Raw genomic sequence first — 115,343 nt, 5'->3', positions numbered from 1 at the left:
AAATAACAGAAGTATTAAAAAGTAAAAGCTAATGTTGCGAAAGTCACTGAAATTTGTAGGTTACCTGTTGTTGATCGCGTTTATCGTGGTTACACTGTCCTTTTCTTCAAAGGAAAGCAGGAATGTGACATGCCGCAATATTCAGGTTGAATTCAGAAAAAATGAGTTAATAAAAATAAGTGAAAGTGAAATTACCCGGTTGGTCAGGGCGGCGGACGACCAGCTTATTGGAAGGGAATTACGACAAATAAATGCCGATTTTATAGAAAAGGAGGTGGAGAAACACCAGGCAATCCTGAAAGCGGAGGTTTACAAAGTGATTGCAAAAGACAGTACCTCTTACAAAGGGATTTTGGGTGTGCGGATAAGACATCGGGAACCAGCAGTGCGGATTATGTCGTCAGCAGGAAATTATTACCTTGATAAGGAGGGGGAACAAATTCCTGTTTCATCCAGTTACACGGCCAACGTTTTGGTGGCCACCGGGTACTTTTCAGAACAGTTTGCAAAAGAAAAACTGCTGCCTTTTATCCTTTTTATTGAAGACAATCCGTTTTGGAAGGCGCAGGTTGAACAGGTACACGTGGAGCGGGACGGTAATTTGTTGCTGACTCCTCTTGTTGGCGATCACCTCATTGAGTTGGGAACGCTGGATAATTACCCGGAAAAGCTAAGAAATATGAAGGCTTTTTATGAACAGGTAATGGTACGGAATAACTGGGATAAATACCAGACAATAAGTGTGAAATATAAAAATCAGGTAATAGCGAAAAAAAGATAAACATGGCTTCAAAAACAAATTTTTCAGTAGTAATCGATGTGGGCACATCTAAACTGGCAGCCTTCGCCGGGCAGAAAAACCAGGAGGGTAAAGTTGAAATTCTGGGGGCGGCAAAAGCGCCGGTTAAAGGAATTAAAAGAGGTGTTGTGCTGAATATTGACGAAGCCGCTTCTTCGGTCGAACAGGTACTGGAAGAAATCCAGCAGCAGATTGAGGGAGAGATTTCGAAAGTTCACATAGCATATGCCGGTCAGCCCATGAAAATATTTGAACATAAAGGCTACCGGTTTACTTCAGGCGAAGGGGTGGTTACCCAGTTTGATGTGGATGAGCTTTTCAGGGAGGCCCAAAACCTGCAGGTGGAGCAGGATTTCAAAATTCTTCACATCATTCCGCAGATGTATATTATTGATGGAGAAGTTTCCGACCTTAGCCCGGTAGGAATTACAGGAAAGAAGATTGAAGCCACTTTCAAACTGATAACTGTTCCTGAAATTCATTTGACTAACTTTAGTCGCGTGCTGAGCAAAAACGGCGTGGAAATGGGAGACGTAATCTTGTCGCCCCTTGCTGCGGGAGAAGCTGCCCTGTCAGATGATGAAAAAGAAATGGGCGCTATTTTGCTCGACATTGGCGCCGGAACCACCAAACTGGCAGTGTATCATGAAGGAACAATGATTCATACGGCTATCATCCCTTTTGGGGGTGACGTAATTACCCGGGATATTAAAGAAGGGTGTTCTATCCTTCCCAAATGGGCTGAACAACTGAAGGTTCAGTACGGACAGGCGTTGGGCGACTTTGCCGACGACCGGAAAGTAGTGACCATTCCGGGGCATAATGGCTGGGAACCCAAGGAAATCTCATTCCGGAGCCTTGCTTTTATTATTCAGGCCCGTATGGAAGAGATTATCGACAGTGTTTATTTTCAGGTTGAAAAATCGGGTATTGCCGATCAATTGGGATCGGGAATCGTTATTTCCGGAGGAACGGCCGGATTAAATAACCTGGTTTCGCTGGTAAAATTTCGTACCGGAATGGATGCCCGGCAAGCATTCCCGGTATTCAGACCAGTGAATAAACCGAAAGACTTTGTGAATTCAGATTACCTGACAGCATTGGGGATGTTGAGAATGGTGCTGGAGAAAGCTGAACCAGCTCCGAAGGAGAAGAAAAAAGTAGTAAAAAAGAAAAAGGAAAGCAGGTTTTCACCCTGGTTTAAAGGTGTCGTTCAAGGAGTCCTCGATTATGTTGACGACGACGACGATGTTGCACTCAATTAAAAAATGACGATATGACCGAACTAGTAAACTTTCAATTTCCAAAAGCTTCATCTTCCATCATAAAAGTGATTGGAGTGGGTGGAGGTGGCTGCAATGCGGTCAGTCATATGTTTGAAGAGGGAATTACCGGCGTTGATTTTATCATTTGTAATACCGATGCCCAGGCAATGGAGAACAGCCCGGTGCCGGTAAAAATACAGCTTGGGGTCACCCTCACCGAAGGACGAGGCGCCGGCAATCTTCCGCAAATGGGAGAAGAGGCTGCCCGTGAAAATTATGAAGATATTAAAAACGTACTGCAGGAAAACACCAAAATGCTTTTTATTACAGCCGGAATGGGAGGCGGTACCGGAACTGGTGCGGCGCCTGTAATTGCCGGACTTGCCCGTGAACTCGGTATTCTTACCATTGCTGTGGTAACGGTACCTTCCCCGGCCGAAGGCAAAAAAAGATTTGGGCAGGCCATGGAAGGTATTAAAAAGCTGGGTGGTTTTGTTGACAGTATGCTCGTGGTAAGCAACCAGAGGCTTCACAGCATTTTTGGTGATCTGCCTGCCCGCAAGGCTTTTAAAATGGCCGATAACATTGTGGCCACTGCTGTGAAAGGGGTGGCAGAAATCATTACCCTTCACGGGAATGTAAATATTGATTTTACGGATGTATACACCGTTATGCACGACAGCCATGTTTTTATAATGGGCACTGGTTTGTCTTCCGGAGAAGGGAGGTCTATTAAAGCAGTGAACGAGGCACTTGAGTCGCCCCTGCTTGACAGCAACGATATTTACGGAACAAAAAATATTTTGCTCAATATTATCTCGGGTAAAGATGAAATCACCATTGGTGAGATTGGTGAAATTATTGAAACCTTGCAGGAACGGGCAGGGCAGGAGGCCGACATTATTTGGGGGAATGGGTACGACGAGAATTTGGGAGAGAATGTGAGTGTCACTATCCTGGCTACCGGTTTTAAAACCAATCCGAACCAGTTACTTCAACCCAAAGAAGAGCCTGAAAAATTTAATTTGGAAGAGGAGAAAGAAAATGAGACCGCCCTGTTGGAAGAATCTGTCGATTCCAAAGAAATGGAGCCGGCAGAGATGGTTTTCGAAATGGAGATGGAAGGAAATGGAAGGAAGATAGTTGCCGGTTCAGTTGGTTCCAAAAGTGGAAAAGGAGACAGGGAGGAAATTCCGGTTTCGAAAAAAAGAAAAGTGAGAAAGAAAAGAGCAAAAGCTGATGAGCCTGTGAACCAGGGAAGTATTGATAGCTGGTTTTACAAAAATTTCAGACTCGGCAGGTTGTTTGAAGATGATGATCAGCCGTTGGAGGGATAATATGAGTTTAACCTGAAAAAACAACGAGATGACAGAGAAGATGGCTAATTTTAGTTTACCGGAAAATACGGGCGCTGCGATAAAAGTTGTTGGTGTTGGCGGCGGTGGCGGAAATGCTTTAAATTATATGTTTAAACAAGGAATTCACGATGTGGATTTTGTTGTTTGTAATACCGATGCGCAGGCGTTGGAAGCCAGCCCGGTTCCAATAAAAGTTCAGTTGGGATCGGCGCTTACCGAAGGACGTGGTGCCGGAAATAAACCAGAGGTGGGAAAACAGGCGGCACTTGAAAACATTGAGGATGTAAAGCAGGCGCTTTCGCAAAAAACCAAAATGGTGTTTGTTACTGCGGGAATGGGAGGTGGCACGGGCACCGGAGGAGCACCGGTTATTGCCGAGGCCTGCAACGCGCAGGGGTATCTTACCGTGGGTATTGTTACCATTCCGTTCCGGAATGAAGGGAAGCGCAGAATAAAGCAGGCGGTGGAAGGAATTTCCGAGATGGAGAAACATGTGGACGCTTTGCTGATAATAAATAATGAAAGGATTCGCGAAATGTACGGGGATTTTGGAATCTCGGAAGCGTTTTCAAAAGCCGATAATGTGCTGGCTACCGCGGCTAAGGGGATTGCAGAAATAATTACCGTACCGGGGTATATTAACGTCGATTTTGCTGATGTGGAAACCGTGATGCGTAAAAGTGGGCTGGCACTGATGGGAACAGGCATTGCCAGTGGAAAAGACCGGGCTGCCGAAGCGGTTGAGAAAGCGCTCAACTCGCCGTTGCTCAATAACAATGATATTCGTGGAGCAAAGAATATTTTACTCAATATTACTTCCGGGACTCAGGAGGTAACAATGGATGAAGTGGGAGTAATTACGGATTACCTTCAGAATAAAGCAGGTTTTGAAGCCGACCTCATTTGGGGAAACGGAAAAGATGAAAGTCTTGGAGAGGAAATTTCAGTCACTCTCATTGCAACCGGGTTTGGTAAGAGTTCCATTGCTGAATTTACGGGTGAAAGAAAAATGGAAAAAGAAACCCATCAATTAAAAGAGGATGTGGAAGAGAAGCAGCCGGTGAAACCTGCTGTGCCTGTTTCAACGAAAAGCACGGTAGCCACAGATCAGACAACATTTCATTTTAACGGTACAGAAGAGACACAGGAAGAGGATTTGGAGTTTGAAGTGTTGTATCCCAAAACAATGAAAGAACGCAAAAGCTCGACCGATAATTCGCGGATGGACTTTGCTTCTGCCTCGGATGAAGATCTGGATGAACTGGAAAATATTCCGGCTTATAAACGGCGGCAGTTACGAATGAACGACCCGAAGTACAAGAAAAAACTTTCCAATTATTCAGTTACCAGTGAAAATAAACTGACCGATAAAAATTCATACCTTCACGGACAGGTTGATTAATATAAAAAATAGAAGGATATGTCACTTTTTGAACAAATTAACAACGATTTAAAGGCAGCGATGAAAGCCCGTGAAAAAGCGAAGCTGGAAGCCTTAAGAAACATCAAGAAGGTAATGATTGAAGCCCGGGCTGCTAAAGGAGCCGGCTCAGAACTAACCGATGAGGAGTCGCTGAAAATTATTGCCAAACTGGCCAAACAGGGTACCGACTCTGCGGCCATTTATAAAGAGCAGGGCAGGGAGGAGCTTTTTAATGAGGAGATGGTACAAGTAGCCGTTTATGAACAATACCTGCCTGAAAAACTTTCCGGAGAAGAGCTTGTCAACGTGATAAAAGCCATTATCGAGAAAACCGGTGCATCTTCTATGAAAGACATGGGGAAAGTAATGGGTTTAGCCACAAAAGAACTGGCCGGGAAAGCAGAAGGGGCTGACGTTGCTGCAAAAGTGAAGGAGTTATTGTCTTAAAATAACCATTATCAACCGGTTGGGATTGGGAGGCGGTGTGGTGCGAAAACGGATTTAATCGTCATCGTCACCCCCGTCATCGTCAGAAATCTGGTCTGCCACGTGGTCTAAATCAGCGTACTTATCTTCGTAGTCCTGCTTGACTTCGTCCTTCAGAAAACCATCTTCGTCAAAATCTTCGTCCTCATCCACAATCTGAATGGCTTCATTCTCGGTCATCCGGAGCATATAGTATTTGTCTTCGGTTTCAAATGGCAGGGCTGTTACTTTGATGCCGTTTTTGTCGAAAAAATGGATGAGGTTTTCTGCAAAGCCTTCAGAGTAAACCAGTTTTATCTGTTCCTGTAAATCTTTGTCGAGCTTATTGTAATCCTTTATTATCTTTGGTTTGTTAGGCGCCATAGTCAAAAAATTTTGTTTTTCTTTCGTATTTATTATCAAATATCATCACTCCTTCAAGTTTTGTTCAGCGAAACAGTTGTTGTTCACCTACACAAATAACAACAGCAAATAAATAGTATCCTTTTGATATTTGCAACAGTTCAAAGATTTTTTTTGGCTTTTTTACGGCGCCTTATTTTTCCGTAAATGCATTGTTGGTCAGTACACCCGCTGCATTGATAACCTGTTTGTTTGCAGTTGGTTCCGATTCCGATGATGCCACTTGCCGATTTAATGGGGTTCATCAGTGATGATTCCGAGAGGGAAATACCGCAAAAATCCGGAGGCAGCAAGGCAAAGAGTTTTTGTTGTTCGGCTACACTCCAGTTGCAGTAGCCTGGCGAAAAGGAATCGGTAATTCCCAGACCAGACGGTGCCACTTTTTCCAGAATTTTTTCCTGTATTTTATTGGCGGCTTTCTCCACCGTTACCGAACCGATGATATCTGTTACAAAGGCCAACAAATCATCGCCTTTGGAAGACAATTGTTTTGAAAGCTCCGAAATTCCTATTCCGGCGGTGCAGACAAAGAGCGCTGCCTGCGAGGTGTTTTTAAACCGGGAGACCACGTTTTTTCCGGGAGAAAACAATTGGTCCCCGATTCGTATTGTTTCGTTGGCCTGGTTGGCTTCTACTGCATCAAAAATCTGATACCCGCCTTTGATTTGACAATAGCCGGGAGCCATTTCCAGTCCTTCTTTTATCAATAAGGGAAAAGGTTCAGGCGACTCTCCCGGTTCAAAGCCCATTAGCTCTTCGATTTCTCCCGGAGAAATGCCAAGGTCTTTAAAATGGAAATGAAAAAGATTGTTCATTTTTACAAGAGGAGTGGTCGCTTTTGCCTTTTCAAACCAATCTTTATTTATTAAGATAGAACCTTTCCCTTTAATTGTAATTCATTTTAGGAAAGGCTATTGTCTTTCAATCCTCGAAAATTTCAATTTTTTCGATTAAATCGCCGGAACGGATAGCATCGATTACTTCCAGTCCTTCCACTACTTTTCCAAAGCAGGTATGGTGTCCGTCCAGGTGTTGGGTATTTGTTCTGTTGTGACAAATGAAAAATTGAGATCCCCCTGTGTTTTTACCGGCGTGCGCCATTGAAAGTACTCCGCGATCGTGGTACTGGTTTTCTCCGTTGGTTTCACAGGGAATGGAATATCCCGGGCCTCCGGCACCAGTGCCATCGGGGCAACCACCCTGAATCACAAAATTGGGGACCACCCGGTGAAAAGTCAGCCCGTCGTAGAACCCGTCTTTCGAAAGTTTTACAAAATTGGCCACGGTTCCGGGCGCATCTGCATCATAAAAATCTACTTTCATCACTCCTTTTGCGGTATGGATGGCTGCTTTTGTCGTCTGTGTCATACTGTTTTTATTAAAATACGGCGCAAAAGTAAAAAATTCCGGGATATTTTTTTTGTTTCGGGGGATGTAGTATGCACGGGAGGTTAATTCTACATCGAAATATTCCCTTAACCGAAAGATTTATTCGTTTTACCTACCCTTTGGTGAAATCTGACAGATTTTTGATTTTTACTGTGGGGCCGGGGGATAAAAAGGGAAAAATCGGTTTCTTATTTAGCCTGTCAGAATAGAATTATTAATATCTTTGGGCTTAATATAAATAAGCTAAACCGTTAATTAATGGATTCATTATCAAAACAAACAAGAAGAAATTTTCTCCGGGATTTGTCTCTTTTAAGCGGAATGGCGGTACTCCCGGGCAGTTTGCTGGCAGGCTGTGCAAAAGTTCCCGGTTCTAAAATGAAGTTAGGATTGGTAACTTACCAGTGGGCAAAGGATTGGGATATTCCTACAATCATTAAGAATTGTACAGAAGCCAACATTGGTGGCGTGGAACTTCGGGTGGAACACGCTCACGGAGTTACACTGGAACTTTCCAAAGCTGAACGGGAAGAAGTAAGAAAGCAATTTGCTGATACCCCGGTTGAGGTAATTGGTATGGGGACCAATGAGCAATATGACTGGCCCGATCCAGCCAGGCTCAGAGAGTCGATTGAAACAACCAAGGCGTGGTTGCAGTTGAGTAAAGATATTGGCGGATCAGGAGTAAAAGTGAAGCCCAACCAGTTTCATGAAGGGATTTCTCAGGAACAAACCCTGGAGCAAATTGGGAAAGCACTCGACGAATTAGGCCGTTATGCGTTGGACATGGGGCAGCAAATAAGGCTTGAAGTGCATGGCCGGGGAACACAACAATTGCCCCATATTAAAACAATTATGGATTATGTGCAAAACGATGGCTCTACTGTTTGCTGGAACAGTAATGATCAGGATTTGGATGGGGAGGGCCTTGAATACAACTTTAACCTGGTGAAGGATCGTTTTGGTGATATATGCCATGTACGCGAGTTTAATGTGGGCAATTATCCTTATCAGCAGTTGATGGATTTGTTTGTTGGAATGGACTACAAAGGGTGGGTTTTGCTCGAATGCCGTACCAACCCGGATGATAAAGTTGCCGCACTGAAGGAACAACGGCAGTTATGGGAAGAAATGATTGCCAAAGCCCAGGGAAAATTGTAACAATAAGATAGGCCACTTTAGCTCAGTTGGTAGAGCAGCTCATTCGTAATGAGCAGGTCGCGGGTTCGAGTCCCGTGAGTGGCTCTGATTGGTTAAATGAAATTGACAAAAATGCCTGAGATCTTTCGGTCTCAGGCATTTTTGTTTTAAGATACACTGAAGGCTGGAACAGCTTTTACTGATGCCAACATTACACAGTGTAATTATAACGTGTTTTTTAATTATGATTGAATTGACCGGACTTTGGTCGTTCCTCCTTTTGACAAGGCAATATCATGTGGCGTGTTCGTTTTCCATTTGCCCAGTGTAAAGTCAGGAATATCAATGGGCATTGACCGGTTGGCAACAGACCATTCGCTCAAAGGGCCGATTACGCTCCATGAGGCGGCATCGTACACATCCATGTCAACAGGTAGCCCATTTCTTAAGCAGTCAATCATACGCCAGTCCATCAGAAAATCCATGCCGCCATGTCCGCCAATTTTTAATGCCATTTCACGCATCATCTTTATTATCGGAGGATTATATTCTTCTTCAAGTTTCTTTAATTCATCTGGTCCCATCCAATCGTTATCCCCCACTGCAATACGCCCGGGGAGAGGGTACTTCTGAGCTGTAGCTTCGGTACCACTTATCAAATGGAGGCGGGAATATGGCCTCAGTGTTGTTACGTCGTGTTGCAGCATTATGGTTTGCCCTGCAACCGTTTTGATAACCGATGTATTCATATTTCCCCGGTATGTGGTATTCACAAACTGCTTGTAATAATCATCCGATTTTGCCAGTTCTTTTGCATAACCATTCATCATAAAATCCTTAGTTGAAGTGGATACCAGGTAATCCATCCTGTTCCCTCTGTTTACCTTCATTACCTGGGCAATGGGGCCTAAGCCATGGGTTGGGTATAGATTTCCATTGCGGGCTATATTTTGTTTCAGCCGCCACCGTTCGTTGGGGTTTCCTCTGTGGAAGAGACTTTCTCCTATTTCATGAATATATGCTCCTTCACCGTGAATGATTTCACCAAAGAACCCCTGACGCGCCAGGTTCAGTGTCAGCAATTCGAAAAAATCATAGCAACAATTTTCCAGTATTACACAATGTTTTTTTGTTTTCTCAGAAGTCTGCACCAGTTTCCAGCAGTCTTCAACAGTTGTGGCAGCAGGTATTTCAGTTGCTGCATGTTTCCCATTTTCCATGGCATAAATCGCCATGGGAGCGTGTAAAGGCCAGGGTGTGGCAATATAAATAAGGTCGATATCTTCTCTTTGACACATTTTCATCCAGGCATCTTCTGCGCCGAAGTAAATGTTTGGATTATGTCCCGGTGTTTTTATTTTACTTTTGGCTGCTTCGGCCCTTTCTTCCAACAAATCGCACAAACCCTTTATTTCAACTCCTTCAATGTAACTAAGTCGCGAAACTGCCCCGACTCCCCGGTTTCCCAAGCCAACAATACCAACCCTTACGGTCTCTATTGCGGGAGCGGCATAGCCTGACATATTAAACAATTGGGTATAACTTTTTCCCGATTCCGTTTTAATATGCCCTAACTCCGAATCACTTTTTGGGCTTTCTGCCGTATTCGAATTTTTTAAGCTACAGGCCCCCATAATACCAAGACCGGTTGCGCCTGCAAGTTTTATAAAGTCTCTTCGATTGTTTTTCATTTTCTAATACTTTAAAATAAATTCCTGTTTTTTAATTTGGAGGGGGTCCTGCTTTCAAGTTAAATACATTACAAAAAGATCATCCGGCGTCTTTATGTAATTTCGTCTTGAACAAAAACTGTTTGATTAAGAGAAACAGTTTTTCTGATGAATGGAAAAAGGTAGTATACCTGTCTCAGAATCAATAATAAAAAAAGATATTCAATGAAAAATACCAGGTAATATTTCTGACGTTATTACAAGACACTGATGGAATTCTTGGTTAATCATGGTCCTGTTTATGAAACAGAATGAAAATGATTCCAGGAACTCCATCAGTGAATTACAGATTTAAATTATTCGATAGTCTCCAGTGGCGCCACATTATTTTCTGCGCCATCATAGCCAGTGTTTTGATTGATTATTCCAAGCGTATTCGCCGTTATTACATTAGATGGTATAGGCCATAAAGCATGGAATGGAGCCATGTTGGCAGTATTACCCAGCAATTCAATTTTTTGTTCGTAGGTTTTATTATACGTCATAACCCTGTCATAATAATAATTTTTTTCACTAAAGTTATCTAACGTATATCCATCCTTATTTAAATTAGCCAGGATATAAGAAGCCCTTAACAGCTCAGAATGTCGTGGTTCCTCTGCAAAAAGTTCCCGGGCCCGTTCGTCAAAGATGAAGTCAATTGTTACTTCTCCCGGAGATATTGGGATGGCATTTGCCCTTTGTCTGACCTGGTTAATGTCATTTGCAGCGAGTGTAAGCTGATCTTTCCAGAAGTATGCCTCTGCCCGGAGAAGGTATGTTTCCGCTAACCTGAATATGTACCAGTCTCCATTGCCCCCAACCGGTGTAACTGTTGGATCATCCATCGGGACATATAAAATGTAATGGGGTACGGCATATAAATGTTTGAACGTATCTACCGGGTTCGCAAAGTAAGCAGGATTTACAGGTTTGCCATAGTCAACCGATGAAGGATTATTGTATTTGTACTCATGGATATCCTGCCAGTTAATATCTGCCCTTCTCAGATCCTGGGTGTTTTTCCACGACTGCCCGCCATAGTTCCATATATGGTATTGGTAGTGGGCCGTTAGCCGGACGTTCGCATTTCCTCTTCCGAGAGAATCATAAGCTGCACCGGAAGCTTTCATTCCCGGACTGCCTTCACTGTCCAGCACTTGTGCCTGCATCCATTGGCATCCGTATAGCCTCATGGTATACAGACCATTGGATCTGGCATCTTTAGGAGCTTCATATCTGTCAATAAAGGTGAGGATGGTTTCCGTGTTTTGAGCAATATTGAAATTTTTAGGACGATGGAGATCCCAAATTAAATTTCGATTTTTGTCTTCGAGATCCACTCCAAATCTTTCTGTCATTAGCGCGTAAGGCCCATCAATGATTTTGGTCGCAGTTTCAATTGCTTTGTCAAAATTTGAATTTGCAAGATATACTTTGGTAAGCAGATGATTGGCTGCTCCTTTGGAGATTGCTCCCAATCCAACATCTTCAGGTAGCCATGTAGCGGCAAACTCTAAATCAGACTGTATTTTATCCAGGATTGTCCATCTGCTATGGGTATAAAAATCAAGTTTTGCACCTGATATTTCTTCATTGATAAATGGCACATCGCCATATGTATGAATTAATCGGTAGTACCAATAGGCACGGTGCCATAACGCTTCAGCCAGTATCGCATTTTTCTCCTGATCTGATTCCCATTCGATATTATCGATCCGCGAAATAACGACGTTGGTATTTTTTATAAAACCATATACATCGGTAAAAAACGATAAAAAAGGATAGTACCTTGATGTATTGGGTGTTAAATTATAAAAATCCAACTGCGACCAGGGCGACCCCAAATCGGAGACTGCAAATTCGGCTGAGATAAAATGTATATTCCCGGTATGCTCCCGTTTAAGGTCTTTCCTCATCGTTATTAAAAGGGATTCAAACCCTGCTTTGTCTACATATACATTTTCAGGGCTGAAAAAAGACTTTGGCTTGGGTTCCAGCCACTCTTCGGAACACGAGATAATACCGAAAGTTAACAACCCAATTATTATAATTTTAGCTATATATTTCATTGTTCTCTTTTTTAAGTTACGTATCAATTACAATGTTAACCTAAGCCCTAAAGTAAATGTTTTAGGCATGGGGGTTTGGCTTCCGTTAGATTTATTTAGCGATTCAGGATCCCATCCCGGCCATTTGGAAAAATAGAACAAATTATGCGCAGAAAAATACACACTCATATTATCCATATGATATCGCTTGATTATGTTTCCGGGAATGGAATAAGCTACCGATAGATCCTGCAACCTTACAAAAGTCCTGGGTTTATATATCATCAGGCCTCCTCCGAAAACATTCTCATTTAATGTTAACCGGCCCCATTCATTAGTAGGATTTTCAGCTGACCAATAAGGATAATCTGCATAGTTTCTTCTATCATATGTGTCATTCCCTCCTCTGCGAAGCGCATCGGTAAACTGCCCCATGTGGCCCAAATCTGCCCTGAAGAAGAAAGATGCAGTCCAGTTTTTCAAAAAGCTAAAGTCATTCCTCATTCCAACTCTGTAGCGTGGCTCCTTGTATCCGATAAACTGTTTGTCCTGGATCGCCTCATACTTGTCATTATCGTCAACGTCTTGTGCTTTCCAGTCACCTGGTCTTAACCCGTATACAGCCGCTGCTTCCTCTTCTCCCAATTGCCATACTCCCTGGATTTTATAGTTCCATATATGATCGATGGCATGCCCCGGAAACCATTCATTGGAATAATCAGGTACTTCTCTTTTTACTACTTTTCCATCAATTTCAACTTCCTCATAGTCACCAAACAGTCTGACAATTTTATTCCTGTTCAGAGAAAATACTAAATTTGTTTGCCAGCTAAACTGCTCATTCTTAATGTTAACCGAGTTTAATGTTAGTTCGAATCCTTTGTTCTCCAATTCACCAAGGTTGGATGTTACACTTTCATAACCCGTTATTTCAGGCAATAAGCGATCCATTAGCAGATCTTTCGTATTCATTTTATAAAAATCACCTGTCAGCGTCAGCCGGTTGTTGTAAAGGCCCAGATCAAATCCAAAGTTCAGTGATTCTGTTTTTTCCCAAACAAGGCCATAGTTTGCCAAAGATTCGTTAAAAACACCTACTTGTACGTTGCTGCCGTTATAATACAGGGTTGAGTTTAACTGCGCCAACGCGGCATAGCTTCCTATTTCACGGTTCCCGTTCGTTCCCCACGAGGCTCTGAGCTTAAGTTGGTACACGTTTTCAAAATCGAAAAAGTCTTCCTCCGAAATTTTCCATCCTAAGGCAACAGCCGGGAAATAGGCTCTCGGGTTTTCTTTGCCAAATGCCGAATAGCCATCTCTTCTGATTGATGCGGTGAGAAGATACTTATTATTTAAGATGTAGTTCATTCTGGCCATTGCTGCATCACCTGTACTTTCGGCATCCAATGATTCTACCGAAGGATTTGTTCCAAATTGAAGTCCGCCAAATCCTAATTTTTCGTTTGGAACAAAAATTTCATTGCCAAGTGTCGATTCCCAATATTTATTTTGTTCGGCACTGTACAAAAGGGTCAGGTCGAACGAGTGCATCCCCAGTTCCTTTTTCCAGGAAATAATGTGGTCAAGTATCCAGTTGAAGGAAAAGGATTCAATTCGCGAGGCCGAACCACCAGCCCCTCCGGTAATCGTTTCGGTAGAGTAAAAATTATAGTCTTTCAAAAATTCGTACCTGGGCTGGAATGAAATTTTATAATTTATTCCCAGCGGGAACGAAATATTGGCATACATATTGGCAAACAGCGAGTTGATTTTTCTTAACCTGTCCTGTCCGTAATAGTTCATAAATGGGTTAAGCACAGCAAAATCATTGGGGTACCATTTCAATGAACCGTCTTCTTCGTACATTGACCCATAGGGACTCATTATGTACATTTGCCCCATGTTTGCTGTTACAGTGCTTTCATCCCTGTCTGCGAACTGGGAGTTTATGCCCACATTTAACCAATCGTTAATGTCAAAATCAAAATTTAACCGGGTCCTGAATGTCGAAAAATCATCCCCTTTAATTATCCCTTCGTTGTTTTGGTAGTCGAACGACCAATAATAGCTGAGGTTTTCCGTTCCTCCGCCTACACTCAAATCGTACTTTTGGCGTACTCCTGTGCCAATAACTTTACTGTACCAGTCAACTGAATTTCCATTCAGATAGTTTTCTACTTCTACTGGGTAGAATGTAAGCCGGGACAGCCATTCCCTGGTATTGTCGTCATTGGGATTGGCACTCTCATTTCTCCACTGTTCCAGGCTCACGCCATCGGGTAAGCTAGTAGGATTATTGTAATACCATAATGGTTTATTCGGGTTTCTTTGCCTCATGACATCCTGCCTCCAGGTTATATATTTATCTTTGTCGTTAGGCCGGAAATCATTGGTAGGTTTTGCAATACCTACCTGGCTGGAGAAATTTATTGTGGGCTTACCTGTTTTTCCTTTGGAAGTTGTTATTAAAATTACTCCGGATGCAGCTCTGGCACCAAAAACAGCGGCAGAACTTGCGTCTTTTAGTATGTCGATTGATTCAACGTCAACCGGGTTTATGTCGCTAATGCTTCCGTTGTAGATGGCACCATCCAGAACAACCATCGGCTCCGTAGAAGCATTCAGTGAATTGGCTCCCCTGATTTCTATTGAACTGCCCCCTTTGGCAGATGTACCCTGAATGGTGTTAAAGCCTGCGACTGTTCCATTTAACATGTCCGTTAGCTGGGTCATACTTTGGTTCTTGTAAATATCCGTATTCACTTTTTCCACCGAACCGGTAAGATCTACTTTTTTTACCGTTCCATATCCTACGGCAACCACTTCTTCCAAGCCAATGGTCTCTTCTTCCATTTTTATGTCAATCCTCACCCGGTTTCCCACAACCACCTCTTGCGCCTTCATCCCCACAAAGGAGAACACCAACGTGGCATTTTCCGGAACGTTGGAAAGGGAATAATCCCCGTCAGCGGTTGTAATGGTGCCTTGTGTAGTCCCTTTTAGGACGACGGTAACTCCTGGTAATGGCTGGCTGCCCATGTCGGTTACTTTTCCTGATACGGTTTTGTTTTGCTGAATATTTGAAGCGCTGTAATTCAGTGCTGTGAGTGCGATTTGGCGATCCGTGATTCTATACACCACGTTTGAACCCCTGAATATTTCATCCAGGATTTCAGGAATCAATTTGTTTTTTACTTTGATAGTGATTTCTTTCTGTACGTCTACAAGAGAGGCGTCATAGATAAAATAAAACTCCGAATTATCCTGGATAGTACCCAGAATATTTTTTATAGACGTATTTTTCAAGTCTAAAGTGAGTGGAGTATTTTGAGAATAGGTATTTACTGCCAGCATTTGGGTGGCACTAAATATTAAAGCAAATAAAACTAGCCTCATAACCTTTAAACCTTTCGACTGCCATAATACTTTAAATAGGGCAATCAATTGATAACCGTTTTTTTTCATACTTTTGTAATGATTTGATGATGAAACTTCAAATTAATTTTGTGCCATAGTTGTTTAAATGTTGGCACATCCCATTATGAAGGAGATGTTCGCAGCATCTCCTTTTTACATAGATTCTGTCAGTTTTTGTTCATAAGCAACGTATTTTTTAATTAATTAGGTTGATAATAAAATTTGATTTTTTTCTTATTTTCATTGGTTTCTTTTTCTACAGTGTATTTTATAGGACATGTATATTGGATGTATTCCAGTATTTCGGTTAAATCTTCCTCTTTGAAGTTGGCATTAAAGACGGATTGGTAAACTTCTTTATCTTTTATGACAATTTCAATGTCGAACCTGCGCTCCAGTCGTTTCGTAACATTAGCCATCGGGACATCATTAAATATAAGGCTTCCTTCTTTCCAGGTTGTATAATCCGCGGTATTTACTTTTTCTATTACAACATCTTTTTGTTTGACATCGTATTGAGCCATTTCTCCCGGTTTAAGCGTGTAACTGAATGAATCATCTTCGGTTCGCAATAGCTGAATGCTCCCGGTTTCCAGTACCACCTGGATTTTATCGTCTTCAGGGTAGGCACTTATGTCAAATTCTGTTCCCAGTACTTTTACTTTTAAATTATTGCATGTTACGGTTAAAGGGTTTTTACTATCCTTTTTAACTTGCAGGTAAGCTTGTCCCTTCAGGATTAAATCACGGTTGGTAATGGCATAGCTACTGTTATACGACAGTGTGGTTCCGGAATTTAATAAAACGAGAGAACTGTCGGGGAGTATTATTTTTGACATCTGTCCATTGTCTGCCACTACAGATACATATTTCAATTCTTTGTTTACCTCCGATGAGGAAGTTTGATTAATTAAATACCATAATACAGGCAACCCAATAATGATAAACAGAATGGCAGCGTATTTTAAATTATAACTGATTTTTGAATGAAAGGGAAGGTATTTATGCCTTTGGATTTTTTTATGTAGCGCAAGATAGCTTTTTTCAATCTCGTAGTCCTGTTTCTTTTTTGTAAAGGAGAAAACAACCCATGCCGCTTTTAATTTGTGAAAAGTTTTTCTGGATTCTTCATTTGCATGGATTTCAGCAAGCACTTTCTTTTTGTTCTCAGGATGAATGTTTCCCGTAACGAGGTTTACTATTTTATTGGTATTTTCCATATTAACGTTCTATAAGTATATTGCACATGGCCGCGTTTACCCTTGCTTTAAATATCACTTTTTTTTGAAAAGCAGGAAGGAAGATGTCTTATGTGTTTAAATGATAAATAGATAAGCCACTATTGGCAAAAAGTCTTTCAGGGCTTCTTTTAGTATTTTAAGGCTTTTGGTAATATGCCCTTCCACTGTTTTTTCTGAGATATTCAATTGTTGTGCAATCTCTTTGTTTTTCATTTCCCTGAAACGGCTGAGTTCAAATATTTTTTTGCATTGTTTAGGCAGCCCTTCCAGAACTTTTTCGATGATCTCCTCAATTTCCCGAAAAGCAAATGCCGAAGTATCTATTATACCCAATGTTTCCAGGTTCAACTCAAATTCAAGTACGTCTAAATCGGATGAGGCAAACAGTTTTTGTCTGTACCTTTTATCACGCAGCCTGTATAAACAGTTATTTTTGGCTACGGTAAATAAGTAGGAGGAAAGATTTGTATTGTCGTTTAATTTCTTCCTTTTGTCCCAGAGAATAAAAAAGGTATCCTGAACAATGTTCTCAGCTATATCCTTTTGGGGAAAGAATTCAAAAACAAAATAGTACAATCTTGAATAGTACTTATTATAAACAATTTTGAACGCAGCTTCATCACTGCTTCTAATACGTTCAAAGAGTTGCCGGGCACTTTCATTCATCAGACAAAAGTTAGAAAGAGACAAAACTATTAAAAATATTAAATTAAGAGGAATGGATTTTTAGAAGATGCAAGGTTTTTTAATCAGGCATGTTTATGCAATTTTATGACATTATTAGTAAACCTAAGGGATTCCTTGTTGTGAGAAGTATATGAGCATAAGGTATATGTCGTCTAAGGGATATAGCCAATATACCTCTTGTTTTTGTACCTGTTCAATAGTCTTTTTATTTGAACTTATGTGTGTTTTTTATCTGTTTGTTCCATAGACGAAGAAGAGAGTCCTTCCTCCTTGCCAGGAATGTTATTCTGTTGTTTTGGAATACATGACAAAAATGGAATGAGTGTTAGTTTGTAGCTAAAATCGATAGTGGAATTTCGACATAAAGCGAGGCCTGGCATTATAATGAAATCCGGTTTAAACGGGTAGAAACGTTGCCTCTGACTTATGAAAGAAAGTGTGTTGGAAATCCGTAAGAAGTTAAAAAAGAACCAATTTTCAGGTACAATCAGGAGGTGAAAAAACTTGCCGGCATCACCATTTTTCAGAAAGTATCAATGACCAAACATCATTGACAAGGGGAGGGGTCATGCCTCCCGCTATCCATAATTTGTCCTGAAACACGAAGGCAGAATGCTCATGCCTCTCTTTCCAGGTGGGGCCATCGGTTTTTAACTCTCGCCACTCTTTGCCATTTTGAGAGTACCAGATATCTCCCCAGTTTTTATAAGGATTGCCAGACCATCCGCCGATCACCCAGATACAATCCCTGAATACTATGGAGGAGAACCAAATACGTTCATGCCAGCTTGCATTACTCACTTCTTCTCTCCAGTGGATACCATCCGAACTGCTCCAAACATCATTGAACCCAAAATATTCCGGGTCGTAATTTCCTCCGCCCATCACATAAATTCGATCGTTAAAAACAACTGCCTGGTGAAAAGCTCTGGGAGACCAGGCTGCTTTGGCTGTTGCCAATGTCCAGTTTTTTCCGTCTTCCGAATACCAGACATCGTTTAGCAGGCTGTCTTTTCCTCCGTAATAGTAGGCCGAGGTGCCTCCCAGTATCCACATTTTTCCTTTGAAAGATACTGTTGCTGCGGCACATCTGGCAGACCACCCGGCTTTTTCAGTGACCAGACTCCAGTTTTTGCCATTCTTTGAAGACCAGACCCTATTGCTGGCAGATCTCCCTTCCAACCGGCCATTATACCAACCTCCCATCATCCACATTTTGTCCTTAAAAACCAAAGACATGGGCAAGTCACTGTGTTCCCAGGGAGCCTGTTCTGAAACCAGTTCCCAGTTTTTTCCATCTTTTGATTTCCATACATCCCGGGGAGGAGGAGAGTATGAATCGTACCATCCTCCCAATATCCACATGTAACCGTTGTATACAACCTCGCCCTGAGAATCTCTCGGCTCCCACGCTACGTTTTTTTGCTCCAAAACCCATTGGGTTGAAGGAATTTGTGCAAACAGCATATTCCAGCCAAACAGTAAGAACACAGAAAGTATAATGTAGCTTTTCATATCTGCTACAATTTCGTTACTTAAGAATTTTATCGATAAAGTTATAGGACTCCTGTCGCATATCCTTGGGAAAATCGTGTTCGCATCCGGGGTAAAGCACCTTCATTTTGTCCGATGCATTCAAAAACTCATATACTTTTTGAATGTTTGCTTCTCCTTGTCTGACACCTTCTACCGAAAAATTGAGATCATTGACCGGTGACACGGATAAAAACGCACGGGGGGCAATAGCCGCAATTATTTCATCAAAATCAAAAGGAATCTGTTGGGAGTCCAGATTATATTTTGTTTTTATAAACGGCATGTATTTATCCTGTGCCCAGGGTCCCAAACGCCCGCCATACAACTTTGATGCCTTTTCACCTGCATTATAGTAGTCCATCAATGTCCATCCACAGCTTGTTACTGTTACTTTTATACGCGGATCAAATGCTGCAACAAAAATCGCATTATGGCCTCCCAGGGAATGCCCAATGGCTCCAATTTTATCTTTGTTCACGTAATCAAGGGTTTGCAGTAAGTCAACGCAGGAAATATGGTTGTAAATACCCTTCATTGTCCCTGACATGTAGCGGTCATTTTCAAAATTATAATCGCGGAGTTCCCCAAATCCCGGATAGTCAGGGGCAATAACAACATACCCTTTTTCTGCCAGTTCCTTAGCATAACCCCTGTCTTTCTTCGGTGTGTCATCGTCGATAATGCGCTTTCCGCCTGCACCTGTGCTGTGCAAAGCCAATACAGCAGGCGATTCTCCCTTGGTGATTAGTGGTTTATATAAATATGCATAAACTCTTTCTGAAGGTGCTGCCAGGAAATTTATGGAATAGCGTATGTAATTATTCTGCCGTAAAGAATCCGTATATTGAAGGTCAATATCATGAATTTTATTTGCCGGAAGTTTTCCTGCTGCTTCCTGGAACTTTTCCAATATTCTTTTTCTGTTTTTCTGCCACTCTTTTTCAGTTGTTATTTTTTTACAATTCCCATTTTGTTCACGGTAAGTTAGCAGTGTGTTGCAATTGTTGTTTTGAGTATTTGCCAGAAGATTCCTCATATTATCCATAATAATTTCTTCTGAATCTTCTGTGACAGGACTTGATTCTATTTCATAGCCTCCTTCGGCATAGGCTTGCCGGGTTCCAATATAAAATGGCCCGTAATCTCCGTAAGCAGCCATTGCCACAAAGTTATTCGGCGCCATGTCTTTTGCGGCCAACTGGTATTCCACAAACAGTTCGCCCGGCATAAATAACATTCTGGCATTGTTTATTGCCAAACAGGCCGTTTCAATACATTTGCCTCCCATCCTTCTTTTGTACCAGCCTAACCTTCCCATGTTGTTGGCCAGAAGGCGCGGGCTCATTTCCTGCATCTTGTTTTCTATCTCCTCCGCTTTGGGATTTAGGGGGAGGAACAGAGGTTCTGTTTCCCATTTTACATGTGCTGCATCAATGGTATATTTTTCAGTATTTTCCCAGGCACGTTCCATGCCGTCAGCCATTCTTTGAGCCAGAAGTAACCTGGTTTCATGGCTTCCGTCATTGTATTTTCCCGCAGCAATATTTCCCCCTGCTCCATTAAAATGAATATGCAAAGCATCGGGTACAGCTAATTGGCGGAAAAAACGTGAGATCCCGGGGAAATCAGGATTTGCAATTTTAGTTAAGTAATAACTCTGTGGATGGGTGGCATAAAAACTGAGTACTGCCAGAGGTTTGTCTTTGTTCCAGAAACTGATTAATGATATTTCAGGATCAATCACACCTTCGGGCATAGCGCGCAGAAGGGAATCTTTACAGGAAGACCCCCGCATCGAAACGATTTTCCCATCTTTTTTATTGACCCTTCGGTTTGATGCCACTTTATACACATTCGCTTTGCCTGTGCCTATTTCTGTTACCGGCTGGGCATTATCGATTCCCTGAAGTATCGATTTCTGAATGTTTTTTATCAATTGCCTTGCAAAAGTTCCGTCGAAACAGCCTGCAGGAATATTATTTTCCTTTAGTAATTTTTCCGCCGAAAAATCGCAAATCGGGGCATCGTGCTGATGGATGGTGTGTACTGCAACCCTGTCGGGTGTGGTACCGGCAGCTTCGGCTAATGCTTGTTTAAAAACATCCTGCGACTCATTCGCGATGCCTATCCAGTCAATCGCACACAATACAATGGGCTTGCCTGCCCCTTGCAATATTATCCCCCGTGCGCGAAGACTTAAATCGCCCGAATTTTTCATGGTATCGTAAGTGAGCTGGTTTCCCACAGGAGGTGTGGCATCTACATCAAAAGTTGACAATAGAACAGGTGACTGCCCGTTCTGGGCAGCCACTGTTGTAATATCCGAAAAAAAAGAAAAAGACAGTCCTGCAAAAAAGAAGTACAGAAAGATAATGCGAAGGACATTTTTCATCGTAAAAAAATTAAATGGATTTAAGCTGGTCGCGGTTTTCATATACTTTAGCCAGGGCGTTGATCACATCGTCCATATCGTCCGTTGTCCCAAGCAGTGGCCCCGAAGCCCACAACATAACCATTTCTTCGTCGCAAACCAGGTCGCACACAGGACAGGCCATGTCTTGTTTAAATTCCTCAAGCCTGTTTTTCCCATACATTTGCTGGTACTCTTTCCTGCCCATGATATTGTCAACCCACGGCTCTCTGTGCAGGCCGTTTTTAATGTAAGGACTTAACCCGACCCCTTCGGCAGCCAGTGCTTTCAGGTACTTTTCCCGGGGTACCCCGTTGTATTCTTCCTTGTTGTAGTTCATGGTGTACAGGTAGAAAGAGCCTTCTTCGGTGCCGTCATAGAGTTTTTGCGGAGTGATTCCCGGAATGTCTTTGATTTTGGAAGTGAGGTACTGCGCATTTTTGTTCCGCACAGCATGACGTTCCATGGCAGTGGGAAGTTGCCCCAGCAAAATGGCGCCCTCAAATTCGTTCATCCGGTATTTTGGCCCAATGGTTTCGGTGCGGCCAAATTTGGATGTTCCGTGGTTTTGTACCGTGTAACATTGCTCCATTAACTCCGCATTGTTGCTTATGATACTGCCCCCTTCACCACATGAGATTACTTTGGAGGACTGGTGGCTGAAACATCCGATGTCGCCAATTGAGCCAAGCATTTTACCGCGGAACTTTGCAAAGTGTGCCTGGCAGGCATCTTCAATGAGAAAGAGGTTGTACTTGCGGGCAATTTGCAGGAAGCGGTCCAAATCGGCAGGTTGCCCCATCATGTGCACCGGCATAATGGCTTTGGTATTTTTTGTAATCCTGCGTTCCACATCGTCGGGGTCTACCTGGAATGAATAACGGTCAATGTCAGCAAGCACGGGCAGTGCCCTGGCCGAAAGGATGGCGGCAATGGTACCGGGGTCGGTATAGGGAGAGGTGATTACCTCGTCGCCGGGCCCCAGTCCGAGGGCTTCCACAGCCGTGTGGAGAGCCTGGGTTCCTGAGCCCACTGCCACACAGCGGGTGACACCCATCATCCGGGCATACTCTTTTTCAAAAGTAGGTACCGTTCCGTCTTTTGACTGGATACGGCACCAAATACCGCTTTGTGTTGTTTTTTCAATGGAATCCATTACATTTTTATCGACATAGGGCCAATCGGGCCAGCTTTTATTTTGACGCACCGGGTTGCCGCCCAGGATGGCCAGCTTATTACTTGTTTTTGTTGCCCCAAATGCAGGGATACTACCTATTGCTACTGCCCCAAGGGTACTGGCAGAGACAGTCCCTACAAATTTTCTTCTGGTGAAATTTTTTGCTTTCATTTTTTTATTTTTAAGATAGTTATTTTTTAGTCATTGTTATAAATGTCAAACAAACATTTTTTACGATGGCTGTTCTCCGGTTATTGGTTTCCAAAGGGATTTTGAATTTTTACAAAATCTTCAATTTCTTTACCTTCGTGTTTAAACCTGGCCAGCGTATAAACCGTTCCGTCTTTTCCGACAGCAATTGAATTTACATAGATTGGCCTGCTACCATCTTCATAAAATATGGGCCCGTGGTCGGTGTAAGTATTGGTAGGGATGTGGAAGGTAACCAGGTGAAGGTTTTCAAGTCCGCGCGCTGCCCCCATGGCTATTTCCTCAACACCTTTCACCCTTTTCCCGTCGATGTATATGGGACCGCCGGTCAGGTAATAAATTGTTTCCCCGTCAGGGCCAAGGTCAAATCCCAGGTAGCCGTAACTAAAATAATCGAACATCCCGCTTTTTTGAGATGGTTCGGAAGTTATGCGTTGCACAATTTCGACGGTTGCTTCTTTGGGGTCGAACCGGAATAAATACCCGGAATTCCCATGGACTCCGTAAGCCACATTTTCTTCGGGGTACCAGACAATACGCCTCCAGTTGTACTGCATACTGCCGGGACGGGTGGGGTCGTATTTCCCAAAATAGTCGAGCTTCAAATCTACGCCCTCAACTTTTTTAATAGAATCCCAATCGGGATGGTAAGATAAAATGTCCCCTTCGGAGGTAGAGAAGTAAACGATCCCGTCACGTGGGTCAACCACCATGGAACGGCACAACACGCGGTAGTCTTCTCCCGGCTTCCCGGCTTCTCCGTTGGCAGATACTTTTCCGAGGTTTTTTAATTCATCTTTTTTTACATCGTAATGGAACAGGTATCCGTAAGGCCATGAAATGGAATAAATATGCTGGCGCAGGGTGTCCATTGTCATGGTTACAATGGCTTCCCCTTGTGGCAGGATGGCCAGGTCTTCAAACTTGCCGGTGGCTAAATCATAGGAAACGATATGTCCCCCGGGATATAGTTTATAACCTTCGGGCGCGTTTTGAACCATCATCTCCATGCCGTCAATCATTTCATAGTACCCGGCATGGGTAGATACATAGAGTTTTCCTTTACTTTCATAAAAATTGGAGTGAGACTTTCCCTGCGGAATGGCTTTGGCACCTGCTTCTCCACATATTTCTGTGATGTCGCCCAGGTGTTCTATTTTATCAGTTTTGGGATCGTACACGTAGTATTGTCCGCCGATATCAATCGACTGGGAGGAGAGGCAGTAGTAAACCCGTCCGTCGCTGGCAGTGGTAATGGTGTTGTAGGTGTCGTGGGCCAGTGGAAAACCTGAGTAGTAATGTTGGGCGGTTAATTGTTTTTTTTCCGTAACAGCGGAGCCGTTTGTTTCTTTTTTGTTTGAATCAACACATCCTGCCCCAAACATTATAATGGAAAGGGCAAATAAAGATATAGGTCTCATAATTTATTTATTCGTTAGCAGATAAGTAATTTGTTTATTTCAGGCTGAAATTCAGAAAGGGTTTGTTCGTTTTTTTAAGTTTTAAATTTTGATTGTCAGGGCCCGGTGTTTAAAAGTTGGTGCATTGCCTCCATCAATATGTTTTCGGATTCGGGTGTTACTTTGGAAACAACAACTTCATACCCCCGTTGCGGAAAAGCGGCAACAGTTGGAATATATCCCGGGGTGTAATCACCGTAAGCGGCCATTGTAACAAAAAGGTCTGGCCGCATTTTTTTGGCTGCCAACTGGTATTCCACAAACAGCTCTCCCGGCATAAACAGGACAGATGCATTGTTATTCAGCGAAAGACACTGGATATCAATCTTTGCCTTTCCGGATTTGTATCGTTCCACATAGATATTGTTTTTGGTAGTATCGGCAGGTAAAACAACCGGCCTTACTCCCCAGTGGATAGCATTTGCTGAAACTGGCTGCAATTCAGTGGACTCCCAGGCCCGTTTTATGCCATCAGCCAACCGTTCAGCCAGAATGAGCCTGTTTTCTTTAGCGCCGTCATTGTATTTGCCCGCACCAATATTACCGCCGGCACCGGTAAAATGAATGTGTAACGCATTGGGTACAGCGAGCTGACGAAAAAACCGGGCAATGCCGGGAAAATCAGGATTGGGTATCCCGGTGCGGTAATAGCTTTGCGGATGTGTCGCATAAAAGCTCATAACGGCTATCGGCTCTTCATCTTCCCAGAAACTTATAGCCGACACCATCGGGTCAATTACTCCCTCGGGTTCTGCCCGTAAAGCGGAATCACGACAGGTGGTGAAGCGGGGAGCCCGCACCGTATCGGTTTTCACGTCCAGGATACGCCTGTTGGAAGCCACTTTATATACTTCTGCTTCGCCCAGCCCGATGTGTGTGACCGTTCGGGTGTTTTCCAGCGAATGAACCACAGCCATTTCCAGGCGGTGAATTGCTGCAAGAACAAAATCATCTTGTATATCGCCTCTTGGTGCGTCGTGCTGATGAATGGTGTGCACTGCCACCCGCTCGGGCACTGTGCCGGCAGCCGAGGCAAGGGCACGTTTAAATTCGTCGTAACATGCATCATCAATGCCAATCCAGTCAATTGCTACCAATACAATGGGTTGCCCTGCTCCGGACAACACAACGCCTTTGGCACGCAACCCCATGTCCCACGATTGGATCATTGGATCGTAGGCCAGGTCATGACCAACTGGCGGGGTGACATCAATGTCGAATGTGGAGAGTTTTAACGGAGCGGTTTGGGCACTTCCGGACACGGGAAAACCCAAAGTCAGTCCTGCCAACGTCAAAAGAAATACATAAAGAAAACCAGCAGAGAATTTAATGTGCATGTTGTCGTATTTATTCATAACCGATAATTTAAATTTTTCTTTGTGTTAAGAAAAACAAACTCCCATTCGTTTTTCGGTACCTGCCCATCTGTTCCCGGGTTAGAATCAACTGTTTGGATTTATCCTGATTCAGGATGCATCCAAACAGTTGATACCCTCTTAAAACAATCGGCCCAGGTTTATCTGGTTTGGCCAATTGTTTCTACATCTTACGTTCTATTCGTAACCAGGGTTTTGTGGAAATTCAGCATCCACATTCAGGTCGATTTGATTTTGCGGAATAGGCCACAATACATTATGTGGTTCTATATCAGCTCCCGGAAGGACAGGGTTGTCATTGTACTTTCTAACCCTTTCTACGAGTTTGTTTGTGCGCCGCAAAATAATGAGCCTCCATTCTTCTCCATAAAGTTCCCTGGCCCTTTCATCCAGAATATAATCTATGTCTATTGCAGCTGAAGATACCGGGCTTGCATTTGCCCTGGCTCTTACCCTGTTTACATCAGCAGCGGCCAAATCCGGTTTGCTTATTCCGAGATAGGCTTCTGCACGGAGCAACAGTGTTTCTGCAAAACGCAGGGCGTACCAGTCTTTGTGAGTCCTTCCTCCACCCGCTCTGTTGGGCTGTTCGAAATAATTTAAAGGATCCAGGAATTTGGTATGTACAGGGAAGAGACATTTTGTTGTGTCTTCCAACGGATTCGGGCGGGGCGGATCATACAGGCTAAAATCGATTTTTTGTCCATGATACGCCGAGGCCGGATTATCGAAATAAATGTTTCTTTTTAGATTGTGCTCCGCATTACGGGTGTCGTTGTCCCAGTCGCTTTGCCAAATGGTATAATAAACAAGGCTGGAACCGCGCACATTAGCTGTTCCCCTACTCAATGTATCCGAATATCCGGTGTGCCTGCCATCGTAAATTGTACCCAGAATAGCCTGGTACCCGTCAGGAGTAAGTCCGATATCAAAATAACGGGGACCGAAAATATAAGCACCCTGAACAAATCCTCCGCCCTGTATGAAAGGCTCAACCTGAATAACCCACATGGCTTCTTTGTTTTCAGTCCGATTGTGATTCTCGTATCCAAAAAGATCATAGTAAGCATCTCCTGAGCCAAATATGTCTTTATCGAGGTGGTTACCGAAACGTTCGGTCATCAGGTCGTAACTAAAATTATCAACTGCTTTAGTAAGTGCATCAACAGCTAACTGAGGTTCCCCTTTTTCCAGGTATGTTTCGCCAAGATAATGCAATGCCGGTCCTTTTGTGATTCTGCCGGGCGCAGCCTCATCTCCGGGATTGGGTAAATGTTCTGATGCAAATTTGAAGTCTTCTTCCATCAGTTTATGGATTTCCGATACCGGGTCCCTGACAAAATCAGCCTTGGCCGTTTTAACCGGCTCTTTCAGAAGTGGAATATCACCATAAGTTGAAACAAGGTACCGGTATGCAAAAGCCCTGAAGAATCTTGCCTCGCCTAAATACAGATTCTTTCCGGCTTCTCCGTCCTGAAATATCCCTGCGTCCAGTTCCCCAATTTTTTCAATAAGTACATTGGCCCATTGAATAATTTGAAAGCCTGTATTCCAGGTGTCTACAACGTACCTTCTGATCGGGTTTACATCCTGGTAGCTGTTGATATAATACGTATTGTGCTGAGGGGCTTCTCCCATATAACCCAAATCACTTCCATGAACCCTCCAGCTCATCGTACCAAACTCACCAAATGAATAATAGGCTGAACGCACACGGTCGTGGAGCGCAACAATCCCCTGCACTACTCCCTGTTCTGTCAGAAAAGCATTGTCAGGAGAGAAAAAGTCAAGCGGTTTTTCCTGAAGTATATCTTCGTTACAAGAAGGCAACATTAACAGCAGGATGACTGCAGTCAATAAACACTTTTTGGTAAACGAATAAAAATATTCTTTCATCACTTTATTATTTTTTGATTTCATAATTCCTTGATTTTGGATAGAAAATTACAGACTAAGCCTTATACCAGCGATAATGTTTCTCATGAGTGGCGTATCGCTTGCTCCTGTCTCAGGATCCCAGCCCTGCCACTTCGTCCAGACGTACGGATTTTTACTGGATATATAAAACTGGCATTTCTGGAGTTTTAGGGCATCCAGTAGATTCTGTCCAAGGTTATAGGAAAGTGTAATATCCTGAAGCCTGACAAAACTTCTGCTCTGGTAAATTCCACTCTCCTGGGGAGGATTGTTATAAATTCCTGTGGTATTGGTAGTGGGGGCATCGGGCCTCCAATAGGGGTTGATCGCTGAATTATTCATCCGGTGTTGCATGTAAAAGCGTGGACTTACATTCGTCGCATTATCCGCTAAATAATATTTGTCGCCTCCCTGTATAGAATTAATAAGAAAAGTTAAACCGAAGTTTTTATATGACAAGGTATTGTTTATGCTAAACCTGTAACTTGGTGCAGCGTATCCAATAATTGTCCTGTCATAGTCCGGAGTGATCAGGCTGTCGCGGTTTTGGTCGACATATCTGAACTGCCCCGGATACCAGCCTTTTAATGGAATCTTTCCGGCAAAGAATTCTTCTTCTGTCCATACTCCCCCTGCCATTTTATAATCATAAATGGCGCTTATGGGTTCTCCGACAAACCATTGGTTTCCTATATCCGCATCATCATTTTCTCCGTAAAGCTTGGTGATTTTGTCTCTGTTAAGCGAAAATATAAAACTACTTTCCCATTTAAAATTGCCGTTATCTACATTAACCGACCTTACCTCAAGCTCAATCCCTTTGTTATTAAGGCCTCCGATATTGGCCCAAACACTGCTGTATCCCGCTGCCCGGGGAAGTTGCCTTTCAACCAGCACATCTTTCGTTTCCGCAGTATACACGTCAACTGACCCTGTTATTTTATTGTTCAGAAATCCGAAATCTACCCCAAGATTATACGATTCAGTTGTTTCCCAACCCAAATCAGCATTTCCCAAAGTGGAAGGATAAAGGCCGATAGCTGTAGCCTGGCCAAAAACATAGTATCGGGTTCCCATTCTCGATAAGCTGGAATAACGTCCGATTCCCTGGTTTCCGTTCTTCCCGTATGAAACTCTCAGCTTGGAGTAAAAATTCATGTCGCTGAAAAATGATTCATCAGAGAATACCCAGGCCAGTGAAAGAGAAGGAAAGGTTGCCCATTTTTTTTCTGCTCCAAATCCGGAGAAACCATCTTTTCGAATAGTCCCTGTAACCATGTACCTGGATTTGTAACTATAATTTAACCGGGCCATATACGAAAGGCTGTTTTCTTCCCATGCAGAAGAAGAAACGGTTGAAACCTCTCCCAACCCCATATTGTTATATCCCAGGGCCTGGTTGTCAAATCCCTCTGCATTAAGCGATGAAGCATCTCCTGTTCTGCCTTCCCTGCTGAAAAGCAACGTTGAATTCAGTTGATGGTCGCCAAAAGTCCTGGCATATGTTACAATATTATTGAGAATCCAGTCTCTGCTCCTGGAAGGATGTTTTTCTGCAAGCCCCCTGTTTGAAACTCCTGAAGGCGTATTGTAATTATGATAAGCATTGTTATCTACCTGAGTGTACATGTTGGAATAGTTAACCTCATTTGTCAATCCTTCAATCCATGGAATTTTTATTTTGGCGTTGCCAATAAGATGCAGTTGATTCCTGGTGATTGAATTGTCGATGTATGTATAAACCAGTGGGTAGGGTTGAAATAATTCCCCGCCAAGGTAAATATCGTACGAAGGTTCTCCGATAAAATTATTTACAAGGGGACTTGCAACTCTTGCATTGCCAAGGGACGCAACATTGTCGATATTTATACTTGAATTATTGTCACGCGAATTATCCATATAAGAATAGGAGGTGTTGATAGACAAGGAGAGCCAGTCATTCACTTCACTCACCAGGTTACTGCGCAGGGTAAATCTTTCATATTTATCATTTAGTTGAATTCCCTCCACATCTGTATAGGATCCTGATACAAAATAATTAACCTTTTCACCGCTTTTTCCCGAGAGGCTTAGGTTATAATTTTGCATGGGAGCTATCTGCAGCACTTCATCTACCCAGTCAATTTCATTTCCTGCCAGGTAATTGTCTTTTTCCTCCTGTGTTTTTAAGTAGGTAGCTACGAGCTCGCGGTTTGTAACATCCGGGCGGACAGGCCTTCCTGCTGCGCTTGTTGGATTTGTGGTGTACCACTGGTAAACCAGGTTTTGGTGGCTCCAGTCAACCAGCCTGACTGCAAATTCATCCGCATTCATAACCCGCATTGGGTTGTTGGTCATGTCCTGAAATCCATAATACATGTTGAATGAGACCACGGGACTTTCAGAGGTTCCTTTTTTAGTGGTAATAATCATTACACCATTGGCCGATCTGGACCCATAAACGGACGCAGCGCTGGCATCCTTAAGAATATCTATAGATTCCACATCATTGATGTTGATGTCAGCGATGGATCCATTATAAATAATTCCGTCAATAACAATAAGCGGACGGTTGCTTGCCGATAATGATGTTTGTCCCCTGACAGAAAAGGCAGGTTCGCTCCCTGCGCCGCCTCTTCCCTCAATGTTCACCCCTGCCGAGGTTCCGGCCAAAGATTGAAGAAGGTTAACGTTTGCCTGGTTTTCTTTTTGTTCCATTTCAACTCTTACAACAGAGCCCGTCAGGTCACTTTTTTTCATCGTCCCATATCCAATGGCAACTACTTCTCCCAACCCAATTGTTTCCTCCTCCATTTTTACATCTATAGTCTTTTGGTTTCCAACCGTTATTTCCTGTGCCCGCATTCCCACAAAAGAGAATTGCAGTATGGCATTCTCCGGGATATTCGTTATAGTATATTCTCCATCGGCATTGGTAACCGTTCCCTGGGTTGTTCCTTTTATTATCACCGTTACACCGGGTAAGGGTTGGTTACTGTTATCTGTAACTTTTCCGGAAACGGTGACCTGCTGCCACGCGGTACGGGAAGTATTTTCAAATACGTTAGGTGTGGATAGCACGATTAACCTGTCCCTTATGGAATACGTCACATCGGTGCCGGCAAAAACAGTTTTGAGTACCTTTTCAATATTTTGCCCTTCCAGATCAACTGAAACCTTTCGCTCCACATCAATAACTTTTTCACTGTAAACAAAAAAGTAAAACTCACTTTGCTTTTCGATGTTGGAAAGTACGTCTTCTACTTTTACATCTTCCATTTTTAAAGTGAGCTTTTTAGTTTGTGCATACGATAAGTTGGCATAAATACTGAGGGTAGATACCAATATAAGTACAAGTGTCAGCTTCATAACCATCAATAGTTTTAAAGCATGGGAGACATGAAAATTCCCCATGATCTTCTCATTAAAATTTTTCATACTTTTGTAAATGTTTTTAGTTAGAAAATACCCTGTTCCATCATACAGGGGTGTTTTTTTACGAATACCGGGGAAATGTTAGCGCATTTCCCTGTTGTTTTTTGTTAGAAGTTTACTTTCATAGGCGTTTAATTTTTTTGATTAGATACTCAATATTTTATTGGTTAATTCCTTTTTTCAATAATAATTTTTTGTTTTGAAAATGTTCCGTCGGGTAGCTGTTTACGGGGTATTTGTCTGTAGTCAATGGGGGCGGCATCTTTCAGCAATGCGAGAATATGGAATAAGGGTTCATCCACAAAGGTAGCGGTATAGGTAAATTCTTTGGCTGCTTCATCGGTTATTTCAATATCGACACTATACCACCGGCTTAGCCTGTCTGCAATCTGAACAAGGCTGTCCCGTTTGAATATGAGCTTACCGTCTTTCCACGAAATGTATTTTTCGATGTCTCCTTTCGAACTGAAAACCTCCCCTGTACCGGGTTTATAACTCACATGCTGTCCGGGCACCATAGCCCCAATGGTTTGTTTCCTTTGGGAATATGTTTTTCGCTCAAGCATCACCTTTCCTTCAATCAGGGTAGTGGCAACAATATTTTCGTCAGGGTAAGCATGCACGTTAAAAGTTGTTCCCAGTGCTTTTATATCCAGGTTTTTGGTTTTAACAATAAACGGTTTTTCGGGATTATGGGATATCTTAAAGTATCCCTCTCCGGTTAGTATAACCTCTCTTGTGTTACCTGTAAATTTTTGCGGGTATTTCAATTTACTGCCGTGGTTCAGGAAAACTTCCGATCCATCTGAAAATTGTATGAATGTTTTGGAGCCGGTAGGAGCAACTATCTCCAGAGAATCAATAGTCAAGTCTGAGTATTGGGAGTTATTCGCCGGAACCTGAGAAAGGGTGTAAATAAGAAATGCCAGAACCGGTACCAGCAAAATGGCAGCGGCTCTTGTCAGCCAGGTCGTAAACAAGACAGCCGGCTTATACGGTTTATTATAGTTCGCAATATTAATTTTGTGGTGGACCCTGTCAAGCAGAGATTGGAACGTTTCATCATCCGGCAGGTTCTCGTTTTCCTGGTATTCAATACTTTCCCATTCCCCGTAACCCCATTCTTTACTGCCAGAGCTGAGTGAGTCTTCTTTTATCCATTGTACCACCTGTTTCAACTCTTCATCTGTACAATGGTCGTTCAAAAATTTTATGAGTAATTCCTTTGTCATTTTTTTATTTAAAAAAAACCTCCCGGAAATTTCCGGGAGGTATTCCCGGTCTAACTAATCCTGCTTTGCGTAGGACAGCATTTTGTAATAGATTTGACAAGCTATACGCGCAACGGAAGAAACAGGACTATATAAAATGTGATTTTTTTAAAAAAAATATTCAGAAGGATCAAATTTATCTGAAATCGTCATTTTTTTGTCCCTACAATCGCCGTTTTTAAAAATTTAAGGGCATTTTTGTGAAAATTAAAAAAATAGGAACCATTCAAAAATTTTTGTTTTATGCCAAAAAGGGAAGATATTCATAAGATTCTTATTATCGGCTCGGGCCCTATCATTATCGGTCAGGCCTGTGAATTCGACTATTCAGGAACACAAGCCTGCAAAGCACTGCGCTCTCTCGGTTACCACATTGTATTGGTAAACTCCAATCCGGCAACCATTATGACCGACCCTGAAATGGCGGATCACACCTATATTGAGCCGCTCAACGAATATGCCCTAACGGAAATCATCAAAAAAGAACGTCCCGATGCGTTGTTGCCCAACCTGGGGGGCCAAACGGCATTGAACCTTGCCCTGCAACTGGCAAAAAAAGGAGTTCTGGATGAATACGAGGTAGAAGTGATTGGCGTAAATCTCGAAGCCATAGAAAAAGGGGAAGACCGCACGGAGTTTAAAAACTCCATGACCAGGTTAGGAATTGAGATGCCCCGAAGCAAGGCTGTTACGACGATTGATGCAGCTGAAAAAGTTGCGGATGAACTGGGGTATCCGGTGGTTATCCGACCGGCATATACAATGGGTGGAACTGGCGGCGGATTGGTATACAACGTGGAAGAACTTCGCACTGTGGCTTCCCGCGGAATTGCCGCAAGTATGGTTAATCAAATTCTGGTGGAAGAATCAGTACTGGGCTGGGAAGAGCTGGAGCTGGAAGTGGTGCGCGACGCCAAAAACCAAATGATTACTGTTTGTTTTATTGAAAATGTGGATGCCATTGGCGTACATACCGGCGATTCGTTTTGTACTGCGCCCATGCTGACTATTTCTGAGGAACTGCAAAAACGGTTGCAGGAATACTCTTACCGTATTGTAAAGGATATTGGGGTGATTGGCGGCACCAACGTTCAGTTTGCCCATGACCCAAAAACCGGTCGGGTAGTGGTGATTGAAATTAATCCGCGTACTTCGCGTTCTTCGGCTCTGGCCTCAAAAGCTACCGGTTTCCCGATTGCATTAATTTCGGCTTTGCTGGCAGGCGGACTGACCCTCGACGAAATTCCTTACTGGCGCGAAGGAACCCTTGAAAAATATACTCCCTGGGGTGAATACGTGGTGGTAAAATTTGCCAAATGGGCTTTTGAAAAATTCGACGGGTTGAAAGATAAACTCGGTACTCAAATGCAGGCCGTTGGTGAAGTAATGAGTATCGGGAAAAATTATAAAGAGGCTTTGCAAAAGGCCATCCGCTCCCTGGAAACCGGGCGATACGGCCTTGGATTTGCCAAAGATTTCCATAAAAAGTCGCTGGAAGAACTGATGCTGCTGCTGAAAGATCCTTCCAGTGAGCGCCAGTATATCATGTATGAGGCCCTGCGGAAAGGGGCAACCGTGGAAGCGTTGCATGAAAAAACGTTTATAAAAGCCTGGTTTATCGAACAGATGAAGGAGCTGGTTGAACTGGAAGAAAAAATGCTGGGCTTCAAAAACAGTGTGTTGCCTGATGAGCTTTTTATCGAGGCTAAAAAAGATGGTTTTGCCGATAAGTATCTGGCCAAACTGCTTGACATTCCTGAAAAAGAGATACGCGACCGCCGCCTGGCTCTTGGCCTCGCAGAATCGTGGGAACCGGTACCGGTAAGTGGTGCTGATGCAGCGTATTATTTTTCAACGTATAACGCACCGGACAAAGTGTCTGTCGACGACAATAAAAAAATTATGGTTCTTGGCGGTGGTCCCAACCGCATTGGTCAGGGGATTGAATTTGACTATTGTTGCGTTCATGCTGCCTTTGCCATCCGCGACACCGGTTATGAATCCATCATGGTGAACTGTAACCCGGAGACCGTGTCAACCGATTACGATACTTCTCACAAACTTTATTTTGAGCCACTGACAGTGGAAGATGTCTTGAGTATTTATGAAAAAGAAAAACCGGACGGAGTAGTGGTTCAGTTTGGAGGGCAAACGCCGCTGAACATTGCCGGGGAACTGGAAGCCAACGGCGTGAAAATAATTGGAACCAGTCCTGAAACCATTGATTTGGCTGAAGACCGCGATCGTTTCCGGAAGATCATGGAAAAGCTGGGTATTCCGCAACCGGAATCGGGGATGGCCAGCAATCTGGAGGAAGCGCTGGAAATTGCAGCCCGCGTTGGTTACCCGTTAATGGTCCGTCCTTCCTATGTTTTGGGAGGCAGGGGAATGAAAATTGTGCTCGATGAAGAGATGCTTCTTGAGTATGTTAAGGCGGCTGTGGATGTTACTCCTGACCGTCCGCTGCTTATTGATAAGTTTCTGGAAGATGCTATCGAAGCCGAAGCGGACGCTATTGCCGACGGGCACGATGCATTTGTTCCGGCTGTGATGCAGCACATCGAATATGCCGGTATTCATTCCGGTGATTCAGCCTGTGTTATTCCGCCAGTGATTATCACAGAAGAGCAGATGGAGGTCATCGAAGATTATACACGTCGTATTGCCATTGAGATGAAGGTGGTCGGCCTGATGAATATTCAGTATGCTATTTATAATGACAAGGTTTATATTTTGGAAGCCAATCCGCGGGCATCGCGTACCGTACCGCTGGTTTCAAAAATCTGCCGTATACCGATGGCAAAAATTGCCACGGAAATTATGCTGGGAAAAAAATTGTCCGATTTCAACCTGAAAAGAAAACCGTTGAAGCATTTTGGGGTGAAGGAGGCTGTCTTCCCGTTCAACATGTTCCCTGATGTGGATCCGGTACTGGGCCCTGAAATGCGTTCGACAGGAGAAGTACTGGGAATTGCTGACTCATTCGGCCTGGCATTTTTTAAATCTCAGGAGGCTACCAAAACCCCGCTTCCGTTAGAGGGAACGGTACTCGTTACTATTGGCGACCGTGACAAAGATAAGATCGTGCCGTTTGTCCGGAACTTTCAGGAAATGGGATTCAATATTGTAGCAACCGGAGGAACAAAAACATTCCTGGAAAAACATGGAATCGAAGCGCGTTTCATTAATAAAATTTACGAAAAGCGGCCCAACATTGTGGATGCCCTGGTGAATGGTGAAATCGACCTTGTTGTCAATACTCCCGCCGGGAAAATGAGCGAATACGACGATTCGTATATCCGAAAAACAGCCATTAAGTGCAATGTTCCTTATATTACCACCACTGCAGCAGCTTTTGCCGCTACGCAGGGGATTAAAGAACGCCGCAACGGAGCGTATAAGGTGAAATCATTACAGCAGTATCATCGTGAAATAGAGTGATATTCCTTTTCCAAATGATCATTATCGTTTGAAGGATAGCACTGAAACTTTTTCGATAAGTATGTTTTTCAGGTGGTTTGTCAATAAGTTTGATAAATTTGCCTGAATGGAAACGTTAAAAGTCACATTGGTACAGCCCGATATTATTTGGGAGCGTGCGACGGCAAATCTGGAGCATTATTCTGAAATGCTTGCCGATGTAGATGAAACAGATGTCATCGTTTTGCCTGAAATGTTTACCACCGGTTTTTCAATGTACCCGGAAAAGCTGAAGGAAAGCATGGCCGGACCATCGGTTGAGTGGATGAAAAACCTGGCCCGGGAGAAAAATGCAGTAGTTACAGGCAGCCTCATTATTGACGCAAATGACGAAGTTTACAACCGTTGTTTGTGGGTTTTTCCGGAAGGGAAAACGGAGTATTACGATAAGCGTCATCTGTTTACCATGAGTGGCGAACATTTGCAGTATGCGGCAGGAAGCAAAAGGTTGGTTGTTGAATACAAAGGCTGGCGGTTTTGTCCGTTGGTTTGTTATGATTTGCGTTTTCCGGTGTGGAGCCGCAACACCGTAAATTATGATGTGCTTTTGTATGTCGCCAACTGGCCCGCACCCCGTCATCATGCCTGGAAAAGCCTGCTGGTAGCTCGTGCCATTGAAAATCAGGCGTACTGTGTGGGGATAAACAGGATAGGAAAAGATGGAAATGGTCTGGACTACCAGGGAGATTCAGCGTTGGTGGATCCCAAAGGATTTGCCTCTTTTTTGGGCGAAAAGGAGCAGGTAAAAACATTTGAACTTTCGTACTCCGGTTTGCAGCAATTCCGGAAAAAATTTCCGGTTTTGGAGGACGGAGACAGTTTTACGTTGGATACACCGAATTCCCCTGCGCCGGACTGAATCATCGGGTCTCCCGGAACAGAAGATTTTATTCCGGTTGCTACCCCTTTTACAATTCCAGTATCATTCCCGTTTTCAGTTGCCGGGTGTGAAATTTATTGTAGAAAGCTGCCAGAGCGGGTAATTCCGTGCAGTGAGAAGGAAATACCTTTTCAATTTTGTTTTGTTTGAAATAATCGATAGTCAGCTGGGTTTGCTGATTCTGTTCGTTCAGGTGGAACCCTCCCAATACTGCTTTTACCTGTGAAATGCCGGTTGTTTTTTTTGCATGTTCCGTAATGTTGCAAATACCGGAGTGAGAGCAGCCTGTAATAACAATTAACTGGTTGTTGGATATTGCCGCCAGGGCCGAATCGTCAGGCACAAAGTCGTCGTTTTGGGAATCATCTGCAAAAGAAGTAGTTTGGGCTTCAAACGTATTTTTGCGTGGAACCTGACCAAGAAAGTATAAGTTTTCCGTCAGTTTTAACGGAATTTCAGTTTCAGCTAATTCGAATTTTTTTTTGAGTTCTGCTCTTGAAAGAGACAACCCTACCGGAGAGAAATCGCGTTTTCTGAAGCGCCGGATAAATGCTCCCGGGTGGCTGACCAATTTTTTATTTTGAAGGAATTGCAGCCCGTCGCCATGATCCCAGTGGCCGTGACTAAGCACAACCGTTTCTACTTCCGTTTGAATATTGATTCCCATTTGCGAAGCATTTTTCAGAAATACATCCGAGTGCCCGGTGTCGAATAATATTTTTTGGTCGTCGATTTCGATGAGGTATGAAAGGCCGTGTTCGGCGAGGAATTTTCCTCCGGCGGTATTTTCTGTTAGAACAGTTATTTTCATTGTGAATACTATTTGGCCCCGGCAGGGTTTGGAACTCTGTCAGGGGCGGTAAAAGATACTATTTTTTGCCAGATTGATTCCATCTCTTTGCTTACTTCACAATCCGGCGCGTACTCAGTAATTGTTTGGCCGCCGACCATTGCGTCAACCAGTCGCGTATCGAAAGGTATTTTGCCAAGAAGCGGAATGTCGTTTTCAGACAGAAAACGTTCAATACGGGCTGTTATTTCGGCGTTGATGTCAAATTTATTGATGAGGGCGAAAACCCGGATGCGGAATGACTGCACCAGTTCAAACAAACGGGTGGCATCGTGCAGGCCGGAAAGCGAAGGTTCAATCACAAGCAGCACGGTGCCGGTACCAGTAACGGAAGCAATCGCCGGGCAGCCGATTCCCGGAGGACCATCGTTGATGATAAAGTCTGCATGGGTTTGTACGGCAATGGCTTTGGCCCTTTTTCTGATTTCAGTAACCAGTCTTCCCGAGTTTTCTTCACCAGCTCCCATTTGTGCATGTACCAACGGACCGAATCGCGTTTGGGAAACAAACCATTTGTTGTTGTTGAACTGTAACAATGTGACTGCCTCTTCCGGACAAATGCGTTCGCACAACCGGCAGCCTTCGCATTGAAATGGGTTTACTTCTGGTACCCCCGATGCATTCAGGTGGATAGAATCAAACCGGCAATATTCCATGCACAATCCGCAGATGGAACATTTTGAAGGGTCAATTTCCGCTTTACTTCCGCTGTCAAAATCATACTTTTCCCTGATTTCGGGTTCGAAAATCAGATGCAGATCAGCAGCATCCACATCGTTATCGCAAAATACGGCATTCCCGGCCATTGATGCAATAGCCGCCGCCACGCTGGTTTTTCCGGCTCCTCCTTTCCCGCTCAGTATGGTTATTTCACGCATATCTGTCTGTACTTTTGAATAGTCAATATTTGATACTCAACTTTCAACTAGTGTAAAGTCAAACATAAATTGTCTCGTGCTGTCATTTCGAATCTGAGGTACGAAGATGAGAAATCTCAACATTTTGGCAGATTTCTCCCTGCGGTCGAAATGACATTTTGAAGTTGACATGACCTTAGTTACTCTTCTTTACAGTCCTGTTCTCCCCGGTGCCGGGCGTATAACTTTTCCGATGATTTCCCGGTAAATTTGCTCCGTTTCTTCCGGAATATTTTTCAACATTTCCCCGGAAGCATAGCACGTTGCAAATTCTTTCGAAAACGGTATTTCTCCCAATAATTCAATCTTTTTTTCTTTTAGAAATGAATAGATATCATCGGAGCCCAGGCCGGCTTTGTTTATAATTATCCCAAAAGGTTTTTTTAGCTTGCCCAATAATTCCACGGTGATTTTTAAATCGTGTAGCCCAAATGGAGTAGGCTCTGCGACCAGAATAATATAATCGGCGTCAGAAACGGTTTCCACCACCGGGCAACTGGTACCGGGCGGTGCATCGAGAATAACCACAGCGCCGTTTTGTTCTATTTCGTTTTTTAGCTTTTTTATTAACGTAGTTTGCATGGCCGAACCCACTTTCAGCCGGCCTTCCAGCAAGTTTTTGTCTGCTCCCGTTTTATGCCTTGTGATTGTCCCGACAGGAAACGGTTTTTCTGTGATAGCCTTGTGTTTACAAGCCATCAGGCAGGCGCCACAGGAATGGCACAGGCTGGCATCTACCTCGGCAAATTTTTGATTGGGGACCACTGTAATGGCGTTGAATTCGCACCATTCCACACATTCTTTGCAGAAAGTACAAGCTTCTGTGTCAATTTCAGGAATCAATTGATAAACCGTTTTCTTTCCGGTTGGCTTCAACAATGGGAAAAACAGCATATCGTTAGGTTCTTCCACATCACAATCAGCCAACACGACCTTTTTATCTGTGTGTTTCCCTATAAAGTGATAAAGATGCACCGCGACGGTTGTCTTTCCGGTTCCACCTTTTCCGCTTGCCACCGCAATTTGCATGAAATTGTCCTCCACTTTAAATTTTGAGCCTGCCGCAAAATGTTATTAAAAAACATACAAGATTTTACAAATCTTTATCCGGTTGGAAAAAAGTATTTTATTGCGTTTCCTGATGTTTTGATTTTGTGGCATTCCACTTTGTATAGTTCCATATCTTTTGGTTAATGTTTTCGGAACAGGCAACGTCAAACCAATTCGAATGGTACCATTTTCCCCTAAATCGCATAAATTTTTATTTCCTGAACATTGCCCGACTTTTTTTTCGGACAGTGGACTCAGGTAAAAGGTAAGACCCGATTGCAAATCGGGTCACCCAAAAAGGGATTAGTGGTCGCAATAGTTGGCCGAAAATTCGATGGAACTTGTCAGGTAGCCGTTAACCAGTTCTTTTGCCTGTACTTTTGGGGCACCTACAAAAACATTTACTCCCTTCTGGTTAAAAAGTTGAATGGCGCGGTTTCCCATTCCACCTGCCAGTACATCGGTTACTCCCAATTCTGCGAGCCAGCCCGGTAATACCCCTGGTTCATGAGGTGGCGGCTGGATAATCTCCTCTGAAACAATTTCTTCTCCCTGCACTTCGTGCAACGCAAAATAGGAACAATGGCCAAAGTGTGAATCCAGCACTCCGTTATTGTCAATAGGAACTGCAATTTTTTTTGTCATGTGTAATCTGTATTAAAATTTTGAATCTGATAATTGTTATAACATCCTGTAGTAAGGCACAGGGCAATAGAGACTGCCCCGTGCTTTCAAACAGTATTAATCAGGTAGTTTAACTGTTGCCTCCATGTTTTTTACGTTAGTGTTTAAAGGAAAAGCACGCCTGCCTTGCTTGTACATCCAACCCGGAAACACATAATCCCGGAATTTGTCGGGACAAAAAATTGGGGGTGTATTTTTTTTCCTTGTTTTCTTCATTTTAGATTGAGCTTTTCAATAATACCACCCACTGTGCAGGTGCCTTCGTCCATGATGACCATCTGTATTTTTAGTTTTTCGAGCAACGTTTTTGCCTTTGGCCCGAAGTCGCCCGATATTACCCGTTCGGCTCCCAGCTCAGCTACTTTCTCAGCCATTCTGGTACCAGCCCCTCCGTTGATATTTATGTTCGCATTTTCCGTAAATTCAACATTTTTTGTTTCCGTATCGTAAAGGCAAAGCCAGGCAGTACGACCAAACCTTATATCGAATTTTGACTTCAGACTATTACCGGCAGACGTGATTACTAACTTCATAGCAATAATATTTTTAGAATTGACTCGTGAGATTTCCTTTGTGCAAATTTAGGAATAATGTTGGGAATTAAAATTTTTTATTGAACTAATGTTTGAAATTTTAATGTTGGGAGAATTCAAAATGAATTGAAATAAAGAACATAAAATTCCTTATTCTATCTGTGTTAACAAGATCAATGGCTAAATATTAATTTGAGGTGCTGTGTGATCATTTGTACCTTTCGGGGATGGAAAACACCAAAGAGGTCGTGTTGGATGGGGTCGGCAATCCAATAGAGTTACAGAGTTTTCCGCTAAAAGGCAAACCGGTATATTTAAAGCTTTACCGCCGGCGTTGGAAATACAAAGGTGAAAATAAGCATTACATCAACACCTATGATTTTAATCCACAGGGAGTAAAAGCAACCAAAGAGTTTGCGTCTTTTTTTTAAGCAGCTTTTGGACAAACTCCAGACCAATACAACCCCGATACTAAAACCTGAAAATATTGGTACTGACATGGCCATTGATGAAAAATAAATAGGAGAAGAAATGCACACTGTATTGTCCAACCGTGAAACCGGTAAGATTGCTCTTCTGACCAGAAGATTAAAAGCAAAGGAACTCAGTATGCTGACTACTCATTTTGAAGGGAACGGATTTGAAGTTAAAACCATAACCCGCGACCTGTCGCACAGTTACGACTGGTTCTGCCGTACAGCCTTTCCCAATGCAGGCCACATAGCCGGCAAGTTCCAGAACTTAAGGATAATTTTTTTAATTCGCTTAGCAGCTTAACTAATTAGCGCATAAAAAACCAATGCGCACTAAGTGGTTTCAAAGTATTCGCTAAGCGTTTTCAACCGCTAAGTGTAAACAAAAAAACCGGCCTCTTAAAAGACCGGTTTCCTATATGAATTACGCGCAAAACGTTTCCAACCGTTAAGCGTATTTTAAACGTTGTAAGTTGATGACGCTGTGTCTCCACCGCGGCCTGTCCAGTTGGTATGGAAGAATTCACCGCGTGGTTTATCGGTACGTTCGTAAGTGTGGGCACCGAAATAGTCGCGTTGTGCCTGCAGCAGGTTGGCGGGCAGTCTTTCGGTACGGAATCCGTCGAAATAGCAAAGTGCCGAAGTGATTGCCGGAACGGGAATTCCATTTGACAATGCGGTTGCGCTAACCCTGCGCCAGCCTTCCTGAGCTGCTTCCACTTTTTCTTTGAAGAATGGATCAAGCAGAAGGTTAGGCAGTTCAGGATTTTTGTCGAACGCCTTTTTGATGTCGGCCAGGAATGCCGAACGAATGATACAGCCTCCGCGCCACATAAGGGCAATGCCACCGTAGTTCAGATTCCAGTTGTATTCTTTTGCGGCTTCCATCATCAGGTTGTAACCCTGTGCATAGGAGATGATTTTTGCTCCGTAAAGGGCCATTTTTATATCATTGAGGAACTGTTCACGGTCACCTTCAAATTTTGATTTCGGACCATTAATTACTTTTGAAGCCTGTACACGCAGGTCTTTTTGTGCCGACAGGCAACGGGCAAATACTGATTCGCCAATGAGCGTCAGCGGAATACCAAGATCAAGGGCTGAGATACCAGTCCATTTTCCTGTTCCTTTCTGTCCGGCTGTATCAAGGATATAATTTACGGTTTCTTCGCCATTTTCATCTTTGTAACCCAGGATGTCGCGGGTAATCTCAATAAGGTAGCTGTCGAGTTCTTCCTCATTCCATTTTTTGAATGCTTCGTGCATTTCAGCGTTGCTCATTCCCAGTAAGTCTTTCATCAACTGGTATGCTTCGGTGATAATCTGCATGTCACCGTATTCGATTCCATTATGAACCATCTTTACGAAGTGGCCGGCACCGTTTTCTCCTACCCAGTCACAGCAGGGAGAGCCGTCTTCTACTTTGGCAGCTACTGCCTGGAAAATTTCTTTCACATGAGGCCATGCATCAGGTGATCCGCCGGGCATCATTGAAGGCCCGAGCAAAGCGCCTTCTTCTCCGCCGGAAACGCCTGTCCCGATATACAGAAAACCTTTGCTTTCCACATATTCTGTGCGGCGAATGGTGTCAGGAAAGTGCGAGTTTCCACCATCGATAATAATATCACCAGGCTCCAGGTGGGGCATCACCATTTCAATAAAATCGTCAACTGGTTTACCAGCTTTCACCAGCAACATTACTTTGCGGGGCCTTTCGAGCGAAGCCACAAACTCTTCGATAGAGCGTGCGCCAATGAATTTCTTCCCGGCTCCGCGACCATCCATAAATTTGTCCACCTTTTCCACTGTCCGGTTAAACACTGCTACCGTGTAACCTTTACTTTCCATGTTCAATACCAGGTTTTCGCCCATAACGGCCAACCCGATTAATCCAATGTCAGCTAATTTTTTCATGTTATTCATTTTGATTATAATTTTTGAATTGCAAATTGTCATTCCTGCGAAAGCAGGAATCTTATCTAAATCTGCAGCCAAATCCCGCCATTCAGGATTCACCTTATTTATTAACTCATTTTTTCATTCCCGTTTCCACTTTTTTAGTCTTTTTTCTCTTTTAATTGCATCGTTAATATATCTGAAGTGTTCAAGATATACCAGTTTTTCAGCATTGTATTTCGTTGAAAATCCTTTTTTTACTGTCTTTATGTTCTTCCAGCCGTCTTTTTAAATTATTGGTCACTCCAATGTAAAGAACTTTATTCCGTTTATTAGTTACAATGTAAACGTAAAAGTTAAAATTTTTCATGGCGCCAGTTTGATGAGTTTCCTGCTTTCGCGGGAATGACAACTATTCTGAAATATGAAATCCTAATTTTAGCAATTTTAACTTTATTGTTTCTTCCACATTTTTGACTTTTATAGTGTACGTGGCAAACTCCCTTCGCACCGGGTAATCTCCCCTTAGTTTTTCAAACTGTTGCGGGTCTTCACGGAGAGCTTCATCGTCCGTCTCAATGTCATAGGTAGAAAGTATAGCTTCTGCCAGGATGGAATACTCACGCCGCTGATTGCCGTCAATATGTATAACTGTTTTTTCGGGAAGCTCTACGTTTTTCGGTTCCCAGTCGTCAATTCCCAAATTAAAAAAACGACTGATAGCCTGAACACTCATTTGGGTCCCGTTGGCTTTCCCGTCTTTGGAATAGCCTGCAATGTGGGGCGTTCCGTAATCGGCCAGTTTCTGTAATAACTCCAGATCAATGTCGGGTTCGTTTTCCCAGCAGTCAACAATACAACCGGAAACCTTTTCCGATTTTATTGCACTTTTGATTGCTTCAGTATCGAAAACCTCTCCCCGGCAGGAATTGATGAGCAGCGGCTTTTTTTCAAGGGATTGAATAAAATCATCAGTAACGAGGTGGAAGGTGGCATCTGCCCCCTTCATATTCAGCGGTACATGGAATGTAATAATGTCTGCTTCTTTTTGAATTTTTTTTATGGAAACAAATTGTTCCCCACCTTCAATCCGCTCACGTGGCGGGTCGTTCAGCAGCACTTTCATGCCAATGGTTTCGCAGAGCCTTGCCACTTTGGAGCCCACATGGCCTACTCCTACAATTCCGATGGTTTTATCTTTCAGATCAAACCGCTTTTTCATGGAGTAAGAAAACAATGCCGAGGCAATGTACTGGTTTACACTTTCCGCATTGCAGCCCGGCGCGTTGGTCCATTCAATGCCTGCCTGTTTACAGTATTCCGTATCGATATGATCATACCCAATGGTGGCGGTTGCAATAAATTTTACGTTCGACCCTTCCAGCAATTCCTGGTTGCATTTGGTGCGGGTACGGGTTACCAGTGCATCCGCATCCTTTACCACTTCGGGGGTAGTTTTGCTTCCGGGAAGGTAAACCACCTCAGCAAATGGCTCGAACGCCCCGCGGATATATGGTATTTTATCGTCGATTATAATTTTCATTTCTTTTAGCTATTGGACCTGTGCGGTTCATAATAGTTTTTTACCATTTCATCCAGTACGCGGCTTGTGCGGGCGCCAGATACGCCTGTGCTTACGCATTTTCCTGTCCCGCGCAGCTCATCTACCACTTGTTGTACCAGGTTTTGGGAGATATGCTCCGGGTTGCTGAACCCCATTTCTACTATCCCGTCATTTGAGTTGATTTTGACGTTGCCATGCGTGAAACAGGGAAAGACAATGGTTCCTTTTTCTCCTGTAATGGTGATTTCATCCTTTTCCGAAGACTCATCGCACACAAAACACCAGCTTCCGCTGCCGGTGACTCCCGATTCATGTTTCCAGGTTCCAACAACAGTATCTTCTGCAGGGTAGAGGCCAGCCATATTTGATGCTATTCCGGACACCTCCTTTACCGGGCCCAACAAAAAATCGAGGTAATCGAACTGGTGAGATGCCAGGTCGAAAAAATGGCCACCTCCGCTGATTTCCGGAAAAACATGCCAATTCATCTCTTCAGGCTTCGAGCTTTTTTCCGTCGCCGGCTTATGCAGTTTAATATTTACCAGCAACGGTTTCCCAATCGCATCCGACTCAATCAGTTCCTTTACCTTCAGAAAGGCGGGTAAAGTTCTGCGGTAGTATGCGGTCCAGATGGGCATTCCGGTTTCTTCTGACACCTTCAGCATTTCGAGGCATTCGCTGTAATTCCGTGCCATCGGTTTTTCCACATACACCGGTTTCCCGGCGCGCATAGTTTCAATGGCATACCGGGCGTGGGAGTCGGGTGGGGTAGCAATGTACACCGCATCCACTTCCGGATCGTTGATAAGTTCCGAGGCATCGGAAAACCACTTTTGCACGTTGTGCCGGTGTGCGTAGTCTGCTGCTTTTTCTGCATTTCGTCGCATAACGGCCACCAGCCGGGAATGTTCGATTTTATAAAAAGCGGGTCCGCTTTTCTTTTCTGTCACATCCCCAACGCCGATAATGCCCCAGCGGATTGTATTGAGTTGTTTCATATTGAGAGGTCTCTGTAACCGTTTTTCCGTGTTGTCAATCTCCCGAATCGTTATTCAATCTACGTTCAATCCTTACTAATATTCGAACCTGTCTTTGAAGGCCCACAAGCCAATCGCAGGATTAGAAATGTAGAAAATTTCCTCTCCGTCCGGCATTGTGTTAAAGCCATCTTTCATTTTCTCCGGATTGTATTTTTTCATTACTTCGTCGATATCGGCATAGTTAAAACCAACACCTTCGATTTCCTGACGGGTCAGATTTTCCTTTCCTTTTCCCGGACAGTAAGTAATGCTGAACCGTCCTTCGGAAGAACCGTGAATTAAGTGAGCTGCAGCACTGAGGTTGCCACGGAGATCTTCATTTTCTTCCACCATTTTCAGGGTGTGTGGCGTTCCCAAATATCCATATTTTCGGATGAGCCTGTCAATCTCCTTGTCTTCTCCAAATTCCATAAGCGCCGGCGCCAAAACAATCAGTTCACCGCCATTGGCCAAAGCCATCCGGGTGCGGTACACACTTTTATTTCCCAGCCAGGTACTTTTAAATTCGGTGGGGTCCAGCCAGACAATCACTTTTTTTAATGGTTCTTCCACCATCTTAAAGTTAACCTGAAGAGAGAGCTTCGCGGCCTTGTCAAACACATTGAAATCGTCGCCGATAAAAAGCCCGTAGGTTTGCAGTTTGCCTTCTTCGTTCAGTCCCACAACAGTTTGAACATAGACAATGGGAAGGTGCGATGCAAAATGTTCTGACGCATAGTTGAAAATTTTTCGTACGGGCGTATCAGCGCGGCCCATCATTTTTTCCATGCCGTATGCCGCCCCAATGAAGTGGCTTTTGTTGATGCCCTCGGAACCACCGGTTCCCACAAAAATATTTTTGTTGTAGTTGGCCATTCCAACCACTTCGTGGGGTACCACCTGCCCGATAGAAAGAATAAGGTCGAAACCCCCTTCTTCCAACAGTTTGTTTACCTGTACCGGCCATTCATAATCCACGGCACCCTCAGAAACTTTTTTTACATATTCGGCAGGAACCATTCCCAGGGTAAGCACATCGTTGCGCCAGTCGTGGTCCCGGAAAAGATTCCGGGGGGTACTGCCAAACATGTGACTGATTTGAGGATCAGTCATTGGCGTATGCGTGCCAAGCGCCGGCAAAATATCCGTCAGTTTATCCCCCAAATATTGCCAGGCAAATTCGGTCAGTTCACCGGAACGTGATGGCAACCGGGTATAATCTGGCGGAATGGCCAGTACCTTATTCTTTTTTTCAATTTTATCTAAGGCTTCAAACAATCCTTGTTTCAGATCTTCTGCTGTTAGAGCAGTGTTTATTGAGCCTTTTTCGTAAAGTATCATTATCTGTATTTTTATGTATCGAAATAAAAGGAGAGAGCAACAGAAAATAGCAGGCAGTTATACTGAGTAAAAACACAGTTTCATTCTACTGAATGAAGACTGCCTGCTACTACAACTAACTGATAACTACTGTCTGTTTACCTCTTTACCCGTGCATTTCCTTTCCAGATACTCCAAACCATTTCCTCGTCGGCTGGCTGGGCATAATCTGTAAGGAAAGTAGCGGCCATGGCTCCGGAGGCCCATCCAAACTGCGGCCATTTTTCCGGTTCCCAGCCTTTTAATATTCCGTAAAGCAATCCGCCTACGAAACCATCTCCACCGCCAATGCGGTCGAGTACATTGATTGTACGTGGTTCAATCACCTGCCAGTTATTTTCACCTTCCAGCATAATCGCTCCCCACAAATGCTCGTTTACGCTTACCACCTCCCGCAAGGTAGTGGTAAAAACCGATGCATTAGGGAATGTTTCTTTTACGCGGTTAATCAAACCTTTGAACCCTTCGATTTTAGCTTTAATGCCTTCGCCTCCAGCTGGAGGTCCTTCAATACCAAAACAAAGCTGAAAGTCTTCTTCATTTCCGATAAGGATATCAGTAACCGAAGCAATTTCAGTGAAGTTTTCGCGGAGCTCCTTTTCACGGCCTTTCCAGAATGAGGCGCGGTGGTTCAGGTCGAATGAAATTTTTGTTCCGTGTTTTTTTGCCGCCCGGGCCAATTCAAGGCAGAACTGGCTGGTTTCGGGAGAAAGTGCCGCAATCAAACCTGAAATGTGAACAATTTTAACGCCTTCTTCCCCAAAAATCCGTTCGAGATCAAAGTCTTTTACATTCAATGTACGCCCCACTTCACCTGCACGGTCGTTTTGTACACGCGGTCCGCGGGAGCCAAATCCACTGTCAGCAATGTTGAACTGATGCCGGTATCCCCAGGGATCTCCCTGTTCTACCTCCGGGCCTTCGTAATCCATGTGGCGCGATTTCAGGTTGCTTTTGATAAACTGTGCTACCGGGCTTCCTTTTACAAAAGTGGTTAACACTTTCACCGGCAACCCGAGGAAAGATGAAACACTGGCTACGTTTGTTTCGGCGCTGGTAGCCTGCATCATATACATATTGCTGCTATGCACCGGCTGCCCGTTTACAGGCGTTATTCGCACCCCCATGCTTGTTGGCACCAGTATGGAGTATTTGGCATCATTTTTTAATTCTAAGCTCATTTTATTTACTTTTTAAATCATTGTTAAAGGTTCGTTTGCGTTCACGGTTTCAGACTGAAAAGAAGGGGCACAAAAATGACCCCTCACTGTTTATGCTCCCCTTGTTGGGTGAGGTTTGATATCTGTCAGCTCTTCAATTTTTACCGGACGCTGTTGGTCGATGGACTTGCGTGCTGCGATTCCAATCAGGCACGACATGGCGCCGTCACGTGTTCCGGCCGAATGTTTATACGGATCAGCCATATTGGGATCACGGAAGATTTTGTCTTGCAAACGCTGGTCACCTCCTCCATGGCCGCCCTTGGAAGCTTCAACCTTAACCATTTGATAGTCGGGGTCGAAGTTTTTCATAACAAAGATCTCATCGTATCGTACTTCGCCTTTCCCGCTTTGGTTCATTTCGGCAGCATGGAGCTGCGACTGGTTGATTTTATCCTGCCTGCGCCATGGAATGTCTTCCCACGACTCAATACGACCGTCTTTTCCGTTGAATGAAATGCGCCACCCTTCGTAGGGAGAGTAAGTTGTAAGTGAGTAATTTACGACAACATTGTTGGCGTATTTGATTTGAGCCGACATTTTATCGAAGATGTCAATGTCTTCGCGCCACAAACAATTGTCGCGAATGTATCCGTCGTATTTTTCGTTCTTCACATAAAGATCCATGGAATGTTTGTCCTTGGTAATGTCCCAGTAGTAATCGCATTTATCGGTGTAGGCACAGTTCCGGCAATTGGCTCCCCTGAAGGGATGGTTTTTTCCGTAATGTTCCAGAGCACCATAAGCGGTTACCTCCACCGGGTCGGAATCGATAAGCCAGTTTAGCAAATCGAAGTGGTGGGTGGACTTGTGTACGAACAAACTCCCGCCTTTGTCGCGTTCACCATGCCAGCGTCTGAAGTAAGATGCTCCATGATAAATATTCAGGTACCAGTTGAAATCGACCGAAGTGATTTCACCTACCGGCTTTTTGGCAAGTTGTTCCTTAATGGCAGTAAAAAGGGTTCCGTAACGGTAATTGAATCCTACGGTACACTTTCTGCCGGTCCGTTTTTCTGCATCGATGATGACCTGACATTTATTTTCGTCCGTGGTCATTGGTTTTTCTGTCAGTACATCTACGCCCAGTTCCATGGCCCTGACAATGTATTCGTGGTGGGTTGCATCTACTGTCGTAACAATCACCAAATCCGGTTTGGTTTCCAACACCATTTTGTCGAAGTCAGAATAAACAGGGCATTTAACTCCCATGTATTTTTTTGCAAATTCAAGCCTTCCGGGATTGATGTCACACAATCCTACAAATTCAACAATGTCACTGTAGTTATCAACAATTCGTTTGCCCCAGAAACCGACACCGCGGATGCCTGTACCTACAAGGACTACTCTTTTTTTAGAACCGGCGGAAACAGCAGCTCCTACCGGGCTCGAAAGCATAGAAACACCGGCAGTTGCACCGGCGGTTGTGGTTAGAAAATCTCTTCGTTTCATAGTATAATTTTTTAAGTTTCGAGTTCGAAGTTTAAAGCAAAGGTTTACAGGTAATGATTATACTCCTCCAAATGCGCTGTAACCGCCGTCAACAGGGATCACAATACCGGTAATAAAACTTGAAATATCTGAAAGCAGGAATAACGTAGCCCCTTGCAGATCTTCCGGTTCTCCAAATTTGCCCATAGGCGTATTGTCCACAATCTTTTGTCCGCGCGGAGAATAGTTGCCGGTTTTCTCGTCCATTACAAGGAAGCGGTTTTGATGGGTGATAAAAAAGCCAGGAGCAATGGCATTTACCCTAATGCCCACTTTGGCAAGGTGAACAGCCAGCCATTCAGTAAAATTATTGACAGAGGATTTGGCTGCCGAATAGGCCGGAATTTTTGTGAGCGGCTTGTACGAATTCATGGAAGAAATGTTTAGCACCACCCCTTTTTTAAGTTTTAACATATCCTGGGTGAAAACCATGGTTGGAAGAACGGTTCCTTTAAAGTTGAGTGCAAAAACTTTGTCGAATCCTTCCATTTGCAGTCCGTAAAAAGTATCTGCGAGGTTGTCGATGTCCTTTTCCTGCATTTGTTCCACTTTGGTAGTGGCCTGCGGGCTGTTTCCACCTGCGCCGTTAACCAGGATGTCGATTTCTCCCAGTTGCTCGTTAATGATAGCTTTGGCCTGTTCCAGTGATTCCTTGTCGAGCACATTGGCAGCAACACCAATCACCTGTGTGCCGGTTTCAGCTGCTATTTCCCCAGCTACTTTATCCGCTACTTCTTTGTTAATATCGGCAATGGCAATTTTTATTCCCACCGAGGCCATGGCTTTTACCATGGCACTTCCTAACACTCCGGCTCCGCCGGTAATTACGCATACTTTCCCTTTCAGATCGTCAAATGACATTGGCTTCATCATCATATTTCTTTTTTAAATTCTTTGTAATAATCTACGTTCTCTTTGGTTACGATGTCGATGGAGGTGTAGTTTTTATCGGAAGTAATCCTTTTTTGCACTACATGTCGGAATAGTTTGTTGATGGCATTGTATCCTTGCTCTTCAGGGCGCTGGCAGATTAAAAACTGAACGATATCTTTTTTCAGATATCCGACATTTTCTTTCAGAAGGTCGTGTCCAATTACCTTCAAATCATGCATTCCATATTTTTCAATTAATTGCCCCACATAAAAAACTTTTGAGTTGGTAACAAATATCCCTCTGATATTTTTTTTCTGAATGGTTTTGACTACCGGGTCCATCCAGTTTTCATTATTCGTGTCGGGCACCTCGGTTGTAAACAGCTGATGCATGTCCCTTTTGTTTTTGGAATACCAGTCGTAAAAACCCTTTTCCCGCTGCACCAGGTGGTTTTGGTTGTCCATCTCTTTGGCAAAATGAATAACCAGCACATTGCCTTCAGGAAGGATGAGGTCGAGTAATTTCCCGGATACCAGTCCGCTTTGGTAAGAGTTTTGACCGATGTATCCCACCTGACCGGCATTTTTTATTTCCGAGTCAATAAATACGAACGGGATGTTCAACTCCTTCAGTTTGTTAATAAATATCCCCGACTCTTTTTTGAAAAACGGGGCGAAAATAATCCCGTCGGGATTTAGGTCGATAACCTTTTGTGCACTTTCAACAAAATTTTTTGATTCGGTTTGACTAAAAGTAAAAGGTTGAACCTGAATTCCGTACTGCCGAAGTTCGGCGATGCGCTTTTTAACCCCCACCACCGGTTTTGTCCAGTAACCTTCCGGAGAAGGCGGCTCAGGAAACAGGGTGGCAAACAACGCCGATTTTTTCGATGCCAGGGTGCTGGCTAATATATTGGGCTTGTAGTCCAGTTCTTTTACAATTTGTAAAATTTTATTTTTAGTTTCTTCAGCCACTTCACCCCGGTTGTGCAACACCCGATCAACCGTACCGATGGAAACCTTCGCTTTTTCGGCAATGTCTTTTATCCTTATTTGTTTATTCGTTTCTATAATTACTTAATTTTAAATGTATTAATGAATTTCATTAACGTACCGGGATACAAATCTAAAGAAAATTTCAAATTTTTCGTGTTCGTACACGGAAAAAATAAAAACAAAATGTTTTGGAACATTGCTTTATGTTTTTATAAACGTAGTTTTGGTCTTGCATTTTACAATAATCCCGAAACCTACAAGAGGCTGGCTTTTAAACGAAATCCGGAAATGAATCATTCGTTCTTTCTAAATTTTTTCTATCTTTCGCCTTCAAAACGTAGCTATGCCAAAATTCCCGCATTACCTGCAACCCGATGCTATGGACTGCGGCCCGACGTGCCTTCGGATCGTAGCAAAATATTTTGGGAAGCATTATAATCTGGAAACACTGCGGGAACTTACCTGGAAAACACGTGAAGGGGTGTCGCTGCTCACGATCAGTGATGCTGCTGAAAAAATCGGATTTCGTACCCAAGGGGTGCGCATCACGTTCGACCGGCTGATTGAAATCCCGCTTCCTGCTATAATCCACTGGAAGCAGAATCATTTTGTGGTTTTATATAAGATTAAGAAGAGGGGGAGCAAGTTTGAAATTTATATTTCGGATCCTGCACACGGATTATTAAAATATACACAGGAAGAGTTTTTAAAATTGTGGGGTTCTACGCAGCAAAACAATGAACCTGCAGGTATTGTCCTTTTGATGGAACCCACTTCTGATTTTTACGTGGAAGAGGGAGAAAAGGTAAATAAAACCGGTTTTGGTTATCTTTTTTCATACCTCAAACCCTATAAAAAGCTCATTACCCAGTTGTTGCTCGGATTTCTTACAGGTAGTATTCTGAGCCTTATCTTTCCATTTCTTACACAGGCCATTGTGGATGTGGGTATCTCTACCAACAACCTTAATTTTATTGTGTTGGTACTTATTGCGCAGTTGGTTTTAACCGTAAGTCAGACAGCGGTGGGGTTCATCCGAAGTTGGATTATGCTCCACACAAGCGCCCGGGTGAGTATTTCGCTTATTTCCGATTTTCTTATTAAGCTGATGAAACTGCCCATCCGCTTTTTCGATACCAAACTTATCGGCGACCTTCGCCAGCGCATCGAAGATAATCAGCGTATTCAGAACTTTCTTACCGGAAACCTTATCAGCATGTCGTTCGGCATCTTTATTTTTGTTATTTACAGTTTTGTAATGGCTTACTACGACTGGATTATTCTGTTGATTTTCTATGTTGGTAGTGGTTTTTATGTGCTGTGGATTCTCATGTTTCTGAAAAAACGAAAGGAAATAGATTATAAACGGTTTAATGTGGCATCGGCCAATCAAAGTAATGTTTACCAGTTGATTACCGGAATGCAGGAGATTAAACTGAACAACTGCGAAAAACAAAAACGGTGGGAGTGGGAACGTATACAGGCCAGCCTTTTCCGGGTTAGCGTACGTGGGCTGATGCTGAACCAAAACCAGCAGGCAGGGTCCATTTTTATCAATCAGGTAAAAAACATTCTTATTTCATTCATCGCTGCCAAGGGGGTGGTTGAAGGGAATATGACCCTGGGGATGATGATGGCCATACAATATATTATTGGTCAACTGAATGCTCCTCTCAATGAATTTATCAGTTTTATCCAGGCTGGGCAGGATGCTAAAATTAGTCTGGAACGGCTGGGTGAGATTCATCAGCGTGAAGACGAAGAAGACAAGGATGTGCCGAAAAATTATGAGTTGCCTGTACGAAAAGACCTTTCCGTTACGGGAGTAGCTTTTCATTACGAAGGCCCCAAATCACCGAGAGTGCTGAATGATATTAATCTGGTTATTCCGGAAAATAAAGTAACGGCCATTGTGGGCGCCAGCGGTAGCGGAAAAACGACTCTCATCAAACTGATGCTTGGATTTTATCCTCCTTACGAAGGTAAAATTGAAATCGGAGGCATCGGACTGCAGCAGTTCAATATGGAAATGTGGCGCAGCAACTGCGGGGTGGTTATGCAGGACGGCTTTATTTTTTCCGATACCATTGCCAATAATATTGCTGTGGCCGACGACTTTCCCGACCGGGAGAAATTACGCCGTGCCGTGGAAGTTGCCAATATTGGCGAGTATATCGAAAGCCTTCCTCTGCGGTACAATACTAAAATAGGGCAGGAGGGTACCGGTTTGAGTCAGGGGCAGAAACAGCGGATTTTAATTGCCCGCGCTGTGTACAAAGATCCGCGCTACCTCTTTTTCGACGAAGCAACCAATTCTCTCGATGCCAATAACGAAAAAGTGATTATGGAAAATCTGGCCGGTTTTTTTGAAGGCCGTACTGTCATTACCGTTGCACACCGGCTGAGTACTGTGAAAAATGCCGATCGCATCGTAGTGATCGATAAAGGGGAGATTGTGGAAACAGGTACTCACAGCGAGCTGGCTGCCAAAAAAGGTGCGTATTACGAACTGGTAAAAAACCAGCTGGAATTGGGGAATTGAGAAATTGAATTATTATGGAAAAGAATTGCCTGGCAATTGAAAAAATAAAATATTAACAGAGTCGTGGTTTTAACTATTTAACAGTGTGAAAATTTGCCGATTAATAATGAAATAGAACTCCGTTCCGACGAGGTGCAGGAAATACTGGGAACTCCGCCACGATGGATTATCCGTTGGGGAATTACCATCATATTACTGGTGGTGATCGTTTTACTTGCAGGAAGCTACTTTTACAAGTATCCTGATCTGATTCCCGCCCGCGTGACCATCCTTTCTGAAAATCCGCCGGTGCAGATTGTGGCAAAAGCCAATGGCAAACTTGACCAGCTTTTTGTAGAAAACAATCAGCAGGTAGTTAGCGGGGAAATACTGGGCGTTATTGAAAATACAGCCAATTACAGTGATGCTTACCGGTTACTGGAAAAGCTTGACACTATTGAAACGTGGTTCCACACTCCAAAAAAATTTAATGAAATTTCTTTTTCTGAGAATTACAGCCTCGGACAGTATCACTCTTATTTTTCTTCGTTTGTGAGCCAGTTACGAAGCTACCAGACTTCCCTTATATTTAATCCTTTCAACCAGCGTATTGAATCGTTGCAAAAGCAGGTGCGGGATTACCGGAACTTTTTCGAAAAATCACGGGATCAGATTGTGGTACTCCGGCAGGATTATGAGCTGGCATTTAATCAGTTTTATCGCGATTCAACACTTTACAGGCAACAGATAATGTCGGAGGTTGACTATGAAAGATCAAAGGCTGCCATGTTGAAACAAAAATATGCCTGGCAGAATGCCCAGGCGGCTCTTGCCAATACGCAGATTACAATGAACAACTTGACCCAGCAGATCCAGGAACAAGAGGTTTTGAGAGCCGAAACAGAAAGTCAGTTGCTGGCTGCATTGAAAGAAAAGTACGACAACCTTGTCAATGAACTTGCTGCGTGGGAACAAACTTTTATCCTGAAAACACCCATTGCAGGACAGGTCACTTTTACCAATTTCTGGAGTCCCAACCAGTATATTTCTTTAGGGAATGTAGTGTTTACTGTTGTGCCCAATCAGGAACAGACTATCATCGGGAGGGCGATTGTGCCCATTGCCGGCGCCGGTAAAATTGAAACGGGGCAACGTGTAAATATCAAACTCGATAATTATCCGCATATTGAATATGGTATTGTTTCCGGACAAGTAGTAAATATTTCGAAAGTGCCTGTAACCACGGAGGAAGGAGCTTTTTATACTGCGGAGATTTCACTGGTCAACGACCTGACAACAAACTACGACCGTGAGCTTCCGTTTAGCCAGGAAATGCAGGGGGTAGCTGAGATTGTTACGAAGGACCGCCGGCTTATCGAACGGTTGATTGATCCACTAATTTCTATAGTGAAGGAGCGGTTGTGATTGTGTAAAGATGCTGCTTTGTATTCTGTTACTTATTAAAATCTGTCTTTTATTAAAGTTGCCTGGGGAAGTATTGTGTTGTGTTTATGATGCGCTGTTGGCTCTTCCGGTTTACTGCGTTTCACACAAGCCATTGCTTTTTTTGAGATCCATTCAGGGTTGGAGATATTTCACTTGGCACCCATGACTTTTTATGTGAATTTATTTTGGGGAAGATAAAACGGCAAATTATTTTAGCTTTGCCGCCCTAAACATCAGAAAACATGAAGACGGGTAATTTTTTGCTGATACTTTTTATTCAGATTACAATTGGTTGCGGAACATCGAAAAACCTGACATCTTACAGGGAAAATGCACAAAATGCAGAGGCCGCAGGTAATTATGCAGAGGCTGTTGTAGCATGGAAAAACTATTTCAGTCAGTCTTCGCCGGAACAAGGTTTGGAAGGCGATGTGTATGCTCTGGCTGCCAAAACTGCTTATAAAGCCAGTGAGACAGAATTGGCTGTCAGTTGGTTTGACCAGGCCCGGTATCGCAATTATGCCGATGCTGAAATGTATTCGATACTGGCCGAAATTTTCAGGGAACAGAATAATCTTTCAAAAGAACTTTCGGCATTGGAGTTTTTGGCGGATAATTACGATACAAAAAATCCGGAGGTGAGCAGCCGCCTGTTTTCAATTTATTATGAAACGGACATGGGAATGAAGGCATTGGATGTATGGGAGAAAATGCCGACAGAGACGAGAAGCACTGAGGAAAATCTTGAAAAGTGGTTTCTGTTAAATAAAAAGCTGAACAATGAAGAAGTATGCGATTCGGTAAGTCTCGTTTTGTTGGGACAAAATCCGGATAATATAGAAGCCCTTGACTGGAATGCCAAAAAGATTTACAACCAGACGGAAGAACACTATCAGCGGGAGATGGCAAAATATGAAAAGAATAAGACCCGGCGTCAGTACAGGCTTCTTTTAGATGAGTTGGACAAGGTAACTGCCGATTTTAAAAAAGCGCTGGAATATTTTGAAAAACTTTGGGAACTGGATTCAGGCTCCCGGCGCGAATACGCCAGTTATATGGCCAATATTTATGTCAGGTTCAACGAGGAACAGAAAGCAGTGTATTACCGGCGTTTTGCAGAATGACGGGTTTTTGAAGATTTGTTCAGCTGTTCTTTTCGGAGAGAAATGGATATGATTTGAAACGCAATGTGCGGTTTAGTCTACTTTTACATCCGGCACTGCAGAGGTTGTTTCCCCCTTTATAATCCTTCTGATTTTTACATTCAGGAAAGCAAACAAAATAGTCATGATGGGGCTAATCAGGTTAAAAAAAGCATAAGGCGCATAAGCGAAGGTATCCACTCCCAAAACCCTTGACTGGGTAGCCCCGCATGTGTTCCAGGGGATCAGTACAGAGGTCATTGTTCCGCTGTCTTCGAGCGTCCGGCTCAGTACTTCGGGTTTTAATCCTTTTTCTTCGAATGTTTTACGGTACATCCGGCCGGGCACTACAATGGAAATATACTGGTCGGAAGCTGTGATATTAAAAAAGATGCAGGTCCCCACAGTAGATGCCACCAGGCTTCCGGTACTTTTTGCATATTTTACAATTGGCTGTGTAATACGACGCAGCAGGCCTGCAGATTCCATCACACCCCCGAATACCATAGCCGACAGAATAAGCCAGACGGTATCAAGCATTCCCCGCATGCCCGAAGTGCTCAGCAGTTCGTTCACATCCTGGTTGGAGGTAGTGACTGATATATTGCCAAACATGGCCTGCATTACAGAAATGTAGGATGCCTTGAGGTAATCTTCAGCAACGCCGGAAACTTCCCTGATTATTTCGGGTTGAAATAGAATGGCAAAAATGCCTCCGAGAAGTGTTCCTGCCAGCAATGACGGCAGGGGTGGAACTTTCAGAATGATGATAGTAATCAAAATAACCGGCACAAGAAACAGCAGGGGGTTGGTGTTAAAAGTACCGTCGATAGTTGCCTTTACCGTTTCAATATTTCCCAGGGCGCTGGTGTAGTCACTACTGAGCCCGATGGCAAGGAAAATAATCAGGGTCAGGGTCATCGAAGGAACGGTCGTGTAAAACATGTATTTTATGTGGGTGAACAAATCGGTTCCGGCCATGGCAGGAGCCAGGTTGGTTGTGTCGCTCAGGGGAGAAATTTTATCGCCAAAATATGCTCCGCTAATGATAGCCCCTGCCACCACTGCTTCGTTTATTCCCAGTGCTTTGCCAATTCCCAGTAATGCCACACCAATGGTGGCAATGGTAGACCACGAACTGCCGGTGCCCACACTTACAATGGAGCTCACCACCACAGCCGTGAACAGGAACATTTTAGGGCTAATGATGTCCAGCCCGTAATATATCATGGCGGGAACCACGCCACTAATCATCCATGTTCCGGCAAGTGAACCAATCAGCAATAGAATTAAAATGGAAGGCATTGCCGAACCAATGGTGCTTACAATTTTTTCCCTGATTTTATTCCACGAAACTCCCAGCCGGATAGAAATAATTCCTGCCAGGGAAGCAGCCAGCAACAGGGCAATCTGGTTGGAGCCTGACAATGTATCGTCAAACAGGATTACATTGGAAGTTAACAGGACAATCAGTATCAGGATAGGAAAAATCGCTGTAAACAGGCTTGCTTCACGCTTCATTCAAAAACAGTTGTTCAGTTAATTGTTGCAATGTAATGGATTCTCTGCAATATCTGATTATACAATCTTTATAAAGTCAGTTAAGTAAGGTAATATTTCAACTATCCGGACTAAAGAGAAATTTCTTTTGGAGAATATTGACAGGGTTTTGAGGTCTCGTTATACCGACAAAAAATGAGATAGTTACAGGCCTGGATTTTATTTTTCTGAAGTAAATACAACATTAGGAAAAAATCATTTACCCAAATTAAAACAAAAAAATAATTAATTGTTTCTATTTTCGTTTTGGTTTTATTGAAGGTTTGTATGTATGAAACGAATGTATCTGAAAATCATATTTTTCATTTATTTCCTGACTTGTTTTGAACTTTCCTTGATTGCACAGAGAAGCAACGGTCTTACCGTAGAAGGAACGGTAAGTGTGGAGGAAGGTTCGGTGGAGGGAGCAGTGATTCAAATGTACCGGGACGGACGCCGTCTTGATAATTATGGAATCGGCCCCAACGGAAACTACCGGGTGGAATTGAATTACAGTCATGAATTTACCCTTGTTTTTTCCAGGGATGGAAATTTCCCGCAAAAGATCGTGGTCAATACGAATGTTCCGCGTGAGGTATTACTCTCAGATCCGCTTTTCCCGCCGTTTCCGGTAAATATCAAATTGTTTACGGAAATCCCCGGCATCGATCGCACTTTCTCCGAAAACACAGTGATGAAAATTTACTACAGTAAACAGGTGGATAATTTTATTTCTGATCTGTATTACAATGAAGCGCAGATTAAACACCTGATCGATCAGGCCATTCTGCAATCTCAGCGGATTGGAAAGGAAGCCGATTTCCTGGCGAACCTTACCAAGGCAGAGTTGGCAGAACTCAGAAAAGAGTACGATCAATTGATAAAAGAGGCAGAAGTTGAATATCAAAAAGAGGAATTTCTTTCAGCGTTGGACGGTTACAAGGCAGCCAGTAAGATTTTTCCCAAAGAACAATATCCGAAAGATCGCATTGCCGAAATCAACGATTTACTTGGTTTGCTAATGGTGGCCGAAGAGATGCAAACGGCGCTGGCTGAAAGGTTGGAGAAATTAATAGGCCGGGCCGATGCATTATATGCTGAAAAAAAATATTCCGAAGCCCGCAATGCCTACCGGAGAGCTTTGTCTGTGGATCCTGCAAACCGCCATGCGCAACAAAGAGTAGAAGAGATCAATGCCATTATCAAACAGCAACAGGCAGAACAGGAATATCAAAATTTGATTGCACAGGCCGACAATTCGTTTAAAGAGTTGCTCTATGTTGATGCAAAGAATGCGTATGAACAGGCATTGCAACTGAGAGAAAATGAAGCGTACCCAAGACAAAAAATCAGTGAGATAAATGATATTCTGGCAAAGCAGTCAGAAAATGCCGAAAAACTGAAAAGTTATGAGGAATCCATTTTTCAGGCGGAGGTGAATTTCGAAAAGCAGTTCTACGAACGGGCCATTTCCTTTTATGAAAATGCACTGACATACAAACCGGGTGACAATGTTGCCACGCAAAGGATTCAGGAGATTAAGGACTTGATGAACGAGCTGGCTAACCGTACGTTGTATGATCGGCGGATAAAAACAGCCGACCGGGCATTTCAACGGAAACAATATCCGGAGGCGCTGGCCGAATATGAACACGCAACTGAATTGTTACCTTCTGAAGAATATCCACAGAAACAAATAGAGAGAATAAATGAAATTTTTGCTGAAGAAGCCCGGTTGAAGGCTGAAGCAGAGGCTGCAGAACTCGCTCGTCTCGAAGCTGAAAAATTGGCACTCGAAGAAAAGTATAAGCAAACCATTGATGAAGCGGATCGCCTTGCTGAAAACGATGAGTTGGTGGCTGCAGTCGGGAAATTCAGGGAGGCGCTCGATGTAAAACCTCAGGAGCAATATCCCATTACGCGGATTGAGGAAATCAGGGGAATGATCAGCAGCAGGCAAGCCGCACAGGAAACTTATGATGCAGCTATCGCCCGCGCAGACCGGGATTTCCAGCGTGAAGCATTTGATGAGGCGAAAGCCGGTTACACCACCGCACAGCAGGCCAAACCGTCAGAAACCTACCCGTCGGAACAGCTGGCTAAAATCGACAGCATTGTGGAAACCCGCGCCCGTCTGGCTGCCGAAGCCGAAGCCGCAGAACTCGCACGTCTCGAAGCTGAAAAACTGGCACTCGAAGAAAAGTATAAGCAAACCATTGATGAAGCAGATCGCCTTGCTGAAAACGATGAGTTGGTGGCAGCAGTCGGGAAATTCAGGGAGGCGCTCGATGTAAAACCTCAGGAGCAATATCCCATTACGCGGATTGAGGAAATCAGGGGAATGATCAGCAGCAGGCAAGCCGCACAGGAATCTTATGATGCAGCTATCGCCCGCGCAGACCGGGATTTCCAGCGTGAAGCATTTGATGAGGCGAAAGCCGGTTACACCGCCGCACAGCAGGCCAAGCCGTTAGAAACCTACCCATCGGAACAGCTGGCTAAAATCGACAGCATTGTGGAAACCCGCGCCCGTCTGGCTGCGGAAGCAGCAGCTGCAGAACAAGCTAAACTTGCCGCATTGCAGGCAGAAAAAGACCGGCAGTACACTGTTGCCGTTTCCCGTGGCGACAGCCTGTTCACCCTGAAAGAATACGAACCTTCACGGACAGCTTACCAGTCGGCATTGCAGGTAAAACCGGAAGAGACCTACCCGCAGCAACGTATTGATGAGATTGACCAGATAGTGGTCCAATTGGCTAGCGCGCAGGCAGCTTATGATGCAGCTATCGCCCGTGCAGACCGGGACTTCCAGCGCGAAGCATTTGATGAGGCAAAAGCCGGTTACACCACCGCACAGCAGGCCAAGCCGTCAGAAACCTACCCATCGGAACAGCTGGCTAAAATCGACAGCATTGTGGAAACCCGTGCCCGTCTGACTGCCGAAGCCGAAGCCGCAGAGCAGGCTCGCCTGGCTGCGTTGCAGGCAGAAAAAGACCGGCAGTACACTGTTGCCGTTTCCCGTGGTGACAGCCTGTTCACCCTGAAAGAATACGAACCTTCACGAACTGCTTACCAGTCGGCATTGCAGGTGAAACCGGAAGAAACTTATCCACAACAACGTGTTGATGAGATTGACCAGATAGTGGCCCAACTGGCTGGTGCGCAGGAAGCTTATGATGCTGCCATCGCCCGCGCCGACCGGGACTTCCAGCGCGAAGCATTTGATGAGGCAAAAGCCGGATACACCACCGCACAGCAGGCCAAACCGTCAGAAACTTACCCGTCGGAGCAGCTGGCTAAAATCGACAGCATTGTGGAAACCCGTGCCCGTCTGGCAGCCGAAGCCGAGGCCGCAGAGCAGGCCCGCCTGGCTGCTTTACAGGCAGAAAAAGACCGGCAGTACAGAGTGGCCGTTTCCCGTGGCGACAGCCTGTTCACCCTGAAAGAATACGAACCTTCACGGACAGCTTACCAGTCGGCATTGCAGGTAAAGCCGGAAGAAACCTACCCACAACAACGGATTGATGAGATTGACCAGATAGTGGCCCAATTGGCTAGCGCACAGGAAGCTTATGATGCAGCCATCACTCGTGCAGACCGGGATTTCCAGCGTGAAGCATTTGATGAGGCAAAAGCCGGATACACCGCCGCACAGCAGGCCAAGCCATCAGAAACTTACCCGTCGGAACAACTGGCCAAAATCGACAGCATTGTGGAAACCCGCGCCCGTCTGGCTGCCGAAGCCGAGGCCGCAGAGCAGGCCCGCCTTGCTGCGTTGCAGGCAGAAAAAGACCGGCAGTACACAGTGGCCGTTTCCCGTGGCGACAGCCTGTTCTCCCTGAACGAATACGAACCTTCACGGACAGCTTACCAGTCGGCATTGCAGGTAAAGCCGGAAGAGACCTACCCACAACAACGGATTGATGAGATTGACCAGATAGTGGCCCAATTGGCTAGCGCGCAGGAAGCTTATGATGCGGCCATCACTCGTGCAGATCGGGAATTCCAACGTGAAGCATTTGATGAGGCAAAAGCCGGATACACCGCCGCACAGCAGGCCAAACCGTCAGAAACTTACCCGTCGGAACAGCTGGCTAAAATCGACAGCATTGTGGAAACCCGTGCCCGTCTGACGGCCGAAGCCGAGGCCGCAGAGCAGGCCCGCCTGGCTGCTTTACAGGCAGAAAAAGACCGGCAGTACAGTGTGGCTGTTTCCCGTGGCGACAGCCTGTTCTCCCTGAAAGAATACGAACCTTCACGAAATGCTTACCAGTCGGCCTTACAGGTGAAACAGGAAGAGGCCTACCCGCAGCAACGGATAGATGAGATTAGAGATATTTTGCAGCAAATGGAGTTGGCCCAACAGGAGCAGGATCGAATAAACAGGGAATATCAAAATGCTATTCGTTTGGCTGATCAACAGTTCAATGCACGAAATTACAGCGAGTCGCGGATAAATTATTCGAAAGCATTGGAAATGAAAGAAGAAGATTATCCGCGAGAGAAGATTGCTGAAATAGATCGTATCCTGGAACAGCAAAAGCTGGATGAAGAATACCGGACTATTGTTTTGGCAGCCGACGGGCATTTCCGCACGGAGGCGTGGAGTGAAGCAAAATCGGAATACGAAAAGGCGCTGGGTTTAAAACCGAATGAAAGCTATCCACGAAGTCAAATTGAGAAAATTGATAATCTTTTGATGCAGCAGCAGGAACGTGCGCTGGCAGAGCAACGCGCGGCAGAAGATATGGAACGGCGGCAAGCTGAAATTGAGCAGCGCCGTCAGCAAATGAGTGAACGGCAGGAAATGAGCGATGCAGGATTGGATCAGTTGTATAATGAATACATTTCCCTGGCAGACGGATTTTTTGATAACAAGCGTTACAATGTTTCCCGTGCCTGGTATTACAAGGCCTGGGATGTAAAACCGGAAGAAGCATATCCTCCTCAAAGGATAGCCGAAATTAACAAACTGGTGGGCGGATTACTGCTAAGTCAGCGCGACCGCGATTACCAAAGTTTTGTGGATCTGGCAGACTCTACGTTCCGAGCAAATCAATTGGCGGTTTCCCGCGGCTGGTATAACCGTGCGCTTTCAGTTAAACCCAATGAAGGTTATCCGAAAGAACAGCTACAGGCCATTGCCAACCTGATTGCCGAACGAATGGCCGGTCGTTCAGGAGAACAGTTCAACAGTCATATACAGAAAGCAACAGCAGCTTTTGAGAATGGAAATTACAACGTTGCCCGCTTTTGGTACAAAAAGGCTTTGGAATTACGGCCCGATGATGAGACCGCAAAAGAGGGGCTTCTGAAGATTGAAAATGAACTTAAGTAAGATACAGAAGAAGTTCCTGCGAGGTTCATTTTTCTACATCCATTTAAGAATCTGGGTTTTGATACATTTTAACAGGTCTGTATTGAGGTGGTCGGAATAAATCCGGATAATATCCTCCACAAACCCGTCAATAATAAATCCTCCCATGGCAGCGTCAAAAAGCAGGCAGTTGCTGTTGTTTCGAACGTTTTGGAACAATTCCTCAAATTTTAGTAATTCAAGGCGTTTGGGTACCTTGATGTACCCTTCGTTTTTTTCATTCTTATCGGAGTAGAGCCCATCGTCTGTACTTTTCAGTAAGAAGCATTTGTTTACTGTGACCACAGCCTCGTTTTCAAGGTCTACCTTTCGTGAGAACCTGACTCCCTGATTGATATAACATTGCTGCAACATTCCCACGTGTTGGTAATCAGGAAAATTGCGAATGCGAATAGCAGGTACCCGGTGATTTTTTAAAAGAAATATTGCACTGGCTACATTCACCTTGTTTTTAGCACAGATGTCAATGTTTTGAGTTAATCTGAGCGCTTCCTCAAGGGTGTAATACCTCTCGGTAAACAGGAAGAGAGAGTTGGGCTTTGGCTTGTCAGGAATCCGTCCATAGTAACCGGAGTAGGGGTGGTCGGCCTCGGCTACCGTGGTATGATCCAGTACACTGCCCGTGAATTTTGCCAGGGATTCCTTTTTTGTGATCGACCCGCAAACTTTTAATGTTTTTCCCGGTTTCATGGCTTTTTTTATTTATTGAACAGAAGTTTATCGATTTTACCTGTTTTATGCACAAAAAGTTACGATAAATGGCAACAGAAAAGCATGTTTTAGAAAAGGTCATTGAGCCTTCTTTTTTTAGTTTAAAATCATTCTAAATTATAAGTATATGTTTTTTTAAATCTATTAAATTCATATACTTGAAAAGTATAACAGGGTAGCACAGTTTATTTTTTGTAGTATAGATTTGGCTTCCCTTTATCAACCTGATAACTATATGAACCGACAATTTGGGACACCGTCGAAATCAGACAGGATAGTAGCTGAAATCATTGATCAAATTCGGGAAGGTAGTCTGGCAAAAGGACAGGCAATACCAAGCATTAATGCTGCCTCTGAAAGATACAATGTTGCACGGAAAACGGTTGTCCGGGCCTACCAAAAGCTTGCCGATCAGGGGTTTATTGAATCGCATCACCGAAGAGGCTTCTTTGTGGTTGACCGACAACCGAATGCAAAGCTCAAAGTGTTATTGCTTTTGCATAGTTTTGAAGCTCATTTTGAAATACTCTACAATGAATTCCGGAAACAGGTAGAAGGGTTGTGTGAGATCGAAATTTATTTTCATCACTATAATCCGAAAATTCTTGAATTGATTATCAGCCGAAATATTTCGGACTATGATATGTATATTATTTCTTCTTTTAATCATCCTAAAGTTTCGAATATAATTGGCCGGATACCGGCAGGTAAAGTTTTGATTATTTCCCGAAACGACCGGTTAGGGAATAAATACAATACGATTGTCCAGGATTTTTTTGAGGGCACTTATCAGTCGTTATGCTCAGCAAAAGAACAGATTGCAAAATACAGAAATGTGCAATTAAGTTTTCCGGAAAAAGGGGGACATCCGGAAACTCTAAAAAATGCGTTTTTGCAGTTTTGCAATGATTTTTCCGTTCCGCATAAAATAGTGAATTCACTGGAGAACAAGGAAATCGGGAAAGGAGATGCTTTTTTGGTCATCGACGATTCCGACCTGGTGAAACTACTCAAGGTTTGTAAAATAAGAGGTTGGGAACCAGGCCGCGATGTGGGGGTTCTTTCGTATAACGAAACCCCTCTGAAAGAAGTCATCAGAAACGGAATTACTGTTATCTCCTGCAACTTTGGGGAAATGGCGGCTGAGATGGCAGCTTTTATAAAGAACCGGATCTCCGTTCAAAAAATAATACCGATAAAATTGATAAAACGAAATTCTTTTTAGAAATGCAGACATCAAACAAAAAAACCAACTTTCGCTGGGTAATTGTCACCCTTTTATTTTACTCCACTACTATCGTTTATTTCGACCGGGTTATCCTGGGAATCCTGGCTCCTTTCATTACGGAAGAAATCGGATGGAGCGAACAGGAATATGGGTATGTGGTTTTTGCTTTTCAGTTAACGTATGCGATCGGGCCCCTGTTTATTGGCTACGTCATTGACCGCTTAGGAACCCGTTGGGGATTTTCGCTGGCGGTGATAGTGTGGGCATTTTTCAGTTTGTCACACGCTGCTGCGCGCAGTTGGCTGGGGTTTGCCATCGCACGTTTGGGACTGGGAATCGGGCAGTCGGCGAATTTCCCGGCAAGTATTAAAACCGTTGCAGAATGGTTCCCGCAAAAGGAAAGAGCATATGCCACAGGTGTTTTTAACGGAGGATCCAATATTGGACAGGTGGCGGCACCGCTACTTATTCCTGTTGTGCTTTATTTTTTTACTTCGTGGAGGTATGTATTTGTGTTGTCATTGGTATTAAGCGCTGTCTGGCTGGTGTTATGGCTGATATTTTTTAAATCGCCCCGGGAAAGCCGGTTTGTCAATGACGCAGAGCGGGAATATATCCGAAGTGACAGCGGCGATCTGGAAAAAGTGAAAGTACCGTGGAAGAAGCTGGTGAAATACCGCCAAACCTGGGTGGTTGCATTGGGCAAACTGTTTGCTGACCCCGTGTGGTATTTTTACCTTTTTTGGGGAGCGAAGTTTTTAAATGCCCGGTTCGGTGTGGAATTAAAAGGTTTGGCTTTGCCATTAATAGTCATTTATGTTTTGGCTTGGGGGGGCGGGATGGCAGGTGGCGCTGTGTCCTCGTTTCTGCTGAAAAAGGGGAAATCTCCCAATTTCGCCCGGAAAATAACGATGGTCGGGACGGCCTTACTGGTTTTGCCGGTAATGATAGTTCCTTTTGTCGATTCGCTTCCGGTTTGTGTGGGGCTGATTGCCCTTGCTGCCGCTGCCCACAACTCATGGTCGGCCAATATTTTTACCATCGCTTCCGACCTGTTCCCAAAAAAAATTGTCGGTTCGGTTATCGGGTTTTCTACCACGGTGAGCTCCATTGCGGCCATGGGAACGGCTTTGCTTATCGGTTATGCTTTAAATGAATCGGGTGTCGACGGCTATGTGTTTCCGTTTGTAATTGCTGCATTTGGCTATCTCGTCGGAATACTGGTTATCCATTTGTTATCGCCTGGAATGAAACCTGTTTCAATCAACAAATAATTAATTATGAATTCAAGAGAACGGATTTTTAAAGCGCTGAATCATGAGGAACCGGATCGGGTTCCCTATGATTTGGCAAGTTCAACCTGGACAGGAATTACCAACACAGCATATCAGAATCTGCGGAAATTTTTGGGAATGGAGCCCGAAGAGCCGGTTTGGTCCGATGTGATTCAGCAGATTGTGATTCCTTCCGAAGAAATATTAGACCGGTTGAATGTGGATGTGCGCGGGGTTTTCCCGTTGACAAGCCACAACTGGGACGTCTGGGCAAAATTGAAAGACAAGGGCGATTTTTGGGAATATTTTGATGAATGGGGATTTACCCACCGGTTCCCCAAAAACGGCTTTTGGTTTTCCCTGGTAAAAAGTCCGATGGACGAAAGTGATTTTTCAGAAAGTGATATTGTCGGAAAATACCCCTGGCCTAATGCCGGAGATAAGCAACGTTTTGCCGGGCTGCGCAAAAAAGCAATTGAGTACCGGAATAGCGATAAAGTGGTTTTTACGAAAGGGCTGTGTGCCGGGTTGTTTGAAATGCATCAGCGCGTGAGGGGAATGGAGAATGCCATGCTCGATGCGTTTATGTTTCCGGAGAATTCGGATAAACTGATCGGAAAACTGGCTGATTTGAAGATTGAGTTTTGGGATGCGTTGTTAGACGAGGCCGGGGATGTGGTTGATATTATTGGCGAAGGCGACGATTACGGTACACAGCAATCGCAATTGATCGATCCGGAGCATTTCAGAGCGTATTACAAACCTCATTTTATGCGGGTGCTGGACTTTATTAAGAAGAAAAGTCCTCATCTGAAAATCATGTTTCATTCCTGCGGAAATGTGCGCCCCATTCTTCCCGACTTAATTGAAATGGGTGTGGATATATTGAATCCCGTTCACGTTAGAGCCAATGGAATGGAACCGGTACAACTAAAAAAAGATTTTGGCAAAGACCTTGTTTTTTGGGGCGGGGGAGTAGATACGCAAAACGTTTTGCCAAATGGTACGCCACAAAATGTGAAGGATGACGTAAAACGAAATATTGAAGTGCTGGCGCCTGGCGGAGGTTTTGTATTTAATACGGTACATAACATTCAGGCCGAGGTGCCCCCCGAAAACATTATGGCAATGTGGGAAGCGTTGCAGGAGTTTGGAAAATATTCGTATGCTTAAATTGATTAATTATGGAACGAAGAAAATTTATTCAAAAAACGGCAAAGGGTGCAATGGCTTTGGGCGCCGCACCACTTATTTTTTCGAATTCAAACTGGAAGGGTGCCAACGACCGGGTGAACGTGGCAGTTATCGGTATCCGGGGAATGGGGCAGTCACACATCCGGGAATACCAAAATTTAAAGAATGTTGAAGTGGCCGCTTTGTGCGATGTAGATGAAAATCTTTTTGCCGGGCGTGTAAAAGAATATTATACCGATAAAGGTTTGCGAAAGCCAACGCTTTATAACGACATGCGCAGGCTTTTTGAAGATAAATCAATCGATGCGGTCTCGGTAGTCACACCGAACCACTGGCATGCCCTGGCCGGAATCTGGGCTCTTCAGGCCGGGAAACATGCCAGTATCGAAAAGCCATCGTGCCATACCATTGAAGAAGGGCAAAAGCTGGTGGAAGCAGCAAAAAGATATAACCTCGTTGTTCAGGACGGAGCGGAGCAGCGCAGTAATCCGGGCGCCCAATCAGCGGTTCAGTTTATGCGCGATGGCAAGCTGGGAGAGGTTTACCTGGCGAAAGGAGTGTGCTACAAATGGCGCGATTCAATTGGCAGGTACCCGGATGGTTATATGGCAGAGGGCGAGAAATATGCCAGCACAGTGAATAGTACCTCCTGGATTGAGCCGTTTACAAAAGAGTACATGGAGAAAGTGAATTACGATATGTGGCTGGGACCGGCGCCCAAACGGCCTTTTAACCGTAACCGTTTTCATTATAACTGGCACTGGAACTGGGACTATGGAAACGGAGACCTGGGAAACCAGGGTGTTCACGAGATGGATATTGCCCGTTGGGGATTGGGGGTGAAAATTCCTACAAGGGTGAGTGCCATGGGAGGACACCTTCTTTTTGACGATGCCCAGGAGACCCCAAATGTATTGATGGCGGTATTTGAATTTCCCAATCCGGAAGGTGGAGGAGATAAAAAGAAAGTGATGCAGTTTGAAGTGAGGCACTGGATGACCAACCCGGAAGGAAATAATCTGGGGTCGGGCGAGAGTTTGAAAAACACCTATATGACCAGTTCTTCCAACGTGATAGGCAATATTTTTTATGGCTCGGAAGGTTACATGCTGAAGGATGTATCAGGCTGGCAAACTTTTATGGGAAAAGAGAGAGAGCCCGGTGCTTCCGGTGCGGGCGAGGGGAACCACTATCAGAATTTTGTGGATGCCATCAGGGCAGACGATCCGGGGTTGCTGACAGCGCCTATTGAAGAGGGCTTTTACTCCTGTGCGTTAATTCACCTTGCTAACATTTCTCACCGGCTGGGGCGTACCTTGAATATCGATCCGGTAACTTTCAGTGTTATAAATGACGAGGAGGCCAACCGGATGTTTTCGAAAGAGTACAGGAAACCTTATATGCTGTAAGAGAAAATAGTGTAATGTCCTGCCAGTACCCGGAATCTTTTCTGCGAAGTTGCAGAAGATTTGAATACAGGTAATGCGGTGGAATATTTATTTTTTGTTCTGACTGAACAAGGTATTTTATGACCTGGGGGCAGTTCGGAGAAAAAAAGTATTCAATAAAAAGCATTATTTTTGGGCTTATGGACATGAAAAATATAAAATTGGTAGCAACCGATCTCGACGGTACTTTTTTGAAAGACGACCGTTCAGTGAGTCAGGAAAATTTGAGGGCGCTGCACCTGCTGGGGAAAAAGCAGATTGTTAGGGTGGTGGCCACCGGCAGAAACTTGCGGAAAGTTACCGAGGTGATTGCCCGCGATGTGCCGTTCGACTATATTGTTTACTCTTCGGGAGCCGGTATTTTCGACTGGAAAAAACAGGAGCACATTTTCCATCAAAATATCGGACAGGAAACCGCCAGCCACCTCGTCGAATATTTCAGGCAAAAGGATTACAACTTTTATGCTTTTGCTCCCGCCCCCGAAAATCATCGGTTGTGGTATCACAAAGGCACGCAGGATTGCGAAGAATTCAACCGCTATTTTTCATTTCATAATTCATTTTCGGAACCACTGCCTGAAAATGGAAAGTGGGAAAGCGGGCTTTGCCAGTTTATGCTGATTATTCCGGAAGACGATTCCATTTTTGAACAAGTAAAAAATGAAATTGAGGGACAACACAATGAAATCAGGGTAATCCGTTCTTCTTCGCCTGTTACCAAAGGGTACATTTGGGTGGAAGTTTTTCACCGGGAGGTTTCAAAAGGAAATGGGGTGAAACATGTTTGCAATTTGCTTCATATCCATCCCGGCGAAACATTCGGTATTGGAAACGATTATAATGATCTCGATTTGCTGGATTTTACAGCACATTCGTTCCTTACAGAGAATGCACCAGAACAAATTAAAAGCCGGTTTCATGCTGTCCCTTCCAACGAAGACGATGCCTTTGCCCACGCTGTTCAACCCTTACTGGAATAATTTGTTGTAATATTTACCGGAATTTGACTACCTATTTTGAAATGTAGTATTTATGTTATGAAACGTGCCGTGAGTGAAGTTTTTTCATGCAGTATTATTTTAAGAATGTCAGGTTCCTATGCTGCATGTACAAGCCAAACAGGCATGTTTTATTATTGTAAATCAACAATTATAAAAGCATGAAGAATATATTAGTTGTAACTTTCTTAGCGTTTTCTTTGCTCTCGGGTGCACAACAGGATTTTGATTTGAATGACCCGATCCCCATTGATTCAAGAATTTCAAAAGGTGTTTTGGAGAATGGACTGACATATTATGTGCGGGCCAACAGTGAACCCCGGAACAGGGCCGAATTGATGCTGGTGGTGCGGGCCGGCTCCATCGATGAGGATGATGACCAGAAAGGACTGGCGCATTTTGCCGAGCACATGGCATTTAATGGTACCGAGAATTTTCCCAAAAATGAACTGATAAAATATTTTGAGTCGATTGGGATGGAATTCGGTCCGGAAATTAATGCCTACACCAGCTTTGACGAAACCGTTTACATGCTGAAAGTTCCGCTCGATTCGGCACTTTACATGGAAAAAGGGTTACAGGTACTGTACGACTGGGCCTGCCAGGTAACCGATTCCGATGAGGAAATTGAGAAGGAACGCGGAGTGATTCGTGAAGAGTTACGCGGCGGACGAAATGCCAACTTTCGTATGCAACAGGAGTGGCTTCCTGTATTCCTGCACAATTCGAAATATGCCAACAGGCTTCCGATTGGCGAAGTGGATATCATTGAAAATGCACCTCCCAAAGCCTTGCGTCGTTTCCGGAATGATTGGTACCGTCCCGGTTTGCAGGCAGTTATTGTTGTGGGCGATTTCGATCAGGATGTGATGGTAGAAAAGGTAAAAGCGAAGTTTTCACAAATACCGGTAGCCGATAATCTGCGCGAAAAAGAGTTTTTTGGAATTCCGCCACATAAAGAAACGTTGGTAAGCATTGCTACTGACAAGGAAGCGCAGTACCCGGTAGCGTATGTTTTTTACAAACATCCGCTGGAAAAAGCGAAAACGATCGGAGATTACCGGAAATCCATTTTGCACAGTCTGTATAATTCGATGATTAATAGTCGCCTGTCGGAAAAAACACAGGAAGCTGAGCCACCGTTTATCATCGGCCAGTCGTCTTTCTCCGAACTGTTTGGGCCGGTAAGTGTCTATCAATCGGTGGCGGTTTGCAATAACGGAAAAATTGAAGAAGGCCTGGAGGCCGTTTTGCTGGAAAATGAGCGGGTGAAAAAATTTGGTTTTACCCAAACTGAACTTGAACGGCAGAAAACAGCCTTGTTAAACTATATTGAGAAAGCATACAATGAGCGCGATAAGCAAAAATCTATTGGTTATGCGGGAGAGTATAAGCGCAATTTTTTGATGACGGAAGAGCCCATTCCGGGAATTGAAAGAGAGTTTGAATATTTTAAAACTTTTTTACCCGGCATTTCGCTGGATGAAGTGAACCAACTGGCGGAGAAATGGGTGATCGGAGAAAACCGGGTTGTTGTGATTACCGCCCCTGAGATTGAAGGGGTAAAGGTACCTTCCAAAGAGGAGGTGCTTGCCTTGCTTCAGGAAGTGGAGCAGTCCGAAATAGAACTGTATGAAGATGTTGTTTCCGATGTTCCGCTGGTAGCAGAGGAACCCTGGCCAAGTTCTGTGGTTGAAAAAAAGAACCTGGAAAAGGTAGAGGCAGTAGAATGGACGTTGCAAAACGGGGCAAAAGTTATCATCAAAACCACTGATTTTAAAGAAGACGAAATTTTGTTTAGCGCCTGGAGCCCGGGAGGAACTTCCCTTTACGGACAAAAAGACGATGTGTCAGCCGATTTTGCTGCCACCATTATGGCAATGAGCGGAATTGCCGGTTTCGATAAAATTACACTCAATAAAATGTTGTCCGATAAAGTTTTTAATCTGTCGCCCTATATTTCTCAACTGCGTGAAGGTTTCAGCGGGAATTCTTCCGTGAAGGATTTGGAGACGCTTTTGCAGGTAGTTTACCTGTACTTTACCGAACCACGCTTTGACGAAACGAGCTACCAGGCTTACATGACCCGTCTGAATGGTGTATTACAAAATAAAGCTGCCTCGCCCGAAGCAGTATTTCAGGATACCTTAAAATCGGTAATGGCCAATTATCATAAGCGTGCCCGGCCAATGTCTGTTGACCTGCTTGATGAGGCCGACCTGCAACGTATGAAAGCAATTGGGCAGGAGCGTTTTCGTAATGCTGCCGATTTTAATTTCTTTTTTGTAGGAAATATTGACACAGCTACGTTGAGGCCGCTGGTAGAAAAATATATTGGAGGGATTCCCTATTTCGATGAAAAGGAGAATTGGAAAGATCTTGGGATTGAAGCGCCTCAGGGTGTTGTGAAAAAGACAGTTAAAAGAGGGCAGGAAGATAAAAGTATTCAATACATTGTGTTTCATGGAGATTTTGAGTATTCATCCGCAAATGCCATTGAATTGGATGCTTTGGGCCGGATTCTTTCGACCCGCCTGCTGGAAGTTATCCGTGAAGATAAAAGTAGCGTGTACAGTATTAGTGCAAGGCCCTCTTCTTCGAAATATCCCGATGAAGAATACACCGTTTCTATTCGCTATGGAACCGATCCTCAAAAACTGGAAGAGCTGGAGGAAGCTGTTTTTGACGAGATTAAAGATTTTATTCAGCATGGTCCCAGTGAGGAAGAGTTGGCAAAAGCCAAAGAAAAGATGTTGCGTGAACGTGAAATTGCTTTGCGTGAAAACGGTTTCTGGCTGTCTGTCCTGAGTAACACCTATTACCTGAAGGAAGGTGATTTCTCCGGGTTTGGAACGTACAATGATTTGGTCAACAGTCTTACGATAGAATCCATGCAAAAAGCATTTAAAAAGTATTTCGATTTTGAAAATTATATAAGTGTTGCGCTGGAACCGGCAGAAGCGAGCGAGAACTAAAGGAATATTTAGCCTTGAGGGTGTGAGAATACCGGTTCGCTGATAATTTATGCGCAGTGAATCGGAATTTGTGTCATTTTAAAAGTATCCTGTATTTTTTATGCGTGCTAAAAAGTTTAATTTAGCCCAATCAAAAAGGGAGCATGAAAAACCATACCACGCTGGCTGTTGCCGTTAAGGTCATTTTTTATTCGTTACTGGTTGTCGGGTTGGCAGAAATTGTCAGGCTCGATGCAAAATATCCGATGGAAGAGGGCTATTTCGGGGAAATCAGTTTTACTGAAATCTCCCAGGAAATTATCCTGTTTATCTTGTTTGGTTTTTACTTATTGCTGGGATACAGACATCGTCCTGTTCAGCCGGTGACCAATATCGTGTCACTTTTTTTCCTCATTTCCTTTATTCGCGAATTCAATTTTTTAATTGATTGGTGGTTTTACCCTTCTTTGCTGGTGCTTTTCATTATTATATGGCTGGTAGTTCGTGATTATAAAAAAATGGGAAAACCTACGCAGACGTTTTTTGCACAACCAGCTTCTGCCTGGTTCTTTGCCGGATTTCTGGTCACCTATATTTTTAGCCGGCTTATGGGGCGTTCCGGGTTTTGGTTACTCATGTACGATGCAGATAACTACCGTCTGGCAAAGGCTGCAGCCGAAGAAGGAATTGAACTGTTAGGGAATGGCTTAATGCTGATTTCGGCCATTGAATTTGCCCTTGTTTTTTGGAACCTGCGAAAAAAAGAAGCAGTATGAAGGTCTGTGGATTTACATTTATTCGGAATGCGGAAAAGTTTGATTTTCCGGTGGTGGAAGCCATCACTTCCATTATGCCCCTTTGTGACCATTTTGTAGTGGCGGTAGGAAATTCAGAGGATAAGACCCGCCAAATGATTGAAAAGATTGATCCGGACAAAATTACCATTGTTGATACGGTTTGGGATCAAACACTGCAAAAAGGCGGCGCGGTTTACGCTGCCGAAACCGATAAAGCTTTTGATGCCATTCCTCCGGAGTTTGACTGGTGTTTTTACATTCAGGGAGACGAAGTGGTGCATGAAAAATACCTTTTCCCCATTGAACGGGCCATGCGCGATAATTTGCGCCAGAAGCAAGTGGAGGGATTGCTCTTCGGATACAAACATTTTTACGGCACGTATGATTATGTGGGCAATTCGCGTAAATGGTACCGGAACGAAATCCGGATAATCCGAAACGATAAAACCATTCGTTCCTACCGTGATGCCCAAGGCTTTCGTAAAAAGGGACGCAAACTGAATGTGGTACCTACTGGCGCAGAGATTTACCACTACGGCTGGGTACGTCCCCCAAAATTTATGCAGGATAAAATTAACGAGGTACGCAGGTTTTACGATGGAATTTCTACTGCTGAAGCCAAAAAAATTGCGGGCGAAAAAGAATTCAACTACAGTGGAAAATACGATGCGCTGGCCAAATTTGACGGCAGCCATCCCCGTGTGATGCAGGATAGAATTGACCGGATGAACTGGCAGGTTTATGTTGATGTGAAAAAGGTAAAAATGAAACTGAAATACCGGGTGCTTTACTTCATTGAGAAAACATTCGGTGTCAGGTTGTTCGAGTACAGGAATTACAAGGTGCTGAAATGAACGGGCAAATTCTATCGAATGCTATAACATAGTACAAAACACGAGAGTGGTAACAGCCCATTTTTTTATTCCATGGGGTCTTGTTGAAAATAGCAGAAAGTCAAAACAGCGTAGAAACAAATATTCGGATTCAATACACATTCAGGGATTTCAAAAATTTGGTTACGAACTCATACGAATTCTGTTTTACGGATATCTATTTTTTGTAAAATTGCAAACAATTAATTCCAATAAAACAATGAAAAGAAGAAGGTTCCTAAGTTCGTGTGCCAGTATTGGAGCAGGAGCATATTTAAGCAGTTTTCTTACGGGCTGTTCTCAAAACAAATCCCAAAGTATTCGAAGATACAGTTTGTGCGTAAGCACGGGAGTATTAGATCAAAATCCGGATCTCTTTGATGTTATTGCTGAAAGCGGGATAACAGATGCCTGGTTGGCCGGATGGCTTAATGGATACTGGTATTATCCGGTTGAAAGAATTGAGTTTTGGAGAAAACGTTTTCTTGAAAAAGGGATCGCTGCTCATATTTTAAACGTACCATTGGGGCATCCTGCTGATTTGTCGGCATCTAAAGCAGGCAGTGCATTGGGGATAGAAGGTGAAATTCCCAATATTACGCCAAAGCACTGGAAGAAAAAAACAACAAGTAACGGAACTTTATATTCCGGCGTTTCCATTCATCCTCCAATTGTTGAAGAGAATATTGAAGCGATGAAAAGAGCCAAAGGGATTGGTTTTAAAAAGGTATTTCTGGATGACGATTACAGACTTGGAATTTATCCCGGTATGGTCGGGGGATGTTTTTGTCCGGAACATAAACAGGAGTTCCTTGCTAAATACGGGTACAACGAAAATGCATGGAATGACCTGCTTGATAATATAAAACAACGTGAAATTACCGATACCTTATATTCCTGGGTAAACTATACCTGCGACCGGCTTTCTGCGGCATATAAACAGATGCAATCGGCTGTGCCTGATATTCAACTGGGGATAATGGTCATGTACATGGGGGCTGAAAAATCAGGGATCCGGCTAGCCGATTATAAAGGCTCTCTTATGCGTGTGGGCGAAATGATGTTCGGTGATGATTCATTTGGAAGAGTTAAAGGTAAAACCGATGAACTTTTCAGTTCTCTTTTTCACAGGCGTTACGTGGCTCCTGAACTTGCATTTAGCGAAACAACAGCTTACCCGCCAGAAAACCTGTCGGCAAAAAATCTGGCTGCCAAGTTAAATGTTTCGCTGTTGAGCGATGTGCGAAATACAATGTTTATGAGCGGGTTGACTACTTTCCCTCCGGAGTACTGGTCAACGCTTTCGCCGGCGATGAAGAAAAGTGCAGATCTTCATGCAAAAATTGCCGGGCAAAAGCCCAGCGGACCTTTTAAACATTATTGGGGAGAAGCGAGCCGCTTTATAAGTACAGATAAGCCAAACAGTTTATTCCTTGCATCAGGCGTGCCGTTTGAGGTTACTGATGTTTTAAGCGAAGATGGCTGGACGTTCCTTTCAGAATTTGACGCACGGTCGGTAATGGAGGGAAAGCTAAAAAACCGGGGAACAAAACTCATTCATAATAAAGCGGAGTATAAGGATGTGACTGCCATGAAATATGTTCCCGAAACCATGGATGATATATTTTCATTTAAGCGCGAAATTATATCCAGCCTGACTAATGTCCCTTATGTGGAGGAAGATTTACCCATAGCTTGTGCATGGTATCCGTCGATAAATTCAATGTTGTTGTGGAACCTGTCGGAAACCCCGGAAAAATTGACAATTGTTTACGGGGATAAACGGTTTAACGTTGATGTAGAAGGATTAAACGCAGAAGTTATTCTTTTAAGTTAACAGATTGGATTTTGCATCGTTTTTTCTGATAGAAGGATGCTCTGTGAAATATAGTCCGGTTTAATACAGGCCCGGTTTTTTTTTAGAAAGGAAAAAGTATTTTTCAGCCTGCTGGAGAAAAGGTTACTGAACAAAAAGTGCGTACCTGAATGGAGGGCGAAAGTTCCCTTTTGAAACAAAAGGAGAGGTGCATTTAGTCAGGTTGTCGTTAAAATCAAAAAATCGGTGTGAAAAATTTTGGTGCCGAATGAGCCGGTTTCATATTTTGGATGGTACGTATTTATGGCTTGTTTTACTATATTTACAGGATTTTGGAACAGCGTACGTTTCTGTTCAATGTTACATGTTTCCAAATCAGGTAAGGATTACCGAAAAAGGCTTTTGTTTTTTTACGAAAAGGATTCTTTTCATAATTATTTGTTAAAAGTATTTTGGTGCCGCGGCAATTTTTACTGTTGGAATTTACTGGAATCGCATTAAACAAACTGTTTTAACAAAATGAAAATAAAATGAAAAAACAATCAATTAATGTCTTGATAATTTTAGTTATTATGATCGCAGCATGTAATCAGTCGAAAAAGGTGAACCCTGAAAACTGGGACGAAAAGGAGTTGAATGAATGGTATGCAAAAGGGGAGTGGAGAGAAGAATGGGAGGTTCAACCCGATGAAACTGTAGACCGGAAAGAAATGGCAGTGCAGTATTTTAAAAATTCCCAGCGCTGGCAAAAGGCTTTTACCTTTTTGAAAAATGAAGATTTGGCAGCTCTGTCTCCGGGACGCTATGAACTGGAAGGAGCAGACTTGTTTATTAATGTGGATGAGTACGTCACCAGAAACGAGGAAGATACCCGTTTTGAAGCCCATCAGAAGTATGCCGATATTCAGTATTTGGTTACAGGAGAGGAAAAAATAGGGGTGACCCCTCTGGAGAATACTTCGGTAACTGAACCTTATGACGGAGAAAAAGATGTTGCTTTTTTTGAGGCAGAGCAAAACAACTACCGGCTTGCAAATTCTGAAAAGTTTTTTGTCTTTTTTCCGGACGATGCCCACCGTCCCTGCCTGAAGTCAGGTGAAAATGGAAAAGTGAGAAAGGTGGTTGTAAAAGTCAGAATTAACTGAATTTGATTTTTGGGTAAAAGCAACATTTTGTTCCTGTATAATTAATCCTTTCGGACTTTTAGTTATTATGCAGCCTGTCCTGCTTGCTGCAGGCTAGGTATAATACGCTAGGGAAACTTCCCGGCGAAGGAAAATGGCTTACCGACCGAGACCATCACGGCGATATGCTTTATTTAGCCATAAATGTTCATTTGTGGACCAGCTTATTCTATCAATTCCTGGCTTTAGCTGTACCTGATGCGGGCTGTGTCAAAATTCCGTCAGTCGGGCCAGTTCGCCAGATTGAAAAAACGCAAAGGTTAATTTTGACATGATGCTCGGAAATGCCTTCCTCGTGTTTCGTTTTTCTCATCTAGGAGAAAAATGAAGTGGGGTTTGGGGCAAAGCCTCAAACACGTGGATAACCAGTCTGTTGTTATGAATAAGGTTTTGTAAGTAAAGTTTCTTACATCGAACTCATGTTGTTTCGTGAAATATAATCACTCCTTCAAAGTTAGTTTTGAAAAAAATTTGGACGAAGATAAAAGTCAGCCTTAGCTCGAAAATATCTTCCGGATTCTATGTCTTAGGTTCAAGTTGGAGTGGGACCTAAATTCCAACTATTTTTTCTTATAGCATTTTATCCATCCGGTTTGGAACCGGACTGGCAGTTTTGAGCCTGAAATTTGACTTAATACGATACTCTGTAAATGAATGTGTAAAGGAAAGTCGATGTTTTGTTGGTCCATTCTGAGCACTTCGGTGTCGTTGATTTTCCAGCTTAAACTTTTTCCTGATTTTTCGAAGGTGAAAATGTACCATTTCCCTTTTTTCAGGTTCGAAATGTCGAGACCGTTCATTTGCAGTTTGCCGTTTGCATCCAGTGTGGCAACCCCTATCCGGTTTTTGGCGCCCATTTCCGGCAGGTAGATCGCCGGGAAACTTTTTTCACCCTGTAAGCTGAAAGAACTTACCACCTCCTTTTCCGGTTCGAACTTTATTTTTGCCTCGAAAATACCGTCTTCCTGGCTAAGGCTTTTGGCAGAAGACGCAATTCCCGATGTGTAATCGAATGTTGCAGGAACAAATCCGGCGGGCATTTGCCAGACCATTCCATCGGCTTTTGCTTTGCGCGTTTCAATGACCAGTTTTCCGCCGGTTTGTATGTTCTTACCTTCGGTGAACAGGTGTAAATCGCCTGGCATGGAGTAGTTACGTCCCAGGGCTTTCTCCGCCCATAACGACGAGGTTGACCACTTTTCAGCGTTAAGATGGCTTCCGGCAAAATCGTCTTCAAAACTTACTTCCCACGTTTCAAAAAAATCGAATGTATTGGTTCCTTTATATTTAAAATAGTTTAAGAGATGCGGCCATTGTTTCATCTCTAAGTATTTCTGTTCCCTGGCGTATTCTTCCGATTTTTCCCATTTCTTCTTGTCTTCAAGGTATGCCTTCCTTTTCTGGAAATCTTCGGAAGAGACAATATTTTTTAATTCAAAGTACCGTTTAAGCTCGAATGAATTTTTTACATCAAGGTAATTCAAATTGTCTGCTGATTTTTCAAATTTCAAATAGAACTTTACGTCTTGGTCAGCAGCCAGTTGTTTGAAATTTTGCCATTTTTTGAAAGCCTCGCTTTTTTCAAATTTCTGTTTATCCTTCAGGTGGGCCACTCTTTCTTTGAACGAATCGTTCTCTACGTAAGCTTTTAACTCCTCCAGCTTTTTCAGGTTGTAGCTACCCGCTGTTTCGTGGTAAAGTTTTAATTTTTTTGAGTGTTCGAATTTGAAATAGGATTTTATTTCCGGTTCCTTTTTCAGGATTTTAAACTCCTTTCGTTTTTGTTTATCTCTTTCAGGGGTATTTTTCAGCTCAAGATATTTTTTTAGTTTTTCCGAACCGGCAAAGTTTTCGTGGGCAGCAAGGGCCTGCGAACCGGCCAATTCCATGTAGGCTTTAATGCCAGGCGATTTTAAAAGTTTATTGTAATCGAGAAAATGCCTTTCTTCTGTTGAGCCTTTATAAACCTGGCTTTGTATCTCCTTTTTTTCTTTTTCAAAATCGCCTTCTTTTACATATTCCCAAAGCTGATAGTAAGATTTGATTTTTTCAGATTCTTTTAAAGCCTCAAAACGTTTCAAGGCTTCCGAGCCTTCCGTTGCAAGGTATTTCTTTATTTTTTTGGTGCTTTTTAGTTTTTCAAATTCTTTCAGCAGGTTATGTTCCTCACTGTCTTTAAACTGCAGCGACTGAATTTCATTCTTCCTGTTTTTAAATGCAGCAGAATTTATTTCCTTTTCCAGCTCCAGAAAAGAGGTCAGCTCTTCCGATTTGTCTGTTTTTATAAATTCAAGGTAATCGTTGTACAATGTTTGACGTTGTTGTTCCGTCTTCTCCACCGGCTTAATTTTACCTGTAAGCTGAAGGGAAAATATTTTAAACGACATGAGCCTAGTTTTTGGTTTTACATGTTCAAAAATAGAAATTTAAGCGATTATAATCTAATAATTATGTAATTCTGCACGACATTATCCTTCCAAGTTGTTAACAATATTAAGCATTTCAGATAATGTTACCTCCCTGGTTGTTTATATGTTTTTCAGTTAAAAATTGTCTATTCATCTTGTTTTGAATAGTTTTGACGGTCTAATCATAATAATATGATACAACAATCGGAACTAATACTAAATAGCGATGGTACCATATTTCATTTACACCTGAAACCTGAAAATTTAGCAGACCAGGTTATTTTGGTGGGTGATCAGGCAAGAGTAAAGACGGTGGCTGATTTTTTCGATACCATCGATTTCTCCGCTCAAAACCGCGAGTTCCATACGGTGACAGGCAGATATAATAATCAACGGTTTTCAGTAATTTCTACCGGAATAGGTACAGATAATATTGATATTGTTTTAAACGAACTGGATGCTTTGGTGAATATCGATTTGGAAAAACGGGAAATTAAAAAGGAGAAACGTTCGCTTAAAATTGTTCGTATTGGTACTTCGGGCGCATTGCAGGAAGATATTCCCGTAAATGCGTATGTGGTTTCGCAAAAGTCAATTGGGTTCGACGGCATGCTGAAGTTTTATGCCCATAGCGAACCATTTTGTGATTTGCCATTTGAAAAAGCCTTCAAACAATTTACCGGCTGGAAAGATACATTGCCCGATGCTTATGTTGTGGATGCCTCAAAGCGGTTAGCAGACAGGTTTAACGGGGCTGAATTCAGAAAAGGAGTGACCATTTCCGCTCCCGGATTTTACGGGCCGCAGGGTCGGGTACTCCGTCTGCCACTGGCTATGCCCCAACTGAACAAGCTGATTGAACAGTTCCGGTTCGAAGATTGGAAAATTACCAATTTTGAAATGGAAAGCTCGGCTATTTACGGGCTGTCGAAAATGCTGGGACACCAGGCTCTTACGATTTGCCTGATTATTGCCAACCGGTTTACCGGACAGGCAAATGAAAATTACAGGCCGGAAATGAAGAAGTTGATAAAAATGGTACTGGACTGTTTAACCAAATAAATATTAATGAGAAAAAGCAGGCTGAAGGCATTGATCGATTTGCTGGACGACCCCGACAACCTGGTTTTTGAATCGGTTGAAAGAGAATTGTTGAAAGAAAACTATTCTATCATTCCTGCACTGGAAGAGAAATGGGAAAACAGTTTCGATGAAACCTGCCAGGAGCGTATTGAAAACCTGATACAGGATTTGCAGTTTAAGAAAACTAAAAACCTGCTGAAAAGCTGGATGTTTTCGAGGGAGAAGGACTTGCTGGAAGGTTTTTTAACCATCGACAGGTTTCAGTATCCCGACGTTAATCAAGCCGGGGTCCGGCATAAAATCGAGAAACTAAAAAACGAGGTTTGGCTGGAATTGAACGATTCACTGACCTTACTGGAAAAGACAACTATTCTGAACCACTTTCTTTTTAATATTCACGGTTTTTCAATTAACCATAATAACCTTCAGTCGCCTCAGAATTGTTATCTGAACCAGTTGCTCGATACAAAAAAAGGAAATCCGCTTTCCCTCAGCTTGTTTTATACCATTGTTGCACGCCAACTGGGCCTGCCGGCTCGGTTTACCGACTTTCCGAAAAACCCGCTGATTGCCATTGTAGATGGAGATTTGGCAAAAAGGGTGCATGGAAAAGATACTCCCTCCGATGTGCTGTTTTATATTAATGCATCCAATAAAGGATCCATTGCCAGCCGGAAAGAAGTTAACTATCACCTGAAAAAAAATAATTATACCCCGGTGGAAAAATTTATCGAACCATTGTCCGACTTATCGTTTATTCACCGGCTGTTGGAAACATTATGTGATTCATTCCGGTCGGTCGGATTTGCTGAAAAAGAGGAAAGGATTGAAGAGCTGCTGTCGCTTTTTAAAGGGACAATGGGAGAAAAGTAATTTATATCGAATCCAAAGATAAAAGGAGGAAGATAAAAGTGGGCTAAAGTATGGAAGCCGGTAGGATTAAACCACCGGCTTCTGTTTTATTTAGGCTAAAATATTTTTACAATATTCTACACAATTGATTATCTCTTTCTGGGCATTTGAATCCTCCGGAACCGGATACTCCAATTCAATGTCGCAGTAAATGGGCCATTTGTTTTTCTGAATCAGTTGCAAAATATCTGCAATGGGTGTATCTCCCTCACCCCAAGGCATGTTGGTGTTCGCCGGATTGGTATTTTTTCCGGTTTTGTCTTTTAAGTGAAGACTGAAAATACGATTATGAAACTTTTCAATCACTTCATTCGGATGTTTACCGGTAGCCCCCCAGTAATGTCCCACATCGAAGTTTAGCATGTTTTTCGACGAATAGGAAAGAAATTCATCGAAACTGAATCCGGGTTCTCCGGGTTGCAAGTGGTTGTGGAAAATGGCGTACATGTTGTGCCTTTCTGCAAATTTTCCCAACCGGGCGCAGGCTTCGTGCCCGATTTCATTTGAAATGCCTTTGGCTCCAAGTGTTTTGGCTGCTTTAAATGCGTAATCTATTTCTCCTTCACTCCATTTGGCAGGTGAAAATTTTACAATATGGATATTTACACCGGCCGCATTGAACATTTTTCTTAGCTCCACATACTTTTTCATCGACGCCGAAAGCCGCCAATTGCGCTGTTTGCTTTGAGCCACTTCTGCTTTTTGTCGATAAAGGGCCTGTTCGTTTTCATGAGCTTCCCGTGGCGGCCGGGGAGGCATGGGAGGAATACCGGCAAACTCTTCGACTACATTGCCCATTAACTCAATGGAGCTGATACCTGCTTCAACGCAATAATCCAAAATATCCTGTGCCGTTGACGGCATGCTACGCCAGCTGTACGTTATGGCTCCTATCTGGACTCCCCCAAATCTGGAATTCGGTTTTCGCGGTGAAACAAGCGCACTGGCAAAACCTGCCGGTATCATTGAGAAAGCCGCTGCTGCAGTGGCTGTTGTTCCAATAAATTTTCGACGTGATAATCCACTCTTCGTGTTTGTCTTTTTACTCATATTAGTTGTTTTGTTGATTTAAATCTCTGTAAAAATAATGCATTTGTCTGAATTTTATGGAACAGACTGACGATTTGCTGAAAAAGTGCGGCTACTTTCTGTCGGACAGCAATTTTTTTTGAAAAACAGTAGAAAATGTAAAACGGTAAAAGGCACTTTTTTTAGTTTTACATTTTTTTGGAGCGAAATGGAATATTACAAACAACATCCCCGGTTTTTAACAGCAGTAGACTGTGTGGTTTTCGGTTATGAAGCGGGTGAATTAAAACTATTACTTTACCCCCGTGCTTTTGAACCGGTGAAAGGAGAATGGTCGTTGATGGGCGGTTTTGTCCGGGAAAATGAGTCGGCGGAGGAGGCTGCACACAGGGTACTTTGCCAAACAACCGGTCTCGACAATATTTTTTTGGAGCAGGTTTATACCTTTTCAAACCCGACACGGGAATCGGTGGAAAGGGTTATCAGTATTACTTATTTTGCGCTTATTCGAATTGACCGTTACAAAAGAAACAATACCGACTCATTTGGTGCAAAGTGGTGGCCCATTAACGAATTGCCTCCGCTTATTTTCGATCACAATGAAGTGGTTGCACAGTCGCTCAGAAGACTTGAGCAAAAAGCGGGATCAAGCCTTGTGGGAAGTGAATTGCTGCCTTCCCGGTTTACCTTGCTCCAGTTACGCAAATTGTATGAAGCTATTTATCAGCGCACATTCGATCCCGGAAACTTCCGTAAAAAAGTGTTATCGCTGGGTGTCCTGGAAAAGCTGGATCAGAAAAACTCTACCGAATCGAAAAAGGGAGCTTATTACTACAAAGTGAAACCCAACAGGGTAGAAGAGGAACTGGAAAGAATTGTCAAATACTAACGGATATTCCCGGTGAGTATGTTAAAAATAACCATTTCGGTATCGGCACCTGACCGGATGGTGGACGAAGGAGCAATGAACTAAAATATGCGCTTCTTGAAATCGTTGGTGTGTGATTAATCAGGTGACAATTATTGCTGTTGTTTTCGTTTTCTATGCCTATTTTTGGTAAGAGAAAAAAATAATACCAAAAACAGATATCGATTCTGATAACTGTTTTTTATTTTCGGATTTTACTGTTTGCCTATGTATGATATTATTGGAGATGTTCACGGACATGCGCAGTTATTGAAACAACTGCTGTTGAAACTGGGCTACAATAAGACGTCTGACGGGTACTCGCACCCGGGAAGAAAAGCAGTTTTTGTGGGCGATTTCATTAACCGCGGCCCTCAAATTCGCAAAACCATGCGTATGATACGTACCATGGTGGAAAACGGAAATGCCTTGGCCGTTCTGGGAAATCATGAAATCAATGCGATTATTGCACACCTGAAAGATAAAAATGGCATTGCCATGATAAAACCTCCGTTTAAAAATTTCATTTCGGTACTGAAAACCATGAATGAATTTGCAGGGTATTCCGAAGAGTGGACAGGACATTTGAAATGGCTTCGCTCTCTTCCGCTGTTCCTTGAACTGGATGAAATCAGGGTGGTACATGCCTGCTGGTCGGATGAAGCGGTGGAATACCTGAAAAACAGTCTCCCTGCGGGTAGAATTAAAAAGGAGACTTTCCGGCGGGTACACAAAAATCCTGGTTCAGAGCTGGCGCAGAATATTTGGCTTCTCACAAAGGGGCCACAGTTTAAAATGCCGGGCGATTTAAAAATCATCAACAATAAAGGGGTTTCGCCCCGTTCATTCAGGATGCGTTGGTGGGAAGAACCCGCCGGAAAAACGTTTGAGGAACTCTCATTTGAAAGTAAATTTCACCTTCCCGATTATTCGGTGCCTCCTCAAATTCTTCCGTCCGGTCTTCCTTATACCGAAGAAGCTCCGATTGTATTTTTCGGGCACTACTGCCGGGGCAACGGCCCGCACATTATCCGGCCAAATATCTGTTGTATCGACGGTTGTGTTACCGGGAGCAGGTCGTTACTGGCTTACAGATGGAACGGGGAAGCTTCCCTTTTACCCCGGAATCTTGTCAGGATGGTGAAATAATTTGTGTTAAGTTTTTGTGTGTCAGTTGGTTTTGACTAATTTTAAAAATGTTGTTTTTTTGTATTGCAGGAAAAAAAAGAAAGTATATATTTGCAGCACCTTATCAAATGGTAACAGCCAAAGAAAAGGGAGTTCTTAAAAAGAATTGTAAAAAAAAGGTGGCGTAGTTCAGTTGGTTAGAATGCCGGCCTGTCACGCCGGAGGTCGCGAGTTCGAGTCTCGTCGTCACCGCAAAAGAGCCGTTTCAAAACAAGTTTTTGGGACGGTTTTTTGTTTTTACTGATAACCTTCATAAAGGCTCACCTTAAAAATCCGGTGGATTTAGTTTTTTAAGCAAAAATTTTAGCTACCCTAAAAAGGAAGAACTTGACATCGCAAACACCTCTTAGTGTAGCTCTGAAAGCTTTCAACTTCGCATTAAAAGATTCAGCAGATGCGTTTGTACTTCTATTTTCAAAGAAGTTTAAGATTTCCCTGTAATGAGGGCTCATCTTGAAAATCCGGTGGATTTAGTTTTTCAGGCAATAATATTAGCTACCCTAAAAAGGAAGAACTTGACATCGCAAACACCTCTTAGTGTAACTCTGAAAGCTTTTAATTTGGCTTTGAATGATTCGGCAGAAGTATTCCTTTTTTGACTGGCTCCATTTTTCATCAGATTTGAATAACAGATATTTGCAGCGGGCCAGCAATTTTTTTTGTCTTCATTATCATAACGGGAAGGTGTATATGTATTGTTACCCCATTCGGTTTTCCGGTTACAAGTCTCAAAGAGGCATAACTTTTTTCAAAACATCTTGTTTATAATTCAACAGAGAAGAATAACAGCCAGTAAACACGTAGTACCAGTTGTTATTTACATGGGAGCTCTAAGAAATCTGGTATAAAAACAAGAAACTATCCCTGCAATGGATTTTAAGTAAACCGGAGATGATACAAAATTCTGAGATTTTTATTCAGCACCTGAAGAAATATGGGCGTATCGAACCACAGCATATTCCAGGCATTCTTTCCTTTTTTGAAAGGGCCAGTTACCGGAAAAAAGAGAGTCTGATGACTGCAGGACAGGTTTGTCAGGAGCATTTTTTTGTTGAAAGCGGATGCCTTCGTATGTATTTTATTGATGAAAAGGGCATGGAGCATACTACCCAGTTTGCCATTGAAAATTGGTGGATAACCGATCATTTATCTTTTTTGAACCAGTCGCGTACCGGATTTTACATTCAGTCTGTTGAAAAATCAATTGTTCTTTTTCTCAATTATAGCCGGCAAAATGAATTGCTTGACCGGTATCCTGAAATGGAAAAGTATTTTAGGATAATTTACCAAAGGGCATATGCCGCTGCCCAAATGAAGGAAATGTACTTACAAGACTTTTCACGGGAAGAGCTTTTTAATCATTTTTACGATAATTTTCCGGAGTTTGTGCAGCGGGTTCCTCAGTATATGCTCGCTTCCTACCTGGGCATTACTCCCGAGTATTTGAGTGAAATACGGAACAAAAAACGATCTTAAACCAGTTTAATATTTTTTTGAAGCGTGTCTTTAACCTTTGCACAAACATAAAAGCAAAACAATGAAAGCACGAATCAGAATTAAAGAGTTGGAATCTGCTGCCTACGAAGGCTTGTATAAACTGGAAAATTATCTTCAAACTTCCGCATTACTGGGGGAGCACTTTGAGTTAATTAAAATCAGGGCTTCGCAAATCAATGGTTGTGCCTTTTGTATTAACATGCACACGGAAGATGCAAGAAAAAATGGTGAAAGTGAACAGCGCATTTATATGCTCAATGCCTGGCGCGAAACCAAATTATTTACGGAAGAAGAAAAAACAATTTTGGCATTGACAGAAGAAGTTACCTTGATAAGTAATGGGGGCCTTTCAGATGAAACCTACCAGAAAGCAGAAACGCTGTTTGGTCCGAACTACCTGGCTTTGTTAATTATGGCGGTGGTTGCCATCAATGCATGGAACCGGGTAGCAATCAGTACCGGGATGGACTTTGATGGTTAATATTATTTGCTGCTGCGACTTATATGCCTTGTGTTGTGGCAGAAAGGATGAACAGGAATTCAGGTGGTTGTCATTTGACCACATTGCCTGGGAGGGGACGTAATGTGAGCGATTCCCTCTTTCGAAACATGTTCTATAACATTTTTTTGAATTTTGAATCCCCGTATTTTGAAATTACTTTTGGTATCATACCAGAACAGAACAGTTCGATAATTTATGAAGGTATAAACTATTAAACATTATGTATTTACTTGGATTCGATATTGGAAGCTCCTCTGTGAAAGTTTCACTGGTTAACGGGGAAAACGGCGATTGTGTGGCTACCTCCTTTTATCCAAAGACAGAGATGCCGATAACGGCGCATCGGGCAGGCTGGGCTGAGCAGGAACCACAGTTGTGGTGGCAAAATCTGAAATGTGCATTGGCCGAGGTTTTGAAAGAATCGCAGGTCGATCCGGAAGCAATCGGATCTATTGGTATTTCTTACCAAATGCATGGTCTGGTAATGGTGGACAATAAACAAGAGGTCATCCGCCCTTCCATTATATGGTGCGACAGTCGCGCTGCTTCTATCGGAGATCAGGCTTTTGAAGCTTTGGGAGCTGAACGTTGTCTGGCCAACCTGCTGAATTCTCCGGGTAACTTTACAGCATCGAAATTAAAGTGGGTGAAGGACAATGAGCCTGAACTTTTCGGGAAAATATATAAAATAATGTTGCCGGGCGATTACATTGCCATGAAATTAACCGGTGAAATACAAACCACTGTGAGTGGCCTTTCAGAAGGCATAATGTGGAATTTTAAGGAAAACAGCGTGGCCGGAATGTTATTCGAAACCTATGGGTTTCCTTCGGAAATTATTCCGGAAATAGTTCCAACTTTTGCAGTACAGGGGAAACTGGATCGGAAAGTTGCGGCTGAACTGGGACTTTCGCCCGAAACAAAAGTGAGCTACCGCGCCGGAGATCAGCCCAACAATGCACTGTCTCTGAATGTTCTGAATCCGGGTGAAATTGCAGCTACCGCCGGCACTTCGGGCGTGGTTTATGGCGTAAGTGACGAAATCAGGTACGACCCGCAGTCCCGGGTAAACACCTTTACCCACGTAAATCATTCACCCGAAAATCCAAGACTGGGTGTTCTTCTCTGCATTAACGGCACAGGTATTTTAAATGCCTGGATGAAACGGATGACAGGAGAAAACCTGGATTACGAAGAAATGAACCGGTTGGCTGCAACCATACCTGTCGGCTCGAAAGGCCTTACGATTCTGCCTTTTGGCAACGGTGCCGAACGGGTGTTGAACAACCGGAATATCGGGTCGGTTTTTAACGGTATTAATTTTAACATACACCAAAAAGGACATTTGCTGAGGGCTGCCCAGGAGGGAATTGTATTTTCATTTAAATACGGAATGGACATTATGCAAAATACAGGTATCCAGGCATCTGTTATCCGCGCAGGAAAAGCCAATATGTTTCTCAGTCCGGTTTTCCGGGATACACTGGCCGGGATAACCGGAGCCACCATTGAACTATACAATACCGATGGTTCGGTGGGGGCGGCAAGGGGAGCAGGCATTGGCTCCGGCTATTACGCTTCACCAAAAGAAGCCTTTGCGAGTCTGACCAAACTGGAAACAGTGGAGCCTGATGAATCAAAAGCCGAAGAGTACCAGGAAGCATACGAAAACTGGAAACAGGTATTGAAGCAGGTAATTTGATTTTTCCGGCTTGTTCTCCAGTGATCTGAAGTCATTTGTTGAACCGTTTGTGTAAGAATATTCATTAAAATCAGATAAGATGGAAGTATTAAAAGGGAACAAAGAGTATTTTAAAGGCATTGGCCAGATAAAGTATGAAGGCCCGGAATCAAGAAATCCGCTGGCTTTTAGGTGGTACGACGAAAACCGGGTGGTGGCAGGAAAGTCGATGAAGGAGCACCTGCGCTTTGCAGTGGCTTACTGGCATACGTTCTGCGGGACAGGCGAGGATCCCTTCGGTCCCGGTACACAAATTTTTTCGTGGGACGGAGCTTCCGACCCGCTTGATGCAGCCAAAGAACGGATGGATGCCGCATTTGAGTTTATTACAAAAATGAACATCCCGTTTTATTGTTTTCACGATGTGGATATGGTGGGCAACGGAACCGTTTTCGAAATCGAAAAACGGATGGAAAAGATGGTAGAAGTTGCCCGACAAAAACAGGAAGCCTCGGGTGTAAAATTACTTTGGGGTACGGCCAACGTGTTTTCCAATCCACGCTACATGAATGGCGCTGCAACAAATCCCGATTTTAATGTAGTCTCCCATGCTGCTGTTCAGGTTAAGAATGCCATTGATGCCACGGTTGTTTTGGGAGGCTCAAATTATGTTTTTTGGGGTGGCCGAGAAGGCTACATGACCCTGCACAATACAGATACCAGGCGTGAAATGGAACACCTGGGACGATTCCTCGGAATGGCGCGCGATTACGGCCGTAAGCAGGGTTTTAAAGGAACATTCCTTGTGGAGCCCAAGCCGATGGAACCTACCAAACATCAATACGACTACGATGCACAAACTGTAATCGGATTTTTGCGCCACTTCGGACTCGATAAAGATTTCAAAATAAATATTGAAGTGAACCATGCCACACTGGCAGGGCACACATTTGCACACGACCTGCGTATGGCGGCTGATGTTGGGTTACTGGGGTCTATTGATGCCAATAAAGGCGACTATCAGAACGGATGGGATACCGACGAATTTCCAACCAATGTATATGAAGTGACAGAAGCTATGCTGGAAATTATCCAGGCCGGCGGATTTGATACCGGAGGAATCAATTTCGATGCTAAAACACGAAGAAATTCTACTGACCTGGAGGATATTTTTATTGCGCATATTTCGGGTATGGATACTTTTGCGCGGGCGCTGATTATTGCTGACAGAATCCTGAATGAATCCGATTACCTGAAAATGCGGGAAACCCGTTATGCTTCGTTTGATAGCGGACAAGGCGCTGATTTCGAAAAAGGAAAACTTACCCTCGAAGATTTGTACCGAATGGCAGGTAAAGTAGGCGAACCAATGCAGATTAGCGGAAAACAGGAGTTGCTGGAGCAGTTGATAAACTGGTACATCTAATGGTATGAGCCAGAATAAATTGTATGTTGTCGCCCTCACTATTGTAGCTACACTGGGAGGGTTGCTTTTTGGCTACGATACGGCAGTTATTTCAGGTGCGGAAAAGTCAATACAAGCCTACTTGATAGAAAGTCAGGGGCTTAGTACGCTGATTCATGGATTGACTACTTCAAGCGCATTAATTGGTTGTATTATAGGCGGGTTAGCTTCAGGGGTATTCGCATCAAAATTTGGAAGGAAAAGGACCCTTATGTTGGCAGCCATTTTATTTTTTCTTTCGGCGCTGGGGTCTGGGTTCCCTGAGTTTCTGTTTTTTCAGCGGGGCGAACCATCTATCGGGCTATTGCTGGTTTTTAATTTCTACAGAATCATTGGGGGAATGGGAGTTGGACTGGCTTCAGCGGTATGCCCGATGTATATTGGAGAAATTGCCCCGGCCAAAATACGGGGGCAGCTTGTTTCACTGAACCAGTTTGCCATTATTTTTGGAATGCTGGTCGTTTATTTCGTAAACTGGGGCATCGCCAACGGGCAAACACTGGAGTGGATTAATAATATAGGCTGGCGACGCATGTTTCTTTCGGAAACCATTCCGGCCGGCCTGTTTGGAATCCTGCTTTTTTTTGTTCCGGAAACACCAAGATACCTTTCATTATCCAACAGAAATGAGGAGGCTTTAAAAATCCTGACCCGAATCAACGGGCCGAAAATTGCAGGTGATATTCTGGAAGAGATTAAAGGAAGCCTAAAACATCATGCATCCCGTAAGTTATTTTCATTCGGAAGAAAAGTTATCATTATAGGTGTTCTGCTTTCCGTTTTTCAGCAGTTTGTGGGAATAAACGTTGCGTTGTATTATGCGCCGCGAATTTTTGAAAGCATGGGAGCCGCTAAAGATGCTTCTTTGATGCAAACCGTTATCATGGGCATCGTAAATGTGATTTTTACCGTTGTAGCTATTTTTACGGTTGATAAATGGGGGAGAAAACCGCTGCTTATCGTTGGTTCTGCTGGCATGGCGCTGGGGATGTTTGCCATTTCAGCGCTGGCTTTTATGCAGGTTATCGGCATAGGGACATTGGTATTTATCATTATTTATACGGCTTCGTTTATGATGTCGTGGGGGCCGATTACCTGGGTTCTTATTTCCGAAATTTTTCCCAACAAGGTAAGGGGAAAAGCTGTTGCGGTTGCCGTTGCAGCACAATGGGCGGCCAATTATTTTATATCATCTACCTACCCGGCCATGATGGAATTTAGCGGAGGCTTCACTTATGGATTTTACGGATTGATGAGCATTTTATCCCTTCTTTTCGTGTGGAAAATGGTTCCGGAAACCAAGGGAAAAACATTGGAGGAAATGGAACAATTGTGGGAGAAATGATTTCGTTCAAAACGAAACAGGCTAACACTTTTGTAAGTTGAAAAGGCAGTTGGTACATTCATTTACCAACTGCCTTTTTTTGTTTTTTACTTAGGTTGCCAGTAGCACACTTTGGGCGATTCTATTCTTCCTTCTTTTTTAAGGACTTTCATCGCTTTATCCACCTCTTTTTTATCAAGGCCGGCAGCCTCTGCAATCTCACCGGCTTTCATCGGTTTGCCGGTAGCTTTCATGGTTTCAAATACTTTTTCTGTACTCATGTTTTTGATTTTTAGTAACCTGTCTCAATGAGTCTTAAAGTGTATTGCTACTTTGTAAGCCGTTCTGAGATTACTTTCCAGTCGATGATTCTCCAGAAATCTTCAATGTACTTCGGACGGGCATTCTGCTTATCCAGATAATAAGCATGTTCCCACACATCGCAGGTGAGCAGAGGAGTTTTTCCCTCTCGTAAAGGATTTCCGGCATTGCCTGTTTGTACTATTTCAAGCTCTCCCGCTTCATTCTGTACGAGCCAGGCCCATCCCGAACCAAACAGGGTAGCTGCTGCTTTGGAGAATTCTTCCTTAAATGCTTCCACGGTACCCCATTTTGCCTCAAGGGCAGCTTTCATTTCATCTTTCGGCTCATGACATCCAATCGGGTTAAACTGGTAGAAATAAAACGTGTGGTTCCAAACTTGTGCTCCATTATTGAAAATTCCGCCTTCTGCTTTTTGGATGATTTCTTCGAGGGAAGCATTCTCAAATTCAGTTCCGGGAACCAGGTTGTTCAAATTGTTTACATAGGCCTGATGATGCTTGCCATAATGAAAATCAATGGTTTTTTCGCTAATGAAAGGTTCCAGCGAACCTTTCCCGTACGGTAATTTTGGTAATTCAAATGCCATAATATATCAGTTTAAAGGTGAAATATTTTTTGATTTTTGTTTAAAGGTAAAGAAAATTAATACAAAAAGCTACTTCCTCCCAAAAACTCTCTGATGAGAGAAGTTGGGGGTATTTCCTCATCGTCGATGGGTTTGAAAAATGACAGAAATTTCAGTAGCCGCATAGCTTCCATGTATTCCGTTTGGTTTTCAAGTACCAGTTTCAGCAACGGATCTGCATATTTTTTCAGCACGCCAAGTTCATACGGGGTGGCTGAGTTAAACATCACATCGGCATTCTCCTGATAAGGGAAAATATTCCGCTCTTCCCCTTTTCTTACCGAAGGCCAGCGTTTAATGGTTTCGGCAGCCCCGTAACCGCGGTATTTGCTGTCGCGAATTATCCGGCGGATCAGTCGGTTGTCGGAAGTGGAAATGTGGGTATGTTCGTCCATGGAGATCTGGGTAAGCGCTGAAATGAAAATTTTGAAGGTGCTTTTTTCTTCGATCCTGGGAAGCAGTCGTGGGTTCATGCCATGAATTCCCTCAACAATCAGGATGTCACCGGTACGCAATCGCAGATGATCTCCATTCATAAAACGCCGCCCCCTGTGAAAATCAAACTTGGGAAGTTGCACCTCTTTCCCCTTCAGTAAATCAAGAAGCTGTTCGTTAAAGAAATCAATGTCGATGGCATCCAGAGATTCAAAATCAAAATTTCCATGTTCGTCACGAGGGGTATGTTCCCGGTCAACAAAATAATCGTCGAGTGAAACCTGGAAAGGACGAAGTCCGTTCACCGCCAGTTGTACGCCCAGTCGTTTGCTAAAGGTTGTTTTTCCGGAGGCTGACGGACCAGCCACCAACACCATGCGTATATCTCCGTCGCGTTCATGAATTTGGTTGGCAATTTCGGCGATTTTCTTTTCATGCAGCGCTTCGGAAATTTTTATAATGTACCCGCCTTTTTTCTTCAGGGTGAATTCATTGAGGTTTGAAACGGTTGCCACGTCCAAAATTTGCGCCCAGTCTTTGTGTTCCTGGTAAATTTCAAATAGTTTTTTTTGTTCCGGCGCTTCCTGCAACTCGTTAAAATTATCGGGGTTGGGAACCCGCAACAGCAAACCGTCGAAATATTTAACCAGGTCGAAATTGCTGATGTAGCCTGTTGAGGGCAGCAGGTGACCGTAAAAATAATTTCCCAAATCGTTCAGAAAATAAAGACTGGAATATAAATGTCCCTTCTGTTCAAAAAGCTGGGCTTTTTCTTCCAGACCTTCCTTAACCAAATGATCTACCACATCTTCTGTAAGCAGTCCTTTTTTTATGAAAGGAATGTTTTGGGCAATCAGTTCGTGCATCTCGTTTTTTATAGCATGGATATCAGGTTCGGTAATTTCCCTGCCAAAACCGGAGAGTTCGCAAAAATAACCGTTTGATATACCTTTGCGAATGCGCAGCAAAACATGAGGAAATGATTCCTTTACTGCAGCGTACAATACAAAAATCAAACTGCGGATATACATGCGTATCCCGTCGGGGTGCGAAACGTCGAAAAATTCAATGTGCTTTGGTTTTACCAAGCAAAAGGAGAGTTCGCGTACCTGGTTGTTTACTATGGCTCCGCATACAACGTTTTTTAATTGAATGTTCAAATCACGGCTTATGTCCATAAGGGAGGCGCCCATCGGATAGGTGTGTTTTGAGCGTGTGTTGTGGCAATAGATTTCTATTTCTTTCATTGTTGTGATTTCTAAAAAGGTAAAATTACTAAATGTTTGGAATATGCTATGGCTACAAAGAGGAAAGGGAGTAGTACAGGTTCAAAATAATGTGAAAGACACAATCATTGTTGCGGCTATAAAACTTTTTTGTGTTTGGTTCAGGCGTGAAATTTCGGTTAAAATATTTTTTATTCCAAAAAAGCCAGAAGCCGGTAAATACTCTGGAATTCTATTGTTGTATTGCCGGATTCCAGTTGCCAGCAGTTTTCTTTTACCACTACCCGGAAATCGGGTTCAGCCTGCATTACAATCTGGTATCCTTTCCGGTTGAGGGCGCGCAGGGTCCAGATGAGCGGCAGTCCTTCGCCCTCTACTCTTACTTTGGCCCTAAATTCTTTTTTAAAGAAAAACTCGCCTTCTTTCTCATCAAAGCCAATGTTTTCATTTTTGAAAAGATGGTTGAGCCATCCTTTCAGTGCAGCATCTTCGGGCGCCCCCTGGTAATTCCCGGATTCAGTAACAATCCAAAGCTTATCTACTTCGCGCAGGGCAATATTCAGGTCGTGCGTGGAGAGCACAACTGTTTTTCCTTTTTCGCCTGCCAGCAGCTGGAGCAGATGGAAAATTTCGTACTTGTTGCTTACATCAAGATAAGCAGTTGGTTCATCCAGTATAATCACCGGCGTATCCTGCGCCAGCGCCCGGGCAATCATGGCCCGCTGCCTTTCACCGTCGCTGATTTGCATAACCGACCGGTGTTCAAATCCACAAAGTCCCACCTTCTCAATAGCTTCTTCAACAATGGATGTGTCCTCCTCCGAAAGCATCCCGATCCAGTTGGTATAAGGGAAACGTCCAAAAGCCACCAAATCGAAAACCGAAAGATTGGGCACACGGATATTTTCGGTAGAAACAAAACTTATGGTTTGGGCTGTTTCTTTAGGACCAAGCGCTTTTAGTCCTTTGTCTCCGATTCGGATACCTCCGGCAAACCAGGGCTGAAAACCGGCCAGGGTGCGCAGCAGGGTACTTTTGCCAATTCCGTTACTGCCGATTAACGCTACCATTTCTCCGGGGGCTGCCGTCAGGTTTACATTTTTCAGTATCTCCAGCGGGGCTTCTCCGGGCTGCTTGTAACCTACTGAAAGCTGTTTCAGTTCAATATTAATCTTCTCTTTTTTCATTAAACTGAAACAAATTTTCTGTTTTTAACGATCATCCAAACAATAATGGGAATGCCAATAAGGGCTGTCACCGAATTGACAGGCAGCGTGGTTTGCATACCCGGAAGCTGCGAAACAATGTCGCTGAAAAGCATTACAGTACTTCCTGTTAAAATGACGGCCGGGACAAGCACCAGGTGGTTGGCTGTTTTAAAAATAACACGGCAAATGTGTGGAACCGCAATCCCGATAAAACCGATAGGGCCGCAGAAAGCCGTGATGGTTCCGGCCAGTAAGCTGGTGCTCAGGAAAATAATAATGCGGCTGGTTTTAATGGAAACCCCCAACGAACGCGCATAATCTTCTCCCAAAAGGAATGCATTTAAATCTTTGATTTTCATAAATGCCAAAAGAATACCGGCGCCAATGGCCGGCGCCAATACCATGAGTTGCGATTTGGTAACGCTTCCAAGGCTTCCCATTGTCCAGATAATGAATGCCTTTAGCATAGACTCATTGCTAAAATATTGTAAAATACTGACAATGGCAGCTACTGCGCTCGAAAACAGGATGCCAAGGATAAGTAGCGTCATAATATCGTTTACCCGGGCGGAAACATACAGCACCAGCAACATTACCAGAAACGAACCAGCCCAGGCAACGAGGGCCAGCGACCATGCCCCGGTAGAAGAGAAGATGCCCCATGCCATTACCGATGAGAATGCCAGAACAAATAAGGCAACACCCAGGCTGGCCCCGGCGCTAATCCCCAGTACATAAGGCCCGGCAAGTGGGTTGCGAAAGACAGTCTGCATTTGCAGGCCGCTCAGCGATAGCGCGGCGCCGGTAAGTACGGCCGTCAGTGCTTTGGGCAACCGGAAGTCGAGAATAATCGTGCGGAACGTTTCCCCGGAATCAGCCGGAGAAGTAAAAAGAGCCAGGAGTACCTGCTTTACCGGGATGATGATGGAACCCAGCAATAAATCGGCAATGAAAAACAACACAAATAGAATGGCGAGTATAAAAAACATCAGCCCCAATGGTTGTTTTTTATGTTGGGTTAAAGGTTTCATTCAATTTCCTGATAATATGTCGTTTCTTTTTCCGTCAAATCCGGATGAAAAATAGTAATTAAATCGCGCAACACGATGTGGGGATTTATCGTGCCGCTTTCCCAGAAGTCATTTCCGCCATGATTACTAAGCCGCTTGATATTGTTGTATATTTTGCCTTCATTAAACACGCTGAAACTTTTGAATCGCTGATCCACTGACAGGATCTCTTCTTTGGAAGCCAGGTTGCTCATGTTAATCCAAACATCAGCCTCATTGCCCCAGGCCAGGGCATTTTCAAATGAAATGACATAACTTTCATGCGAAGGGTTTTCCTTTCCGAGATAAAGACCCCCGGCATCGGCAATCAAATTGGCCAGGTAATTATTTCCCCCTGGCACCCACCAGGTATCGCGATACGGCGACCCTACCAGTACTTTGGGTTTGTCTGTTTTCCCGGCGGCCAGCTTCTTCAGGCGATTGTATTCTTCTGCTACCTGACGAAAATATTCTTCCGCTTCTTTTTCTTTTTGAAAAAGTGTTCCTATAAACTTTATCCACTCTGCTTTTCCAAGCGGCGTTTCTTCCAGGTATTCCGCTACCATAATTACAGGAACTCCCAATTCTTCCAGCTTTTGGGTGTGGCTTGTTACTTCACTTCCAATCCCGTAAACCATTATCAGTTCGGGCTTCTGGTTTAGAATCAGCTCGTAGTTGAGATTCTGGCCATACCCCACATCCGGAACCTCGCCCTGATCCATCCGGGCCCTTATTTTTTGGTTTGAAACATATTGCCGTCCTGAAATGCCTGAAACCGCCATGGTTTCGTTAAGCGCTTCCAAAAATGCCAGGTGAGTGGTAGAAAGACAAATAACACGTTCTACCGGGGTTTTAATGACTCTTCTCCCTGTGAGAGAATCAGGTATTGTTGCCGTTTTTTTTACTAAAAAATATTCGAATGAAACATTTTCTGCCTTTTCCCATGGATTAAAAACAGTAAGCCGGGTCAGTTCTCCGGACTTTTCTATCTGAAAACCATGTGCATTTTGATTGGAACTGACTCTTCTATCCGGTTTTTTTTCCGGATTTGCGCAGCCTGTGAAAATGTAGAGCGATAGAATAAAAAATATCAAGCGGTTCATATCTGTTTTTTTACCAGGGCATATAGGTAACCTTTTTCGACACCATTCCCTCCCCGGTTTTTAAGCGGACAAAGTAAACGCCCGGAATGTTACCCGACAAATCAATTTGAATTTTTTTATTCCGGTGGTTTCCCAGTTTCGCCTGAACCTCCTGCCCAATAAGATTGAATACGCGGATATTTTCGGGATCGATTTCCTGCCCGGCTTCAAAGGTAAAACCGGAGTGGGCCGGGTTGGGATAAATCAGCGCATCTGTCGGGTTATTTACCAATGGCGTATCGTTGGCCAGTGCATCCACGTTGCAGGCAATCAGTTCAAATGCATTTGCGATGCAATAGTTGTCATTGTTGGATGTCTGGAAATTGTACCATTCGTTATTTTGTTTGAACCAGAAAAAGTTTTCCTTTTCGGGTTGCCGTAATGATTGATACACCACAAAAGTATCCTGAGGAGCCAGGTTGCTTAACTCAAATCCCACAAAAAAGGTATCGGCAGGCTCCACCATTTCGGAGAACCCGATAAAATTCATGGCATCGGAAACAAGGCTGTTTATTTTAACTGTTTCTGAATGGATAACTGTACCAGGAGAATTTCCATTGTAAACAGTTACCGTAATTTCACTGTCGGTGCCGCCCGAGAGTATTACTTTTCCAACTCCAAGGGATACACCGTAGAACTGTTCATTTCCCGGGATGGAAAACCGTTCGGCAAACCCGGTAATTCCAATGTTGTTGGTTCCACCCCAGTATCCGGCAAACTGATTTTCGTTTTGCAGGACAATATTTTCATGTTCATCAAAATCCTCCAGGTTGGTAAAAGCCATGCACAGTTCTTCGTCGGTATAAAACCTCTTCCCTTGCAAAATAGTAGCGCCGGAATTAAGTGGGTCGAGCCAGTGTTTTAACTGTTTGGAAATATCAGCCCGAAATTCCCAGGCCATTTCAAAACGCGAGAAATAGTCGTTCCGGGGATCGCTGCAAAGGGCGGACCCGCCGGTAAGGGTTCCGATCAGGTTTTGGTCGGGATTGAATAATGGCCCGCCTGAAGAGCCATGTTCAGTGACACCGCCATCCCATCGTAAAATGCGTATAAACCCTTTGGGTGTGTAGTCAGAAAGAAAATTGGAATAAACAGGCGAATCACTGTCGTAAGCAATTTTTTTAATGTCGCCCTGCGGATGGTGGATACTGGTAGAAGAATCGGGTAAAACCTGACGGTTATCCCATCCGGCATAGTAAGGCCGATATTCAGGAGGAGGAACCAGGCTTAGTTCTACCAGGGCAAAATCGAGGCTGTCGGAAATGGCCCGCAGCACAGCGTTCGATACCGAATTCCCCGGATCGCCATCCAGCGGGGCACAGTAAGGACTTTCGTAATTAAACGTAAAAACGGATGTTTCGGCAAATTGGGCCTTCTCAATACAATGGGCGGCTGTAATAACATACGGTTTTTGATCTTCGGCCGTATTGTTTATCAGCGTACCTGTACAAATCTCTGCTTTGTTGTTTTTTGTGGTTATTATCCGGCAAACGGCATCTTTGGGATCTTCCCAGTCGCTTCCTGCTTCACAATGGATATCGATATTGCATTCACCCGCTGCGGTCCCCAATGGGCGCCGGTCGCTAAATTTTAAAATTCCTATAAAATCGTGGTTTACATTGGAAATGACAAAATCATTTTTACCGTTGTGGCCGGCCGGCACTTCATACTGAACAACCAGTTCATCGCCAGCCAGGGGCGCCACGGCAAATTTTCCCGAGGCCTTGTTGTTGATTGAAGTAAATGCCCCAAGGTGTTTCCCTTCTTTTTCGCTGAAAAGGAACAGCCGGGCATTGTACGGGAGTTTAAACCGATCAAAAATCAGTTGTATAGAAAAGGCATCTTTTGAACGGATTTTCAATTGCCAAATGTCAAATCCATCGATATTGTTTGTCCATAAACCATCTGTTTCGGGCGAAAGATGTACCTGAAACGTATGGGCAAACTGAAAGGCTTTCAGTCTGTTTCCCTGCTGGCGCTGTTCAGCTGCCTGTTGCTGCAACGCTTTGTTGTTCAACTCTGGCATTGTTTTTACAGGGATTCCACGGCTTTTTAGTATCGGAACTTTGAGGGGGGTGCCCCCACTTGAAACCTGACCTGTTACAACACAGGTTGTTGAAAACAGGAAAAACACTGTCAAAAAAAACCAACGCATCCTTTCTTATACTTTTTCGCCAAAGTTAATATTTAAAATCAGAGAGCACTTTTATCGGTTTTAAAATTCACCCCATGAAGGAAAATGGAGTCAACTTTCCGGCCTCTATTGTGTTTTTTTAAATTATACCGTATATTAAACAAAAATTATCTTCACTTAAAACGAAATGAATTATGAAAGTATTATTCCCCGTTTTTTTGATTGCAACAGTTTTTTCCGGCATTCTTATTCTGAATACATCTTTTAGAACAGTTTCTGATAAGAGTAAAACGACAATGCCCAAGGAGGTGAATGCCATTATCGATCAGTCGTGCTTTGGATGTCACAATACTGATTCGCAGAACGAGGATGCCCGGGAAGAACTTGATTTTAAAACGCTTGATGACTTACAGAAAGTTCGTAAAATCACAAAATTGAAAGATATTGCCAAGGTGGTGGAAGAAGGGGATATGCCGCCTAAAAAATTCCTGGAAAAAAGACCGGAAAAAAAACTTACGGAAGAGCAGATTAAAATTTTAACAGAGTGGGCTGAAAAAGAAGCTAAAAAGCTTATTGGGAGCTAATTGTTAAGTTCTTAATGCGTTACAAAATCATTTCCCGTTAGGGGAACCACTATCGTTGGCCTTTTTTGTGTGTGCGGGGAGTGTTATGATTTTCCGGGAGGCCATTGAAATGAGCTTGTGCACTTTATCGGATACCCATTAAAATATCTGATAAAATGAGATAAATATTTTTAGAAATAACAATCCAAATGAGATGAAAAAAATTCTGCGCATCGTTATTATTCTGTTTATCACAGCTCTTGTTGTAATCCAGTTTTTTCAACCGGAGAAAAACCAGGGAGAAATGACAGGGGATCATCTTTTCGAAGTAACCGATGTTCCGGAAGATATCAAAACGCTGCTGAAAACTTCCTGTCTCGATTGCCATTCCAATCAAACCAAGTACAGGTGGTACAATCACATTGCTCCGGCTTCATGGCTTGTAAACAGCCATGTTGTGAACGGCAAGGAGGAATTAAACTTATCGGAATGGGGCAATATGGATGTGTTGGAGAAGATATCTGCCCTGGACAAAATGTGTGAAGAGGTGGAGGACGGGAAAATGCCTCTCAAGTCATACAAGCTAATGTATCCCGGTGCAAGATTGTCGGAAGAACAGAAGGCTTTGTTGTGTGAATGGACCGGAAAACTGAGTGAAGAATTGCTTACAGAAATGGAGGAATAGATGAAGGTTCTTGTGATGTATGTGGATGAATTCAGTTACACTCCTGCGCAGAAAAACCTGGATTCGGCAGAAGAAATAACAGAAGGGGCCAGCTTTACAGATTCTGTTCTGGCATTTATCCAGATAGAAAAGACAGATGAAGATAACGATGTAAAAAGCCGGGAGAAAAAGCTGGTAAACCATCTGAAGTGGACCGCCCGCAAAAACAACTGCACAAAAATAATTCTGCATTCGTTTGCGCATCTTTCCGATTCCAAAGCCTCCGTGGAATTTACCAGGGAGGTTTTCGATTTGGCAGAAAAGCGGTTGCAAAACGGCGGATACACTACAGCACAAACACCTTTCGGTTATTTTCTTGATTTGCAACTGAAGGCGTCCGGCCACTCACTGGCCCGGATTTGGGCTACGCTCTGATGATATATTCGAAGGGCTGAACCCACTTCGGGGTTCTTATCATATCCACTTTATTACCACGGGTTTTACCCATGGCTATTATTATTTAATCCCTTTCGGGATAAAGAAGTGTCCGAAGGACATAAATTAAAATAGCCCCATGCGAAGCTCGGGGAAGGCAATGCGGGGTAAAGACGAAACCCCAAAGTGGGTTGAATTACTGATAATTAGCTAATATCAACTCTTGATTCGCCAGATATATTATTGTCTCTTCCAGCGGAACAATAAATCCCTGTAATTTTATTTTGAGTACGCTGTTTTGAACGAGTAGTTTATAACTCTATTTCTTTTTCCTTTTGTCCTGAAAATAGCTGAAGAACTCCATTGGCATGGCGGAAATAATGTCCGCGCAGGTCTTTGGAGTAATCGTTCAGAATCTGGTTCCCTACACCATTGTAGTCGCCACATTTGTATAGCGCACGGCCCAATATTAGTTCCCGCAATGAATTGTTTCGGGTTGAAACATCGTTTTTATGGGCGGGAGTGCGTTCTTTCGCTGTTTTGATATCAGGCATTGTATGTCCCCGTACACCGGGCAATTCCAGTATTTTGAAAAGCGGTTCAGCTCCTTTGGGATCGCCAATGGTTTCCAGGGCAATGGCAACAGCCCTGAAGTGTGAGAAGTGGCTTTCGGGTGTTAGCTTTTCTGCCAGGCGAATGATGGATGGAAGTGCCTCTGTTCTTCCCGTCCTTCCGGTAGCGATAATCAGGCTGTCGAGGTAGCTGATACTCTTTCCGAACTGGCCCATGCCGGTGAAATTCCAGCCTTCATCCCAATCGTCGTAGCTATCAAGGGCGGCAATCAGTTCCTGCCAGCCGTCCTGTTCCCCCAGCATGCCGAGAATGCGCGCATAAACAAGTTTGTGTTCTTCGTTTTGAGACAAATGAAATTTATCCGTTAATGCCGTAATTCCTCTTTCTTTATCCCATAAAATAATTTCCAGCCCTTCCAGGTCATTCACCACTGTTTGGGCAGCCTGCTGAATTTTTTCGTAGGGCGGTGGAAAATTGTCCACGTCAGTAAGCACATGCTCCGGCAAACTTTCAATTTGTACCAGCTCTTTTTGCAGCGCTTTTACATCAACGTACCGGATTTTTTGGTTGTTAAATTTTGCCCATGCGGCAGCCATTCCTACGGCATATCCCTGGTTTTGCAAGCAGGGCTGCATGCGGATAACCGGCATGGCATCCCGGTGGGCGCTTGCCCCCAGTCCCGTAACAGCAATCCCTTCCAGTCCTTTGGGAAGAAGTGCCCTGAAGGGGACAAATGCCAGAACATCCACTCCGCTGTGAGCCGGAGGTTTTAACGAGAAGAACGGATCCTCGGTAAACCCATGCGTGTCGAACGAGCTAAGATGTGCCGAAATGGTATCAGGATATGTTCGGTGGTTGTAAACATCAAGCACGCCCACTGTGAAATCGCCCACCATTCGCCGGCGCTCGCGGGTTTGTGGTATCTTTCCGATGTCGTATTGTTCTTTGAATTTATCTTTGGCCACAATAAATGCCCGCCACACATCCAGCATGTCGGAGTCGCTGATGAATGTCCAGTCGGTGTTATTATAAAAATCGTCGGGATTTTTAAAGGGTAAACCTGCCCCCTGCACTGCCACTGAAAGTCCGTCGGTATAGCTATATTCTGCTCCTGCCGCAATGGCAATATCCGCACTTCCGGTCGAATCGATCACCGTGTGGGCAAGCACCACCCCTTTGCCTTCCGGGGTTGCCACCACTACACCTTTCACCTGTCCGTTTTCCACATAGGCTCCACTGCCCAGCACCCCAAACCAGATATCGCCACCTGCATTACGGATTTCTTTCCGGAAATATTCTGTTTTCCAGTCGAAAACCCATTCGCCGAGTGACTTCTTTTTTCGGGGATTATCCGGGTCTATATTTTTAACACCGAGATCTACAATGTTGGTGTACCCTTTCCGGTACCCGTGGTAATATTTTCCGATCATGCCCAGGGTTCCCATGCCCCCCATTCCGTGCATGTAGTCGAGCACCAATGTTTTTGCTCCCTGTTGAGATGCGCCAACTGCCGCGGGAGCGCCGGCTGTTCCGCCGCCCATTACTACTACATCGTAAGTGCCCAAAACAGGCAAGGTTGTCTCTTCGGCAACCACTTCGTCCAGGTTCAGTGACGGGCGTAGTCCTTCCAAAATCTCGCCCACATCACCAGGCAGTATATTTTGTTGGTTGATGCCTTTTATTTTAGCCGATTGTATTTTGGTTAACGTGCTGGCAATCGTTGCGGCCTCTTTCCCAATCCGTTCTCCAATCCGGATAAGTTTGCCCGGCTGGAGCAAGGTTTCTGCTGCTGCATCGCTCAAATTAGCGCTTCCGCTCAACACAAAAATGTTTTCTGGCTTTCGTGGCTGAAAAACTTTCAGGTTGATGTTTTCCAAATCTACGCTGGCATTGTTCCACCTTTTTTGCCCCACCATTTTGTCCGGTGGATTTTGGAAAAGGAGATCTGCCGACTCTACCTGATCTGAGTCCCAGGTTAGGTCGCGGGCCATTTGCTCTGCTTCGGCAAACGAAGCCCAACTGCCGTCTTTCATGTCAATCTGAATGGTATACTCTATGGCATTGTAACGGATATCGGCATCGGAAAAACCACTCCCCTGTGTATTCCCTGTTGACACAAATTTTAGCTGCACCTGCTCGTCGTGAATTTTTCCGGTGAGTCCGGGCGTTTGCTTCAACTTGTTTCCCACAACGGTAAATTTGAAGGTTTGCTTTCCCGAAGGATAACTTCCGAACTGCGCTCCAGCCATTCGGGCCACCAAAGCCCGCGGGGTAGCGTCGATAATTGTTTTTGCAAAGATGGCCTGTCTTCCGGAACGGTTGGAGATGACAACTCCGGCAGGTTGGTCATTCTTATCGTTCAGAATATCGGTTACATAACTGGAATAAAGGAAGTCGACATTGTTATTAATCAGTTCATTGTCGAGAGTACGTTTTACATGCATCGGGGTGGGCAGGCCTTCTCCGAAAATTTTCTTGCCCAGTTCGGTATTTAAAATGCTTTGATCGCTCGTCCACAAACGGTATGTTCCGCAAATATCTTCACCGAGGTAAGGTTCCTGGGCGACGAGGAAAACTTTTGCCCCGTTCTGTGCGGCATCTGTCGCTGCTGCCACGGCTGCCAGCGATCCGCCGATAACAACTACATCTACGTTGTAAGCCACCGGTATTTTTCGTTCCGACTGGTAGCAATATTTTTTTTCGTCCGGATTCGAGGAGTAGTTAAAAGCAAATGCCCCCGGGGTCAGCAAAAATGCTGACCCGGCTGCCGCGGTTTTTACAAAGTTTCGTCGTTTCATCATTATGGTTTTATATTTTTTCGCAAATCAGAACCGGGTCTGATTTTATTTGCCCGTTATTGAATGATATTTTCCAGGGTTAATACCTGTCCTTTATGCAACAGCCGTTTTTTTAGTTTTTCGTACTCCACATCCTGAACAGCACTGTTTTTGTCGATAGCCATGCAGGCAGCTACTGCCGCCGACTGGCCAAGAATCATAAATACCGGTTCCATCCGAATGGAGCCAAAAGCAATGTGGCTGGCAGATGCACAGACCGGAACCAGCAGGTTCTGGCACTCTTCTTTTTTAGGGACCAGGGCGCCATAGGCAATTTCGTAGGGACCGGGTAGTGAAACACCGATATCGCCTTCATTATGAACGTGTCCGTTTTCATCTACATATCGTTGCACATTGTGGGAATCAATGGTGTAGGAACCCATCCCTACCGATTGGGGAGTGGGAGTGCGCTTCAGCAACTCGTTTTCTGTCATCACAAATTTGCCAATCATTCGCCGGGCTTCACGTACATAGATTTGATGAGGCCAATGCCCGTTGTCTGTAAACTCATCTTTTGGCAGGCCCCATTTTTTCATTTCTGTCTGAATGTCTTCGGGAACCCGCTTGTCGTTAGCTACAAACCAAAGGAGTCCCTTTTGGTAAGTTTCATGTTCTTTGATGATTTCCCTGCGGCGTTCGTAGCTGGCTTCGGGGTAATCGTAATTCATTCCGATATTGTCGCTGCTAAAAGGGCCGTGGTTGTTGGTGTCGGTTTTCCGGTTGGGAATGGCGTCGAACTTCCCGAACCATTCGCGCCAGCCGGCATCAAAAATACGCACCAACAATTCATACTGGGTGGAATCGTAGCCTTCAGGTTTGGGAAAAGGGATGCGGTTTTCAGGATGGTTGGTCATGCATACCCTGAAACAGTATGCCTGTATCCGGTTATCGCCTTCGCCTTTTTCTCCCGGTGGGTCGGGGCTAATGCGTGGTAGCAGTCCGCTTACCGGATTCCCCGGCTCCCAATAGGGGTCGATAGGCTGGGCAAGTACTTTAAAATGGTGCCGGTGGTGGTAAACCCCTGTTTGTACTCCGTTCCACTCTTCCCCGTAAACATTGGTGCCTTCGCGGCCCACGTGGTAACTAACCCCGGCCGAAGCCAGCAAATCGCCTTCGTAAGTGGCATCCATAAACATTTTTCCCTGGAATGTTTTGCCGGAAAGTGTGGTGATAGAAGTAATCTTTCCATCGGTCTTTTTTACTCCGTTTTTCCGGTCGAGCCATTCATCACGATACAATTCAATGTTATTTTCCTGAATCAGCTCTTCAAAAACCTGTTCGGCAATGTGCGGCTCAAAAATCCACATAGTACGCATGTCCCCGTCAATGGCAGGAGTTCCCTGGCCGGTATTCCCGTATTCTTCCTTTTGCATCCATTTCCAGGCCTCGTCCTGTTGGTAATGGTTGTACACGCGGTGGTAAAAATTTCGGGCCAGCCCGCCAATGGTCTCTTTTTTGCCGGTGTCAGTCCAACCCAGTCCACCTGCGGTCAGTCCTCCCAAATGAATGTCGGGAGAAACGACAATGACGGATTTGCCCGATTGAGCCACCTCAACTGCGGCGATAACAGCAGCCGATGTGCCTCCGTAAATAACTACGTCGGCCTCAAAAGTATGGGCGGGCTGATTTTTACATCCCTGGAATATGAATAGTATAAAAAGGAGTCCCAGGAATGTTGTTGCCCCAAACAGGTATTTATGATTCGACTTCATTTTATTTCGTTTTAGTAAGTATTGAAAGAAACTTTATCTCATTCGTGTGCCAGAATTTGTTTGTCTTCCAGCAAACGGCTTTTCAGAATGTTGTAGTCCAGTGCATGTACATCTGTTTTGTTTTCGATGGCCAAAGCCGCTGCAGTGGCTGCCGACTGGCCCAAAATCATAAAGACAGGTTCCATACGAATGGAGCCGAAAGCAATGTGGGTCGAACTTACGCAAACAGGTACCAGCAGGTTGTTGCATTCTTCTTTTTTGGGAATGATGGAACGGTAGCTGATAGGGTAGGGTGAAAATCCATGTGCTTCCACGTTGCCTTCGTTCTGGACATAACCATTGGCATCTACATAGCGTTGCACCTGGTGCGAATCCATTCCGTAGGCTGCCAGGCTAACCGGATCTTCAGCCACATCCAATCCTTCGCAGTGGCGTTGGGTCATTACATAATCGCTAATCATCCGGCGTGCTTCGCGGATATACAACTGCTGCTGCCAACCGTCTTCCCGTTCGTACTCATCTTTGCAGGTTCCCCATTTCGAAACGGCGTCTCTTACTTTCTCCGGAATACGCGGATGGTAGGCCAGGGTCCACATTAATCCCTGCTGGTACGACCGGTGCCGTTCGATAATTTTTTCACGTTCTTCATAGCTGCCTTCCGGATAATCCCAGTTCTGCCCGATAAAATCGGTAGAGAAACCCTTCTGGTTGTTGGTGTCGGTTTTCCGGTTAGGCATCGCTGAATTTATCCAGGGAACCAGTGGATCGCCGTAATGGTACATTTCTTCAATCGGCCCTTCGGCAGCTTCATAATTCCGGAAAAGGAGTTCATATTCCAGTTCGTTGTACCCAACAGGCTTTTTAAAAGGAATGCGGTTGTCCGGATGGTCGGTCAGGGTCATACGGAAACAGTAGGCCTGAATACCTTTGTCGCCACGCCCGTCAATACCGGGGCCACCTTCAACAATAAACGGCAATAATCCGCTCGAAGGATCGCCTTGTACAACGTAGGGATCAACGCCATCAATAAAATTGTGGTGAATGCTGTTGAGTGAAACGCCCCTTTTGAGGGTTATGCCAATATCATTGGCCTGAACCCCATTCAATGTTTCGCCATATTCCTTGTTTGATTCACGGCCGTAGGTGTAACTAACACCGGCAGTTGCCATTAAGTCACCCTCGTAAGTGGCGTCGATAAACATTTTTCCACGGTATTTCTGTCCGCCTTCCATTTCAATTTCCACAATCTTTTTTGCCTGTTTCTTTACACCGTTTTTTCGGTTCAGCCGTTGCTCATAGACCACATCGATTTTTTCGGCTGCCATCATTTTTTCATATACTTTTAATGCAACTGACGGTTCAAAAGTCCACATCGCATCTTCTCCTTTTTTGTTTCTGCTTTGTCGGTATTCTTCCGGTTTCTGCCATTTCCAGTTTTCCGGTTTTTCGTAATACCTTTTAATATTCTGGTAAAACTCACGGGAAATTCCGCCAACGGCCTGTTTGTTACCAATGTCAGTGGCTCCCAGCCCGCCGGTGGTTAATCCTCCGAGTCGTGTGGATGGTTCAATTACCACTACCGATTTCCCCATACGCGAACTTTGAATGGCTGCCGCAATCCCGGCAGAGGTTCCCCCGTAAATTACAATGTCGTACTCCTTTGTTTGACTTTGGGCATCGAATGGAAATATTGATGACACAATCAGTGCAAGAATAATTGTCAGAAATTTTTTTGTAGCAAACATAGTAATATCTTAATGGTTAATAATGATTACATTTTTTAGTATTTCTAGAATAAATTAGGAAAAGGGTATTATATCCAAACTCCCATTCATTAAATCCGAAATAAATGAAATTTTAATAAATAAAACAGTTAGAAAATTAAGCGGTTTAAACATTACTTAATGTTTGGCGCTAATATAACGGGTATAGTACTATTCTTCCTATTTTTTTGAGAACAAAAAGAAAAAAGTGGTTCCCTGGGTTTCGCCGGGGAACCACAATGAACTAAACTAAGCTAATCCCCGTATCCGGGATTTTGTGTCATTTCTGAATTTGTATCCATTTCAACATAAGGAATCGGCCATAAATAGTCGCGATTTTTATCAAAAGAGCGAATCTCCACCACGCGCATTTTAAAGTCTGCTGATTCTCCCTGCTGAGCTATCGGAATATTGTCGTAATACGATGTTCCGTGTTCGTCTACTCTTGGGGCAATAGCTGGATACGCTTTTTTCATACGACCCAGAACAGGCAGATTCATAACATTCTCTGCAATTTTCCACCTGCGGATATCGAAAAGACGGAGTCCTTCACAAGACAATTCATATTTTCTTTCGCGTCTTACTGCATACCTCAGTTCTGTTTGATCAGTGGTTGTAATTGGAGGCATCTCAACTGTTGGACGCTGTCTCACTTTGTTGATGGCATCAAGAACAGACTGGTCTATTTGACCGGCTTCAATTTTTGCTTCAGCGTAGTTAAGCAAGACTTCAGCATAGCGCATTACAATCATATTCAGCTCACTGTCGTTTACAGCATCTTTATCCAGGTTATCGGCATATTTTCGCCAGCCAATTCCGGTAAATGTGGCATAAGCGTGAGTGGCTTCCAGGTTGGGTATTCTTTGCGGCGGATCCACATTGTAATTCCAGCAATAAAGGCTGTCGCCGTGGGTTTCATACTGAAATCCCAAAAAGATAGAACCAGGCAATGAAAGCGTAAAATTTAACCTGGGGTCTCTGTTTGCAAATGGATTTTGCGGATCATACAATGGCGATTCATCAATCTGAAGTCCGTCAATACATTCCCACGTGTCAGCAGTTTGGTAACTTGGCTTCTTATTGGTATGTCCTTTTGCATTTCGGGTACCAAAGAAGCGAAACATAGAGTGCATCTGTTCTCCTTTCAGGAATTGAACAGAAAAAATTATTTCTTTTGAATCCTGCCCGGCATATTGGAAAAGATCCATATAGTTGTCATGTAAAAGTACTTCTGTGCCTTCCATGGCCATTACTTTTTGCGCAGCAGAAATAGCATCGCTCCAACGTTCATTATACAAAGCTATTCTTGATACGAGTGCCCACGCTGCTGCTTTTGAAGCTCTTCCCGATAAAGGATTGGTTTCTTGCGGCAAATCATTGGCGCATTCGTTCAATTCAGTAATCAGAAAGTCAGCGATGTCCGATTTTGTAGCTCTTGGAACATTAGACTCAGACAGAGATAAAGGAGTTGTTACCAATGGAACTCCACCCCAAAGTTCTATTAGATAATGGTAATAGAGTGCTCTAAGAAATCGGGCTTCTGCTTTGCTCTGTGCAAAAACCTGAGCCGGTATGTTTTCTTGTCCTCTTTCCATGTTTGTAATCAAATAATTGCATCTTGATATGCCTTGGTATAAATTTGTCCAAAGGCCTAACAAATCGGCATTTCTTGAATCAGCGTCACCACGCCCTGCTGCCTGAAGCGGAGAACCATTCCTGTCCCAGCCAATATCAGATACTTGATCGAAAACAGGAACAAATGGCATTGATTGTACTCGCGACCATAATATGTTGTAGCAACCGGCCACTGCCATCTTCAGCTCTGTTTCGTTAGATAAAAATGTGGCGTCAGATGGATTATTTAGCGGATATTTTTCCAGATAATCTTCGCATGATACCAACGCAAATGTTAGTAAAATGGTTAAAATGGAATATTTTATTTTTGATTTCATATTTTTTTACAATTAAAATTTGACATCAACACCAATACTGAAAGTTTTTACTTGTGGATAGTAACCTCCATTACCCACAGGAGCCTCAACATCGTATCCATCCCAGAAGTTTTCCAGGGTAAGCAGGTTTTGTCCACTCAGGTAAATACGAAGCTTTTCGGCTTTTATCCGGTTGGTTACACTTGCCGGCAAGGAATAGCCAACCTGCAGGTTTTTTAGCCGCATATAAGCCGCATTGCGCATCCAGAAACTTGATGTTTGTTCATTATTGGTTTCATTAAATGCAAAACGAGGGAATGTTGCATCCTTATTGTCAGGGGTCCAACGGTCTTTGTGTTGTTCCTGGATAGTACCTCCCATAAGAAATGGCATAATACCCTGATCGCGGATTATTCCATCAGCCTTTCCTACTCCCTGAAGAAAAATACCAATATCGAAATTCTTGTATTGGCCGTTAAACGTGAGACCAAACGTATAGCGGGGTATTGTTGCACCAATTATTTTATAATCACTGGCATTAATAATTGAGTCATTATTCTGGTCGATATATTTAATGTCGCCGGGTGCAATGGTACCATATTGTCTGGCATATTTATATGTCCCATCTTCATTAAAGTCTTCCTCTTCAATAAATCCATCAGCCTCCAAACCATATATGGAAAGCATGGGATATCCTTCGTGATTAACTGTTAGTCCGGTTTTGTTCACGCCTTTTAAGTCTAATACCTTATTTTTTACATCCGAAATGTTGATGCCAATTTCATATTTAAATTCGTTGTCCCAATTGCTGTAGTTCAAACCAAGGTCCCACCCTCTGTTTTCAACTTTTCCCGCGTTTTGTTCCGGGGCATCCATTCCAATAATCCTGGGAATATCAAGATCCAGAAGAATATCATCAGTTACTTTATAATAGTATTCGGCCACAATATTTAAGCGATCGAATAAAGTAAGATCCACGCCGAGATTGGAAGCTGTGGTCGTTTCCCACGAAATTTCGGTGTTGGCCAAACTGGTAATCCCTGCACCGCTGTTTACCTGCTTGTCGAAAACATATTTCAATCCAAGATTAACATCGGAAGAAAACGGGTAAAGTCCAATATCCTGGTTTCCTAATTGTCCCCATGAAGCTCGGATTTTTAGATTATTTATAATAGGACTAAGTGATTCAAAGAAATTTTCTTCTGATAATCTCCAGCCTGCTGAGAATGAGGGGAAAAATCCCCATTTCCGGCCGGTGACAAAGCGCGATGAACCATCTTGCCGGAAATTGGCTTCAAACAGGTATCGTCCTTTGAAATCGTAATTTACCCTCCCAAAGAATGACTGCAACGCCCATTCGCTGGCCGAACCGTAAGCTTTCTGGTTTTCTTCACCACCGGAATTCAGTACCGGATAATCAGGGAATGGAAAAACCTCCCGGTAGCCTCTTAGCGCATCGTTTCGGTAATCTTCCTGCTGATAACCCAAAAGTAATTTCACCGCGTGATCCTTAAATTCTTTGCTGAATGTCATCGTACTTCTCAGGTTATTGTGCAGACTACGGCTATGGCTTGTGTTGAGCGTACTTTTCTGGGGGGCTTTATAACTTTCCGAGCCATCCCATCTGTAGGTTTGAATGGCTTTAACAAAATCGGATACATTGGATTGCCAGTAGTTTGGAGAGTAGGCCAAATCCATAAAAAGCCAGTCAACGGGTTGGTATTTCAAAACAAGGTTCAGGGAAAACGAAGGAGCCTCCTGGGTATATAGCCCGCCGTCTTTTGTAAAAGCAATCGGGTTATCTCCATTCCAACCTTCGCCCCATTGCCCATTGGAAAGAACACCCCCCTGGTTTGCGGGTATGCGCCCCGACCAGTGGATTGCAGAGTTTGTTCCTCTTGAAGGTTCAACTAAATGAGATTGTTTAATGTGGGCATCAACCTGTGCTGAAAAGCTTTTGGTTAAATTAAGGTCGGTATTGATGCGTAACGTATATCGGTCGAAATTGGTATTTGACATGATACCGTTTTGATCCAGGTATCCGAGTGAGGCCAAAACCCTTACTTTCTCAGTTCCCCCGTTCATCGTTAAAAAGTGACTCTGCATTAACCCATTACCGGTTAAGACCTGGTCGTACCAGTCTGTGTCAGGATACCTATCCGGATTGGTTGCCATTCCCTGCCGGTATTCCTCAATATATTCCTCTGAATAAAGAGGGGATTTACCTACGTTTACATAGGCTTCATTAGTAAGCAGCATGTGGTCAATGGCTCCTACCATATTCGGAAGGAAGGTAGGTTGTTGTGTTCCCACATATCCGTTGTACGAAACAGACAGTTTGTCTTGCTGCCCCCTTTTTGTTGTTACCAGGATAACACCATTGGCAGCCCTTGAACCATAGATGGATGAAGATGCTGCATCTTTTAATATAGAGACGGATTCAATTAAAGTAGGATCGATGTTGTTAATTCCCATTTCTATCCCGTCAACAAGGATGAGAGGATTGCTGTTGCCCAGTGTTGTTTTTCCCCTGATGCTGATCGCTCCGCCATCGCGTCCGGGCTGACCACTGCGCTGAGTGACTACCACACCGGGAGCAACACCCTGTAATACCATGGAGGACTGAGCTACCTGGCGCCGGGCAAGAGCTTCCCCGTCAACTGTCGCAATGGCTCCGGTGAGATTTACTTTTCTTTGACTCCCGTAGCCGACTATAACTACTTCATCCACTCCCACTATATCTTCTTTCATCGTTACATTAATCGTCGATTGTTCTCCAATCTCAAGCTCCTGGGTTAAAAGACCTACGAAAGAAAATGCGAGGACATCGTTTGGTTGCTGAATTGTAATGGAATAACTTCCATTGACATCTGTAACCGTTCCGGAATTGGTTCCTTTGAGCATAACAGTTACACCCGGAATTGGCTCTCCCTGGGCTGTGGTGACTTTGCCTCTTACCGTTTGGGGCTGTTGCCCTTCGGCCGGAATAATCACAATGAGGTTATTTTCTGCAATTTTATAGGTGGTTTTCGAAAAATCGAAAAGTTGAGCCATGATTTCAGTAATCGTTTCGTTTTCAATGTTAAAGTCGACTTTGCGTTTCATATCCACAAAATCTTCGTTGTAAAAGAAACGAAACTCACTCTGTTTCTCAATGTCCCAAAATACCTCTTTTACTGTTTTGTTTTTGGATTTGATGGACAAGCGCGTTTGCGAATACACGCTTGCGGACATTTGCAAGACCAGAAATACGCTTAGAAAGAATGTTAGTTTCGTCATAAGTAAAACCTTTTTAATGCCTCGTTTACAAGGAAGAGACAGTTCCTTAAAAAAATTTTTCATATTTTTGAATCGTTAAGGTTTAAAATGTGTTGCCTCATAGTGCCAATATGAAGCAACATTATCTTTACACAAGATTTGGGAGGTCATACTGATCTCCCTTTTTAAATACGGATTTTATTTCATAAGCAAATGTTTAAATTTTCCCATTTTTTGATTATCAGACATTATGTAAACTGTTTTTCCTTCAATGACGTATTTGATTGGGGAACTTGAGCAAATAGCATCCAACACCTGTTGTAGTGTTTCGTCTTCAAGTGTTCCTCCAAATGAATATTCTTTCAGTAATTCGTTGTCGAAAATAAAGTTCACAGCATACCGGCGTTCCAGTTTTTGGGAAAGTGAACCTAATTTTTCGTTGTTTATTATCCACCTTTCATCTTTCCAGGAGATAATAGGATCCGGTTCGATGGAGGTGATAATTTTTAATCCGGATTCTTGTTTCGGCACCGTTTCATTTTCTTTTAAGGATTGATTAGTATCAATAAAATCAACGGATTTACTATGTTTTGTAAAAATGGCTTTTTCGTTCCTCGTGAGTATCACATCTTCTGTTAGTTTGAAATTATTTCCTTCCAATCTGACAGAGCCTTCAATTAACGTGGTTTCAATGGTTTTTTCTTCGCTGTAAGCTTTTACATCGAACTTTGTGCCGAGCGCTGTAATATTTAATTCACTGGTTTGAACTGTAAACGGAAGCGCCGGGTTTTTTTCTACTTCGAAAAAAGCTTCGCCCGAAAGGTTTATTGCACGGTTTTCAATGCCGAAATGGCTATTGTATGACAGCGTTGTTCCGGCATTGAGCCAGATTTTACTACCGTCGGGCATTTTTACAAACGAGCGTGAACCAAGAGGGGCTACATATTCAACAAGAAAGGGATCTGCAATATTGGGTTTGCTGTGAAGCAAAGCATGACCAATTCCTCCCAGAATGAAAACCAGTATCAAAACGGCGGCTACTTTGAGTAACCTAACCCAGCTCTGAATAGGTTTTTTGTTTTCTTTACTTAGTTGATCCTGAATTTCCTTCCAGGCATCTTCCATATTTATTTTGTCATTTATCCGGGTAAAATGGCTGGCTTGCCATATATCTGTCATCTGGTCGAACAGCAACTTGTTGCCTTCACTCTTTTCAAGCCAGTTGTTCAGTAGCCCGGATTCTTCCGATGTGAGTTTTCCTGAGAAATAATCGATGAGGGCTTTTTTCTCGTTTTCTGTTATGTTTAAGTTCTCTTTCATTTTTTGTTTTCTAATTATGATGACACAATTTTTACCTGGAGGTATTACAAGGGGGAGTGTTTTTTTTATTTGAAGAATGAGAAAAGAAGAATGAATAGGTGTGGAAGGGCTTCTTTGATGTTTTTTAATGCTCTGAATATTTGAACCTTAACTGTATTCTCAGAAATATTCAGTTTTTCAGAAATTTTTTTGTGCGACAGTCCT

The 115,343-nt window shown here is 43.6% G+C and carries 86 protein-coding genes and 2 tRNA genes (2 of these 88 cut by a window edge); 39 read left to right on the top strand and 49 right to left on the bottom strand.

Features of this window, described 5'->3' with window-relative positions:
- The 6 genes in view from murC to D1164_RS03025 are tightly spaced (at most 28 nt apart) and all read left to right on the top strand, a layout consistent with a single transcriptional unit that may run on beyond the window.
- Window positions 1–32, top strand: the final stretch of a protein-coding gene (murC, locus tag D1164_RS03050; protein ID WP_119348470.1) for a UDP-N-acetylmuramate--L-alanine ligase. 1,357 nt of this gene lie to the left of the window's left edge; the window shows 32 of its 1,389 coding nt (coding positions 1,358–1,389); its start codon lies beyond the left edge, outside the window; the stop codon is at window positions 30–32.
- On the top strand, window positions 32–781 hold the full coding sequence (locus tag D1164_RS03045) for a cell division protein FtsQ/DivIB (RefSeq protein WP_119348469.1): 750 nt from the start codon (window positions 32–34) through the stop codon (window positions 779–781). Before murC ends, D1164_RS03045 begins: the two co-directional genes overlap by 1 nt.
- Before the next feature lie 2 nt (window positions 782–783).
- The gene (gene ftsA, locus D1164_RS03040) at window positions 784–2,064 is read left to right on the top strand and encodes a cell division protein FtsA (RefSeq protein WP_119348468.1); all 1,281 of its coding nucleotides are present in this window, start codon (window positions 784–786) and stop codon (window positions 2,062–2,064) included.
- A gap of 11 nt (window positions 2,065–2,075) precedes the next feature.
- A complete protein-coding gene (gene ftsZ / locus D1164_RS03035) occupies window positions 2,076–3,401 on the top strand; it encodes a cell division protein FtsZ (protein ID WP_119348467.1) in 1,326 nt (441 codons plus the stop codon).
- Window positions 3,402–3,429: 28 nt separating this feature from the next.
- Window positions 3,430–4,824 (top strand): cell division protein FtsZ, encoded by a 1,395-nt coding sequence (ftsZ, locus tag D1164_RS03030; protein ID WP_119348466.1) that lies wholly within the window; start codon window positions 3,430–3,432, stop codon window positions 4,822–4,824.
- 18 nt (window positions 4,825–4,842) lie between these two features.
- Complete coding sequence (locus D1164_RS03025) at window positions 4,843–5,292, top strand: GatB/YqeY domain-containing protein (protein ID WP_119348465.1); 450 nt, start codon at window positions 4,843–4,845, stop codon at window positions 5,290–5,292.
- Window positions 5,293–5,346: 54 nt separating this feature from the next.
- Here D1164_RS03025 and D1164_RS03020 read toward each other — a convergent pair whose 3' ends face one another.
- The 3 genes from D1164_RS03020 to D1164_RS03010 all read right to left on the bottom strand — a co-directional run bounded on the left by D1164_RS03020 (window position 5,347) and on the right by D1164_RS03010 (window position 7,101).
- Complete coding sequence (locus tag D1164_RS03020; protein WP_119348464.1) at window positions 5,347–5,694, bottom strand: hypothetical protein; 348 nt, start codon at window positions 5,692–5,694, stop codon at window positions 5,347–5,349.
- Window positions 5,695–5,834: 140 nt separating this feature from the next.
- The gene (locus D1164_RS03015; RefSeq protein WP_119348463.1) at window positions 5,835–6,548 is read right to left on the bottom strand and encodes a methionine synthase family protein; all 714 of its coding nucleotides are present in this window, start codon (window positions 6,546–6,548) and stop codon (window positions 5,835–5,837) included.
- Window positions 6,549–6,654: 106 nt separating this feature from the next.
- Window positions 6,655–7,101, bottom strand: a complete 447-nt coding sequence (locus D1164_RS03010) for a peptidylprolyl isomerase (protein ID WP_119348462.1) — start codon at window positions 7,099–7,101, stop codon at window positions 6,655–6,657.
- 279 nt (window positions 7,102–7,380) lie between these two features.
- Between D1164_RS03010 and D1164_RS03005 the strand changes: the two genes are divergently transcribed.
- Together D1164_RS03005 and D1164_RS03000 are read left to right on the top strand one after the other, a co-directional pair.
- A complete protein-coding gene (locus D1164_RS03005) occupies window positions 7,381–8,283 on the top strand; it encodes a sugar phosphate isomerase/epimerase family protein (RefSeq protein WP_119348461.1) in 903 nt (300 codons plus the stop codon).
- 11 nt (window positions 8,284–8,294) lie between these two features.
- A tRNA-Thr gene (locus D1164_RS03000) sits at window positions 8,295–8,367 on the top strand.
- A gap of 137 nt (window positions 8,368–8,504) precedes the next feature.
- Here D1164_RS03000 and D1164_RS02995 read toward each other — a convergent pair.
- The 13 genes from D1164_RS02995 to D1164_RS02935 form a co-directional block, all read right to left on the bottom strand.
- Window positions 8,505–9,953: a Gfo/Idh/MocA family protein gene (locus tag D1164_RS02995; protein ID WP_119348460.1), complete on the bottom strand. Its 1,449-nt coding sequence runs from the start codon at window positions 9,951–9,953 to the stop codon at window positions 8,505–8,507.
- Window positions 9,954–10,288: 335 nt separating this feature from the next.
- Complete coding sequence (locus D1164_RS02990; RefSeq protein ID WP_119348459.1) at window positions 10,289–12,043, bottom strand: RagB/SusD family nutrient uptake outer membrane protein; 1,755 nt, start codon at window positions 12,041–12,043, stop codon at window positions 10,289–10,291.
- Between the two features lie 27 nt (window positions 12,044–12,070).
- Entirely contained in the window at window positions 12,071–15,418 is a 3,348-nt protein-coding gene (locus tag D1164_RS02985; protein WP_172594322.1) for a TonB-dependent receptor, read from the bottom strand.
- Window positions 15,419–15,639: 221 nt separating this feature from the next.
- Entirely contained in the window at window positions 15,640–16,659 is a 1,020-nt protein-coding gene (locus D1164_RS02980; RefSeq protein WP_119348457.1) for a FecR family protein, read from the bottom strand.
- Window positions 16,660–16,755: 96 nt separating this feature from the next.
- Window positions 16,756–17,346, bottom strand: coding sequence for an RNA polymerase sigma-70 factor (locus tag D1164_RS02975; RefSeq protein WP_119348456.1), 591 nt, complete (start codon window positions 17,344–17,346; stop codon window positions 16,756–16,758).
- A gap of 534 nt (window positions 17,347–17,880) precedes the next feature.
- Complete coding sequence (locus D1164_RS02970; protein WP_119348455.1) at window positions 17,881–18,882, bottom strand: Kelch repeat-containing protein; 1,002 nt, start codon at window positions 18,880–18,882, stop codon at window positions 17,881–17,883.
- A 16-nt stretch (window positions 18,883–18,898) separates the two neighbouring features.
- A complete protein-coding gene (locus D1164_RS02965; RefSeq protein ID WP_119348454.1) occupies window positions 18,899–21,295 on the bottom strand; it encodes an alpha/beta hydrolase family protein in 2,397 nt (798 codons plus the stop codon).
- A gap of 10 nt (window positions 21,296–21,305) precedes the next feature.
- Entirely contained in the window at window positions 21,306–22,661 is a 1,356-nt protein-coding gene (locus D1164_RS02960) for a DegT/DnrJ/EryC1/StrS family aminotransferase (RefSeq protein WP_119348453.1), read from the bottom strand.
- A gap of 80 nt (window positions 22,662–22,741) precedes the next feature.
- A complete protein-coding gene (locus D1164_RS02955) occupies window positions 22,742–24,121 on the bottom strand; it encodes a hypothetical protein (RefSeq protein ID WP_206610905.1) in 1,380 nt (459 codons plus the stop codon).
- Between the two features lie 95 nt (window positions 24,122–24,216).
- Window positions 24,217–25,515 (bottom strand): hypothetical protein, encoded by a 1,299-nt coding sequence (locus D1164_RS02950; protein ID WP_206610904.1) that lies wholly within the window; start codon window positions 25,513–25,515, stop codon window positions 24,217–24,219.
- Between the two features lie 198 nt (window positions 25,516–25,713).
- Window positions 25,714–27,456, bottom strand: coding sequence for a RagB/SusD family nutrient uptake outer membrane protein (locus tag D1164_RS02945; protein WP_119348452.1), 1,743 nt, complete (start codon window positions 27,454–27,456; stop codon window positions 25,714–25,716).
- Window positions 27,457–27,480: 24 nt separating this feature from the next.
- The gene (locus tag D1164_RS02940; RefSeq protein WP_172594321.1) at window positions 27,481–30,801 is read right to left on the bottom strand and encodes a TonB-dependent receptor; all 3,321 of its coding nucleotides are present in this window, start codon (window positions 30,799–30,801) and stop codon (window positions 27,481–27,483) included.
- A 233-nt stretch (window positions 30,802–31,034) separates the two neighbouring features.
- Window positions 31,035–32,099: a FecR family protein gene (locus D1164_RS02935; protein ID WP_119348450.1), complete on the bottom strand. Its 1,065-nt coding sequence runs from the start codon at window positions 32,097–32,099 to the stop codon at window positions 31,035–31,037.
- Between the two features lie 282 nt (window positions 32,100–32,381).
- Between D1164_RS02935 and carB the strand changes: the two genes are divergently transcribed.
- Window positions 32,382–35,579 carry a carbamoyl-phosphate synthase large subunit gene (carB, locus tag D1164_RS02925; RefSeq protein ID WP_119348448.1) on the top strand — a complete coding sequence of 1,066 codons (3,198 nt, stop codon included), beginning with the start codon at window positions 32,382–32,384 and terminating at the stop codon, window positions 35,577–35,579.
- A 106-nt stretch (window positions 35,580–35,685) separates the two neighbouring features.
- Window positions 35,686–36,477 carry an amidohydrolase gene (locus D1164_RS02920; RefSeq protein ID WP_119348447.1) on the top strand — a complete coding sequence of 264 codons (792 nt, stop codon included), beginning with the start codon at window positions 35,686–35,688 and terminating at the stop codon, window positions 36,475–36,477.
- A gap of 49 nt (window positions 36,478–36,526) precedes the next feature.
- On the opposite strand, the gene D1164_RS02915 is transcribed toward D1164_RS02920, so the two are convergent.
- The 5 genes from D1164_RS02915 to D1164_RS02895 form a co-directional block, all read right to left on the bottom strand.
- Window positions 36,527–37,309 (bottom strand): MBL fold metallo-hydrolase, encoded by a 783-nt coding sequence (locus D1164_RS02915; protein WP_119348446.1) that lies wholly within the window; start codon window positions 37,307–37,309, stop codon window positions 36,527–36,529.
- A gap of 8 nt (window positions 37,310–37,317) precedes the next feature.
- Complete coding sequence (locus D1164_RS02910) at window positions 37,318–38,226, bottom strand: P-loop NTPase (protein ID WP_119348445.1); 909 nt, start codon at window positions 38,224–38,226, stop codon at window positions 37,318–37,320.
- 189 nt (window positions 38,227–38,415) lie between these two features.
- On the bottom strand, window positions 38,416–39,309 hold the full coding sequence (locus tag D1164_RS02905) for a nucleotide-binding protein (RefSeq protein WP_241558246.1): 894 nt from the start codon (window positions 39,307–39,309) through the stop codon (window positions 38,416–38,418).
- Between the two features lie 309 nt (window positions 39,310–39,618).
- Window positions 39,619–39,960 (bottom strand): NifB/NifX family molybdenum-iron cluster-binding protein, encoded by a 342-nt coding sequence (locus D1164_RS02900; protein WP_119348443.1) that lies wholly within the window; start codon window positions 39,958–39,960, stop codon window positions 39,619–39,621.
- Between the two features lie 251 nt (window positions 39,961–40,211).
- Window positions 40,212–40,532, bottom strand: a complete 321-nt coding sequence (locus D1164_RS02895; protein WP_119348442.1) for a NifB/NifX family molybdenum-iron cluster-binding protein — start codon at window positions 40,530–40,532, stop codon at window positions 40,212–40,214.
- Between the two features lie 227 nt (window positions 40,533–40,759).
- Here D1164_RS02895 and D1164_RS02890 point away from each other — a divergent pair, with 227 nt between their 5' ends.
- Both D1164_RS02890 and D1164_RS02885 read left to right on the top strand, forming a co-directional pair.
- Window positions 40,760–40,963 (top strand): ISAon1 family transposase N-terminal region protein, encoded by a 204-nt coding sequence (locus D1164_RS02890; RefSeq protein ID WP_119348441.1) that lies wholly within the window; start codon window positions 40,760–40,762, stop codon window positions 40,961–40,963.
- 100 nt (window positions 40,964–41,063) lie between these two features.
- Window positions 41,064–41,309 (top strand): hypothetical protein, encoded by a 246-nt coding sequence (locus D1164_RS02885; RefSeq protein WP_119348440.1) that lies wholly within the window; start codon window positions 41,064–41,066, stop codon window positions 41,307–41,309.
- 155 nt (window positions 41,310–41,464) lie between these two features.
- Here D1164_RS02885 and gnd read toward each other — a convergent pair whose 3' ends face one another.
- From gnd to D1164_RS02840, 9 genes are all read right to left on the bottom strand, one after another.
- Window positions 41,465–42,919, bottom strand: a complete 1,455-nt coding sequence (gene gnd / locus D1164_RS02880) for a decarboxylating NADP(+)-dependent phosphogluconate dehydrogenase (protein ID WP_119348698.1) — start codon at window positions 42,917–42,919, stop codon at window positions 41,465–41,467.
- Window positions 42,920–43,127: 208 nt separating this feature from the next.
- Window positions 43,128–43,271 (bottom strand): GIY-YIG nuclease family protein, encoded by a 144-nt coding sequence (locus D1164_RS24180; protein ID WP_206610903.1) that lies wholly within the window; start codon window positions 43,269–43,271, stop codon window positions 43,128–43,130.
- Window positions 43,272–43,313: 42 nt separating this feature from the next.
- A complete protein-coding gene (gene pdxB, locus D1164_RS02870; RefSeq protein WP_119348439.1) occupies window positions 43,314–44,444 on the bottom strand; it encodes a 4-phosphoerythronate dehydrogenase PdxB in 1,131 nt (376 codons plus the stop codon).
- A gap of 5 nt (window positions 44,445–44,449) precedes the next feature.
- Entirely contained in the window at window positions 44,450–45,463 is a 1,014-nt protein-coding gene (locus D1164_RS02865; protein WP_119348438.1) for a Gfo/Idh/MocA family protein, read from the bottom strand.
- A 75-nt stretch (window positions 45,464–45,538) separates the two neighbouring features.
- Window positions 45,539–46,825 (bottom strand): lactate racemase domain-containing protein, encoded by a 1,287-nt coding sequence (locus tag D1164_RS02860; protein WP_119348437.1) that lies wholly within the window; start codon window positions 46,823–46,825, stop codon window positions 45,539–45,541.
- Between the two features lie 137 nt (window positions 46,826–46,962).
- Window positions 46,963–48,045: a PfkB family carbohydrate kinase gene (locus tag D1164_RS02855; protein WP_119348436.1), complete on the bottom strand. Its 1,083-nt coding sequence runs from the start codon at window positions 48,043–48,045 to the stop codon at window positions 46,963–46,965.
- A gap of 90 nt (window positions 48,046–48,135) precedes the next feature.
- Entirely contained in the window at window positions 48,136–49,536 is a 1,401-nt protein-coding gene (locus D1164_RS02850) for a Gfo/Idh/MocA family protein (protein WP_119348435.1), read from the bottom strand.
- Between the two features lie 57 nt (window positions 49,537–49,593).
- A complete protein-coding gene (locus tag D1164_RS02845) occupies window positions 49,594–50,451 on the bottom strand; it encodes an SDR family oxidoreductase (RefSeq protein ID WP_241558245.1) in 858 nt (285 codons plus the stop codon).
- The gene (locus tag D1164_RS02840) at window positions 50,448–51,485 is read right to left on the bottom strand and encodes a substrate-binding domain-containing protein (protein ID WP_262707158.1); all 1,038 of its coding nucleotides are present in this window, start codon (window positions 51,483–51,485) and stop codon (window positions 50,448–50,450) included. The genes D1164_RS02845 and D1164_RS02840 overlap by 4 nt, the downstream gene beginning before the upstream one ends.
- Window positions 51,486–51,786: 301 nt before the next feature.
- Between D1164_RS02840 and D1164_RS02835 the strand changes: the two genes are divergently transcribed.
- The 3 genes from D1164_RS02835 to D1164_RS02825 all read left to right on the top strand — a co-directional run bounded on the left by D1164_RS02835 (window position 51,787) and on the right by D1164_RS02825 (window position 56,534).
- Entirely contained in the window at window positions 51,787–53,985 is a 2,199-nt protein-coding gene (locus D1164_RS02835) for a peptidase domain-containing ABC transporter (protein WP_119348432.1), read from the top strand.
- A gap of 93 nt (window positions 53,986–54,078) precedes the next feature.
- A complete protein-coding gene (locus tag D1164_RS02830; protein ID WP_119348431.1) occupies window positions 54,079–55,389 on the top strand; it encodes an HlyD family secretion protein in 1,311 nt (436 codons plus the stop codon).
- A 263-nt stretch (window positions 55,390–55,652) separates the two neighbouring features.
- Window positions 55,653–56,534: a tetratricopeptide repeat protein gene (locus D1164_RS02825; protein WP_119348430.1), complete on the top strand. Its 882-nt coding sequence runs from the start codon at window positions 55,653–55,655 to the stop codon at window positions 56,532–56,534.
- 72 nt (window positions 56,535–56,606) lie between these two features.
- Here D1164_RS02825 and nhaC read toward each other — a convergent pair whose 3' ends face one another.
- Window positions 56,607–58,073, bottom strand: coding sequence for a Na+/H+ antiporter NhaC (gene nhaC, locus D1164_RS02820; RefSeq protein WP_119348429.1), 1,467 nt, complete (start codon window positions 58,071–58,073; stop codon window positions 56,607–56,609).
- 310 nt (window positions 58,074–58,383) lie between these two features.
- On the opposite strand from nhaC, the gene D1164_RS02815 reads away from it, so the two are divergent.
- Window positions 58,384–63,429, top strand: coding sequence for a hypothetical protein (locus D1164_RS02815; protein WP_119348428.1), 5,046 nt, complete (start codon window positions 58,384–58,386; stop codon window positions 63,427–63,429).
- Window positions 63,430–63,462: 33 nt separating this feature from the next.
- Here D1164_RS02815 and D1164_RS02810 read toward each other — a convergent pair whose 3' ends face one another.
- A complete protein-coding gene (locus D1164_RS02810; RefSeq protein ID WP_119348427.1) occupies window positions 63,463–64,158 on the bottom strand; it encodes a hypothetical protein in 696 nt (231 codons plus the stop codon).
- 256 nt (window positions 64,159–64,414) lie between these two features.
- Between D1164_RS02810 and D1164_RS02805 the strand changes: the two genes are divergently transcribed.
- The 10 genes from D1164_RS02805 (at window position 64,415) to D1164_RS02750 (ending at window position 77,905) form a co-directional block, all read left to right on the top strand.
- Window positions 64,415–65,404, top strand: coding sequence for a GntR family transcriptional regulator (locus tag D1164_RS02805; RefSeq protein ID WP_119348426.1), 990 nt, complete (start codon window positions 64,415–64,417; stop codon window positions 65,402–65,404).
- Window positions 65,405–65,406: 2 nt separating this feature from the next.
- Window positions 65,407–66,681, top strand: a complete 1,275-nt coding sequence (locus D1164_RS02800; protein ID WP_119348425.1) for an MFS transporter — start codon at window positions 65,407–65,409, stop codon at window positions 66,679–66,681.
- A 6-nt stretch (window positions 66,682–66,687) separates the two neighbouring features.
- Complete coding sequence (locus tag D1164_RS02795; RefSeq protein WP_119348424.1) at window positions 66,688–67,854, top strand: uroporphyrinogen decarboxylase family protein; 1,167 nt, start codon at window positions 66,688–66,690, stop codon at window positions 67,852–67,854.
- A gap of 11 nt (window positions 67,855–67,865) precedes the next feature.
- Window positions 67,866–69,284, top strand: a complete 1,419-nt coding sequence (locus D1164_RS02790; protein ID WP_119348423.1) for a Gfo/Idh/MocA family protein — start codon at window positions 67,866–67,868, stop codon at window positions 69,282–69,284.
- A gap of 185 nt (window positions 69,285–69,469) precedes the next feature.
- Window positions 69,470–70,303, top strand: coding sequence for an HAD family hydrolase (locus D1164_RS02785; protein ID WP_172594320.1), 834 nt, complete (start codon window positions 69,470–69,472; stop codon window positions 70,301–70,303).
- Between the two features lie 179 nt (window positions 70,304–70,482).
- Window positions 70,483–73,296 carry a M16 family metallopeptidase gene (locus tag D1164_RS02780; protein WP_119348421.1) on the top strand — a complete coding sequence of 938 codons (2,814 nt, stop codon included), beginning with the start codon at window positions 70,483–70,485 and terminating at the stop codon, window positions 73,294–73,296.
- A 143-nt stretch (window positions 73,297–73,439) separates the two neighbouring features.
- The gene (locus D1164_RS02775; RefSeq protein WP_119348420.1) at window positions 73,440–74,051 is read left to right on the top strand and encodes a hypothetical protein; all 612 of its coding nucleotides are present in this window, start codon (window positions 73,440–73,442) and stop codon (window positions 74,049–74,051) included.
- Window positions 74,048–74,926 (top strand): glycosyltransferase family 2 protein, encoded by an 879-nt coding sequence (locus tag D1164_RS02770; protein WP_119348419.1) that lies wholly within the window; start codon window positions 74,048–74,050, stop codon window positions 74,924–74,926. The genes D1164_RS02775 and D1164_RS02770 overlap by 4 nt, the downstream gene beginning before the upstream one ends.
- A 238-nt stretch (window positions 74,927–75,164) precedes the next feature.
- Entirely contained in the window at window positions 75,165–76,781 is a 1,617-nt protein-coding gene (locus tag D1164_RS02765) for a hypothetical protein (RefSeq protein ID WP_147371997.1), read from the top strand.
- A 509-nt stretch (window positions 76,782–77,290) separates the two neighbouring features.
- Window positions 77,291–77,905, top strand: a complete 615-nt coding sequence (locus D1164_RS02750) for a YhcH/YjgK/YiaL family protein (protein WP_119348415.1) — start codon at window positions 77,291–77,293, stop codon at window positions 77,903–77,905.
- A gap of 599 nt (window positions 77,906–78,504) precedes the next feature.
- Here the strand turns inward: D1164_RS02750 and D1164_RS02740 are convergent.
- Window positions 78,505–80,331, bottom strand: a complete 1,827-nt coding sequence (locus D1164_RS02740; RefSeq protein ID WP_119348413.1) for a hypothetical protein — start codon at window positions 80,329–80,331, stop codon at window positions 78,505–78,507.
- Window positions 80,332–80,544: 213 nt separating this feature from the next.
- On the opposite strand from D1164_RS02740, the gene D1164_RS02735 reads away from it, so the two are divergent.
- Complete coding sequence (locus D1164_RS02735) at window positions 80,545–81,414, top strand: nucleoside phosphorylase (RefSeq protein WP_119348412.1); 870 nt, start codon at window positions 80,545–80,547, stop codon at window positions 81,412–81,414.
- Window positions 81,415–81,420: 6 nt separating this feature from the next.
- A complete protein-coding gene (locus D1164_RS02730) occupies window positions 81,421–82,308 on the top strand; it encodes a transglutaminase-like domain-containing protein (protein WP_119348411.1) in 888 nt (295 codons plus the stop codon).
- 90 nt (window positions 82,309–82,398) lie between these two features.
- On the opposite strand, the gene D1164_RS02725 is transcribed toward D1164_RS02730, so the two are convergent.
- Window positions 82,399–83,397, bottom strand: coding sequence for a sugar phosphate isomerase/epimerase family protein (locus tag D1164_RS02725; protein ID WP_119348410.1), 999 nt, complete (start codon window positions 83,395–83,397; stop codon window positions 82,399–82,401).
- A gap of 187 nt (window positions 83,398–83,584) precedes the next feature.
- On the opposite strand from D1164_RS02725, the gene D1164_RS02720 reads away from it, so the two are divergent.
- From D1164_RS02720 to D1164_RS02710, 3 genes are all read left to right on the top strand, one after another.
- Window positions 83,585–84,265, top strand: coding sequence for an NUDIX hydrolase (locus tag D1164_RS02720; RefSeq protein WP_119348697.1), 681 nt, complete (start codon window positions 83,585–83,587; stop codon window positions 84,263–84,265).
- A gap of 246 nt (window positions 84,266–84,511) precedes the next feature.
- Window positions 84,512–85,432, top strand: coding sequence for a metallophosphoesterase (locus tag D1164_RS02715; RefSeq protein WP_119348409.1), 921 nt, complete (start codon window positions 84,512–84,514; stop codon window positions 85,430–85,432).
- A gap of 157 nt (window positions 85,433–85,589) precedes the next feature.
- A tRNA-Asp gene (locus tag D1164_RS02710) sits at window positions 85,590–85,663 on the top strand.
- Between the two features lie 98 nt (window positions 85,664–85,761).
- Here the strand turns inward: D1164_RS02710 and D1164_RS02705 are convergent.
- Window positions 85,762–85,923: a transposase gene (locus D1164_RS02705; RefSeq protein ID WP_119348408.1), complete on the bottom strand. Its 162-nt coding sequence runs from the start codon at window positions 85,921–85,923 to the stop codon at window positions 85,762–85,764.
- A gap of 439 nt (window positions 85,924–86,362) precedes the next feature.
- Here D1164_RS02705 and D1164_RS02700 point away from each other — a divergent pair, with 439 nt between their 5' ends.
- The 5 genes from D1164_RS02700 to xylE all read left to right on the top strand — a co-directional run bounded on the left by D1164_RS02700 (window position 86,363) and on the right by xylE (window position 91,961).
- Entirely contained in the window at window positions 86,363–86,947 is a 585-nt protein-coding gene (locus D1164_RS02700) for a Crp/Fnr family transcriptional regulator (protein WP_119348407.1), read from the top strand.
- 61 nt (window positions 86,948–87,008) lie between these two features.
- Complete coding sequence (locus tag D1164_RS02695; RefSeq protein ID WP_119348696.1) at window positions 87,009–87,449, top strand: carboxymuconolactone decarboxylase family protein; 441 nt, start codon at window positions 87,009–87,011, stop codon at window positions 87,447–87,449.
- 241 nt (window positions 87,450–87,690) lie between these two features.
- Window positions 87,691–89,172: a xylulokinase gene (locus D1164_RS02685; protein ID WP_119348405.1), complete on the top strand. Its 1,482-nt coding sequence runs from the start codon at window positions 87,691–87,693 to the stop codon at window positions 89,170–89,172.
- A 79-nt stretch (window positions 89,173–89,251) separates the two neighbouring features.
- Window positions 89,252–90,577 (top strand): xylose isomerase, encoded by a 1,326-nt coding sequence (xylA, locus tag D1164_RS02680; protein ID WP_119348404.1) that lies wholly within the window; start codon window positions 89,252–89,254, stop codon window positions 90,575–90,577.
- 4 nt (window positions 90,578–90,581) lie between these two features.
- Complete coding sequence (gene xylE / locus D1164_RS02675) at window positions 90,582–91,961, top strand: D-xylose transporter XylE (protein ID WP_119348403.1); 1,380 nt, start codon at window positions 90,582–90,584, stop codon at window positions 91,959–91,961.
- An 86-nt stretch (window positions 91,962–92,047) separates the two neighbouring features.
- Here xylE and D1164_RS02670 read toward each other — a convergent pair whose 3' ends face one another.
- From D1164_RS02670 to D1164_RS02640, 7 genes are all read right to left on the bottom strand, one after another.
- Window positions 92,048–92,221 (bottom strand): helix-turn-helix domain-containing protein, encoded by a 174-nt coding sequence (locus D1164_RS02670; RefSeq protein WP_119348402.1) that lies wholly within the window; start codon window positions 92,219–92,221, stop codon window positions 92,048–92,050.
- Between the two features lie 47 nt (window positions 92,222–92,268).
- Window positions 92,269–92,850: a superoxide dismutase gene (locus D1164_RS02665; protein WP_119348401.1), complete on the bottom strand. Its 582-nt coding sequence runs from the start codon at window positions 92,848–92,850 to the stop codon at window positions 92,269–92,271.
- A gap of 56 nt (window positions 92,851–92,906) precedes the next feature.
- Entirely contained in the window at window positions 92,907–94,571 is a 1,665-nt protein-coding gene (locus tag D1164_RS02660; protein ID WP_119348400.1) for a nucleoside kinase, read from the bottom strand.
- Between the two features lie 170 nt (window positions 94,572–94,741).
- Window positions 94,742–95,737 carry an ABC transporter ATP-binding protein gene (locus D1164_RS02655; protein WP_119348399.1) on the bottom strand — a complete coding sequence of 332 codons (996 nt, stop codon included), beginning with the start codon at window positions 95,735–95,737 and terminating at the stop codon, window positions 94,742–94,744.
- Window positions 95,737–96,789: an iron ABC transporter permease gene (locus D1164_RS02650; RefSeq protein ID WP_119348398.1), complete on the bottom strand. Its 1,053-nt coding sequence runs from the start codon at window positions 96,787–96,789 to the stop codon at window positions 95,737–95,739. Before D1164_RS02650 ends, D1164_RS02655 begins: the two co-directional genes overlap by 1 nt.
- Window positions 96,786–97,910, bottom strand: coding sequence for an ABC transporter substrate-binding protein (locus tag D1164_RS02645; protein WP_119348397.1), 1,125 nt, complete (start codon window positions 97,908–97,910; stop codon window positions 96,786–96,788). The genes D1164_RS02650 and D1164_RS02645 overlap by 4 nt, the downstream gene beginning before the upstream one ends.
- 10 nt (window positions 97,911–97,920) lie before the next feature.
- On the bottom strand, window positions 97,921–99,975 hold the full coding sequence (locus D1164_RS02640; RefSeq protein WP_172594319.1) for a T9SS type A sorting domain-containing protein: 2,055 nt from the start codon (window positions 99,973–99,975) through the stop codon (window positions 97,921–97,923).
- Window positions 99,976–100,277: 302 nt separating this feature from the next.
- On the opposite strand from D1164_RS02640, the gene D1164_RS02635 reads away from it, so the two are divergent.
- The 3 genes from D1164_RS02635 to D1164_RS02625 all read left to right on the top strand — a co-directional run bounded on the left by D1164_RS02635 (window position 100,278) and on the right by D1164_RS02625 (window position 101,745).
- Window positions 100,278–100,667, top strand: a complete 390-nt coding sequence (locus D1164_RS02635) for a heme-binding domain-containing protein (protein WP_119348395.1) — start codon at window positions 100,278–100,280, stop codon at window positions 100,665–100,667.
- 193 nt (window positions 100,668–100,860) lie between these two features.
- Window positions 100,861–101,331: a heme-binding domain-containing protein gene (locus D1164_RS02630; protein ID WP_119348394.1), complete on the top strand. Its 471-nt coding sequence runs from the start codon at window positions 100,861–100,863 to the stop codon at window positions 101,329–101,331.
- Window positions 101,332–101,745: a threonyl-tRNA synthetase editing domain-containing protein gene (locus D1164_RS02625; RefSeq protein ID WP_119348393.1), complete on the top strand. Its 414-nt coding sequence runs from the start codon at window positions 101,332–101,334 to the stop codon at window positions 101,743–101,745.
- 311 nt (window positions 101,746–102,056) lie between these two features.
- Here D1164_RS02625 and D1164_RS02620 read toward each other — a convergent pair whose 3' ends face one another.
- The 7 genes from D1164_RS02620 to D1164_RS02590 all read right to left on the bottom strand — a co-directional run.
- Window positions 102,057–105,119 carry an FAD-dependent oxidoreductase gene (locus D1164_RS02620; protein WP_119348392.1) on the bottom strand — a complete coding sequence of 1,021 codons (3,063 nt, stop codon included), beginning with the start codon at window positions 105,117–105,119 and terminating at the stop codon, window positions 102,057–102,059.
- A gap of 53 nt (window positions 105,120–105,172) precedes the next feature.
- Complete coding sequence (locus tag D1164_RS02615; protein ID WP_119348391.1) at window positions 105,173–106,867, bottom strand: FAD-dependent oxidoreductase; 1,695 nt, start codon at window positions 106,865–106,867, stop codon at window positions 105,173–105,175.
- Between the two features lie 38 nt (window positions 106,868–106,905).
- Window positions 106,906–108,612: an FAD-dependent oxidoreductase gene (locus D1164_RS02610; protein WP_119348390.1), complete on the bottom strand. Its 1,707-nt coding sequence runs from the start codon at window positions 108,610–108,612 to the stop codon at window positions 106,906–106,908.
- A 272-nt stretch (window positions 108,613–108,884) separates the two neighbouring features.
- A complete protein-coding gene (locus tag D1164_RS02605; protein WP_119348389.1) occupies window positions 108,885–110,582 on the bottom strand; it encodes a RagB/SusD family nutrient uptake outer membrane protein in 1,698 nt (565 codons plus the stop codon).
- 12 nt (window positions 110,583–110,594) lie between these two features.
- A complete protein-coding gene (locus D1164_RS02600; protein WP_172594318.1) occupies window positions 110,595–113,840 on the bottom strand; it encodes a TonB-dependent receptor in 3,246 nt (1,081 codons plus the stop codon).
- A 177-nt stretch (window positions 113,841–114,017) separates the two neighbouring features.
- Complete coding sequence (locus D1164_RS02595) at window positions 114,018–115,139, bottom strand: FecR family protein (RefSeq protein ID WP_119348387.1); 1,122 nt, start codon at window positions 115,137–115,139, stop codon at window positions 114,018–114,020.
- Window positions 115,140–115,204: 65 nt separating this feature from the next.
- Window positions 115,205–115,343, bottom strand: partial view of an RNA polymerase sigma-70 factor gene (locus D1164_RS02590; RefSeq protein ID WP_119348386.1) — the end only. 449 nt of this gene lie beyond the right edge of the window; 139 of the gene's 588 nt are visible here — the last part of the coding sequence; its start codon lies beyond the right edge, outside the window; the stop codon is at window positions 115,205–115,207.

Origin of the sequence: Mariniphaga sediminis (assembly GCF_003573545.1) — a bacterium.
GTDB classification, from domain to species: Bacteria; Bacteroidota; Bacteroidia; order Bacteroidales; family Prolixibacteraceae; genus Mariniphaga; species Mariniphaga sediminis.
The sequence above is the reverse complement of the archived record's forward strand: the minus strand, read 5'-3'. Positions and strand labels throughout refer to the sequence as shown.

Excerpts from the sequence above, each read along its gene's own strand:
- D1164_RS02980 (WP_119348457.1), bottom strand. The coding sequence starts at position 16,659 with ATGGAAAATACCAATAAAATAGTAAACCTCGTTACGGGAAACATTCAT.
- D1164_RS02750 (WP_119348415.1), top strand. The coding sequence starts at position 77,291 with ATGAAAAAACAATCAATTAATGTCTTGATAATTTTAGTTATTATGATC.
- D1164_RS02865 (WP_119348438.1), bottom strand. The coding sequence starts at position 45,463 with ATGAAACAACTCAATACAATCCGCTGGGGCATTATCGGCGTTGGGGAT.
- D1164_RS02990 (WP_119348459.1), bottom strand. The coding sequence starts at position 12,043 with ATGAAATATATAGCTAAAATTATAATAATTGGGTTGTTAACTTTCGGT.
- D1164_RS02635 (WP_119348395.1), top strand. The coding sequence starts at position 100,278 with ATGAAAGTATTATTCCCCGTTTTTTTGATTGCAACAGTTTTTTCCGGC.
- D1164_RS02855 (WP_119348436.1), bottom strand. The coding sequence starts at position 48,045 with ATGAGCTTAGAATTAAAAAATGATGCCAAATACTCCATACTGGTGCCA.
- D1164_RS02795 (WP_119348424.1), top strand. The coding sequence starts at position 66,688 with ATGAATTCAAGAGAACGGATTTTTAAAGCGCTGAATCATGAGGAACCG.
- D1164_RS02620 (WP_119348392.1), bottom strand. The coding sequence starts at position 105,119 with ATGATGAAACGACGAAACTTTGTAAAAACCGCGGCAGCCGGGTCAGCA.
- D1164_RS02950 (WP_206610904.1), bottom strand. The coding sequence starts at position 25,515 with ATGAATAAATACGACAACATGCACATTAAATTCTCTGCTGGTTTTCTT.
- D1164_RS02935 (WP_119348450.1), bottom strand. The coding sequence starts at position 32,099 with ATGACAAAGGAATTACTCATAAAATTTTTGAACGACCATTGTACAGAT.
- D1164_RS02885 (WP_119348440.1), top strand. The coding sequence starts at position 41,064 with ATGCACACTGTATTGTCCAACCGTGAAACCGGTAAGATTGCTCTTCTG.
- D1164_RS02645 (WP_119348397.1), bottom strand. The coding sequence starts at position 97,910 with ATGAACCGCTTGATATTTTTTATTCTATCGCTCTACATTTTCACAGGC.
- D1164_RS03020 (WP_119348464.1), bottom strand. The coding sequence starts at position 5,694 with ATGGCGCCTAACAAACCAAAGATAATAAAGGATTACAATAAGCTCGAC.
- gnd (WP_119348698.1), bottom strand. The coding sequence starts at position 42,919 with ATGAAAAAATTAGCTGACATTGGATTAATCGGGTTGGCCGTTATGGGC.
- D1164_RS02910 (WP_119348445.1), bottom strand. The coding sequence starts at position 38,226 with ATGCGTGAAATAACCATACTGAGCGGGAAAGGAGGAGCCGGAAAAACC.
- D1164_RS02790 (WP_119348423.1), top strand. The coding sequence starts at position 67,866 with ATGGAACGAAGAAAATTTATTCAAAAAACGGCAAAGGGTGCAATGGCT.
- D1164_RS02650 (WP_119348398.1), bottom strand. The coding sequence starts at position 96,789 with ATGAAACCTTTAACCCAACATAAAAAACAACCATTGGGGCTGATGTTT.
- D1164_RS02920 (WP_119348447.1), top strand. The coding sequence starts at position 35,686 with ATGGAAACGTTAAAAGTCACATTGGTACAGCCCGATATTATTTGGGAG.
- D1164_RS02735 (WP_119348412.1), top strand. The coding sequence starts at position 80,545 with ATGATACAACAATCGGAACTAATACTAAATAGCGATGGTACCATATTT.
- D1164_RS02800 (WP_119348425.1), top strand. The coding sequence starts at position 65,407 with ATGCAGACATCAAACAAAAAAACCAACTTTCGCTGGGTAATTGTCACC.
- D1164_RS02670 (WP_119348402.1), bottom strand. The coding sequence starts at position 92,221 with ATGAGTACAGAAAAAGTATTTGAAACCATGAAAGCTACCGGCAAACCG.
- D1164_RS02780 (WP_119348421.1), top strand. The coding sequence starts at position 70,483 with ATGAAGAATATATTAGTTGTAACTTTCTTAGCGTTTTCTTTGCTCTCG.
- D1164_RS02970 (WP_119348455.1), bottom strand. The coding sequence starts at position 18,882 with ATGAAAAGCTACATTATACTTTCTGTGTTCTTACTGTTTGGCTGGAAT.
- D1164_RS02685 (WP_119348405.1), top strand. The coding sequence starts at position 87,691 with ATGTATTTACTTGGATTCGATATTGGAAGCTCCTCTGTGAAAGTTTCA.
- D1164_RS02640 (WP_172594319.1), bottom strand. The coding sequence starts at position 99,975 with ATGCCAGAGTTGAACAACAAAGCGTTGCAGCAACAGGCAGCTGAACAG.
- D1164_RS02715 (WP_119348409.1), top strand. The coding sequence starts at position 84,512 with ATGTATGATATTATTGGAGATGTTCACGGACATGCGCAGTTATTGAAA.
- D1164_RS02785 (WP_172594320.1), top strand. The coding sequence starts at position 69,470 with ATGAAAAATATAAAATTGGTAGCAACCGATCTCGACGGTACTTTTTTG.
- D1164_RS02720 (WP_119348697.1), top strand. The coding sequence starts at position 83,585 with ATGGAATATTACAAACAACATCCCCGGTTTTTAACAGCAGTAGACTGT.
- D1164_RS02810 (WP_119348427.1), bottom strand. The coding sequence starts at position 64,158 with ATGAAACCGGGAAAAACATTAAAAGTTTGCGGGTCGATCACAAAAAAG.
- D1164_RS02630 (WP_119348394.1), top strand. The coding sequence starts at position 100,861 with ATGAAAAAAATTCTGCGCATCGTTATTATTCTGTTTATCACAGCTCTT.
- D1164_RS02805 (WP_119348426.1), top strand. The coding sequence starts at position 64,415 with ATGAACCGACAATTTGGGACACCGTCGAAATCAGACAGGATAGTAGCT.
- D1164_RS03005 (WP_119348461.1), top strand. The coding sequence starts at position 7,381 with ATGGATTCATTATCAAAACAAACAAGAAGAAATTTTCTCCGGGATTTG.
- D1164_RS03015 (WP_119348463.1), bottom strand. The coding sequence starts at position 6,548 with ATGAACAATCTTTTTCATTTCCATTTTAAAGACCTTGGCATTTCTCCG.
- D1164_RS03025 (WP_119348465.1), top strand. The coding sequence starts at position 4,843 with ATGTCACTTTTTGAACAAATTAACAACGATTTAAAGGCAGCGATGAAA.
- pdxB (WP_119348439.1), bottom strand. The coding sequence starts at position 44,444 with ATGAAAATTATAATCGACGATAAAATACCATATATCCGCGGGGCGTTC.
- D1164_RS02615 (WP_119348391.1), bottom strand. The coding sequence starts at position 106,867 with ATGAAGTCGAATCATAAATACCTGTTTGGGGCAACAACATTCCTGGGA.
- D1164_RS02700 (WP_119348407.1), top strand. The coding sequence starts at position 86,363 with ATGATACAAAATTCTGAGATTTTTATTCAGCACCTGAAGAAATATGGG.
- D1164_RS02740 (WP_119348413.1), bottom strand. The coding sequence starts at position 80,331 with ATGTCGTTTAAAATATTTTCCCTTCAGCTTACAGGTAAAATTAAGCCG.
- D1164_RS02600 (WP_172594318.1), bottom strand. The coding sequence starts at position 113,840 with ATGACGAAACTAACATTCTTTCTAAGCGTATTTCTGGTCTTGCAAATG.
- D1164_RS02775 (WP_119348420.1), top strand. The coding sequence starts at position 73,440 with ATGAAAAACCATACCACGCTGGCTGTTGCCGTTAAGGTCATTTTTTAT.
- D1164_RS02705 (WP_119348408.1), bottom strand. The coding sequence starts at position 85,923 with ATGAGCCCTCATTACAGGGAAATCTTAAACTTCTTTGAAAATAGAAGT.
- D1164_RS02660 (WP_119348400.1), bottom strand. The coding sequence starts at position 94,571 with ATGAAAGAAATAGAAATCTATTGCCACAACACACGCTCAAAACACACC.
- D1164_RS02605 (WP_119348389.1), bottom strand. The coding sequence starts at position 110,582 with ATGAAATCAAAAATAAAATATTCCATTTTAACCATTTTACTAACATTT.
- D1164_RS02915 (WP_119348446.1), bottom strand. The coding sequence starts at position 37,309 with ATGAAAATAACTGTTCTAACAGAAAATACCGCCGGAGGAAAATTCCTC.
- D1164_RS02610 (WP_119348390.1), bottom strand. The coding sequence starts at position 108,612 with ATGTTTGCTACAAAAAAATTTCTGACAATTATTCTTGCACTGATTGTG.
- D1164_RS02890 (WP_119348441.1), top strand. The coding sequence starts at position 40,760 with ATGGAAAACACCAAAGAGGTCGTGTTGGATGGGGTCGGCAATCCAATA.
- D1164_RS02850 (WP_119348435.1), bottom strand. The coding sequence starts at position 49,536 with ATGAAACGAAGAGATTTTCTAACCACAACCGCCGGTGCAACTGCCGGT.
- ftsA (WP_119348468.1), top strand. The coding sequence starts at position 784 with ATGGCTTCAAAAACAAATTTTTCAGTAGTAATCGATGTGGGCACATCT.
- D1164_RS02965 (WP_119348454.1), bottom strand. The coding sequence starts at position 21,295 with ATGAAAAATGTCCTTCGCATTATCTTTCTGTACTTCTTTTTTGCAGGA.
- ftsZ (WP_119348466.1), top strand. The coding sequence starts at position 3,430 with ATGACAGAGAAGATGGCTAATTTTAGTTTACCGGAAAATACGGGCGCT.
- D1164_RS02945 (WP_119348452.1), bottom strand. The coding sequence starts at position 27,456 with ATGAAATCAAAAAATAATAAAGTGATGAAAGAATATTTTTATTCGTTT.
- xylE (WP_119348403.1), top strand. The coding sequence starts at position 90,582 with ATGAGCCAGAATAAATTGTATGTTGTCGCCCTCACTATTGTAGCTACA.
- D1164_RS02895 (WP_119348442.1), bottom strand. The coding sequence starts at position 40,532 with ATGAAGTTAGTAATCACGTCTGCCGGTAATAGTCTGAAGTCAAAATTC.
- D1164_RS02625 (WP_119348393.1), top strand. The coding sequence starts at position 101,332 with ATGAAGGTTCTTGTGATGTATGTGGATGAATTCAGTTACACTCCTGCG.
- D1164_RS02765 (WP_147371997.1), top strand. The coding sequence starts at position 75,165 with ATGAAAAGAAGAAGGTTCCTAAGTTCGTGTGCCAGTATTGGAGCAGGA.
- D1164_RS02770 (WP_119348419.1), top strand. The coding sequence starts at position 74,048 with ATGAAGGTCTGTGGATTTACATTTATTCGGAATGCGGAAAAGTTTGAT.
- D1164_RS02595 (WP_119348387.1), bottom strand. The coding sequence starts at position 115,139 with ATGAAAGAGAACTTAAACATAACAGAAAACGAGAAAAAAGCCCTCATC.
- D1164_RS02845 (WP_241558245.1), bottom strand. The coding sequence starts at position 50,451 with ATGATGATGAAGCCAATGTCATTTGACGATCTGAAAGGGAAAGTATGC.
- D1164_RS02665 (WP_119348401.1), bottom strand. The coding sequence starts at position 92,850 with ATGGCATTTGAATTACCAAAATTACCGTACGGGAAAGGTTCGCTGGAA.
- D1164_RS02825 (WP_119348430.1), top strand. The coding sequence starts at position 55,653 with ATGAAGACGGGTAATTTTTTGCTGATACTTTTTATTCAGATTACAATT.
- D1164_RS02835 (WP_119348432.1), top strand. The coding sequence starts at position 51,787 with ATGCCAAAATTCCCGCATTACCTGCAACCCGATGCTATGGACTGCGGC.
- carB (WP_119348448.1), top strand. The coding sequence starts at position 32,382 with ATGCCAAAAAGGGAAGATATTCATAAGATTCTTATTATCGGCTCGGGC.
- D1164_RS02960 (WP_119348453.1), bottom strand. The coding sequence starts at position 22,661 with ATGAAAGCAAAAAATTTCACCAGAAGAAAATTTGTAGGGACTGTCTCT.
- D1164_RS03010 (WP_119348462.1), bottom strand. The coding sequence starts at position 7,101 with ATGACACAGACGACAAAAGCAGCCATCCATACCGCAAAAGGAGTGATG.
- D1164_RS02695 (WP_119348696.1), top strand. The coding sequence starts at position 87,009 with ATGAAAGCACGAATCAGAATTAAAGAGTTGGAATCTGCTGCCTACGAA.
- D1164_RS02655 (WP_119348399.1), bottom strand. The coding sequence starts at position 95,737 with ATGAAAAAAGAGAAGATTAATATTGAACTGAAACAGCTTTCAGTAGGT.
- D1164_RS24180 (WP_206610903.1), bottom strand. The coding sequence starts at position 43,271 with ATGAAAAATTTTAACTTTTACGTTTACATTGTAACTAATAAACGGAAT.
- D1164_RS02955 (WP_206610905.1), bottom strand. The coding sequence starts at position 24,121 with ATGAGACCTATATCTTTATTTGCCCTTTCCATTATAATGTTTGGGGCA.
- D1164_RS03045 (WP_119348469.1), top strand. The coding sequence starts at position 32 with ATGTTGCGAAAGTCACTGAAATTTGTAGGTTACCTGTTGTTGATCGCG.
- D1164_RS02940 (WP_172594321.1), bottom strand. The coding sequence starts at position 30,801 with ATGAAGCTGACACTTGTACTTATATTGGTATCTACCCTCAGTATTTAT.
- D1164_RS02985 (WP_172594322.1), bottom strand. The coding sequence starts at position 15,418 with ATGAGGCTAGTTTTATTTGCTTTAATATTTAGTGCCACCCAAATGCTG.
- D1164_RS02900 (WP_119348443.1), bottom strand. The coding sequence starts at position 39,960 with ATGACAAAAAAAATTGCAGTTCCTATTGACAATAACGGAGTGCTGGAT.
- D1164_RS02975 (WP_119348456.1), bottom strand. The coding sequence starts at position 17,346 with ATGAATGAAAGTGCCCGGCAACTCTTTGAACGTATTAGAAGCAGTGAT.
- D1164_RS02730 (WP_119348411.1), top strand. The coding sequence starts at position 81,421 with ATGAGAAAAAGCAGGCTGAAGGCATTGATCGATTTGCTGGACGACCCC.
- D1164_RS02725 (WP_119348410.1), bottom strand. The coding sequence starts at position 83,397 with ATGAGTAAAAAGACAAACACGAAGAGTGGATTATCACGTCGAAAATTT.
- D1164_RS02860 (WP_119348437.1), bottom strand. The coding sequence starts at position 46,825 with ATGATACTTTACGAAAAAGGCTCAATAAACACTGCTCTAACAGCAGAA.
- D1164_RS02995 (WP_119348460.1), bottom strand. The coding sequence starts at position 9,953 with ATGAAAAACAATCGAAGAGACTTTATAAAACTTGCAGGCGCAACCGGT.
- ftsZ (WP_119348467.1), top strand. The coding sequence starts at position 2,076 with ATGACCGAACTAGTAAACTTTCAATTTCCAAAAGCTTCATCTTCCATC.
- xylA (WP_119348404.1), top strand. The coding sequence starts at position 89,252 with ATGGAAGTATTAAAAGGGAACAAAGAGTATTTTAAAGGCATTGGCCAG.
- nhaC (WP_119348429.1), bottom strand. The coding sequence starts at position 58,073 with ATGAAGCGTGAAGCAAGCCTGTTTACAGCGATTTTTCCTATCCTGATA.
- D1164_RS02815 (WP_119348428.1), top strand. The coding sequence starts at position 58,384 with ATGAAACGAATGTATCTGAAAATCATATTTTTCATTTATTTCCTGACT.